The sequence below is a fragment of the Limnohabitans sp. 2KL-1 genome (assembly GCF_003063435.1).
Taxonomy (GTDB): Bacteria; Pseudomonadota; Gammaproteobacteria; order Burkholderiales; family Burkholderiaceae_C; genus Limnohabitans_A.
The window spans coordinates 339,716-449,752 of the sequence record NZ_NESL01000003.1 but is presented as its reverse complement, the minus strand read 5'-3'; the positions used below and the strand labels follow the sequence as shown (position 1 = coordinate 449,752).

Below are 110,037 nucleotides of genomic sequence, written 5' to 3'. Positions count from 1 at the left end.
GTGGCAAGGTCGATGTGCTTTTTGACAGCTTGCCCACCGGGCTGCCGCATGTGCGCGATGGCCGTTTGCGTGCCTTGGGTGTGACCACCCTCAAACCCACCGCTTTGGCGCCCGGCGTCCCCCCTATTGCCGATGTCCTGCCGGGTTACGAGTCCAACACCTGGTTTGGTTTGTTTGGCCCCAAAGGTTTGCCACCCGAAGTGGTGAGCCGTGTGAACACAGCGGCCAACCAAGTGCTGCAGGACCCGGAAGTCATCGACAAGCTGCAGCGCCTGGGCATTGAGCCCGTGGGTGGCACGCCCGCTCAGTTCAGCGCCATGTTGGCCAAAGAGTCGGCCAAATGGAAAAAGATCATCACCGAACGCAAGATCACTTTGGAATGACATGAACTTCGACTACCAGTTCCCCTACACCAGCACCCGCTTGCCGCTGTTTGCGCGCAATGTGGTCTCCACCTCGCACCCGCTGGCCGCGCAAGCAGGCTTGCGCATGATGCTCAAGGGCGGCAACGCGGTCGATGCCGCCATCGCCGCTGCCGCCGTGATCACCCTGACCGAGCCCGTGAGCTGCGGCTTGGGTTCGGACGCGTTTGCCATCCTGTGGGACGGCCAAGAGCTGCACGGCCTGAATTCCTCCGGCCCCGCGCCTGCGACTTGGACACCGGAGTACTTTCACCGCAAATACGGCGCCGAGACCAAAACACCGCCCAAGCGCGGTTTTGACTCGGTTACCGTGCCGGGCGCGGTGGCCGGATGGGTGGCTTTGAGTGAGCGCTTTGGCAAACTGCCTTTTGCCGACCTGATGGAGCCCGCCATCGAGGTGGCCGAGCGCGGTTATTTGATTCCCGTGGTGGTCCAGCAAAAGTGGGCTGCGGCCACACCCGAGCTGCAGTCGCAGCCCGGCTTTGCGCAAAGCTTTTTGCCTTGGGGCCGTGCGCCGCAGGTGGGCGAGTTGTTCCAGTTCAAGAACGCGGCGCGGGGCCTCAAGGCCATTGCTGCCACCAAAGGCCAGGCCCTGTATGGCGGTGAGATCGCCGAAGCCATTGAGCGTTTTGCCAAAGACAACGGCGGCAGCATTACCGCCAAAGACCTGGCCGACTTCAAGCCCGAATGGGTCAAGCCCATGGCGCAAGACTACCGGGGCTACACCCTGCACGAGATCCCGCCCAACGGCCAAGGCATTGCCGCGCTGATCGCACTGGGCATCCTGTCCAACTTCGACCTGGCCAGCCACAAGGTGGACAGCGCCGACTCGCAACACCTGCAGATCGAAGCCATGAAGCTGGCCTTTGCCGACGTGTACCGCTACGTGGCCGATCCGCGCTTCATGGAGATGCCGCCCGAGCAAATGCTGGCCCCGGCCTATTTGGCCAGCCGCGCCAAGCTGATCGACATGAAAAAGGCGCAAGACTTCAAGGCGGGCAACCCGGTCAAGGGTGGCACCATTTACCTCACGGCCGCGGACGAGAACGGCATGATGATCAGTTTCATCCAAAGCAACTTCATGGGCTTTGGTTCGGGCGTGGTCGAACCCACTTACGGCATCAGCTTGCAAAACCGGGGCCATGGTTTCAGCACCGACCTGCAGGGCCAGAACTCCGCCAACCTGGTCCTGCCCGGCAAGCGGCCCTTCCAGACCATCATTCCGGCATTCCTGACCAAAGACGGCCAGCCGGTCATGAGCTACGGCGTGATGGGCGGCAACATGCAGCCGCAAGGCCACATGCAAACCCTGGTGCGGATGCTCGACTACGGGCAGAACCCGCAAGCGGCTTGTGACGCACCGCGCTGGCGCTACAACTCGGGCTTGAACATCAACGTCGAAGCGGCGATGAATGGCCAGACTGTGCAAGAGCTGATCGCACGCGGCCACCAGCTCGACATCATCAACGATTCTTACCAGGACTTTGGCGCAGGCCAATTCATTTGGCGCATGGGTGACCCGGCCGTGCAGGGCTATCAGGTGGCCAGCGATCCGCGCCGCGATGGGCAGGCGGTGGGCTTTTGACGGTGCCTGCACGTTCGCCGCAGCTCACCACGGGTTTGTTGTTTGCCATGGCGGGCTCGATCGCCTTCAGCGGCAAAGCCATCATCGTCAAGTTGGCTTATCGCCATGGTGTCGATGCGGTCACCCTTGTCATGTTGCGCATGCTCTTCGCCTTGCCTATGTTTTTGTGCATGGCCTGGTGGGCCGGTCGCGGCAAGCCTCGGATTGCTGGGCGTGACTGGCTGGGCATTTTGGGATTGGGCTTCAGCGGCTATTACCTTGCATCATTTCTGGATTTCTGGGGCTTGGAATACATCAGCGCGTCGTTGGAGCGCTTGATTCTTTACCTCAACCCCACGCTGGTCTTGGTGCTGGGCTGGTTGCTTTATGGCCGAAAAATCAGCTACCGCCAAGGGGTAGGCATGGCCATCAGCTACGCGGGTGTGATGCTGGTGTTCGGGCACGAAGCGGCGCTGGACGGCAAGAACGCCGCCTTGGGCGCAGCGCTGGTGCTGGGCAGTGCCATCAGTTATGCGCTGTATCTGAGCTACAGCGGTCAGATGGTGCAGCGTTTGGGTTCGCTCAGGCTGGCGGGCTGGGCCACTTCGGTGGCTTGTGTGTTGTGCATTGGTCAGTTCATGCTGCTGCGCCCGCTCGGTGCGGCGCAGGTGGCCGAGCCCGTGATCTGGTTGTCACTGCTCAACGCCACGGCTTGCACGGCGGTGCCCGTGGTGCTGGTCATGATGGCCATCGAACGCATCGGCTCGGGCCTGACGGCGCAGACCGGCATGATCGGCCCCATGTCCACGCTGCTCATGGGCGTGTTCATTTTGGGCGAGCCCTTCAACATGTGGATTGTGGGCGGTACCGTTCTGGTGCTGTCTGGTGTTTTCTGGGTGACACGTTCGCCCAAAGTTTGAAACCAACAGGAGATCAAGATGGATTTGGGCATTGCAGGCAAGTGGGCTTTGGTGGGCGGCGCGAGCAAAGGCTTGGGCTGGGGCTGTGCGCGGGCCTTGGCGCTGGAGGGTGTGAACGTGGTCATGGTGGCGCGAGGCGCTGAAGTGCTGAACAAGGCGGTAGACGACTTGCGTGCCGAAACAGGTGGTCAAGTGCAATTGATCGCGGTGGCACAAGACATCACCACCGAAGCCGGGCGCGAAGCGATCTGGAACGTGGCGGGCGGCCCCGGCAAGGACTATGACATCGTGGTCACCAACGCAGGCGGCCCGCCACCCGGCGACTTCCGCGACTGGGACCGCGAGGCCTGGCTCAAAGCCATCGACGGCAACATGCTCACTCCCATCGAACTCATCAAAGCCACGGTCGACCGCATGGCCGCACGCGGCTTTGGCCGCATCGTCAACATCACCTCCAGTGCGGTGAAAGCGCCCATCGACGTGCTGGGCCTGTCCAACGGGGCACGCAGTGGCTTGACGGGTTTTGTGGCGGGCGCATCGCGCAGCAAGATCGCCACGCAAGGCGTGACCATCAACAACTTGCTGCCCGGCAAATTCGACACCGACCGCATCCGCGCCACGCTGCCTGCCATGGCGCAAAAGCAGGGCAAAACAGTGGAAGAAATGCGCGCCATCCAGCAAGCGCAAATCCCGGCAGGGCGCTATGGCAACCCGCAAGAGTTCGGCGCCATCTGCGCCTTTTTGTGCAGCCAGCACGCGGCCTACATGACGGGCCAGAACGTGTTGGCCGATGGCGGGGCTTATCCGGGGACGTTTTGACGCATCTTGGCGTTGTGCGCTGAAGTTCTGCAATGGCTATCGGGCCATTGCAGTGGCCTTGGGCGGATGTTTGAGCCTGCGGTTGGTGGTCTTTTTGGGGCCGTCCACGGTCAGTGGCAACAGTCAATTATTTTTTCTGCCCAAGCTGGGTGGCGGCCTATGCTTGCTGACACTGGCTTTCCTCGGCTTACCTCGAATGCACTCTCATTGGCTGCCGCTACGACCCATTTGAAGGGCAATCAACAATTCGCCCTTCGATGGTCTGCCACCAGGCGGTCGTGAAATTTTATTTCTGGGCTTCTCAGTGCCCGATGCTTGGTCGTTCGTCCTTTCATACGCTCGCGCCACAGCCGAAATGTGTTGGGACGCAGTTCGTGTCGCATGAGACGAATGACATCTGCCTCAGACCAACCCATACGCTCCTGAATGGTTTCAAAGGCAGTCCTGTCTTCCCAGGCCATCTGGATGATGGCAGAGATATCCCCCTCTGACAGGCTTGAAAGACGATCTGAAAATTTGGCCATCGTGGCACTCTTCCTTCAACAAGCAATATTTCGATTAACCAAGAACAAAGAAATTTGAATGCAGTTTGCCTTGAGCGAGCTATTCCCGAGCACTCATTGGGGACAAAGCATTCTTGAGGTGTCTTCTGTTGGACAGGTTGCCATATCCTGAAGGCTTAACAAAGGAGTTCATCGATGAAACATCTTGTTCTAGGTTCAATGTTTGTGTTTTTTGCAGCCACTGCCTTAGCGCATGGCTGCCCGGGTGAGATGCGAGCCATTGATGCCAAGATGCCCTCTGCGACATTGCCAGCAGCTGACATGTCCAAAGTCAAGGCTTTGCGCGAAGAGGGTGAAAAATTGCACAAAGAAGGCAAGCACACAGAGTCGATGAAGGCGCTGGCCGAAGTCAAGAAACTGTTGGGTGTCTGACACACCGCTGTGGATGACGAAAGGCCTGTCCCACCATCTTGTACAAGAACTGCGTTCTGACCATGCGGGTGAGACGGGTGCTGTCTACATTTACAAAGGCATTCAAGCCGTAGCGCAGTGGCGCGGCGACCTTGAACTCATGGCTTTTGCCAAGGCACATGGCGCGACCGAAGCCGACCATTTGACCCAAGTGGAAAGTTGGTTGCCCGTCTCACAGCGAAGTCGTCTTTTGGGGCCATGGCGTTTGGCCGGATGGCTGACCGGCGCGTTGCCAGCCTTAACAGGTAGACCTGCCGTTTACGCCACGATTGCGGCGGTCGAGACCTTTGTCGATCACCATTACCAGCAGCAAATTGACCACATCCATGCGCACGGTGGCCCCGAAGGCTTGCTGCCGCTGTTGCTCCGATGCCAAGCAGATGAACAGCATCACCGAGATGAATCCGCCGCCTTAGCAGGCAGCCATCCGGGTTTGTTTTTGCGGATGTGGTGCTGGACGGTCGGCTGGGGCTCGTCTGCGGCTGTGGTTTTGGCCCGACGCCTCTGATCTGGGGTGAACGGCTTGACCCCCCTTTATGCACCCTCAACAAAGCATGAAATGAACCCAGCCGATTTCAAAATTCTGTTTGTTTGCATGGGCAACATCTGTCGAAGTCCCACGGCACAAGCCGTCTTTTTTCAAAGACTGGCGGAGCAAGATCTTCTGCACAAAGTCAAAATCGACTCGGCAGGAACGCACAACTTCCACCCCGACGCGCCCCCCGATGAACGCAGCCAGGCGCATGCGCGCAAACGAGGTTATGACCTGTCGCATTTGAGGGCCCGGCCCGTTGTCGAGCGTGACTTTGAAGAATTTGATTTGCTGCTGACCATGGATTGGGACAACCGCGCCTTGCTGGAAGAAAGGTGCCCTGCACAGCATCTTCACAAGATCCGGGGATTCGCTGAGTTTTTGCAAACCACGCAGGCGCCCGTCATACCTGACCCCTACTACGGTGGCAGCCAAGGGTTTGAACACGTATTGGACTTGATCGAAGAGGCCAGCGAAGGCCTGGTGAAATTCGTCAGTCAAAAGACACAGGCATGAAACCCATGAATTCAGCGGTCATTGAGTTGCGAGATCGCTTGGGCAGTGGATCTCTGGGCGTTCGCCTCTCGCTCGACGAGATGTCCACCAGGGCACTTCGGGCGGATCAACTCAAGTCTGCCGAGGGGCCACTGTCGGTGCAAAAGAGTCCTTGGCAAAATGGCTTCGTGCACTCGCCGCATGAATTCACTTCACAAATGTCTGAAGCAGCTGAGCAAAACCTTTGCGGCTTATTGCCTGGACGACACCACAATCCCGCCCACGATCAGCGCGAACGCCGCCACGTGGTACAGGTGCGGCAACTCGCCCAGAAAGGCTGCCGAAAAAATGGCTGCAAACAAGGGCGTGAGGTTGGCAAAAAAACCGGCTACCGCTGGCCCTGCCCGCTGGATGCCCAGGCCCCAGCAGCGGTAGGCCAGCACGGCCGGGCCCACCGCTACAAAAGCCAAGGCACTGATGAGTGGCCAGCCCCAGGTGATGTGGGCATCGGTCAGGCCCCATTCCAAGCCCGCAAACAGGCCGGACCAGCCCAGGCCAAACACCACCTGGGCCAGCAAAAAGGCCGCCCAGTCGTTGCGGATGGCATCGGGCTCGTCCCTGCGGCTGAGCAGCCAGCTGTACCAGGACCAGCAGGCCGTGGCCAGCAAGACGAACAAATCGCCAATGACCAGACGCACGGCCAAGAGCTGCGCCCAGTCGCCCCGCGACAGCACCACCAGCACACCCACAATCGACAGCGCCGCGCCATACATCTGGGCGCGGCGCACAGGTGCCTGAAAAAACAGCGCCCCGATGGCCAGCATCCAGACCGGGCCACTGGCGGCCACCAGGGTCACATTCAGCGGCGTGGAGGTTTGCAGCGCCAGGTATTGCAGCGCGTTGTAGCAGCCTACGCCCAGCAAGCTGAGCAAGGCAAAACGCCGCCAGTGTTGCCACAGACCGCTGCTGCGCCGCAGCACCCACGAGGCCAGTGGCAGCAAGATGAACAAGGCCACGGCCCAGCGCAAAAAGTTGAGCGTGATGGGCGGCACCAAGGTGTTGACCAAGCGGCCGATGACCGCATTGCCAGCCCACAGCAGTGGGGGCACGGTCAGCATCAAGGCCGTGCCGGGAGAGAGTTTTTGGGACATGCGGCACTGTATCGGCATTCGGGTATTCCCGCTGTCTCCGACCTGTCCCCACCCCGAACACAGGGACGTGATTCGTGGCAAAGTCACGCATCGTTTGCTTTCCATCTTTCAGGAGAATCCCATGAGCCTTGCAGTCCAGATCGACCAACACGGTGGTCCCGAAGTCATGAAATTGGTCGATGTGACCGTCGGCGAACCCGGCCCGGGCGAGATCCGCATCCGCCACAAGGCCATTGGCCTGAACTTCATCGACGTTTACCAGCGCAGCGGCTTGTACCAACTCCCCATGCCGCTCAAGCTGGGCATGGAGGCCTCGGGCGTGGTCGAGGCCGTGGGCGAGGGCGTCACGCATCTCAAGGTGGGTGACCGCGCCGCCTATGCCAGCCAGCCACCCGGCAGCTACTGCGAAGTGCGCGTGATGCCCGCCAAGTGCGTGTGCAAGTTGCCCGATGCGATCTCGTTCGAGACGGGCGCGGCCATGATGCTCAAGGGCTTGACGGCGCAGTATTTGCTCAAGCGCACGCTGCCCCAGGGTGGTTTGCAGGCCGGTGACTTTGTGCTGTTCCATGCGGCTGCCGGTGGTGTGGGCCTGATCGCCTGCCAGTGGGCCAAAGCTCTGGGTCTGCGCCTGATCGGCACGGCCGGCAGCGATGCCAAGTGCGCACTGGCCAAAGCCAATGGCGCGGAGTTTTGCATCAACTACGCCACCGAGGACTTCCAGGCCAAGGTCAAGGACATCACGGGCGGCGCGGGCGTGAAAGTGGTTTACGACTCGGTGGGCAAGGACACGTGGGACAAGTCGCTCGATTGCTTGGCCCCGTTTGGGTTGATGGCCAGCTTTGGCAATGCCTCAGGCGCAGTTCCGCCATTTGCCCCCGGTATTTTGGGCAACAAGGGCTCGATCTATGTGACGCGCCAGACGCTGTTCAGCCACATCACCACGCGTGAAAACACCCAGGCCATGGCCGATGACTTGTTCGAGGCCGTGACCAGCGGTAAGGTCAAAATCCACATCGACCAGACTTATCCTTTGGCGCAGATTCAGGAGGCGCACAAGGCGTTGGAAGCTCGCAAGACCACGGGTTGCACCATCCTCACTTTGTGAACAGGCGTTGGTGCTTCGGTACCGAACGCTTGGACTACAGGGTCTGAATGAAAAAAACCGCTGACCTTTACGGGCAGCGGTTTTTTTACACCCAGGCTATGCAGCCAAGCGATAGGGTCAAGCGGCCAGCTTGGCCTTCGGGGCAATGGTCTCCAGCGCATCGCGCAGGTGTTGCAGCGTGCGTGGCACCTGATGCCATTTGTCCAGACCGAACAGCCCCATGCGGAAAGTCCGGAAGTCGGCCGGTTCGTCGCACTGCAGCGGCACACCTGCGGCAGTCTGCAGGCCCAGCGCCAGGAACTTCTTGCTGCTTTGGATCTCGGGGTCGGTGGTGTAGCTCACCACCACGCCGGGTGCTTCAAAGCCAGGTGCTGCCACGCTCGGGAACCCGTGCTCCAGCAGCAATGAGCGCACCTGACGGCCCAGCGCCATTTGTTCATCGCGCACCTTGGTAAAGCCGTAGGCTTCGGTTTCCAGCATGGCTTCTTGCAGGCGCTGCAGCGCGTCGGTGGGCAAGGTGGTGTGGTACATGTGGCCACCGCCCTCATAGGTTTCCATGACCTGCAGCCACTTTTTCAAGTCCATCGCAAAGGTGGTGCTGGTGGTGCTGTCAATCGCCTGGCGGGCGCGTTCGCTCAGCATGACCATGGCGCAGCAAGGTGAGCTGCTCCAGCCTTTTTGTGGGGCGCTGATCAGCAGGTCCACACCCGTGGCCTTCATGTCCACCCACATCGCGCCCGAGGCGATGCAGTCGAGCACGAACAGGCCGCCCACGGCGTGCACGGCGTCTGCCACGGCTTTCAGGTAATCGTCGGGCAGGATCATGCCGGCGGCAGTTTCCACATGGGGTGCAAACACCAAGGCGGGTTTCTCGGCGGCAATGGCGGCGGTCACCTCGGCAATCGGGGCCGGTGCCCAGGCCGCTTGCGAACCTTCTGCCACGCGTCGGGCCTTGAGCACGCTGTGGCTCTTGGGGATCTGGCCCATGTCAAAAATCTGCGTCCAACGGAAGCTGAACCAGCCGTTGCGGATCACCATGACATGCTGGTGGGTGGCAAATTGGCGGGCCACCGACTCCATGCCGAAGGTGCCGCTGCCGGGGACCAGCGCAACCGAGTGGGCGCCGTACACGGTTTTGAGCATGCGCGAGATGTCGGTCATCACACCGCCAAAGCGTTTGGACATGTGGTTCAGGGCGCGGTCGGTGTAGACCACCGAGAATTCGAGCAGACCATCGGGGTCGATGTGGGGCAGCAGTCCGGGCATGGGGTCTCCAAGATTGGTTTTGTCAGTGGCAATAGCTTACCGCATAGCCTTGTGCAGGCCACATTTGAAACAAAGCGTAACCGCGTAATTTTTGAGTAACTTTGTTTTATAAATATTCATAAGGCGAAATTCACAGCCAAGCAAGGAAGTCTTCATGAATAAGTTATCCCACTGTTTTTTGTCGATTCCACTGGCATTGGGTCTCGCTGCTTGTGGCGGCGGCGGTGGTGATTCGTCCTCGAACAACAAACCACCGCAACCGCCACTGCCAGTTGCAACCACTGAGGTTTTCGTGGGCGATGTCATTGTGGCCCGACTGGAAAATGGGCAAACGAAAACTGTCCCACTTGCAAACCTGAACGATGTCACGTCCTACGGCAACGGACATTCCAAGAGAGGTGACGTTTTGCTCATTCCCAGCACCTCTGGTGTTGTGGTTTACAACATGGCGACGAGTTCAGTGGTGCGCGAAATTCCATTCACAGGTCAAATTGTGAATGTCCGCCATCTTGATGACAGTACCGCGCTGGTCTTGCGACGGCGTGAGCGGTATTCATTTGTTGAAAATGGACGTCCAGCCACCGATGCCAACAATCTCTTGACTGTCAATCTGACAACAGGTGCGGTGACCAATATGGTTCAGCTGGGAAATACGGATACCCACCTTGCCAATGGTCTTTCGGTGGATGTGGGGGGGCGCAACGCGTGGGTCACTCTGAATGCATTGGCCGGTGCTGGTAAGGTGGTGAAAATTTCCTTGGGCGATGGTGCGATCAAAGATGTTTCCAGCATCACTGGCAATGCTATCCAGTGTGGCGAAAATACTTCCACTGTTTTTTTGTGCAGACAAGGAGGCGGTGGCTTCGCACTCTCCAAGACTGATGGCAGTACGAGGCCTCTCACGACCGAAGCCGAAGCCCAAGGTTATGCCGAAGACTCTACCTACGCCTACTACACGCTTTTTAGCGCCGCACAGCTTGTGCGAGTGACCAAAGCAACTGGTGGAAAAGAGATGCTGGCGACCGGTGCCAATCCGACATCCGTGTTCATTGGTAAAACTGGAGACATTCTGGTTTTGGACAGCGACCCCGCTACAACGCCCTCAAAAAGAAGGTTGATGAAGTACACCTTCACGAGCGCACCCAGTGAGGTTTACTCAGCGGGCATTTTGTACCAATACGATTTTCGGTGAACTTCCAGCGAAGACAAGGTTTGCCGCAGGCTGCTCAAGTTCAGGCTGGGCGTATTGATGGCTTAACGCCCGCGCCGGACCCGCAGGATTTCGTCCAAGATCAGCAAGGCTGCGCCCACGCTGATGCCGGCATCGGCCACGTTGAAGGCGGGGAAGTGCCAGGCACCCCAGTAAAAGTCCAGGAAGTCGACCACGTAGCCATGCAGCAGGCGGTCGATCACGTTGCCAATGGCCCCGCCCAGGATGAGCGAAATGGCCAGGCCAAAGAGTTTTTGGCCGGGGTGGGCCCGCAGCATCCAGACCATGAAGAGGGCCGCGAAAACGCCGATACCGGTGAAAAACCAGCGCTGCCAGCCGCCTGCACCGGCCAGAAACGAAAACGCCGCGCCGTGGTTGTGCACCCGCACCAGGTTGAAAAACGAGGTGATGGGCGTGCTGTCTCCGAGCTGGAAAGCGCCCAGCACCAGTACCTTGGTGAACTGGTCGAGCACCAGCACCAAGAGGGCGATGCCCAGCCAGAGCGCCATGCCTTGGCTTTTGCTGGCGTAGCTTTTGCCGATTTTTTTGCTGCTGGCCATGGGTGTGCCTCGTGTTGTGGGTACGTGAAGGTCAGGCCACGCTGCGGGTTTCGCCCGCGCCGTACAGGTTGCTCACGCAGCGGCCGCAGATCGTGGGATGGGCCGCGTCGTGGCCCACGTCGTCCGCGTAGTGCCAGCAGCGCTCGCACTTGGTGGCCTGGCTGGCGGTGACCTGTACCGCCAATGCATCGCCTGCCTGCAAAGTCACTTTGGAGGTGATGAACACGAACTTGATGTCCGCGCCCAAGCTGGCCAGCAAGGCGTGGTCAGCGGCAGGCGCAGCGAGGGCGATCTCGGCTTGCAGCGATGCACCCACCTGGCCTGCGGTGCGCAGGTTCTCGATGTCCTTGTTCACCAAGTCGCGGATTTCGCGGATGCGGGCCCATTTGTCGAGCAGCTGCGCATTGGCCGCACCGAAGTCGCTGAAGGTTTCCAGGAAGATGGACTCCGACTTGCCAAAGGTGCTCCAGGCTTCTTCGGCGGTGAAGGACAGGAAGGGCGCCATCCAGCGCAGCATGCCGTGGGTGATGCGGTAGAGCGCGGTTTGCGCACTGCGGCGTGCCAGCGACTTGGGGGCTGTGGTGTACAGGCGGTCTTTCAGCACATCCAGATAGAACGCGCCCAGATCTTCCGAGCAGTAGATTTGCAGCTTGGAGACCACGGGGTGGAATTCGTACTTGTCGAAGTGGGCGCGGATGTCGGCTTGCAACTCGGCGGCGCGGGTCAGCGCAAAGCGGTCGATTTCCAGCAGCTGGTCGTCGGGCACGGTGTCTGTCGCTGGGTCGAAGTCGCTCACGTTGGCCATCAAAAAGCGCAGCGTGTTGCGGATGCGGCGGTAGGCATCGACCACGCGGGCCAGGATCTTGTCGTCGATGTTGAGGTCGCCCGAGTAGTCGGTGCTGGCCACCCACAGGCGCACGATTTCTGCGCCCATTTTGCTGTTGATGGTTTGCGGCTCGACGGTGTTGCCCAAACTCTTGCTCATCTTTCGGCCTTGGCCGTCGGTGGCAAAGCCGTGGGTCAGCAAACCTTTGTAAGGGGCACGGTCGTACAGGGCGCAGCCCAGCAGCAGCGAGCTGTGGAACCAGCCTCGGTGTTGGTCGTGGCCTTCCAGATACAAGTCGGCCTCAGGGCTGGAATTGTCAGGGGAGCTGTGGAAAGGCGGCACGCCATAAGCGTCTTTGTGGCTGCCGCGCAGCACATGCTGGAAGGTGCTGCCCGAATCGAACCAGACTTCCAAAATGTCGGTGCTCTTGGTGTAGCTGGGTGCATCGGCTGCGCCCAGAACTTCTTCCACGGTCACGCGGCTCCAGGCTTCGATGCCGCCTTTTTCCACCATGTCGGCGGCTTGGTCCAGGATGGCCATGGTGTTGGGGTGCAACTCGCCACTGTCTTTGTGCAAAAAGAAGGGCACGGGCACGCCCCAACTGCGTTGGCGCGAGATGCACCAGTCGGGGCGGTTGGCGATCATGTCGCGCAGGCGGGTTTTGCCGTTTTCGGGGTAAAACTGCGTTTGCTCGATGGCGTCCAGCGCCAGCTGGCGCAGGGTCTTGGGCGCTTTGTCCTTTGTGAACACGCCCTCGCCCTCGTCCATGCGCACAAACCACTGGGCGGCAGCGCGGTAGATGACGGGGGTTTTGTGACGCCAACAGTGCGGGTAGCTGTGGGTGATTTCCACGGTGGCCATGAGGCGGTCGCTCTGGCTCAGCACCTCGATCACGCGGGCACAGGCTTTCCAGATGTGCTGACCGCCAAAGAACGGCAGCTCGGGGGCGTACACGCCATTGCCTTGCACCGGGTTGAGGATGTCGTCGTATTTCAGGCCGTGAGCCACGCAGGAGTTGAAGTCGTCCACGCCATAGGCGGGGGCCGAGTGCACAAGGCCGGTGCCGTCGGTGGCGGTCACGTAGTCGGCCAGGTACAGCGGCGAGGTGCGGCGGTAGCTGTAGGGGCCGCCTTCTTCGGCGGTCACGGTGTCGTGCAGCGGGTGACGGAACACCAGACCGCGCAGCTTTTCGCCCACAGCGGTGGCGATCACGGTGCCTTGCAGCTGGTAGCGCTCCAGGCATTTGTCGACCAGGCTGGCGGCCAGCAACAGCACGCCACGGGGCGTGTCCACCAGCGCGTATTCCAGCTCGGGGTGGGCGTTGAGTGCCTGGTTGGCCGGGATGGTCCAGGCGGTGGTGGTCCAGATGACGGCAAATGCGCTCTTGCCTACAGGCAGCGCGCTCAGGCCAAAGACAGCGGCCAGGGCGGCGTTGTTGTCAGCTTCAAAAGCCACATCCAGCGTGTCGCTCTTTTTGTCGGCGTATTCGATCTCGAATTCGGCCAGCGACGAGCCGCAGTCAAAGCACCAGTACACGGGCTTGAGGCCCCGGTACACAAAGCCGCGCTCGATCACGCGCTTGAAGGCGCGGATTTCACCGGCTTCGTTGGCGAAGTCCATGGTGCGGTAAGGACGCTCCCAGTCGCCCAGCACGCCCAGGCGCTTGAAGTCTTCACGTTGTTGGTTGATCTGCTCGGTGGCAAAGGCACGGCTCTTGGCCTGCATGTCGTCGCGGCTCAGGTTGCGGCCGTGCAGTTTCTCGATGGCGTTTTCGATCGGCAGGCCGTGGCAGTCCCAGCCGGGGATGTATTGCGCGTCAAAGCCAGCCAGTTGCTTGGACTTGACGATCATGTCTTTCAGCACTTTGTTGAGTGCGTGGCCGATGTGCAGCTTGCCGTTGGCATAGGGCGGGCCGTCGTGCAGCACGAACAGTGGGGCACCCTGGCGGGCGGCGCGCAGTTTTTTGTAGAGACCGCCGTCGTTCCAGTCTTTGACCCAGCCCGGCTCGCGCTTGGGCAGGTCGCCGCGCATCGGGAAGGGCGTGTCCGCCAGGTTGAGTGTGGCGCGGTAGTCTGTACTGGGTGGCGTGGTTTGTTCGGTCATGGTGCTTCAAGTCGGGAGGGCTTCGACAAGCTCAGCCCGAGCGGCGGGCCGTTCGGAGAGATCTAAAGGAGGTGGGCCGTTGAGGTCGTTCGCCCTGAGCCTGTCGAAGGGCAGCAAACGAGGGCCGGAGCGTCAAATTCGGTCGCGGGTGGTCTGGCGGCTCAAAGACTGGGCATTGTCGCCACGGCGTGAGGCAAACCACGCTTGCGCGTCTTCGCAGTCTTTGGCAATGCCCTTTGTCAGGGCGTCCAGACCGTCGTATTTGAGCTCGTCGTGTAGTTTGTGCAGCAGATCCACGCGGATGATTTTACCGTAGCCCCCCTCGGGGCCCAGATCGGCGGGCCAGTCGAAGGCATGGGTCTCCAGCAGCACTCGGCCACCGTTGACATCGGTGGGGTCCAAAGAGGGCCGGATGCCCAGATTGGCCACACCTTTCAATGGGCTGTCACTCAAGCCGTGCACTTGCACCACAAAGATGCCGCTGGCAGCCGGTTTCCAGTGCGAGAAACGCAAATTCAGGGTGCGAAAGCCGTCGCCCGCGCCTTCGGCCGTTGCAGCCAACTCGCGCCCGAGCTTGCGCCCGTGCACCACATGGCCGCTGATGCTGTAGGGGCGGCCCAGCAGGGCCTGCACGGCTTGCAGTTGGCCCTGGCCCAGGGCATCGCGCACGGCCGAGCTGGACACGCGCAGTCCATGCACCTCGTAGCTGTTCATGCGCGCCACATCAAAGCCCAGGCGCTGGCCTGCGGCGTCAAGCATGGCGTAGTCGCCTGCGCGCTGGGCCCCGAAGCGGAAATCGTCGCCCACCAGCACATAACGCACGCCCAGACCACGCATCAGCACCTGCTGGATGAAGTCATCCGGGGACTGGCTGGCCAGCCGGGCGTCGAACGGCAGCACCACGACCTGATCGACCCCGCAGCGTTCCAGCTCGGTCAGCTTGTCGCGCAAGGTGGCGATGCGGGCGGGGGCCAGTTCGGGCTTGTTCAGGGCTTTGGCAAAGTAGTCGCGCGGGTGTGGCTCGAAGGTCATGACGCAGCTGGGCACGCCCCGGTGGGCTGCTTCGCTGCGCAGCAGGGCCAGCATGGCCTGGTGTCCCCGGTGCACGCCGTCAAAGTTGCCGATGGTCAGGGCGCAGGCCGGGGCCAGATCGGGGTGGTGGAAGCCGCGAAAAACCTTCATGTGTTGAACGATGTCCTGTCGCTGAGCTGGTCAGGCACCAGCTTTCACGGTTTTGTCAATGTAAGAGGGTATATTGTGACCGAGCCCGATCCCTTCATCCTTGCACCCCAAGGCATGAGGACCGATCGAGACGGAACTTTTCGTGTCAGTGGTTTTTTAAACTGTTGGATGGAGGCGTCTGTGAAGGTTTTGAAACTCTCGGCCCAAGGCTTGCCGCAATCGTGGATTACGCTGGAGCAGGCGGTCACGCATTACGCAGCCGACGAAGTGCGTTGGGAAGCGGGCCAGCAAGTGGCGGTTTTTCATGGCGGTCACAACGCGCTCACGGGCGAGCAATCCATCATCACCGTCAACAGCATCATCGGCACCCAGGGCGTGCCCCGCATCAACCCGTTTGACCTGCGCCCGGGCCTCACCAACACCAAACTTTTTGTGCGTGACCGCAACCTGTGCGCTTATTGCGGCGGGCATTTCCATGAGTCGGTGCTGACCCGCGAGCACATCGTGCCTCTGTGCCAAAACGGTCCGGACCACTGGATGAACGTGGTCACGGCCTGCCGTTCCTGCAACCACCGCAAAAGCAGCCGCACGCCCGAACAGGCCCGCATGCCTTTGCTTTACGCGCCTTATGTGCCCAGCCTGTGGGAAGACTTCATCCTGCGCAATCGCCGCATCCTCAGTGACCAGATGGCGTTTTTGATGGCGCATGTGCCCAAGGGTTCGCGTTTGATGGTTTGAAAGCGCTGGTTTTTCGCTTGCGTGGGCGGTCAAAGCGCCTCATCATGTCTGTCTGAAAACAAAAGGCCCAGGACTGAAGAGGCCGCAGCCCTCAGGGAGACGCAGCATGCAGACACAAGTCGTGGACACGGTGAGCGGGCGATGGGATGCCCGACTTCAGCGCATTTCAGGTTTTAAATGCTCGGCGCCTGCGCAGCCTTGCACAAAGCCGCCCGACCAGTCGCTGTCCCTGTCCCGGCGGCAGAGTTTGGTGGCGCTGTTCATCGGCCCTTGGCTCCCGCCTGTTGTGCGTGCCGATCAGTCCGCCACCACCCAGGTTCAGCTGGCCATGCTTTGGCCTCAGGCACGATCCCCGCAAGGTTTTTGGGTGAGTGAAAAATTCGACGGCGTTCGGGCCGTCTGGGATGGACAGGTGCTGCGTTTTCGCAGCGGCCGGGTGATTGCGGCCCCCGCTTGGTTTTTGTCGGCGCTGCCCCGGGTCGCGCTTGACGGCGAGTTGTGGATGGGGCGTGGGGCGTTTGACAGGCTTTCTGGCGTGGTGCGCCAGACCGAGCCCGACAACGAGGCCTGGCGGGCGGTGAAGTACCTGGTGTTTGACGCGCCCGGGCATGCTGCCCCGTTTGCCCAGAGGGTGGCATGGGTGCGGTCGACCTTGGCACAGGTGCAGCAGCCCTGGCTGATGCCGGTCGCGCAGCGCGAGGTGAACGACGCCCGCGCTTTGCAGGCCCTTTTGCGGGAGACGGTTCGCCAGGGGGGCGAGGGGCTGATGCTGCACCGCTCAGATGCCCTGTGGCAGCCGGGCCGCACCGATGCTTTGTTCAAATTCAAGCCTGAGCAGGATGAAGAGGGTCTGGTGGTGGGCCACCAACCGGGCAAGGGCCGTTTGCTGGGCATGACCGGGGCTTTGCTGGTGCAAATGCCGTCGGGCCAGCGCTTTGCCTTGGGGTCTGGGTTGAGCGATGCCCAGCGCCGCGATCCACCGCCCGTGGGGGCGTGGGTCACTTACCGTTACCGCGAGCGCACGCCCTCGGGTTTGCCGCGCTTTGCGTCTTTTTTGCGGGTGCGGGAGTCGGAGTGAGCATGTAAAGAGCATTCAAAATATCTAAAAACTTGCAATCTTTATTTAATGTGCATACAATAAAATGGTGAAGATTGGATTCGATCCAGCCAAGAATGCCGCCAATATGGCAAGCCGTGGTTTGCCGTTTGAGCTTGTCGAGCAGCTTGATTGGGCCCATGCGCTGATGGAGGAAGACACCCGCAAAGCCTACGGAGAGCGGCGATTTCAGGTGCTGGGGTTCATTGGGGGGCGGTTGCACGCCGTTGTATTCACGCCGCGCCAAGGCAAGGTGCATGTCATCAGTCTGCGCAAGGCCAATCTGAGAGAGGTCAAGAGATATGCCCAAACGCCCAAACCCACAACTGACGGATGACGACAACCCGGAATGGACGGATGCAGACTTTGCCCGCGCCCGCCCTGCATCAGAGGTGTTGCCTGAGCTGTTCGGAACCAAGACCGCACAGATGATGCTCAAGCCACGCGGTCGGCCACGCTCTGAGGTTGTCAAAGAACGCATCACCATCCGCTTTGATGCCGATGTGCTGGAAGCTTTCCGCTCCACCGGCAAGGGCTGGCAGACCCGAATGAATGACGCCATGCGTGACTGGGTGCGAGCCCAATCCCCGGTGTAGTTCACAGACAAATCCACAGGAAGATCTGAGCAAAGACAAAGGGCCCCTTGTGGGGCCCTCTGTCTTTGGAATGTCAGATCGATGGCGAGTGATTGTTTGGCCACCAGGCGGGACGGCGGCGCTGGTCGGGCGATGTGGCAAAGCGAAGCGCCTCTGAGCCCGGCCAGCGCCGCCGTCCCGCCCTACCCGATTCAGGCGAACACGCCAGCGGTTTCCTGCATGCGGGCCGACACTTCGCCCAGCTGGTGCAGGGTGTCACCAAAGGTCATGTCCAGCTGCGTCAATTTCTTGAAGTAGTGGCTCACGATGTACTCGTCGGTGACGGCAATGCCGCCGTGCAGCTGCACCGCTTGCTGGCCAATGAAACGCATGGACACGCCGAGCTGGTATTTGGCGCGGGCCAAGGCGCGGCGGCGCTCGTCAGCGGGCGCGTGCAACTTCAAGCTGGCGTAGTAGCTCATTGAGCGGCCCAGCTCCAGCTGCATCTTCATGTCGGCCACGCGGTGGCGCAGGGCCTGGAAGCTGGCGATGTTCACACCGAACTGCTTGCGGGTGTTCATGTAGTCCACGGTGATGGCCAAGGTTTTGTCCATCACGCCCACGGCTTCGGCGCAGGTGCAGGCGATACCGATGTCCACCGCTTCTTCCAAAGCGGCCAAGCCGTTCAGGGTGATCAGCTGTGCTGGAGCTTGGCTGAGCACCACTTCGGCAGCGCGTGAGCCGTCTTGCGTGATGTAGGCCTGTGTGCTCACACCGCTGGCGCTGCGCTCGACCAAAAACAAGGCGATCTGGCCGTTCACGGTGGCGGGCACCACAAAGGCATCGGCCTGGTCACCCACAGCCACCACGCTTTTGGTGCCGGTCACCAACCATGCGCCGTTCGATTCGGTGGCTTGCGCCGCGCAGCGGCCCAGTTGGTAGCGGGCACCGCGCTCTTGCTGCGCCAGCACCACGATGGCTTCGCCTGCCGCGATGCGCGGCAGCCAGGCCGCTTGCAGTGCTGCAGGCGCGTGGGTTTGCAGTGTGGCGCTGCAGATCAGGGTCTGGGTCAGAGGTTCGAGCACGATGCCGCGCCCGAGTTCTTCCATGGTGACCATGGCTTCGGTGGGGCCCATGCCCATACCGCCGTGGTCTTCGCTCACGTACAGGCCCGTCAGGCCCAGCTCGGCCATTTCGCCGTAAGCGGCGCGGTCAAAACCGCCTGCGGCGACGATGGCGCGGCGGCGGTCAAAGTCATAACCCTTGTCCACCCATTTGCGCACCGCGTCGCGCAGTTGTTCCTGGTCGTCAGAAAAATCGAAATCCATGTGTGTCTCCTTAACCCAGAACTGTCTGGGCGACGATGTTGCGTTGCACTTCGTTGCTGCCGCCGTAAATGGTGGTCTTGCGCATGTTGAAGTAGTTGGCGGCCAGGGGGGCGTTGGCCAGCGTGCCGCCTGGGAAGTTGCCCTGCCAGCCTGCGTCCATGGCTTCGAAGATGAAGGGCAGGGCAAAGGGGCCAGCGGCCTGCATCATCAGCTCGGTGTAGCGTTGCTGGATCTCGCTGCCCTTGATCTTCAAGAGGCCTGCGATGTCGAGCGAGTTCTTGCCGGATTTTTCGGCCGACAAGACGCGCAGCACCAGCATCTCCAGCGCCACGATGTCGACTTCGAGCTTGGCGATCTCGTCACGGAAACGCATGTCGTCGTACACGCCTTCGGTTTTGGCGATGCGCTTCAAGCGCTCCAGCTCACGCTTGGCGCGGTTCACGTCGGCGATGTTGGTGCGCTCGTGGGCCAGCAGGTGCTTGGCGTAGTTCCAGCCCTTGTTTTCTTCACCGATCAGGTTTTCAGCAGGCACTTCGACGTTGTCAAACCAGACTTCGTTGACCTCGCACTCGCCGTCCAACAGCTTGATGGGGCGCACGGTGATGCCGGGCGACTTCATGTCGATCAAGAGGAAGGAGATGCCGGTTTGGGGCTTGCCTTCGGTGCTGGTGCGCACCAGGCAGAAGATCCACTCGCCGTATTGGCCCAGGGTGGTCCAGGTTTTCTGGCCGTTGACGATGTATTTGTCGCCCACGCGCTCGGCGCGGGTTTTGAGGGATGCCAGGTCCGAGCCAGAGCCTGGCTCGCTGTAGCCCTGGCTCCACCAGACTTCGCCACTGGCGATGCCGGGCAAAAAGCGCTGCTGCTGCTCGGCGTTGCCAAAGGCCATGATCACCGGGGCCACCATCACCGGGCCAAAAGGCACGACGCGGGGGGCACCCGCCAGGGCGCATTCCTCTTCAAACAAATGCTTTTGCACGGCGGTCCAGCCCGGGCCGCCAAACTGGGTGGGCCAGCCCCAGCCCAGCCAGCCTTTTTTGCCCAAAATCTTGGCCCAGCGCTGCATGTCATCACGCGTCAGGCGCATGGCGTTGTGCACTTTGTGCGAAATGTCAGCGGGCAAATTTGCCTTGACCCAGGTGCGAATCTCGTCGCGGAATGCGAGCTCTTCGGGGGTGAATGCCAAATCCATGGGGTTTTCTCTCAAAATCAAACGACCGTGCTTTTTATCATGCGCAGGCCGATTCGGCTTGTCCTTGGTGCGACAAATGCCGGGATGCCCTGGGCCTGCAGGGATAATCCAGCCCTTCATGAAAAACATCGTCATTCTGATTTCGGGCTCGGGCTCCAACATGGCTGCCATCGTGCGCGCCGCAGAGCAGGGCCGATGGGCTGAGCGCCTGAACGCCCGGGTGGCCGCCGTGCTGAGCAACCGGGCCGATGCCCAAGGGCTGGTTTTTGCCCAGGAACACGGTATTCCCACCGCCGTGCTGGACCACAAGGCCTTTCCCAGCCGTGAGGCTTTTGATGCCGCTTTGATGGCCGAGATTGACCAGCAAGCGCCCGACTTGGTGGTGCTGGCGGGTTTCATGCGCATCCTCACGCCCGGGTTTGTGGCGCACTACGCCGGGCGTTTGATCAACATCCACCCCTCCTTGTTGCCTGCTTTTCCGGGCTTGAACACGCACCAGCGAGCGCTCGACGCCGGTTGCCGCTTTGCCGGGGCCACGGTGCACCAGGTCACGGCCGAACTGGACCATGGGCAGATTTTGGCTCAGGCCGTGGTGCCCATCTTGCCCGGGGATACCGCTGCGACCTTGTCAGCGCGGGTTTTGAGTCAGGAGCACCAGATTTATCCGCGTGCCGTGGCGGCATGGATCAGCGATTTTTCGCAGTCGGTGGCTTGAGACCTGCAGGTGCCCTGTTCGCAAGCCCCCCGTCTGTTGTTCAGACTTCGGCCTGGCAAGACGCCGAGTCTTGCCAAGGCGCGTGCTTTTGCATGATGGCTTTGAACAGGTCAGACGATTCAAAATGGGTCAACCACGCGGCCAAGGCGCGCCAAGGCTGAGCGGCAAACCAGACCGGGTCGGTGTGGGCGAATTGCCGCACAAAGGGGGCCATCGCCGCATCGGCCAGGCCGAAGTGCCCGCCCGCCAAAAAAGGCTGAATTTGAAGTTCCTGCTCCAGCGATGTCAGCCAGGGCGCTGCCAAATCGCGGTCCGTGCTGCCGCTGGCAAGCCCTGATCGCTGGGGGTATTTGTAGCGGTCCAGGTGGCGCTTGAATGGCCCATCGTTGTGCGCGATCTGTGCCAGGGCTTTGGCCAAGGCCGTGTCCCTGTCGGGCAGCCAGTTCAGCGGGTCGTGCTGGCGCAGTGCCCACCACATGATGTCCAGGCTTTGTTCCAGCACTTGCCCACCGGCAGGGCCAGGCACCCACAAGACCGGCACCGTGCCTTTGGGCGACAGGCCCAGCATGTGGGCCGATTTGTTTTTGAGGACCACTTCGCGGTGTTCATGAGGCACGGCACTGGTGTACAAGGCCAGCCTGGCGCGCATGGCGTAAGGGCAGCGGCGAAACGAATACAAAACCGGGCACGGCGGTTCAGACGGCTGGGGGGACACATTGGGCATGGCTTGAGTCTAAATGCCCATGAAAATTTCAAGCAGACGTGTCTGCCGGGCAGGGCCAAGGACCACAATGGCCTTGCGCTGTGCAGCGCACGGACGCTTGTGCCAAGATGCAAGCCCCTTTCTATTGGACGACTGAGGAGACTGCCTTGAACAACGACCTGTTTGACGACACACAAGCCCTGCTGGGTGGGCGCATGGGGGCTGGTGGGGCCACACGCCGGGGGGCTTTGAAAGCCGCTTTGGGGGTGGGTTACGCCGCAGCGGCGATGCCCATCATGGCGCAATCGGCCATCAAAACGCCTGCCACAGGCCTGGTCACTGGCGAAGTGACCATCGATGTGAATGGTTTCAAAATGCCCGCTTACCGCAGTGCGCCCGCGGGCAAGACCGGTTTGCCGGTGGTGTTGGTGATTTCTGAAATTTTTGGCGTGCATGAGTACATCGCTGATGTCACGCGTCGCCTGGCCCAAGCTGGGTACATGGCCATTGCCCCTGAGCTGTTTGTGCGCCAGGGTGACGCCAGTGCCTATGGCGAAATCGCCAAATTGCAAGCCGAAGTGATCTCCAAAGTGCCCGATGCCCAGGTCATGGGCGATCTGGACGCCACCGTGGCCTGGGCCGCTGCCAACGGCGGTGACACCAACAAGCTGGCGATCACCGGTTTTTGCTGGGGCGGGCGCATCACCTGGTTGTATGCGGCGCACCAGCCCAAACTCAAGGCGGGCGTGGCCTGGTATGGCCGACTGGTGGGCAACGCCACGGCGCAGACGCCGGTGCACCCTTTGGCTTTGGTGGGCAGCCTGAAAGCCCCCGTGCTGGGTTTGTATGGTGCGGCCGACACCGGCATCCCCCTTGACACGGTTGATAAGATGAAAGCTGAACTGGCCCAAGGCCCTGCAGCGGCCAAAGCCAGTGAGTTTGTGGTTTATCCTGAGGCCCCACATGCCTTTCACGCCGACTACCGCCCAAGTTACCGCAAGGGACCGGCAGACGATGGCTGGCAGCGTTTGCTGGCCTGGCTCAAACGCCAGGGTGTGGCCTGATTTTTGTGAGCACAGCAGCCGCCCTTCGGGGCGGTTTCTTTTGGGGTGCGACGCACCTCGGGAAACATGATGACTTTATTGGCGATTTTGGTGGGTACTTTGGTGGCGGGCATTGGCAGCGTCTGGGTGGCGGCTTGGCTGAGTTTTGGCATTTTGAGCCGTTACACCCAGCACATGCTGAGCCTGGCCGCTGGGGCTTTGATGGCCACGTCGTTCTTGCATTTGCTGCCGGAAGCCTTCGAGAGCGAAGCCGGGGCGCATGAGCTGTTCCTGACCCTCCTGTTGGGCTTGGTGTTTTTCTTTTTGCTCGACAAGGCCGAACTTTGGCACCACGGGCACGAGCATGGGCACGGCGGTCATCACCATGGGGGCGATCCCGATCCAGCACAGGCCTCAAGCCACGATCACAAGGCGCATGGTCATGGCCACAGCCATGCCCACCAGGCCGAAGACAAATTGCGCGGCCAATGGGCGGTGTTGGCCGGTGACAGCGTGCATTGCTTTGGCGACGGCATCCTGATCGCCTCGGCTTTCATCGCCGACATGCGCCTGGGTGTGATTGCCGCGCTGGCGGTGTTGGCGCACGAGGTGCCGCACCACATGGGCGATTTGGCGGTGTTGCGCCACGGCAGTGGCAGCCGAAAAGCCGCCATCATCAAGGTCTCCATGGCCGGGGCCATCACGGCGCTGGGTGGGGCGGTGGGCTACGTGCTGGTGGACGCGCTGCACGACTGGTTGCCTTATTTCCTGGTGGTGGCCAGCAGCAGCTTCGTTTATGTGGCCCTGGCTGACCTGATTCCCCAATTGCAAAAGCGTCTGTCTGCACGCGAGACGGCTTCACAGATCCTGTGGTTGGGCGTGGGCATCGGCATGGTGGTGCTGGTCAGCGCTGTGGCTGGGCACAGCCACTGAAGCGCAGCTGTCTCAGCCTTGGGCGCACGGCAGGCCGGGGCTGCGGCACCACTCGCTCCAGCTGCCCGCATACAAGGCGGTGGGGCCGTAACCGGCCAGTTCCATCGCGATCAGATTGGGCACCGCCGTCACCCCGCTGCCGCAGTGGTGCACCACGCTGTTGGCAGGGCGGCCCGCGAGCACCTGGTTCCATTCGGTTTGGAGCAGCTCCGGGCTTTTGAAGCGGCCGTCCTCGGTGAAGTTGTCGGTGAAGGGGCGGTTCAGTGCCCCCGGAATGTGCCCCGCCACCGGGTCCAGCGGCTCCACTTCGCCCCGGTAACGGGCACCTGCGCGGGCATCGACGATGGTCTGCTGGGGTCGCCCCAAAGCGCTGGAGACGGTCTCGGTCAGCACCAGTTGGCGCAGTGGTGCTTTCACCTCAAAACGAGCTTGAACTGGGGCAGCTGCCGTGCCGCTGGACAAGGCGCCACCCGCGTCTTTCCAGGCTTGCAGGCCACCGTCCAGCACGGCCACGGCATCGTGTCCCAGCCATTTCAGCATCCACCACAGGCGGCCGCAATAGTGGCCCTTGTTGCGGTCGTAGACCACGATTTGCATGCCGTTGTGGATGCCCAAACGTCCCAGCCATTGCGCCACCAGCGCGCGTTGCGGCAGGGGGTGGCGGCCACCGTTGACGGCTTGCTCGGGGTCGTGTGTGCTCAGGTCCTTGTCCAAGTGGGCGGGCAGGGCGCCTGCAATGCGTTCGCTGGCAAAAAAGCTGTCGGCCAGCTCGGGTTTCATCAGGTCAAAACTACAGTCCAGCACGGCGCAGGGCGTGCCTTGTGCTTGCAGGGTTTGCAGTTGGGCTGCGGTGATCAGCAGGGTGTACATGGGTGTTGTCTCCAAAGCTCAATGTTCTTCGGCCGGGGCGCGGGGCAGGGTGCGGTTGCGCAAGATGGTGGAGGCAATGCCGCTGACCATGATGAGGCCCATGCCCAGCCAGCCCATGAGTGGGATCTGGTCACCAAACAGCATCAGGCCAAACAAGGCACCAAAGACGATGCCTGAATATTGCAAGTTGGCCACCACCAAGGTGGAGCCCCGGCTGTAGGCCTTGGTCATGCACAACTGGCCCAGGGCTGCCAGTATTCCCACGGGCAACAACCACAGCACGCTGGGCCAAACCCATGCGCTCATGCCGGTGATCAGCGTCAACATGGCACCCACTGCGGTGGTGCCCACCGAAAAATAAAACACGGTACGGGCTTCGGGTTCGTTGAGCCGTCCGAGCGCGGCGACCTGAATGTAGGCCAATGCAGCCACCAAACCCGACAACAGGCCGATGATGCCTGCAAACAATTGGTCTTGCTCAATGGTGGGACGCAGCAGCAAGATGACACCGGCAAAGCCCGCGATCACCGCCAGCACGACAGGCCCCTGCCGTGTGGCGTCTTGCAGTTTGCCCACCACCAAGGTGCCACCGACCAAAAATACCGCGACCCAGATGCCACTCATGTAATTGAGCGTCATGGCGGTGGCCAGTGGCAAATGACCGATGGCGTAAAACCAGGCCGCCAATGAAGTCACCCCCACCACCGTGCGCCAGACATGCATCATGGGAATGGGCGTGCGCAAACCAACGCCTTGTAACCGGCAGATGGTGGCCATGAAGAACACCCCGATCAGGCCCCGGAAAAAAACCAGCTCAAAGGTGTGGAAGTGGGCTGACGCGAATTTGATGCAAACACCCATCATCGAAAAAAACAGCGACGCCAGGATCATCCAGGAAGCTTGCATCAGGCGATAACTCTCAAAGGGTCTTCATTTGCCGGCGGTACCACTCGTGAAAGTGCTGCATGCCGTCTTCCATGGGGCTTTGGTAGGGGCCCACTTCGTTGTCGCCTCGGGCCAGCAGGGCTTTGCGGCCCGCGTCCATGCGCTCGGCAATTTCATCGTCCTCAATGCAGGTTTCCATGTAGGCGGCCTGCTGGGCTTCGACGAATTCGCGCTCAAACGCCACGATTTCTTCAGGGTAGTAAAACTCCACCATGTTCAGTGTCTTGTTGGCGCTGATCGGGTGCAGGGTCGACACGGTGAGCACATGCGGGTACCACTCGACCATGATGTGCGGGTAATAGGTCAGCCAGATCGCGCCGCGCTCGGGCAGTTGGCCGTCGCGGTACTTCAGCAGCACCTCGTGCCACTTTTTGTAGGTGTCCGAGCCGGGTTTGCCAAAGCCGCCCGACACGCCCACGGTTTGCACCGAATAGTGTTCCTTGAACTCCCAGCTCAGGTCGTCGCAGGTCACAAACTGGCCCAGCCCCGGGTGGAAGGGGCCGACGTGGTAGTCCTCCAGATAGACCTCGATGAAGGTCTTCCAGTTGTAGTTGCACTCGTGCAGCTCGACGCGGTCCAGGGCGTAGCCTTCAAAGTTCAGCAGCGCTCTGGGGCCCATGCCGGCCAGGTCGGCGGCGATGTCGCGACCGTTGTCTTCAAACAGCAGACCGTTCCATTCCTGCAACTTGTAGTTGTTCAGGTTCAGGCAGGGGTCGTGCGCAAAGTGGGGTGCGCCCAGCAGCTCGCCGCTGGGCGAATAGGTCCAGCGGTGCAGCGGGCAGACGATGTTGCCGCCAGCGCTGCCCTTTTGCTGGGTTTGCAGGTTGCCCCGGCCGTTCAGCATGACGGCCTGGCGGTGGCGGCAGACGTTGGAGACGAGTTCGACCCCGCCTTGGGCATTGCGTACCAGGGCGCGGCCTTGCGCCTCGTGGGGCAGGGCGTAGTAGTCGCCCGGGTTAGGCACGGCCAGCTGGTGGCCCACGTAGCGGGGGCCTTGCCGGAAGAGCGTGTTCAATTCGCGCTGGAACAGCGCTTCATCGAAATAAGTGGAAACTGGTAGTTGGCTTGCGGCCTGCTGCAGTTGAAGACTTAAATCAGACATGGGTGACCTGACCTAGAGACTCCCCCTATGAAGGGGCAGGGACAAAGCGCTGAATTCAGTGAAAACGGCGCAAAAAAATGACAGGAGATTTCCTGTCGATGAACCAAGATTCTACCCCGGAGGGTGAGCCCCGCCGTGCACTGCTGCACTGGCCATGGAAAAATCAGGGCTTGTCTGTTCATACCCGTCTTGCGGTCTTGACGCTGATCGGTGTCAGTCTGATCAAGGCTTAAGGCCTAAAATCGGGTTTTTTCCTCGGAACACGCCATGCCCAAGGTCGCCACCACCGACGCCGTCGACAGCCCCGCTGCATTACCGACCACTTACGAAGCGGCTTTGTCGGAGTTGGAGTCGCTGGTGGGCCAGCTTGAGTCCGGGCAAATGCCTCTGGACCAGTTGCTGACGGGCTATCAGCGCGGTGCCGCCTTGCTGGCCTTTTGCCGCGACAAACTCAAGGCCGTGGAAGACCAGATCCAGATCCTGGACGGTGGTCAACTCAAATCCTGGAGCGGTGCATGAGTGCTTTTGACCTCCAAGCCTGGATGCAGCCGCACTTGGCTCGCGTCGAGCAGGCTTTGTCGGCAGGCATTGCGGCCGATTCTCCCGCCGCACTCGGGCAGGCCATGCGCTATGCCGTGCTCGATGGCGGCAAGCGTCTGCGGCCTCTTCTGGTGCTGGCCACGGCCGAAGCGGTGGCCGGTGCCGCTGACGGGGTGGCGGCTTTGCGGGCGGCTTGCGCCATCGAGCTGATCCATGCTTACTCTTTGGTGCACGACGACATGCCCTGTATGGACAACGACGTGCTGCGGCGTGGCAAACCCACGGTGCATGTGCAGTTTGGCGAGGCCCAGGCCTTGCTGGCCGGTGACGCCTTGCAGACCTTGGCCTTCGAATTTTTGACCCCGACGGGCGGCAGCGTGTCCGTTGCGGTGCAGGCGGCCTGTGTGGCCTTGCTGGCCCGGGCCTCGGGCTACCAGGGCATGGCCGGGGGCCAGGCGATTGACCTGGCCAGCGTGGGCCAGCGCTTGAGTGAAGACCAGCTGCGCCAGATGCACCGCCTCAAAACCGGGGCGCTGTTGTTGTGCAGCGTGCAAATGGGCGTGGCCTGTGTGCCGGGCGTTTCTGCCCCTGTTCAGGCGGCGCTCCAGCGTTTTGGCGAGGCCCTGGGCCTGGCCTTTCAGGTGGTGGACGATGTGCTGGATGTGACGGCCGATTCGGCCACGCTGGGCAAAACTGCGGGCAAGGACGAAGCTGCCGACAAACCCACTTATGTGGCGCTGATGGGGCTGGAAGGTGCCAAGGCCTATGCCGATGTCCTGAGCGCACAGGCCACGCAGGCCCTGGCCGATACTGGATTGTCCGATGCGCGCTTAGAGGCACTGCGTGCCTTGGCCGCCATGGTGGTAGAAAGAAACAACTGATTTATGACCGCATTGCTTCCAACCATTGACTCGCCGGCCGATTTGCGCCGCTTGCCGCGTACCGATTTGCCGCGCCTGGCCGACGAGCTGCGCCATTGCGTGCTGGACAACGTGTCCAAGACCGGTGGGCACTTGAGTTCCAACCTGGGCACGGTGGAATTGACAGTAGCGCTGCACTACGTCTTCAACACCCCGGAGGACCGCATCGTCTGGGACGTCGGGCACCAAACCTACCCGCACAAAATCCTCACGGGTCGGCGCGAGCGCATGCCCACGCTGCGCCAGTTTGGCGGACTGTCGGGCTTTCCGCGCCGCGACGAGAGCGAGTACGACACTTTTGGCACGGCCCATTCATCGACAAGCATTTCGGCCGCTTTGGGCATGGCCGTGGCCGCACGTCAAAAGGGTGAGTCGCGCCATTCCATCGCGGTGATCGGCGACGGCGCGATGACCGCTGGTATGGCCTTCGAGGCGCTGAACAACGCGGGTGTGGAAGAGTGCAAGTTGCTGGTGATCCTGAACGACAACGACATGTCGATCAGCCCACCCGTGGGCGCGCTCAATCGTTACTTGGCCCAGCTGATGAGTGGGCGCTTTTACTCGGCGGCCAAGGCCGGGGCCAAGAATGTGCTGAAAAATGCACCGCCTTTGTTCGAGCTGGCCAAGCGTCTCGAAGAGCATGCCAAAGGCATGGTGGTGCCCGCCACGCTGTTTGAGAAATTCGGCTTCAACTACATCGGCCCGATCGATGGGCACGACCTGGAGTCGCTGATCCCGACACTGGAGAACATCAAGCACCTGGACGGTCCACAGTTCTTGCATGTGGTGACCAAAAAAGGCCAGGGCTACGACAAGGCCGAGGCCGATCCGGTGGCCTACCACGGCCCCGGCAAGTTCGATCCGAATGTGGGCCTGGTGCCTGCGGCCACGCCCGCCAAAACCACCTTCACCCAGGTGTTTGGCCAGTGGCTGTGCGACATGGCCGAGAAAGACATGCGCTTGGTCGGCATCACGCCCGCCATGCGTGAAGGCTCAGGCATGGTGGAATTTCACCAGCGCTTTCCCAAACGCTATTACGACGTGGGCATTGCCGAGCAGCATGCCGTGACCTTTGCTGCGGGCATGGCCTGCGAGGGGCTCAAGCCCGTGGTGGCCATTTATTCCACCTTTTTGCAGCGCGGCTACGACCAGCTGATCCACGACGTGGCGCTGCAAAACCTGCCGGTGGTGTTTGCGTTGGACCGTGCCGGCCTGGTGGGGGCCGACGGTGCCACCCACGCTGGGGCCTATGACATCGCCTACATCCGCTGCATCCCCAACATGAGCCTCGCCTGTCCGGCCGACGAGCGCGAATGTCGCCAACTGCTCAGCACGGCCTACGCGCAAAACCACCCAGTGGCTGTCCGTTATCCGCGCGGTGCGGGCGTGGGCGCGGTGCCTGGGCGCGATCTGGACACCTTGCCTTTTGGCAAAGGCGAGGTGCGCCGCCAGGGTCAAGGTTTGGCCATTCTGGCCTTTGGCACCTTGCTGGCTCCGGCTTTGCAGGTCGCAGAAAAGCTCAACGCCACCGTGGTCAACATGCGCTGGGTCAAACCGCTGGATGTCGGGTTGTTGGCGCAGATCGCGCAAACCCATGAGCGCATCGTCACGGTGGAAGAGGGCTGCGTCATGGGTGGCGCGGGCAGTGCCGTGGGCGAGGCTTTGCAGCAGTTGAACCTGCAGCGTTCAGTGCTTCACTTGGGGTTGCCTGATGCGTTCATCGAGCACGGTGACCCGGCCAAGTTGCTGGCCTTGCAGGGCTTGGATGCGACGGGCATCGCGCAGTCCATTCGCCTGCGTTGGCCTGATCTGACCGGCTCGGTCTGAGTTTCAGACAGGCCGGGCTTGCCTGATGCCGTGACGTGAAATTTTTTCAATCCGGCATCGGAGGGTAAACCCGGGCCGTTTGGCGTTCTGTTGGTTTTTACAATACCGAGTGACGCAACTGTCAACGCCCGGCGTTCCGGGCGTGTTTCTTATCTTTTAAGGAGTCCATTCATGGATCGTCGTTCCATTCTGAAAAATGCAGGCATTGCGGGCGTTTTGGCCGCCGGTGTTGCACCTGCCGTTCACGCACAGGCCGCCATCCGCTGGCGTCTGGCTTCGAGCTTCCCCAAGTCCCTGGACACCTTGTTTGGTGGTGCAGAGCTATTCGCCAAGAAGGTCAAGGAGATGAGCGGCGGCAAGTTCGAGATCACCACCCACGCGGCCGGTGAACTCATGCCTGCATTCGGTGTGCTGGACGGCGTGCAAAACGGCACCGTGGAATGCGCACACACCGCGCCTTATTACTTCTTTGGCAAGGACGAAACCTTTGCCCTGGATTGCGCGATTCCGTTTGGCCTGAACAGCCGCCAGATGACCGCCTGGATGGTGCACGGCAACGGCATGAAGCTGATGCGCGAGCACTACGCCAAATTCAACATCGTCAACTTCATGCTGGGCAACACCGGCACGCAGATGGGCGGCTGGTTCCGCAAGGAAATCAAATCCTCTGCCGACCTCAAGGGTCTGAAGTTCCGCGTGGGCGGTTTCGCCGGCAAGGTGCTCGAGCGCATGGGTGCTGTGCCCCAGAACATTCCTGCTGGTGAGATTTACCAGTCTCTGGAAAAAGGCACGATCGATGCGGCCGAGTGGATCAGCCCCTACGATGACCTCAAGCTCGGCCTGAACAAGGTGGCGCCTTTCTATTACTACCCTGGCTGGTGGGAAGGCGGCCCACAGCTGACGCTGATGGTCAACCAGAAAGCCTACGACGCCCTGTCGCCCGAAAACAAAGCCATCGTGGAAGCTGCTTCCACTCTGGCCCATGTGGACATCCAGGCCAAGTACGACGCATTCAACCCCGGTGCACTCAAGCAGCTGGCTGCCCAGAAGACCAAAGTCCTGCCTTTCCCGAAAGAGATGATGGACGTGGCTTTCAAGCACTCACAGGCGGTGTACAGCGAACTGAACGAGAAGAACGCGAACTGGAAAAAGGTCTTCGCTGACTACTCCAAGTTCCGTGCTGACCAGAACTGGTGGTTCCGTTTCGGTGAAGCCCGTTTCGACAGCTTCATGCAAGCTCAGAAGCTCTGATCGGTTCCTGATCGCTCAATCAACCCGCCGTGTGCAAGCCCGGCGGGTTTTTTTACGGCTAGACGCAAACCCCTGGGTCCGGCGCTACCATGAAAAAAGCCCACCGGTCAGGGTGGGCTTGAATCGTTGCCTTGGATCAGATCAGGGCTTCTTGGGCTCTGCCTGGAGGTCTTTCATCGGATCGTCCAGGTCGCGCATGGGGTCCGCAGCTTCTTGCATGTCTTCGGCAGGGGCGGCTTCCATTTGCACGTTACTGATATCGACGGGACCTGTTTTATCCAGACCACCCGAGACGATTTCTGGGAAGGCAATGATCAGGCCGACCATGATGATTTGAATGACCACGAAGGGCACCGCACCCCAGTAAATCTGCATCGTGGTGACGGGCTGGATTTCCTTCTTGGTGGTTTTGTCCAAGTAGGCCTTCACCGGTGCCACGCTGCGCAGGTAGAACAGGGCAAAGCCAAAGGGTGGGTGCATGAAGGAGGTTTGCATGTTCACACCCAGCAGCACGCCGAACCAGATCAGATCGATGCCCAGCTTTTCGGCCACTGGGGCCAGCAAAGGCACCACGATGAAGGACAACTCGAAGAAGTCCAGGAAGAAGGCCAAGAAGAAAATCATCACGTTGACCGCAATGAGGAAGCCCAGTTGGCCACCTGGCAGATTACCCAGCAAGTGCTCCACCCAGATGGGACCGTCGACACCCTGGAAAACCAGGCTGAACACGGTGGAGCCAATCAGGATGAAGACCACGAAACAGGACAGTTTGGTGGTGGTTTGCAGGGCTTGCTTGAGCAAGGACATGTCCAGGCGTTTGCGCGACATGGCCATGATGAAGGCACCCAGCGCACCCATCGCCCCGCCCTCGGTCGGTGTGGCAATGCCCAGGAAGATGGTGCCCAGCACCAAAAAGATCAGCAAGAGCGGCGGGATCAGCACGAAGGTGACCCGCTCGGCCATGCGCGACAGCAGGCCCAGGCGGCTGATCTTGTTGATCACGGCGATGGTGAACGCCAGAATCACGCCCACGCACATGGACACCACAATGGTCTCATCGGTGGCCACCATGGGTACTTCTTCAGCCTTCCACCAGCTCAGCACATCGGCGTAGTGCTGGCCAAAGTAAACCGCCACCGACGTGGAGATGATGGTCAGCACCAGCAGGGACAGCAGGCCGCTTTTGCCGCTGTCTTCGCGGATGGTTCGGGCTTCCAGCGGCAGGGCAGGGACCCAGTTGGGTTTGAAGATGGCGACCAGCACCACGTAACCCACATACATGCCGGTCAGGATGAAGCCGGGAATGAAGGCACCTTTGTACATCTCACCCACGCTGCGACCCAGTTGGTCGGCCAGGATGATCAGCACCAGTGAAGGCGGAATGATCTGTGCCAAGGTGCCGGACGCGGCAATCACGCCCGAGGCGATGCGGCGGTCATAGCCGTAGCGCAACATGATGGGCAGGGAGATCAGGCCCATGGAGATGACCGATGCGGCCACCACGCCCGTGGTGGCGGCCAGCAAGGCCCCCACAAAAATCACGGCAAAAGCCAGACCACCCCGGATGGGGCCGAACAATTGGCCGATGGTGTCCAGCAGGTCTTCGGCCATGCCGCTGCGTTCCAGAATCAGGCCCATGAGCGTGAAAAACGGAATGGCCAGCAAGGTTTCGTTTTGCATGATGCCGAAAATGCGCAGCGGCAAGGCCTGCATCAGGCTTTCGGGCAGAACGCCCAATTCGATCCCGATGAAGCCAAAGAACAGACCGCAGGCGCCCAGGCTGAACGCCACGGGAAAGCCCATGAGCAAAAAGACGATCAGCCCCAAAAACATGATCGGGGCGAGGTTGTGTATGAGGAATTCCATGATGAGGGTGTCCTTGGGAATCAGCTGGCTTTGGTTTCGGCCAATTTGCGAATGGCTTCAGCCAGATCTTCTTCGGCGGTCTTTTCCACTTTTTTGGCTGTCGGGTCTTCGATCAGCCCTTTCAGGAAAGCCACACGCTTGATCAACTCGGAAACCCCTTGCAGCATCAGCAAGCCAAACCCCAGAGGGATCATGGCGTAGACCGGCCAGCGAATCAGACCGCCCGCGTTGGACGAGACCTCACCGCTGATCAGCCCTTTGTAGAAGAAGGGGGTGCTGTACCAGAGGATGGCCAGGCACAAGGGCATCAAAAACACGACAAAGCCGAAGATGTCGATCTTGATCTGGGTTTCTTTGCTGAACTTGCTGGACACCACATCGATCTTGACGTGTTCGTTGTTCAGCAAGGTGTAGCCTGCTGCCAGCAGGAAGGAGGCGGCAAACAGATACCACTGCACTTCCAGGTAAGCGTTGGAGCTGGTGTTGAAGATCTTGCGCACCAAGGCATTGACGCCGCTGATGAGGGTCGAGGCCAGGATCAGCCAGATCACATATTTCCCGATCCAGGTGCTGACGCGGTCCATCAGGTTTGAGAATTTGAGCAGGGCTCCCATAGAGGGTCTCCAAGGTAAGGGATGCGGGATTTTACGTGCCGGAGCAGCCCACCCTCTGAATCTGACGCTCAGGGCCTGTTGATATTTTTGCCGCGCTCTTTGAAGAGCTTTCATGCCTCAAGTTGCGGCATCTTGGGTGCTTGAGAGAATCACCGCCACCACGGCAGCATGTTTTTCAGTGACTGGACATGGCCGCACTCGGGCATGGTTTGATAGCCCGTGACGGTGTTGAGTTGGGTTTGCCATGCTTTGGATTGCAAGATGCCCATCAATTGCATCAATGCCGGTGTCGCTAAAGCGCTTTTCAGGCAAACCAGCCAGTAATGCTCTTGTGCCAAGGGGATGAAATCCAGCCCGTGGCTGTGGGCTGCGGACGCGATGCCCACCCCCACATTGGCGTGACCCGATGCAATCTGTGCGGCCACAGCGGCATGTGAGGGCTCTTCGTGCGCGTAGCCCGACAAGGATTCGGTGGGTATCTGAGCTTGGTGCAGCCAGTGGTCCAGCAGCAGACGGGTGCCGGTGCCCAGACTGCGGTTCACCATCTGTACGCCAGGTTGGGCGAGGTCCGCCACAGTTCGGAAGTTGCGCGGATTGCCGACTTGCACCATCAGGCCCTGCTGCCGCAACGCAAAACCAATCAGTTTGTGACGGCCGGTTTTCAGCAAGGGGCGGTAGGTGCGCGCGATCAGCGAGTCTGCGGCAGGCTGTGCGGGCGCATGAAAGCCAGCCACGGTGCAGCGGCCTTCGTTCAAGGCGCGGATCGCGTCCACGCTGCCGCAAAAGCGGATGTCCAGGTGCAGGGCTTGTTGTGCGGTTTGTTGCTGTAACTGCACCAGCGCGTCGTCATGGCTGGCATACACCGTCAACAAATGGCTAGCGGGGTCAAAGGCCACAGCAAAGGTTTTTTCCAACTCGGCATGCAGGGCGCTGATCTGGGGGGCCAGCCGGGCCTGCGCCTGGCGTTCGGCCCACAGCAACTTGTCGGCAAATTCGCTCAGGCGGGCGGCATGGCCTTTTTCCCAAAGAATCAGGGGCTGCTCCAGTGCTTGCTCCCAGCGTTTGAGTTCGCCCCAGACGTGGCGATACGACAGCTGCAAAGATTTAGCCGCTCCGGCGATCGAGCCCGCTTCGCGCACGGCTTGCAGCGTGTCCATCAAGGGGTTGCGCAGGGGGCTGGTTTGGTGGCGCTGCGCCGCTTCGTCCGGGTGAGGCGTCCAGCTGTAAGAGAGGTTGATGTGTTGCACAGGCTGGAGTTTGCCTCAATCTGCAACAGGTGCCAGGGCACAACACGCGCAGCGTATGCAAATGATTTCATAGCGGACATCCCTTATCTGAAGGGCTTCTTTCGTCCGTTAGCATCAGCCACAACTTTATGAACACCTTCTCCGACAGCTTGGGCACCGCTCTGGCGCTCATTGCTTCTTTCGACCCCGCACTTTGGACGGTGGTGATGCGGTCTTTGGCCGTCAGCGCCACGGCCTGCCTGCTCGCCTACGGCCTGGGCGTGGTGCTGGGCGCTTGGCTGGCCGTGTCGCGTTTTGCGGGGCGCGGCGCGGTGCTGGTCGGCTTGAACACTTTGCTGGCGCTGCCCTCGGTGGTGGTGGGGTTGGTGGTGTATTTACTGCTCTCGCGCACCGGGCCTTTGGGTTTTCTGGGTTGGTTGTTCAGCTTCAAGGCCATGGTGGTGGCGCAGGTCATTCTGGTGGTGCCGGTGGTCACGGCGCTCACGCGGCAGGTGGTCGAAGACGTGGAGCGTCAGCACGGCGAGCAATGGGCCTCTCTGGGTGCAGGGCCTTGGTTGCGCGGGATGTTGCTGGCTTGGGACGAGCGGCTGGCCTTGCTCACGATCGGCGTGGCGGCTTTCGGGCGGGCGATTTCCGAAGTGGGTGCGGTGATGATCGTGGGCGGCAACATCGACGGGTTCACACGCGTCATGACCACGGCCATTGCACTCGAAACCAGCAAGGGCGATTTGCCGCTGGCGCTGGGCCTGGGCCTGGTCTTGCTGGTGGTGGTGCTGTTGCTCAACGCGGTGGTGGCGGGTTTGCGCCGTTGGGGTGAAAAACGTCAGGGCAGCCGCTTGGCCGCGCCCAAAGGCTGGGTCGCGTGATGACATCGGCCGTTGTTCAGTTGCACGATGTGTCGGTGCGTTTGGGCCCGGTGGAGGCCCTCAAGCGGGTCAATTTGGTCATTCAGCCCGGCGAGCGTGTGGCCCTGGTCGGCTCCAACGGCTCGGGCAAGAGCACCTTGCTGCGCACCGTGCATGGCTTGTTGCATCCTGCCCAGGGCCATGTCGAGCGGCATCCGGTGTTGCGCCAGGCCATGCTGTTTCAAAGGCCGCATTTGCTGCGCATGTCGGCACTGCACAACGTGGCACTGGGCCTTTGGCTGGACCGCACGCAGGGTCTGGGCTGGGCGCAGGCCAAGGCGCTTGCCATCACCGCCTTGCAGCGCGTGGGCCTGAGTGCTGTGGCCCATCAAGGCGGGCGGCAATTGTCGGGCGGACAACAGCAGCGCTTGGCCATGGCCCGCGCCTGGGGCCGTCAGCCCGATGTGTTGCTGCTGGACGAGCCCACCGCCAGCCTGGACCCGCACGCCAAACGCGAGGTTGAGGCCTTGATGGCGGATTTTGCGAATGGCCTGGACCGTGCCTTGACCCTGATCTGGGCCAGTCACAACCTCGGTCAGGTCAAGCGCCTGGCCACCCGCGTTGTTTACCTCGAGGGCGGCCGCGTCTTGGCCGATTTACCAGTGGCTGATTTTTTTGACGCGGCGAAGCTGTCTGACCACAGCCCAGCAGCCCATGCTTTTGTTCAGGGAGAACTTTCATGACTTTCAAATTTGCATTCACCCGTCGCGTCCTGTTGTGCGCTGTTTTCGCCAGCAGCTCGGTTTGGGCCCAGGCCCCATCCATCGTGATGTCTTCCACCACCTCGACCGAGCAATCGGGCTTGTTTGCCCAGTTGTTGCCTGCGTTCAGAAAAGCCAGCGGGTTGGATGTGAAGGTGGTGGCGCTGGGCACCGGTCAAGCGCTGGACATGGCCCGTCGCGGTGACGCCGATGTGGTGTTTGTGCACGACCAGGCGGCCGAGGAAAAGTTTGTCGCCGATGGCTTTGGCCTGAAACGCTTGCCTGTGATGTACAACGACTTTGTGCTGATTGGCCCCAAGGCCGACCCGGCGGCTGCCCGTGGCCAGGACATCGTGGCGGCTTTGGCCAAGCTGTCTGCCAGCAACACAGCGTTTGTGTCGCGCGGTGACAAGAGTGGCACCCATGCCGCCGAATTGCGCTTTTGGAAGATGGCCAATTTGGCCGAGAAAAAAGGCGGCGGCTACAAGGAATGCGGCTGCGGCATGGGCCCGGCTTTGAACATCGCCGCATCCTCGGGCGCGTATGTGCTGGCCGACCGTGCCACTTGGCTGAATTTCAAAAACCGCGCTGATCTGGCGATTCTGGTGGAAGGGGACAAGCGCTTGTTCAACCAATATGGTGTGATGGTGGTCAACCCCGCCAAGCACGCGCACGTCAAACAGGCCGATGCGCAGAAATTTGTGGATTGGATCACTTCGGCTGCAGGTCAGGCCACGATTGCCGATTACAAAATCGGCGGCCAGCAGCTGTTCTTCCCGAACGCGGGCCAATGATCAACTTTTGGGCACACCCAGCTTGCGGTAAACCGTGGCGCGGCTGATGCCCAGGGCGCGCGCTGCTTCGGCCACGTTGCCGCGTGCCTGGTTCACGGCCTCGCGGATCATGTCGGTCTGCACGTCCTTGAGGGGCTTGGGTGTGACGCCTGTCCGATGCATCGGCGCTGCGGGCTGGGCCGCTGCGGCCGAGTTCCCTGGACGCAAGGCTTGAGTTTGTAAACGCAGGCCGGACCACAACGGCAGTTCCTGGGTGTGACCCCTGCGGCTGGCGGCATCGAACAAGCTTTCCCAGGGCGAGGCAAATACGTCGCTCGCGTGCAGCGTTTGGCCGTGCGTCGCGGGTGACAAAGACAGCATTTGCCGTGCAGTCGGATTGGCTCCCATGACGTGGCCATCGCTGTCGAGTGTGAGCAAGCCGTCGCTGTCGTCGCCGGGCTGGTTACCGGGCCAGTTCAGGCGCAGCACCAGGGTGTGTGCGGTGGACAGCAGCCAGCTGTTTTCGATGCTGCGGGCCGAGCGACGCACCAGGTGTTTCAGGGCGGGGCGCTCGGTGGTTTCAATGCCGGTCAAGTCGAGCATCCCTGCGCAAAACCCATCGGGACCGAACACTGGTGCGCCAGCGCAACTGTAGGCGCTGTTGTCCTGGAAAAAGTGCTCTCCCCGGTGCAGCCATACCGGCTGCAGTTCGTTCAGGGCGGCGCTGATGGCGGTGGTGCCCACGGCTTTTTCGGACAAGTCCACCCCCACACGGGCGATCACCTCGGCTCGGCGGTCCTGCCGGTCTACCGGGCCATGCACATCGACGACGATGCCGTCGGCATTGGTCAGGATGGCGAAGTAGCGGATGTCGGCAATGGCCCTGGCCAGCTCCACCAGCACCGGCTGGGCTGCTTGCACCAGCGGACGGCTGGCCTCCTGCACGCGTCGCATGTGCTGGGCCGAGATGGCCTCAAAGCCCACCGGCTGGCCCGGCTGCAGGCCCATGCCCAGGCAGCGCTGCCAGGACTGGGCAATCCAGGGTGAAACACCCGTGGCCGATGCGCCTGTGCCCAGGGCAACGCAGCGCCCCTGAAAAACCAGTTCGCGGGCTTGTGCAATGCGGTCGAGGCGGTCACCGGAAAAGGAGGTCAGGGACATGTCAGGTGTGTATCAAGCTGAGAATTTTTGAAGCCAACCCTGCCAAACCTAGGGTTAATCCGCATCGGTTTGCAGGGGCGGGCATCAACAATGGCTATGCATTCTGATTCATAAGCGCGGGCTTGAACAGTCCGCCACATCACAGGAGATCCACATGCAGAAAGTCCTGCACATCAACCCGGACAAATGTACCGGCTGTTTGCAGTGCGAAATGGCCTGTTCTTTCGAGAACTACGGCACATACGCCACGTCCAAATCGCGCATCAAGGTGTTCGACTTCCACCACACCGGCAAAAAAGTGCCCTACACCTGCACCCAGTGTGACGAAGCCTGGTGCCTGCATGCCTGCCCTGTGGAAGCCATCACCGTGGACAAAGCCACCGGTGCCAAAGTGGTCAACGAATCCACCTGCGTGGGCTGCAAAGTCTGCACCATCGCCTGCCCGTTCGGCACCATCAACTACGTGCAGGAAACCGGCAAGGTGCAAAAGTGCGACCTGTGCGGTGGCGACCCGGCCTGTGCCGACGCCTGCCCGACCGGCGCCATCACCTTTGTGGACGCCAACTGGACCGGCATCGACAAGATGAAGCAGTGGGCCGATAAGTTGGGCAATCAGCCCAGCGCCGCCTGATCCCCCAACCCACTGAAGGAGCACACATATGTCTTGGGCTGGAAAAATCCTCCGCGTCAACCTCACGGCTGGCACCGTCAAATCTGAACCGCTGAACATGGAGTGGGCCAAGGCTTACCTCGGCTCACGCGGTCTGGGCAGCAAATACTTGATCAGCGAGATTGACCCCAAAGTCGATCCTTTGTCGGCTGACAACAAACTCATCTGGGCCACAGGTCCGCTGACTGGCACCATGGCCTCCACTGGCGGCCGCTACACCGTCATCACCAAGAGCCCGCTGACCGGGGCGATCGCTTGCTCCAACTCAGGTGGTTATTGGGGCGCTGAGCTCAAAATGGCCGGTTGGGACATGGTCATTTTTGAAGGCGCAGCGGCCAAGCCGGTGTACCTCTACATCAACGACGACGAAGTCGAGTTGCGCGACGCGGGCCACCTCTGGGGTCAAAGCGTCTGGAAGACCGAAGAAATCCTCAAATCCAGTCTGCAAGACCCATTGCTGCGCGTGTCGAGCATCGGCAAGGCCGGCGAAAACGGCGTGCTGTATGCCGCCGTGGTGAACGACCTGCACCGTGCGGCCGGCCGTTCGGGCGTGGGCACCGTCATGGGCAGCAAAAACCTCAAAGCCATTGCGGTGCGCGGCACCAAGGGCGTGGGCAACATGCAAAACCCCAAGGCTTTCATGGCTGCGGCCAAGGCTGCCAAAAAGGTGCTGGCCGACAACGCCGTCACGGGCCAGGGCCTGCCCGCTTACGGCACCCAGGTGCTGATGAACGTGATCAACGAAGTGGGCGGTTTGCCCACACGTAACCACCGCGACGTGCAGTTTGAAAGCGCCAAAGACATCTCGGCCGAAGCCATGGTCACGCCCCGCGAGACCGATGGCAAAAAGCACCTGGTGACCAACCAAGCCTGTTTTGGTTGCACCATTGCCTGCGGCCGCATCAGCAAGATGGACGAGGGCCACTTCTCCGTCAAGAACAAGCCTGAGTACTGGGGTGCCAACGGCGGCCTGGAATACGAAGCAGCCTGGGCGCTGGGCGCAGCCAACGGCGTGAAAGACCTCGAAGCCCTGCAATACGCCAACATGATTTGCAACGAAGAAGGCTTTGACCCGATCAGCTTCGGTGCCACCATCGGTGCCGTCATGGAGCTGTACGAAATGGGCGTGCTGACCAAAGAGCAAATCGGTGTGGAAGCACCCTTTGGTTCGGCCGAAGCGCTGTGCGAGTTTGTCGACATGACGGCCAAGGGCGTCGGTTTTGGCAAGGAAATTGGCATGGGCTCCAAGCGCCTGACCGCCAAATACGGCCACCCCGATCTGTCCATGAGCGTCAAGGGCCAAGAGTTCCCGGCCTATGACGGCCGCGTGATCCAGGGCATTGGCCTGGCCTATGCCACATCCAACCGTGGTGCTTGCCACCTGCGCGGCTACACCATCGCCTCTGAAGTGCTGGGCATCCCGGTCAAGACCGAGCCCACCGAGCACGAAGGCAAGCCCGAGTTGGTCAAGGCCTTCCAAGATGCGACAGCCGCTTTTGACTCGGCCGGCATTTGCGTGTTCACCAGCTTTGCCTGGACACTGGCTGACGTGGCCCCTCAGGTGCAAGCCGCTTGCGGCGAAGAGTTCACCATGGAGCACCTGAACCACATCGGCGAGCGCATCTGGAACATGGAGCGCGACTTCAACAACGCCGCCGGCTTCACCAAGGCCGACGACAACCTGCCCAAGCGCCTGATGACCGAAGCCGCCAAAACCGGCCCCGGCAAAGGCATGGTCAGCAAGTTGGATGAAATGCTGCCCAAGTACTACGACGCCCGCGGCTGGGATGGCGAAGGCCGTCCGACATCGGCCACCCGGGAACGTCTGGGTTTGTGACCTTGCCCCTGTAGGAGCGAGCGCCTGCTCGTGAAGCCTTCACCGTAGGGGTGCGCTTCTACAGGAATCCAAGCGGCCTGCGGGCCGCTACCTGTTTCTGGAGTCCGATTCATGACCCACCACGTCATCTTGGGCGCAGGCCCTGCAGGCGTCATCGCCGCCGAGACCCTGCGCAAACACGCCCCCGCCGACACCATCACCCTGGTGGGTGACGAGCCCGATGCGCCTTATTCGCGCATGGCCATCCCTTATCTGTTGATTGGCAACATCGAAGAACAGGGCACCTACTTGCGCAAGAGCGCCACCCACTTTGACGATTTGCGCATCACGCAAGTCAAGGCCAAGGTGACGCGTGTGGACGCGGCAGGCAAAACGGTGCATCTGGACAACGGCCAGTCGATGGCTTTTGACAAGTTGTTGATCGCGACCGGCTCTCAACCCGTGCGCCCGCCGATTGCGGGCATGGACCTGCCCGGCGTGCACCCGTGCTGGACGCTGGAAGACGCCCGGGCCATCCAGGCGCTGGCCAAGCCCGGTGCCCGTGTGCTGCAAATGGGCGCAGGCTTCATTGGCTGCATCATCATGGAAGCGCTGGCCGCGCGCGGCGTCAAGCTGAGTGTGGTGGAGATGGGTGACCGCATGGTGCCCCGCATGATGGGCCCGGTGGCCGGCGGCATGATCCGCGACTGGTGCGAGGCCAAAGGTGTGCAGGTGTTCACCGGCACCAAGGTCGAGGCCATCAGCCAAGGTGCTGGCTCTGAAAAAGGCTTGCTCGGTAAGCTGGCCTCAGCGGTGGGCTTGGGTTCTGACGAAGCGGGTGGCCCACTGCAGGTCCGCTTGTCCAACGGCCAAACCGTCGAGGCCGATCTGGTGATCAGCGCCACTGGCGTGCGCCCAGCGATTGGCTTTTTGAAGGACAGCGGTATCACCTGCCTGCAAGGCGTGTTGACCGACCAGCACCTGCAAACCAATGTGCCCGGCATTTACGCCGCAGGCGACTGCGCCGAAGCGTTTGACATGGTCAGCGGCAAAACGATTGTGAGCGCCATCCAGCCCAACGCGGCCGAGCAGGCCCGCGTGGCCGCGCTGAACATGCTGGGCCAAAAGACCGAACTCAAAGGCGTCACACAAATCAACGTGCTCGACACCCTGGGATTGATCTCCACCAGTTTTGGCAACTGGGAAGGCGTGGCCGATGGCCAGTCGGCCGTGCTGACCGACAAAGCTGCGGGTCGTCACCTGAGCTTGCAGTTCAAGGACGATGTGATGATCGGCTGCAACAGCGTGGGCTGGACCGAGCATGTGGGCGTGATGCGCGGCTTGGTCGAAGGCCAGGTGCGCCTGGGCGACTGGAAAGACCGCCTGATGCATGACCCGACAAAGCTGGTTGACGCCTACCTCGATTGCGCACAGGGTCAAGGGCGATGGAGCGGTGCGCAAGACGCACGCCGCCGATGAAGTGACAATCTGCGCATGAACATCACATTCAAACTGTTTGCCACGCTGACCGATTACTTGCCCCCCGAAGCCCGGCGCAGCAACCAGGTCACACTGGATGTGGCGCAGGACACCAGCATCAGCCAGATCATCGAGCCCTTTGGCATGCCGCCAAAGCTCGTGCATCTGGTGCTGGTCAATGGCAAATACATCAAACCTGAAGACCGGGGCACCATCACCTTGGTCGAAGGCGATGTGCTCGCCATCTGGCCCCCTGTGGCCGGTGGTTGAGCACAGCACACGCGGCGACTCGACCCATGCAGTCCTATTACCCCGAGCGCTTCGAGCGCGACATGGGCACCAGCGAAACCGAATGGTTGACCGCCTTGCCTCGCGCACTGGCCGAGCATGTCTTTGAGCTGGGCACCGACCAGGCACGCGTGCAAATCGGTGACGGCCATCTGCAACTGCAATGGCATATCCTGCCGCCACGCGTGATCGCGCTGCTGCGCATGCAGCGGCTGGCAGTGTCTTTTGCCTTCGAGGGCGTGGAAGAGGGCGCTCGTCAGCGCTTCATGAAGCGCTTTGATTTGACGATGCAGAGGGGTGGGGGATAAGGGTGGGGGCGAGTGGCTGTTGCAGGCAGTTATGTTGATCCCTGCATAACAGCCTGGCGCTTACTCCAAGTTCGAGAGTCACATCGAATCCAGATGCTCTTTGATCCTGGCAAGCAGTTGGTCAAATTCCGGCTGACCTCGGTAATAAAGTGCAGATGACTTACGGTATTCCCGTGCGAAGTGGTCGAAGTCGCGCCGGTCGTGAAGAAATTCAAGCACCCATCCACTCCCGAAAGCGTTTGCGTGTGGCCATGTTGCCGTAGCTTTCGACCGCCTCTTGCAGGCGCTTGGGATCAAAGGAGGACAACTTGCTGCGTGCCTGGCTGAGCACCATATCGCGGTCTTCGGCCAGTTCGTCCAGGTTATTGAGCAAATCCACCTAGAGGAACTCCCGGCTCAGCTTTTTGGGAAAGCGTGGCTTCACCCGGAAGTCGAACTGTCGATTGCCCAGTTGTAAGACGCCATGGCGCTTGTGGTTGTAAACCAGCGTGCGGTTGTAGAGCTGGGTGGTGCCCAGGCCAACCGCGTTGTAAGCCGAGGGCGAGAACACCAGGAATTCCTTGTCCCGCAGAAAGCCTTTCACCACCTGTTCGTCGGTAGGCGGGAGTGGACCAAAGCTGGATTGTTTGGGTGCGTGGTAAAGCCCTTGGGCCAGTTTTTGAAGCTTGCCCATGGCCACCAGTTCGCGCAGATGCCGATCAATGGCCTTGCTCAGAAAAGTCAAATTCTCGTGCCGGTAGACGTGGCCGGCGCGCAAGCCTGCCGCCAGGTGCGCAGTGGCACCCTTCAAAGACGGGGTATGCAGTGATGCACCGGCGGTCATGAATGTTTATTCATTGAGGTTTCATGCATTTCACTGATTCTTCGCAAAATGAACACTGCAAACCAGCGAAAGAGCATGTTGCACTGAATTTGTTCCATGAGCATTCGCTCGGAACGCACGCTGTAGAGCACCTGCAACAGCATGGCGCGCAACAACTTCTCGGACGCGATGTTGGGACGAAATCATCGAGCCGTTTCATCAGAAACAAGCTCTCGGTAAGGGTGTCAGCGCCGCGCATGTCTGTTTGATTTTTGTGTTGCCTGAAATGTCGACTGCACAGCTGAATGGGCGCTTTCAGTGCGTCAGTATTTCAGCACCCTGCTAGGGTAAGCACGGATTTTTCTGAAGTTTTTTCGATGTAATCTTCAATTGTTGAAATTTTCAACTATTAATGAATTCAAGTGAAAATGCATTCGCCGCTCAAAATCAAGACCAACTACATCAACATCTTGTTGGACATTGCCGCCCAAAAAACCCGCGAGCGGGGGGACTTGGTTTACGAATGTCAGCTGGGGGTGTCATTGCGCGATATCCGGCTGTTGCGCTTGATAGGCGTTCAGCCTGGGGTTGTCATGGGCGAATTGACCGAGCAATCCGGTATTGAAAAAACCCTGGCCTCCAAACTGGTGAGCTCGCTGGTGCAGAGGGGCTTGGTGGTGAGGCAAATTGGTCATAAGGACGCCCGAAAAACACACTTGGCACTAAGCCAAGACGGCGTGAATCTGGTCGAGCGTGCCGAGCCTTTGGGCGAATTTCTAGAGCGTGGATTCGGCAAATTCCTCAGTGCAGATGAAATCAAATCCCTGCGAACGATTCTGAAAAAAGTGATTGAAGCTGAACGGGTGACGCGCCCTGAGTTTGATGCCTGGATGGCACAACAGGCAAACCCGGATAACAGCTGAAAGCTTTCTGTCCCTGTGTTTTTTATCTGTTTTTCTTATCTTTCGAAAGTGAAATACATGTACATCACATCCCGTATCCGCCGCTCTGTAGTTCTTGCAACGGCCACTTTGGTGTTTTCTGCCGCCGCCTGGTCCGACGCGGTGTTGCGCACCGTCCCATCATCGGATCTAAAAATACTGGACCCGGTGTGGACCACCGCCCTCATCACGCGCAACCACGGTTTCATGATTTACGACACCCTTTTCGCGCCTGATGAAAAAGGCTTGATCAAGCCACAGATGGTTGAAAAATACACGATCAGTGCCGACAGCAAGGTCTGGCGTTTCAGCTTGCGCCCGGGTTTGAAGTTTCATGACGGTAGCGCAGTGACTTCGCAGGATGTGATTGCTTCGCTCAACCGCTGGGGTAAGCGTGATGTACTGGGTCAGAAGATGTATGCCGCCATGGACAGTCTGACAGCAGAGGGCCCAAACAGCTTCACGATCAAGTTCAAGCAACCCTTTGGTTTGGTGCTTGAGGCGTTGGGCAAGCCAGGTCCACTGGTGCCGTTCATCATGCCCAAGTCGGTGGCCGAAACACCTGCCGACAAGCAAATCGACAGCATGGTGGGTTCGGGGCCGTTCACGCTGGGCAAGGCCGACTTCCGTCCTGGTGACCGAGTGATTTACCGTAAAAACCCCTCCTATGTGCCGCGCAAGGAACAGGCTTCAGGTCTGGCCGGGGGGAAGGTGGTCAAAGTGGATCAAGTGGAGTGGGTTTTCCTGCGAGATCCGCAAACGCAGACCAATGCACTGGTTAACGGCGAAATTGACATGTTAGAGGTCACGCCATCTTCGCGTTATCCGGAGTTGCGCACCAACCCAGCTGTTGAAATGTTCGATGTGGTGCCTGCGGGTACTTTCACTGCTATTTACAACCACAAGGTGCCTCCATTCAACGATGCACGGGTCCGTCGCGCGGCAATGCTGGCGATCAATCAGGAAGCGATGCTGCGTGCCCAGATCACATACCGTGAATTCCTTAAGCCCTGCGCTTCCTTGTACCTTTGCGGCTCTGTGTATGCCAATGAGAAAAATGGCCTCTTCACCGGCAAGCCTCAGTTTGAAGAAGCACGCAAGCTGCTCAAGGATGCCGGCTACGACGGCAAACCGGTGGTGGTCATGCTGCCTGGCGACGTGCCCGCCCTTAACCGTTTGCCGCTGGTCTACGGCGAACTGCTCAAGCAAGCAGGATTCAATGTCGACGTGCAGACCATGGACTGGGCCAGTCTCCTGACTCGTCGCACCAAAAAAGACCCGGCTGACAAAGGTGGCTGGAACGTTTTTGTCACCTATTGGGGCGGGGCAGACGCCAGCAGCCCAGTGAGCTACACGCCGCTGACAGGTCATGGTGATCAGGGCTACTTTGGCTGGCCAGTCGATGCCGAAATTGAATCGCTGAAAACCCAGTTCATCGAAACGGCCGATCTGACCAAGCGCAAGGACATAGCCGGACGCATCGAGCGCCGCGCGCTGGAGTCTGGCGTTCTGGGGCCGATCGGTGAGGGCAAGAGCCTGGTGGCGGTACGTCGCGGTGTGGTTTCGGGCCTGCTGCCTGCGCCTACCGTGGTGTACTGGAACGTGCAGAAGCAATGAAAAAGAGAACAGGGCTTCGCCATGCTGAACTTTCTCTTTCGCCGTGTGCTTGCCGTGATGCCTGTGCTGCTGGTGGTGGCCATCATCGTCTTCATGATGCTGCGTATGACGCCAGGCGATCCTGCTGCTGTGATCGCCGGGGATAGCGCCAGTGCAGAAGATATCTACCGCGTGCGCACCGAACTGGGCCTTGACAAGGCGCTGCTTGTGCAGTTCTTGGCTTGGCTCGGGCAAGTGCTGCAAGGTGATTTGGGGTATTCGTTCTTCTACAAGATGGAAGTCAGTCAGCTGATCGCGCAACGTCTGGGGCCTACGCTGTCCGTGGCCGGGTGGACCATGGTTCTGACCGTGCTGATGGCCGTGCCTCTGGGGCTGTTGGCAGCCTGGCGTCGTGGAAGCTGGCTTGACCGTTCCATCATGGCAGCCTCAGTGGCCGGCTTGTCGATTCCAGTATTTGTCGGTGGGTATGTGCTGATCTGGTTGTTTTCCATGCGATTGGGCTGGTTGCCTTCGCAAGGCTACACACCCTACGCCCAAGGTGTGCTGCCCTGGCTAAGTGGTCTGGCACTGCCCTGCTTGACGCTGGCCGTGCTTTACACAGCACTGATCGCGCGGGTGACCCGAGCTGCGGTGTCCGAAGCCTTGACGGAGGACTTTGTGCGCACCGTTCGGGCCAAGGGTGTTTCGGAATTGCGCCTGATGCTGCGCCACGCCTTGACCAATGCGGCTGTGCCCATCGTCACGGTGATTGGCCTGAGTCTGGCGGGTTTGATCAGCGGGGTGGTGGTGACAGAAACGATTTTTGCCATCCCTGGCGTAGGACAACTGACCGTCGATGCAGTGCTCTCGCGTGACTACCCACTGATCCAGGGCATCACCGTCTTCTTTTCGCTGGTCTATGTGGTGATCAACTTGCTGGTTGATCTGAGTTATTTGATGCTGGATCCCCGTATCCGTTACTGAGACTGCCATGAATCAAGCTGTTTACATGGCGTCATTGCGCCGCTGGTTAACCCATCCCGGCATCGTGATCGGTGTGGTCATCCTGAGTCTGGTGGTGGCAGTGGCTGTCGCTGCACCTTGGCTTTACACCATCGACCCGAATGCGATGGATCCGAGCAATTCGCTCCAGGCGCCTGGCGTCCGCGCCGAATTCATCACCTTGGGAGGCGAGAGTTTTCATCGCTTGTTCCTCATGGGCACCGATGGCGTGGGGCGCGATGTCTGGAGCCGTGTTGCCTACGGCGCTCGCATTTCGGTGGTGGTCGGTATTTCCGTGGCTTTGGCGTCGATGGCGCTTGGCCTGGTTTTGGGACTGGTGGCTGGCTACTTCAGAGCGCTGGACAGCGTCATCATGCGCGTCATGGACGGGGTGATGGCCATTCCTGGCATCCTCTTCGCCATTTTTTTGGTTTCCATTTGGCGACCCAGTTTGCTGACAGTGATCGTGGCCATCGTGGTGCCTGAGACACCCCGTGTCGCACGGGTGGTTCGCTCGGTGGTTCTGTCGGTACGCGAGGAGCCTTACGTCGAGGCCGCACGTGCACTCGATACGCCGACTTGGCTGCTGATCGTCAGACACATCCTCCCCAATACCGTGGCGCCGCTGATTGTTCAGGGCACCTTCATCTGTGCTGCGGCCATGCTGATCGAGGCGGCCATGTCTTTCTTGGGCATCGGCCTACCGTCGCAGATTCCAACCTGGGGAAACATCATGGCCGAAGGTCGAGCGCATTTCAGTGCACACCCCTCCACGGTGCTGTTGCCGGGTGCTTTTTTGGCGGTCACGGTGTTGGCCGTCAATGTGCTCGGGGATGCACTTCGCGATGCGATCGATCCGAAATTCAGAACGCGCAAAGGGTGAGGCAAATGGCTGAAATTGTGAATCCACAACCCTGTCTGTCGGTGCGCGGTTTGCGCATCAATCTGCCAACCGGCGCAGACCGTGCGCATGCGGTCAATGGTATTTCTTTCGATGTCGGTCCCGGCGAGGTGGTGTGCCTGTTGGGTGAATCCGGGTCTGGAAAGTCGGTCATCGCACAGGCCGTGATGGGGCTGCTTCCTGAGGCACTGGTGCCCTCTGGTGGCGTGATTGAGCTCCAGGGTGAAAACCTGCTGAACGCCACACCGGCTCGCCTGCGTGCGCTGCGCGGCAGCCGCATGGGCATGGTGTTCCAGGAGCCCATGACCGCGCTCGATCCGGTGATGACCTGTGGCGCTCAGGTCGAAGAAGTGCTGATTCAACACACCGATCTGAACAAAGCAGCACGTCGCCAAAGCGTGCTGGATATCTTTGCACGGGTTCGATTGCCAGATCCGCAGCGGATGTATGCGGCCTACCCGCATGAACTGTCGGGCGGACAACGCCAGCGCATCGTCATTGCGATCGCGCTGATCTTGCGGCCATCATTGCTGATTTGCGACGAGCCGACCACCGCGCTGGATGTGACCACTCAGGCTGAAATCCTCAAGCTGATCCGAGAAATGCAGCAGGAAAACGGGACGGGCGTGTTGTTCATCACCCATGATTTTGGTGTGGTGGCCGACATCGCCGACCGGGTGGTGGTCATGCAGCTGGGACAGCAAGTGGAGTCCGGCGACAAGACTGAAGTGTTGCAGCATCCGCGCGAACCTTACACCCGCTCTCTGCTGCAAGCCGTGCCCGAACTCAAGCCTATGCGGCCTGCGATCACAGTCGAAAGGCCGTTGCTGCTGGAAGCCTGCAGCCTGGGCAAGCAATACAGCGCCGGTTCCTGGCCCATGCGTCGCAGGGTGGTGGATGCCGCCCGGGACGTTTCGTTGCGACTGCATGCAGGCGAGACCTTGGGCATCGTGGGGGAGTCCGGCTCGGGCAAATCCACCGTGGCCCGTTGCATTGCCCAACTGATTGAGCCCACCCAGGGCCAAGTCACGTTGCAGGGCCTGGAATCGACCGCTTCCAACCGTGACCGTCGGTCTGCTTTCCGGCGCTCGGTGCAGGTGGTCTTTCAGGACCCGAACCGCTCGCTGAACCCGCGCAGGACGGTGGGACAGTCCATCGTGGAGGGCCCGATCAACTTCGGTGTCACCCAGGAGAAAGCTTGGCAACGGGCCGAAGAATTGATGGCACTGGTGCGCATGCGGCCCGATGCCTTGCACCGCTACCCCAGCGAGTTTTCTGGGGGGCAGCGTCAGCGCCTGTGCATTGCCCGCGCCCTGGCTTGCGAACCCAAGGTGCTGATCGCTGATGAGGCTGTATCGGCTCTCGACGTGTCGGTGCAGGAGCAGATCCTCAAACTGCTGGAGGACATTCAAAAGCGCTTGGCCATTGGCATTCTGTTCATCACCCACGACCTGCGTGTGGCCAGTCAGATCTGCGATCGGCTGGTGGTGATGCACCAGGGGCGCATCGTCGAGCAGGGCTCTGCCCGCGATGTGCTGCTGCAACCCCAACAAGACTACACCCGTTCGCTTCTGGCCGCTGCACCAGGACAAGGATGGACTTTTCACGCATGAACACCGAACTACACGAACTGAATGCCGCCGAGCTGCTTGCCCACTACCGAGCCGGTACTTTGTCGCCCGTGGAGGTGGTTGAATCGGTGATGGCGCGCATGGACCGGTGTGAACCGCAGATCCAAGCGGTCTGGTGGCGCGACCGCGATGCGGCCCTGCAGGCAGCGCGGGCCTCCGAGAAACGCTGGCAGCGTCAATCGCCCATGGGCGATCTGGATGGGGTGCCTGTGACCCTCAAAGAAAACATCGCGACGCAAGGCTTGCCTACTCCGCTAGGCAGTGCCGCCACCGAACTGCTGCCCGCCCAGGCAGACGCCCCTGCGGCAGCGCGCCTGCGCGAAGCAGGTGCTGTGCTGGTGGGCAAGACCACCATGCCCGATTTCGGTTTTCTGGGTGCTGCGCCGTCGAGCTTTCACGCACTGAGCCGCAACCCCTGGGACCTGAGCCGTAACACCGGCGGCTCCAGCTCTGGTGCCGGGGCGGCGGTAGCGGCCGGGTATGGCCCCTTGCACCTTGGCACCGACATTGGTGGTTCGGTCCGGATACCGGCCAGTTTTTGTGGCGTCTTTGGTCTCAAGCCCAGCCAGGGACGTGTTCCGGTGCTTCCGCCGGCAGCAGCCCGCGTGATCGGCCCCATGACCCGTACGGTGACCGATGCGGCTTTGTTGATGCGGGTGATTTCCCGACCGGACGTGCGGGACTATTCCAGCTTGCCTTTCCAGGAGATGGACTGGCATGCACTGGAACGCTCTCCTAAAGGGTTGCGCATCGGCCTCTGGCTGGACCCGGCGACCGACTGGACGGTGGATGGCGAGGTTCATGCCGCTGTGCTGCGAGCCTCAGAGCTGTTCAGGTCAGCGGGTGCCACGATCGATGTGGTGAATGACTGGACCACGCCCGAAATGCGTTTGGGCATGATCCACTATTTCACGATGCGCTGCCGCGTGGACCTGGCGGCCATGCCAGCCGAGCGTGCCGCTCGCGCTGCACCTTACATTCACAATGCGGCGGAATTCGCAGCGAACCTGTCACCAGAAGACACTTTTCTGGCATTCACGCGGCTGCAGCAATTGCGCGCAGCCACTGTGGCCGCCACGCAATCTTTCGACTTTGTGCTGTCACCCGTATCGCCTGTACTGCCCTTCGCAGCGGAGGCGATCAACAGCGGCGGTCAACCGCTCAAGGACGCGCACTTCACATCGGTGTTCAACCAGTCTGAGCAGCCAGCGGCCTCCATTTGCTGCGGCTTTTCTGCATCGGGACTGCCCATCGGTCTGCAGATCTCGGGGCGGCGCTTTGATGATCTGGGTGTGTTGCAAATGGCCAAATTTTTTGAATCCGCCCGAGGACCCATGGACCGAGCCTGGCCCATGACCTGATTGCGCAGATCAAAACTCAGCGCTGAGTTTTTTCACCGCCAATCTGGCGGTAATTGGGTGTGCTTTGGGCTCGACACCCAAGGTGCATTTCCCTCAAAAAACCAACACCCGACGGATTGGCGGCAGCTTCTTGCGTGCTTTGAACGGGTTGAATTGCTTTGAATGTGTGGGTTAACCCCAATCAATAAGTTCCACTGTGCAGCATAGAATTCCAAAAAAATTATTTCCAAAACTTAAACGAACTGAAGGGTCTCCCCAAAATGGATATTGTTTTCCAACAGGTGTTGAACGGGCTGACGCTCGGCGGCATCTACAGCCTCGTGGCGCTTGGGCTGACCCTTGTTTACGGAATCCTGCACGTCCCCAACTTCGCCCATGGTGCGTTCTACATGGTGGGTGCCTTCATCTCCTACACCCTGATCGCCAAACTGGAGGTCAATTACTGGCTGGCGATGCTGGGTGCAGGCGCGGTGGTGGCCGTGCTGGCCGCGCTGGCCGAGCGACTGGTTTTTCACCCCTTGCGCAACGAGAGCGGACTTCACCCGATGATTGCTGCCATCGGGCTGTTGCTGTTCCTGGAGGCCGGTGTGCAGGCCATCTGGGGTCCTGATTTCCTGCGCATGCCTACCCCTTACACCGGCATACTGGACTTGGGCGGCGTGACCGCACCGGTGCAGCGCCTGCTGATCATTGGAGCGGCCTTCACGCTGATGCTGGCCTTGCATTTGTTTCTCACGCGCACGGTGATGGGCTCGACCATCATCGCCATGGCGCAGAACCGGGAAGGGGCCTCTTTGGTGGGCATCGATGCCAACCGTGTGGCCATGCTGACCTTTGCCGTCTCGGGTGTGCTCGCGGCCTTTGCCGCCACGCTTTACGCGCCCATCAACCTGGTCTATCCGGCCATGGGTCATCTGGTGATCACCAAGGCTTTCGTGATCATCATCCTGGGGGGCATGGGCAGTGTGCCCGGCGCCATCTTGGGGGGACTCATCATTGGTTTCGCGGAATCCTTTGGTGCTTTTTATGTGTCCGATCACTACAAGGACATCATCGCTTTCGTGGCACTGGTGGTGATTCTCTCGTTCCGTCCGCAGGGCATTTTCAAGGGAGCGCACTGACATGGTGGAACGTATTCGCACTCTTGTGGGCTGGGGCGTACTGTTGCTGGCCGGCTTGTTGTTTCCATTCTTTGTGGGCAACGACTACCACCTCACGGTGATGAGCACGGCTTACTTGTTTGCCATTGCCACGCTCGGACTGAACTTGATTGTTGGCTATACCGGGCAGTTCAATCTGGCGCACGCCAGTTTCATGGCCATTGGTGCTTACACCGTGGGCATCCTCACCGTGGACCACGGCTACTCGTACTGGCTGTCCTTCTTCTTGGCAGGTGTGGTGACGGTCGCGATCGGTTTGCCTCTGGGCTGGGTCTCGCTGCGCCTCAAGGGCCACTACTTCTCGATCTTCACGATGTGCGTGGGCTACATCATCTTTTTGGTGATCGAAAAGTGGGAAGACCTCACGCACGGCCCGGTGGGCATCATCGGCATCCCGGGACCTGAGCCCATCGGTGCAGTTGATTTTGAATCACCCCGTTCACAGTATTACCTGATGTTCTTTTTCCTGGTGTTGGCCGTGTGGGTCATGCGCCGCATCGTCAACTCCTTGCTGGGCCGCACCTTCATGGCGATCCGCAACGGCGACGATCTGGCAGAGGCGCTGGGCATCAACTTGATGCGCAACAAGCTCACGGCTTTCCTGCTTTCGGTGCTCTATGCGGGCTGGGCCGGTGCGCTGTACGCGGGCTATGTGCGCTTTCTCGGGCCAGACCTCGCGGGTGTGCAGCACACCTTCGACATGACGGTGTATGTGCTGGTGGGCGGCTTGGGCACACTGATTGGTCCGCTGCTCGGTTCGATCTCCGTGCCTTGGTTGACGCAGTACCTGCAGTTCCTGCAGGAGTACCGCTTTCTCATCTTCGGCCCGATCCTGATCCTGCTGGTGATCTACCTGCCCCATGGCGTGGTGGGCACCTGGCTGGGCTGGCGCGCCCGTCAAGCAGATGCCGCCCGCAGCAACGCAACGCAGGAGTGAAGGCCATGCTCAAGATCGACAACCTGACCAAGAAATTCGGCGGCAACGTGGCCGTCAACAACGTCTCGACGACGATCGAGACGGGCAAGATCAACGCCATCATCGGCCCCAACGGCGCTGGCAAGACCACCTTCTTCAACCTGATCAGCGGGGTGCACAGGCCCACGTCAGGCACCATCACCTATGACGGGCGCGACATCACCTCGCTGCGCACCGATGCGGTGGCACGCCTGGGCTTGGCCCGCACCTTCCAGAGCACCACCTTGTTCGACAACGCCACGGTGCTCGACAACCTCATCGTCGGCCACCGCTTGCGCACCCGCTCGGGCCTGCTGGATGTGCTGGTAGGCACAAGTCGCCTGCGCGAGGAAGAACGCATCTGCCGCGAAAAAGCCCGATCCGCGCTGGACTTCGTGGGCCTGGCCCATCTGGAACACCGACTGGCTGGCGATGTCTCGCAGGAAGAGCGTAAGCGCGTGGCCTTTGCGCTGGCCTTGGCCACCGAGCCGCGTCTGGTGCTGCTGGACGAGCCTGCCGGCGGCGTCAACCCCGAAGAAACCGTGGGCCTGGCCGAATTGATCCGCAAGATGGTCAAGAACGGCCTGACCGTCTGCCTGATCGAACACAAGATGGACATGATCATGAGTCTGGCCGACAAGATCCTCGTGCTGAGCTACGGGGAAAAAATTGCCGAGGGCACACCCGCCGAGGTCAAGGCCAACCCGGCCGTGATCGATGCTTACCTGGGGAGTGACCATGCTGAAATTTAAGGGCGTATCGCTCCACTACGGCGCTTTCCGTGCGCTAGACAACGTCAACCTGCACGTCAATGACGGTGAACTGGTGGTGCTGCTGGGGGCCAATGGCGCTGGCAAGAGTTCCATCTTCCGGGCCCTGTCGGGCCTCACGCCAATTTCCGGCGGCGACATCGTGCTGGGCGACACCTCGCTCAAGGGCATGAAGCCTTCTCAGGTGGTGCGTCAGGGCGTGGTGCAGTGCCCAGAAGGCCGCAAGCTGTTTTTACAAATGTCGGTGCTCAAGAACCTCATGCTGGGTGCCTACGTTTACCGCGGTGACAAAGCAGAGAACCAGCGCCGGCTCGATGAGGTGATGGCGCTTTTCCCCATCCTGGCCGAAAAGCGCAACGACGCTGCGGGTTCGCTCAGCGGGGGGCAGCAGCAGATGGTGGCCATTGGCCGAGCCCTCATGGGGCGCCCCAAGGTCTTGCTGCTGGATGAGCCTTCACTGGGTCTGGCCCCGCTGGTGGTCAAGCAGGTGTTCGAAGTCGTCAAGGGCATCAACGCCGCGGGCACCACAGTGCTGCTGGCCGAGCAGAACGCCTATGCCGCACTCAAGATCGCCAGCCGGGCCTATGTCATCGAGCGCGGCAGCATCGTGCTTGAAGGCGACCGCGACAGTCTCTTGAACAATGAGGCTGTGCGCAAGGCCTACATCGGTGCTTGAGCCGCCTTGTTCTTCGACACGCCCACTTGGCCCGTTTTCTTTTCCCAAACCAGGAGATTTTCATGATCAGAAGGCAATTTACCCAGATCGCAGGCGCCCTTGCCATGGCGGGCTTCATTGTTTCCATGCCCGCTATGGCACAGGAAGTTGTGAAGATTGGATTTTCTGGCCCGCTCAGTGGTGGCGCCGCGCAGTACGGCAAAAACACACTCGATGGCATGAAGTTCGCCGTAGACGAACTCAACGCCTCGGGTTTTGAGGTGTCGGGCAAGCCAGTGCGCTTTGAAGTGGTGGCGTTGGACGACAAGTACAACCCTGCCGAGACGGGCATCAACTTCCAGCGCCTGGTGCAGGAGTACAAGACACCGGTGGTGATGACGCCGCACTCCGGCGGCATCTTTGCCATCCAGACCAAGAACATGGCCACCAAGACGCTGCTGCTGGCTTACTCCAGCGTGCCCGAGATCACCGCGCGCGGCAACACCCTGACGCTGCGCATTCCGCCGGAATTCACGTCCTACCTCCCGGCATTCGTCAAGCACACCATGGGCAAGTTCGGCAAGAAGGTGGCCATTGCCAGCGCCGACCATGATTACGGCAAGGCATGGATCAAGGCCTTCGTGCCGGCCTGGAAAGCCGCCGGTGGCGAGGTGGTGGCCGAAAACCCCATGAGCTACAACCGCGCCGCCGATTTCTACAGCGGCGTGAGCAAAGTGCTGGCGGCCAAGCCCGATGTGCTGTTTGTTGGCGGGGCTTCGGAGCCAACCGCCTTGGTGGTCAAGCAGGCTCGTGAACTGGGCTTCAAGGGCGGCTTTGTCATCATCGACCAAGCCAAGATGGACCAGATGAAACCCATCCTGGGCGGTAACTACGCCATGCTCGAAGGTGCCATCGGCACGTTGCCTCTGATAGACGACCAGAGGCCGGGGACCCGAGCCTTTGTGGGCAGCTGGCTCAAGGCCTTCCCTGGCCGCGACCCTGCTTCGGAAATGTCTCTGAACTATTCCGCCATGCTCGCGACCGCACAGGCCATGAAATTGGCTGGAACCACCACGGACACCGCCGCCATCCGGGCCCAGCTCGACAAGGCTTTCAAAACGCTCAAGTCGAGCCAGAATCCGCACAACTTGGACGGTGTGGACGCGCGCGGCGGCACTTTAGCCAACACCCGTGTGGGCGTGGTGGAAGGTGGAAAAATCAAAGAAATGGCGATCGCCAGCTTCAAGTGACCCCTTCGAAAGAACGCGTGGCGCACGCCACCCGAAGTTCAGCATGAGCATTATTCTGGTGCGCCACGGCGAAACGGCGCTCAATGTGTCGCGTGTCCTGCAACCGCCGGACACGCCTTTGTCGCAACGGGGTCAGTCGCAGGCCCGTGCGGTAGCCCTGCGGCTGAGCTCTGAGCCCGTGGCCGCATTGGTCAGCAGTGACTTGCTTCGTGCACGGCAGACAGCCGATGCCATCGCCTTGCACGGACGCGGTCTGACGGTGGCGTCCTGGACCGGCTTGCGTGAAAGAGACTTCGGTGACTGGCGAGGCCAACCCTACGACGCCTTGCCGGTGGATCCTTTGCGCATGGTGCAAGCCCCGCCGAGCGGTGAGTCGCAGGCGGCGTTCGCTGAGCGCTGTCGCCTCGCTTGGGCAGATCTGGTGCAATTGCGCTCGCGCCTGGATGGTGCCCTGGTGGTGGTGTCGCATGGGCTGACCATCCGCCAGCTCATGGCGGATCTGTCGGCCGCTGCCGGTGCCGCAGCGTTGGCTGGCCGTCTGGGCAACACCGCCGTGACGGTGCTGGATGCCTCCTCCCCCCACACGGTGCGCCTGTTCAATTGCACCCGACACCTCGTGTCGGGGCTGAAAGAAGACGAAACCAGCCTCTCTGGCGGCTGAAACCCTTGCAGGTTCAGCCGCGCGGCAACACCACGATTTTGCCCATGGCCTGACGTGAAGCCAGACGGGCTATGGCGCTGGCTGCGTCCGCGAGACCGACGCGTTCGGTCACCGGCGGCTTCACCAGGCCGGCCTTGAACCAGTCGGCCAGTTGTTGCAGGTCGGTGCGCAATTGCGCTGGATCGCGCGCCATCGCAGCGCCCCAGAACACGCCCAAAATTGCACGTTCTTTGAGCAGCGCCAGGTTCAGCGGCAGCTTTGGAATGTCGCCAGCGGCAAAGCCGACCACCAGGTAGCGACCACGCCAGGCAGTGGCGCGCAGTGCGGGTTCGGCATAGGCACCGCCCACGGCGTCGTACACCACATCGGCACCTTCTCCCTGGGTCAGGCGTTCGACTTCGCGGCGCCATTCGGGCTGGGTGTAATCCACGGTCTCGTCGGCTCCCGCCTGTTTGGCCAGTGCGCGTTTTTCTTCGCTGGAGGCTGCGGCGATCACACGGGCACCCATGGCCTTGGCGATTTCGATGGCGGCGATGCCGACGCCACCCGCGGCACCCAACACCAGCAGGGTTTCGCCAGGCTGCAGTTTGCCAATGGTTTTCAGGGCATGCAGCGAGGTGCCATAGACCAGCACAAAAGATGCACCCGCGGCGTAGTCCATGTCCTCGGGAAGCGGGATCACGCGCGAGGCCTGGGCAATGGCCTGCTCGGCAAAGGCGCCTGTGCCGGTGGAGCAGGCCACGCGGTCCCCCACCTTGACCTGTGTAACGCCTTCACCCACCGCGCTCACCACGCCGGCCAATTCGGCGCCGGGTGTGAAGGGCACCGGTGGTTTGACCTGGTAAAGGCCTTGAACCATCAAGGCATCTGGGAAATTGATGGAAGCGGCATGCACATCCACCAGCACCTCACCAGCCGCCGGACTGGGCGAGGGGATGTCTTGCACTTGCAGGGTGTCGATAGGGCCAAAGGCATTGCAGCGAAGGGCTTTCATGGGGTAACTCCTTGTTGGTCGATGAGGTTCTGGCGTTCCTGCAGCTCACGCCACATGATCTTGCCGCTGCCCGACTTGGGCAGGGATTCGGCGAACTCGACGAGCCGCGGACTTTTGTAGGCGGCCATGTGTTCGTGCGCCCAGTTGACGATGTCCTGCTCGCGCACTTGGCCGCGGTATTCGGGCTTGAGCACCACGATCGCTTTGACCGTTTCGCCGCGTTTGGCGTCTTGCGCACCAATCACGCAAACCTCGTGGATGGCCGGGTGGTGGTACATCATGGATTCCACTTCGGCTGGCCACACCTTGTAGCCTGACGCATTGATCATGCGTTTGAGGCGGTCCATCATGAAGAAATAACCGTCTTCGTCCATGAGGGCCAGGTCGCCGGTGCGCAGGAAGCGGCGGCCTTCGATCTCGATGAAGGCCTCTGCCGTGGCGGCTTCGTTGCGCCAGTAGCCGGTCATCACCTGCGGCCCGTGGGCCACGATCTCGCCGGTCTCGCCCCGGGGCAACTCTTGCAGCGTCACGGGGTCGATGATGCGTGCGTCCACATCAAAGATCGGAATGCCCAGGCACTGGGCCTTGGGGCGGTGCGCCGGGTTGATGTGCAATGCCGCCATGGTTTCCGTCATGCCATAGCCTTCCACATAGTCCAGTCCCAACAGGGCCTTGAGCTTGTGCGCCACTGCAGCGGGCATGGCGGCGCCGCCACCCCGGATGCCCGTCAGCTGCGACAGGTCGTATTCGCCGATGCGCGGGTTGGCCAGGAAATCCACCACCATGGTGCTGATGGCCTGCCAGGTGGTGACGCCGTGCCGCTGCATGAGCTCGGCGGCGGTATCCCGGTCCCAACGCGACATGACCACCACGGTGCTGCCCGCAAACAAGGGGCCGTTCATGGCACCGGACAGGCCCGTCACATGGAAGAAGGGCAAGACCGCCAGCATCACCGAATCCTGGTTACGGCCAAACCACTGGATGCCCCCCACTGCAGTGCATTGGGTGGTGCGGTGGGTGTGCATGCAGCCTTTGGGGTGACCCGTGGTGCCCGAGGTGTAGGGCATCACGCACAGGTCATCGGGTCCTGCGGTGTGTGGACCCGGTTTGTGCTGGGCTGCCAGTGCGTCGGCCCACGCGTGCAGGCCCTGGCCGGACAGCGCCTGGCGCGGTGCCGTGACGAAGTCGGGCAGATGCAGGTCCGACGGACCCTGCAGGTAGTCGCTGTAGGTGGCCACGACCACTTGGTCCAGCACATCGTCACCCGTGGCACCGTGCTGCCGGTGCAGTGGAAGCATCTGGGGCAGCAAGTCCTGGGCGCAGATGGCCACGCGGGCACCGCTGTCCGAGACGTAGTGCGACAGTTCCTCGGTCATGTTCATCGGGTTGACCGGGACCACCACCGCGTTGGCACGCAGGATGGCGTAAAAACCGATCACCCATTGCGGGCTGTTTTGCATGTACAGCAAGACCCGGTCGCCGGCCTGCACGCCGCACACCTGCTGCAGGTGGCCGGCCAGACACTCGGCCTGGTCGCGGAACTGGGAAAAACTCAGCGGTGTGTCGTAATAGACGATGTAGGGCTTGTCCGGGTAGCGCTGTGCTGAAACCTCGGCGTTGAACCACAGGCTGGTCTCGGGCAGTGTCAGGTGCCGGGGCAGCGCAGGTGGCCAGTGGGCAAAGTGTGGGGCAGTCATGGACGATGTCTGAAAAGGATCACTGGCGCGCCAGAACGCGGGCGATCTCGTCCTTGGCGATGGCGTTGCGGTGGACCTCGTCGGGGCCGTCGGCAAAGCGCAGCGTGCGGACGCCGGCATACGAGCGGGCCAGGCCAAAGTCGTCGCTGACGCCGGCACCGCCGTGAACCTGCATGGCCCAGTCAATGACCTGCAGCGCCATAGAGGGGGCCGCCACCTTGATCATGGCGATTTCCTGACGGGCTGCCTTGTTGCCGACCTTGTCCATTTTCCAGGCCGCGTGCAGCACCAGAAAACGGGCCTGATCAATCAGGATGCGCGATTGCGCGATGCGTTCACGCGTCACGCCTTGTTCGGACAGTTTGCGACCAAAGGGGCTGCGTTGTGTGGCGCGCAGGCACATGTCTTCGAGGGCGCGCTCGGCGCGGCCGATCACGCGCATGCAGTGGTGGATACGCCCGGGGCCCAGACGTCCCTGTGCAATCTCGAAGCCACGGCCTTCGCCCAGCAGGATGTTGCTGACCGGCACCCGCACATTGGTGAACTGCACCTCGGCGTGGCCGTGCGGCGCATCGTCGTAGCCGAACACCGGCAGCGAGCGCAGAACCTCCACGCCAGGCGTATCCATGGGCACCAGGATCATGGACTGCTGGGAGTGTCTAGGGGCTTGCGGATCGGTCTTGCCCATGAAGATGAGGATCTTGCAGCGCGGATCGTTGGCGCCGCTGGTCCACCACTTGCGACCGTTGATGACGTAGTGGTCACCGTCGCGCTCGATGCGCGCTTCAATGTTGGTCGCGTCACTGGAAGCCACGGCGGGCTCGGTCATGGCAAAAGCCGATCGGATGGTGCCATCCAACAGGGGGGGGAGCCAGCGTTCCTTCTGTTCGGGCGTGCCGTAGCGCACGATGGTTTCCATGTTGCCGGTGTCCGGCGCTGAACAGTTGAACGGTTCGGAGCCAATGGGCGAGCGCCCCATGATCTCGGCCAGCGGCGCGTACTCGAGGTTGGTGAGCCCGGCACCCAGAGGCGACTCCGGCAGAAAGAGGTTCCACAGGCCGGCCGCTTTGGCCTTGTGCTTGAGCTCTTCCATCACCGCAGGTTCCTGCCAGGGGTTGCCGGCGGCGCGAAAGGCTTTCATCTGTGCCTCGAACACGGGCTCTGCAGGGTAGATGTGCTCGGTCATGAAGGCCTGCACACGGGCTTGCAGGTCCTGGACTTTGGGGGAATGTGAGAAATCCATGTTGTCTCCGAAGGTGTTGAAAAAAAAGATCAGCGCAGGGGGTGGATGGTCTGCGCCAGCGCCCAGGCCTGTTCGGCCAGCGGGCGTGCGCGCTTGCCGGTTTCCACGGCACTGGCGTTGGAGGCGTTGCCCTGCTGGGCGCGTTTGGCAATGCCCTGCAAGATGCCCACCAGACGGAACATGTTGAACACCAGGTAATAGTTCCATTCCTGAGCGGGAACGGCCGTGGTGCGGCCCGTGCGTTTCAGGTAGGTGTTCAGGTAGTGGGCTTCATCAGGAATGCCGAGGGCTGCAACATCCACGCCAGCCAGGCCGCGTGAGCTGGCCGACATGCACCAGACCATGCAGTGGTAGGCAAAGTCGACCAGAGGATCGCCCAGGGTGGACAGTTCCCAGTCCAGCACGGCCAAAATCCGTGGCTCGCTGGGGTGGAAGATGACGTTGTCCAGCCGGTAGTCGCCGTGCACGATGCGTGTCTGGCCCTCCGCCGGCATGTGGCGCGGCAGCCAGTCGATCAGGCGATCGGCGGCCTCGATGGGTTCGGTCTCGGCCGCCTTGTATTGGCGTGTCCAGCGTGCCACCTGACGCTCCAGATAAGCACCGGGTCGGCCGTAGTCGCCCAGGTGCACTGCGGCAGGGTCGATGCGGTGCAGCGCCGCCTGTACGCGGTTGAGTTCGTCAAAGATGGCCGAGCGCTCGCCAGGGTCGATACCGGGCAGGGTGGGGTCCCAGAAGATGCGGCCTTCCACATGGTCCATCACATAGAAAGCCGATCCGATGACGTCCGGGTCTTCGCACAGCGCATGGGCGCGGGCCACGGGCACATCGGTGTTGGCCAGGGCCTGGATCACGCGAAACTCCCGGTCCACCGCATGGGCCGAGGGCAGCAGCTCGCCCATGGGTTTGCGCCGCAGCACGTAGCGTCGCCCACCGGCGGTCAGCAAGAAGGTGGGGTTGGATTGCCCACCTTTGAATTGCGCCACGTCCAGTGTGCCGCTGAAGCCGGGCACATGGGACTGCATCCAGGCCGCCAGCCGGGCTTCGTCAAAGCGCTGGGCTGGGGCCACCGGCTGGGTGCCGGTGAAAAGGGCTTGGACTTGGCTCATGTTCAGATGGCCGAAGCCCCGCCGTCCACCGCGATGTACTGCCCGGTGATGTGGCGCGAGGCCTCACTGGCGAGGAACACCACCGAACCCATCAGGTCTTCTTCGCCGCCCAGACGCTGAAGCGGTGTGCGCGCGGTCACGGCATCGCCGATCTTGTCGAGCAATCCCTCCGACATTTTGGAAGGAAAGAAGCCCGGGCAGATGGCGTTGACGTTGATGTTGTAGCGCCCCCACTCGCTGGCCAGGGCGCGCGTGAAATTGATGGCAGCGGCCTTGGAGGTGTTGTAGGCCACGGTGTGCACGCCAGGGCCCATGCCCTTGAGGCCAGCCACGGAAGCAATGGTGATGATCTTGCCGCGTTGGCGCGGGATCATGCAACGCTTGCCGACTTCACGCGACAGGAAGAAGGGCGCGTTGATGTTGAGGTTCATCACCTTGTGCCAGGCTTCGTCGGGATAGTCTTCGGCGGGGGCGCCCCAGGTGGCACCGGCGTTGTTGATGAGGATGTCGATGGGCCCGAGGCCGGCGATCACTTCGTCCACCAGCGCCGGGATTCGGTCGGTCTTTTGCAGGTCGCTGACCACCGTGAGCACCCGGATGCCCAGGCCCTCCAGATGGGTCTTGGCCGCGGCCAGTTCGTCGGCCTTGCGCGCGCTGATGGCGACGCTGCAGCCCATCTCGCCCAAAGCCTGGGCCATTTGCAGACCCAGACCGCGGGAGCCTCCTGTGACCAAGGCAACTTGGCCATCCAATCGGAAAAGTTTGGCGACGCTCATGTTCAGCACACCTCGAACAGACCGGCTGCACCCTGGCCACCACCGATGCACATGGTCACCACCACATACTTGGCACCACGGCGCTTGCCTTCGATCAGTGCGTGACCGGTCAGGCGTGAACCGCTCACGCCGTAGGGATGGCCCACGGCGATCGCGCCGCCGTTGACGTTGAGCAACTCGTCGGGAATGCCCAGCTTGTCGCGGCTGTAGAGCACTTGGCAGGCAAACGCTTCGTTGAGTTCCCACAGGCCGATGTCTTCCACTTTCAAGCCAGCGCGCTGCAGCAGACGCGGCACCGCGAACACCGGGCCGATGCCCATTTCGTCGGGTTCGCAACCGGCAATGGCAAAGCCGCGGAAGATCCCCAGCGGCTGCAGGCCCAGTTGTTCGGCCCGTTTGCTGTTCATGACCACGCAAGCCGAGGCCCCATCGGAGAACTGGCTGGCGTTTCCGGCAGTGACCACACCGCCGGGCAGGGCCGAGCGGATTTTCTGCACGGCCTCGAGCGTCGTGTCGGGGCGGATGCCCTCGTCGCTGTCAATCGTCACTTCGCGCTTGGTGATGCGGCCTGTGGCCTTGTCCACCACGCCCATGGTGGTCGTCATGGGCACGATCTCGTCCTTGAACAAGCCGGCCGCCTGAGCGGCGGCTGCGCGCTGCTGGCTGCGCACACCGTATTCGTCCTGAGCCAGTTTGCTGATGTTGTAGCGCTTGGCCACGGTCTCGGCGGTCTGCAGCATGCTCCAGTACAGCTCGGGCTTGTGCTCGACCAGCCAGGGATCGCGGCGCATGTGGGTATTGGTCTCGTTTTGGACGCAGCTGATGCTTTCCACGCCACCGGCCACGATGGCGGTGCAGCCCTCCACCATCACGCGCTGCGCGGCCATGGCAATGGTCTGCAGGCCGGAGGAACAAAAGCGGTTCACGCTCACGCCGCCCACGGTGATGGGCAGGCCTGCACGCAAGGCGATGGCGCGGGCGACGTTGCCCCCAGTGGTGCCTTCGGCCAGGGAACCGCCCATGATGCAGTCCTCGATTTCGTTCGGGTCAAGCCCCGAGCGGGCCACGGCGTGTTGTACCGCGTGGCCGCCCAGCGTGGCGCCATAGGTCATGTTGAATGCGCCCTTCCAGCTCTTGGCCAGTCCGGTGCGCGCGGTGGAAACGATCACAGCATCGATCATGTTTTTTCTCCTCTATATATGGGGTGCTTCAGGCGAAGGTCCGGCCTTCTTCGGCCAGTTTCAGAAGCAGTGGGGCGGGTTGCCACCAGTCGAAAGCGCCTGGCTCGGCGGCGAAGTCGCGCAGCGTGCGCACGACGTTGAACAGGCCCATTTCGTTGGCATAGCACAGGGGGCCACCACGGTGCGCCGGGAATCCATAGCCGTTGAGGTAGACCAGATCCACGTCGGACGCGCGCACGGCAATGCCTTCTTCCAGGATGCGTGCTCCCTCGTTGACCAGGGCAAAAATGCAGCGCTGCACCACTTCTTCGTCGCTGATCTTGCGTGGCGTGATGCCACGCTCGGCACGGTACTGGGCCAGCAGCTCGTCGACCACCGGATCGGGCAGGGCGTCGCGCACGCCGGGCGCATAGCGGTACCAGCCGGCGCCCGTTTTCTGGCCGAAGCGGCCGAGCTCGCACAGCTTGTCAGCCACGGTGGGCTCATGCGGCACGCCGGCTTCGGCGGCCTTGCGCTTGCGCGTTGCCCAGCCGATGTCCAGGCCCGCCAGATCGCCCATGCGGAAGGGGCCCATGGCAACTCCGAAGCGCTCCATCGCCTTGTCGATCTGCTGCGGTGAGGCTCCGGCCACGACCAGCGCGTTGGCGGCTGCGCCGTAGCGCGCCACCATGCGGTTGCCGATGAAGCCATCGCACACGCCTGACACGACAGAAATCTTGCGGATTTTCTTGCCCAGGGCCAAGGCGGTGGCCATCACGTCCTTGGCCGTCTTTTCGCCACGCACGATCTCCAACAGTTTCATCACGTTGGCCGGGCTAAAGAAATGCAGGCCCAGCACGTCCTGCGGGCGGCTAGTGAAGCTGGCGATCTTGTTGATGTCCAGATAAGAGGTGTTGGAGGCCAGGATGGCGCCAGGCTTGCACACGGCGTCGAGCTGACGGAACACCTTTTCCTTGACGTCCATTTGCTCGAAGACGGCTTCGATCACCAGGTCCACCGTTTTGAAGGCCGCGTAATCCAGCGTCGGGGTGATGAGGCCCATTCGCTGTTCCACCTGCTCTGCGGTCAGCTTGCCTCGCTTGGCGCTGTTTTCATAGTTGCGGCGGATCGTGCCCAGGCCGCGGTCCAGTGCTTCCTGGCTGGTTTCCAGCAGCACCACAGGCAAGCCTGCGTTCAGGAAGTTCATGGTGATGCCGCCGCCCATGGTGCCAGCGCCGATGACGCCGACTTGCGCGATGGGGCGCAGCGGCGTGTCTGACGGCACATCCGGCAGCTTGCCAGCGGCGCGCTCGGCTGCAAACACATGGCGTGCAGCGCGAGACTCGGGGGTGCTCATCAGGGCAAAGAAGGCAGCGCGCTCGCGCTTGAGGCCTTCGTCGAACGGCTGCGTCACGCTGTCGGCCACCGCTTCCATGCAGGCCAGCGGTGCAGGCATGCCCTTGGCTGCGGCCTTCACGCTGTTGCGTGCGAATTGCAAGAAGGCATCGGCGCCCGCCGTGGGCAGCTTGACATCGCGCAGGCGACGCAAGGTGCGCTTGTCGGCCACCACCTGCTGGGCCAGCGCTACCGCGGCGGCCACCACATCGCTGTCCACCACGCTGTCGAGCAGGTCGGTGCCTGCGAATGTGGCTGCTTTTTGCGGTGTGCCGGAAACGATCATCTGGAGCGCGGCCTCCACGCCAATCGCGCGGGGCAGACGTTGGGTGCCGCCAGCGCCCGGCAGCAGGCCGAGCTTGACTTCGGGCAGACCGAGGGTGGCGTCCTTGCGGGCCACTCTGAAGTGGCAACCCAAGGCCAGTTCAAGGCCACCGCCCAGGGCATGACCGGCGATGGCGGCCACGACAGGCTTGCTGGCGTTTTCGAGAGCGCGGATCACGTCCGGCAGGTTCGGTGACATCGAAGACTTGGGAGTGCCGAACTCGCGCACGTCGGCACCGCCGGAAAATAACTGTTCGCCACCGGTCAGGACCACAGCGGTGACCGCCGGATCGGCCAAAGCGCTGTCCAGTGCGGTCACGATGCCGCTGCGCAGTGCATGTCCCAGACCGTTGACGGGCGGGTTGTTCATGGTGAGCACGGCCACTGGGCCTTGCAGGGTGTAGGTCACCGGATTCATGGTGGGGTCTCCGTTTCGAAAGTTAAATGGAAAGGGTAATTTTTGGATTTCGATCTGCATTGCAGAACACAGTTTTGAAATTGAAGCGATAATACCCCCGAAACAGCTCAACCACAATCCCATGAACGCCCCACTCATTGCACGCCGCGACCTCGACTTTCAACTCTATGAAGTGCACAACGCCTCGGATTTGACGAGTCACCCGCGTTACAGCGACCACAGCCGCGAAACCTTCGATGCCGTGATCGACACCGCCACCCGGATGGCCGAAACCCTGTTTGCACCGCACAACCGTCTGGCGGACGAGCAAGAGCCGCAGGTGGTGAATGGCCGCGTGGTGCTGGCAGAGGGGGTTCAGGCGGCGGTGCGTGCTTACTGCGACGCTGGTTTCTTGTCGGCCACCGCCGACGAAGCCGCAGGGGGCATGCAGTTGCCGGTGCTGGTGGCTCAGGCCTGCCTGTCCGTGTTTCGCAGCGCGAACGTGGCCACCACTTCGTATGTGGGCCTGACCTCATCGAACGCCAACGTGATCGAGAAATTCGGTAGCGAACTGCAAAAAGCGCGCTACCTGGAGGCGCTGCGCAGTGGCCGCTTTTTTGGCACCATGGCCCTGACCGAGCCGCAGGCGGGCTCGGGTTTGAGCGACCTCAAGACCAGCGCCACCCCCATGGGCGAAGGCCGCTACCGCATCAAGGGCCAGAAGATTTTCATTTCCGGCGGCGACCACGAACTGAGCGAGAACATCGTGCACCTCGTGCTGGCACGCCTGCCGGACGCGCCCCCCGGCGTCAAGGGCATCTCGCTGTTCACGGTGCCCAAGTTCCACACTGACGAGCAGGGCCGCGTGGGTGAACGCAACGATGTGGCGCTGGCCGGACTGATCCACAAGTGCGGCTGGCGGGGCACCACCTCGACCATGCTCTCCTTTGGCGAGAACGATGCTTGCGTCGGTGAAATGGTGGGTCGCCCCAACGAGGGCCTGGCCTGCATGTTCCACATGATGAACGAGGCGCGCATCGGCGTGGGGATGGGGGCCATCATGCTGGGCTACCGCGGCTATCTGGCCTCGCTGAAATACGCACGCGAACGCCTGCAGGGGCGGGCACCGGACAACAAGGACCCGCTGTCGCCTCCTCTGCCTTTGGTGGCCCATGCCGACGTGCGCCGCATGCTGCTGGCGCAGAAGGCCTATGTGGAAGGGGCCTACAGCCTGGCCCTGTACGCCGCGCGGCTGGTGGACGAACAGCGCACGTCATTGAGCGATGAAGAACGCGGCGAGCGCAGTCTGCTGCTGGAGTTGCTGACGCCGGTGGTCAAGTCCTGGCCTTCACAGTGGTGTCTGGAGGCCAATTCACTGGCCATCCAGATCCTGGGCGGTTACGGCTACACGCGCGAGTTTCCGGTGGAACAGTACTGGCGCGACAACCGCCTGAACATGATCCATGAGGGCACGCACGGCATCCAGGCGCTGGATCTGCTGGGCCGTAAGGTGGTCATGAAAGACGGGGCCGCACTGGCCGCCATGGGTCGGGTTGTTCAAGCGACCATGGCACAGGCGCAAGGGAGCGCCACCTTGGCACCGATGGCCCAGGCGCTGCAGCACGCATGGCACGATGTGATGGACTCGGTGCAGGCGCTGCGTCCACAACTGCACAGCGAGCGCGAAGCTGTGCTGGCCAACGCCCACCTCTTTCTCGAAGCTTTTGGCCACACAGTGCTGGCTTGGACCTGGCTGCGCCAGGCCCTCGTGGCGCAGCATGCGCTGGACAAAGGGGTGGATGCCACCGACGAAGCGTTTTACCGTGGCAAGCTGCAGGCGGCCCAGTGGTTCTTCCGCTGGGAGTTGCCCAAGGTGACCGCGCAGCTGGCTTTGCTGCGCACGATGGACGACAGCCACCGCGCCATGCGCGATGCGTGGTTCTGATGCAAGGAGGCACAACCGTGAACGATGTGGCCATTCCAGAGGGGTTTCGTCTCCATGTCCATAAGGGGGCGTCGTACTTCCAGACCTTGGGAGATCTGTATGTGCGTGAACGGCCAGATGGTTTGGTGGTGATCGGACTGTACGTGTCGCCACAGCACTGCAACCGGCTGGGCATTCCCCATGGCGGCATGCTGGCCACGCTGGCCGATACGGCACTGGGCATGGGCTTGCACCTGGCGCGCCGCACGCGCGCGACCATGGTGACGGTTAACCTGAGCCTGGACTATCTGGCTGCTGCCAAAGTCGGCGAGTGGCTGGAGGCGCATGTCACACCGCGCCGCCTGGGCAGGCAACTGGCTTTTGGTGACTGTGTGCTGCGGGTGGGTGAGCGCGAGGTCTTGCGGGCCACCGGTATCTTTTCCGTCGTGTCTCGTGCTGCACATGTCACCGAGTCTGACGGATGAGTGCCGATTTCATTGCGGCAGCGCATCTTCGATGGCACGCACCAAATCAAGCAGCTTGGGTCTGACTTCGTTGATCAGAAACTCGGGCGTGAGGTTGTACGATGGCCCACCGACGTTGATAGCCATGATGGGCAGACCATTGCCCGGATCGAAGGCCCGAGCAATGCCGTTGACTTCCTTGTTCCAGTCGCCAAACGAGCATGTCACACCCAGCGTGCGGTAGTCTTCCATCGCCTTGTTCACGCCGGCCTGCATGCCAGGCCAGGCCTTTACATCAAGTTCACGGGCCTGGGCCAGTGCCTGCTCGCGATCGGAATCGGACGCGGCGGCCAGCCAAGCCCTGCCGATGGCAGAGGCGACCAGTGGCATGCGCGAACCCACGTCCAACGTGAGGGTGAGCGCGGCGTTGCTGCGACAGTGTTCCACGTAAATCATTGAGAGCTTGTCGCGAACACCAAGTGACACTGAGGTGCCCGTGAGATTCGCCAGTTCCTGCATCAAAGGGTGTGCGATCTTGCGCACATCCAGCTTGGCCAGCAGGGCGCTGCCCAGCGCCAGGCAGGCCGTACCCAAACGGTAACGCCCGCTTTCTTCAATATGGATCAGGTAGCCGAGTTTGGTGAGCGTCATGGTTAGACGCGACACCGTGGACTTGGGCAGTTTGCAGCGCAGCGCCAGCTCCTGATTGCTCAAGGTGGTTTCACCATGGCGAAAGCAGGCCAGGACTTCGAGGCCTCGGGCAAGCGCCGTCACAAAGTGACGGTCTTCCTTGGGTTTGTGATCGGTGCTGGCGCGTTTGGGACGGATGGCCTGTCCACCAGAGTTGGCTTCTGACGCCTCGATGGCCGGTTGGGCGGTAGCTGCGCTCACGATGGAACCTCATTCTGCAAATCGAGACAGGACTGTACCCCAGATTGTTCTAAGTGTGCTGACACTCTGACCGCCTGGGGCTTGGCCATGCGCTCGCCAGCTGCTGCCTGCACGGGCAGGTCAGACATAGCGGCGCGAAACCATCTCCGCCATGCAGGCGGGTTTGTCACTGCCCTCAACCTCCACCTGCGCTTGCCAGATGACCTGCGCGCCGCCGGGCAGAACCTCGTAGGATTGCAGGGTGAAGTGGGCACGGATGCGGGCATCCACCCGGACCGGTGCCATGAAGCGCACCCGGTTGAGGCCATAGTTCACGGCCATGCGGGTCCCTTGCACCGTGATGCAGCTCTGAGACAGGCCTGGCAAGAGTGACAGCGTCAGGTAACCGTGTGCGATGGTCGTACCGTAAGGCGACTCGCGGCGGGCACGTTCTGTATCGAGGTGGATCCACTGCAGGTCGCCGGTGACTTCGGCAAACTGCTGGATGCGCTCCTGGGAAATGGTCAACCAGTCGCTGATGGCCAGGGTCTTGCCCACATGGCCGGCCAGTTCATCCAGGCAAGAGGCTTCAAAGGTTTGCATGATGACTTCTTTCAGAGTGCGCCAGTCAGTTCAGGCACCGCAGCAAACAGATCGGCTTCGAGGCCAAAATCGGCCACGCTGAAAATCGGCGCTTCAGGGTCCTTGTTGATCGCCACGATCACTTTGGAGTCCTTCATACCCGCCAAGTGCTGGATCGCGCCCGAGATGCCGCAAGCGACATACAGCTGAGGTGCGACGATCTTGCCGGTCTGGCCGACCTGCAGGTCGTTGGCCGCGTAACCGGCATCGACCGCTGCGCGGCTTGCGCCAATGGCCGCGCCCAGCTTGTCGGCCAGCGGGGTCATCACTTCGTTGAACTTCTCGCTGCTGCCCAGGGCACGGCCACCCGAGACGATGATCTTGGCGGCCGTGAGTTCGGGGCGGTCGTTCTTGGCGATCTCGCTGCCCTTGAAGCTGCTCTTGCCGCTGTCTGCTTGCGCGGCTGCGGATTCGACGGCAGCGCTGCCACCTGTGGCGGCTGCGGCGTCAAAGCCTGTGGTGCGCACGGTGATGACTTTGGTGGCGTCGGTGGACTGCACCGTGGCCATGGCGTTACCGGCGTAGATCGGGCGCTCAAAGGTGTCGGCCGAATCGACTTTGGTCACGTCGCTGATCTGGGCCACGTCCAGCTTGGCCGCCACGCGGGGGGCGACGTTCTTGCCAGCGGCAGTGGCGGGAAACAGGATGTGGCTGTAATTGGCAGCGATGGCAATCACCTGGGCTGCGACGTTTTCGGCCAGGCCGTGGGCCAGGCTTTCGCTGTCGGCATGGATCACTTTGGCCACGCCGGCGATTTGCGCAGCAGCGGCAGCCGCAGCGCCTGAGTTGTGGCCAGCCACCAGCACATGCACATCACCACCGCAAGCGGCAGCGGCGGTGATGGTGTTGAGGGTCGCGCCCTTGATGGATGCGTTGTCGTGTTCGGCAATGACGAGAGAAGTCATGATGGTTGAGCGTTAAGCGTTAAGCGTTAGGGGTTGAGCGTTGGGCGTCAGGGGTTGGGCGTTAAGGTTTGGGCGTTGAGCGTCAGGGGTTGAGGGTTGAGCGCCAGAGACTGCATACAGCGCATTGGGCATTGCTTTGAGCTTTTCACGCTGAACACCCAACGCTCAACGCTGCACCTCAAATGACCTTGGCCACGTTCTTGAGTTTGTCCACCAGCGTGGCGACATCGGGCACCTTGATGCCAGCGCTGCGCTTGGCAGGCTCTGCCACTTTGAGGGTCTTGATGCGCGGCGTCACATCCACCCCGAAGTCTTCGGGCTTGAAGGTGTCCATCGGCTTTTTCTTGGCCTTCATGATGTTGGGCAGCGTCACGTAGCGTGGCTCGTTCAGGCGCAGGTCGGTGGTGATGACCGCAGGCAAGGTCAAGGTCAGGGTTTCCAGACCGCCGTCGATTTCGCGAGTCACGTTGGCTTTGCCGTCGATTACTTCGATTTTGGAAGCAAAGGTGGCCTGGGGGAGATCGGCCAGCGCAGCCAGCATCTGTCCGGTCTGGTTGCAGTCGTCGTCGATAGCCTGCTTGCCCAGAATGATCAGTCCCGGATGCTCTTTGTCGACCAATGCCTTGAGCAATTTCGCCACGGCCAAGGGCTGTAATTCAACATCCGATTCGATCAGAATGGCCCGGTCAGCGCCAATGGCCATGGCGGTGCGCAGCACTTCCTGACATTGCGACATACCGCACGACACCACGATCACTTCGGTGGCCACGCCTTTTTCTTTCAGGCGCACGCCTTCTTCGACAGCGATCTCGTCAAAGGGGTTCATGCTCATCTTGACGTTGGCGATGTCCACACCGCTGTTGTCACTCTTGACGCGGACCTTGACGTTGTAGTCCACCACCCGTTTGACGGGAATGAGAATTTTCATGGGAATCTCCTGAAGCAGGTTCAATATAAAAAAGGATGGGTTCGTTCATGGCACTGGGGTTTGCAGGCGCTCGCGCAGTTCGCGCTTGAGTACCTTGCCGATCGCGCTGCGTGGCAGTTCGTCGATGAATTGCACAGCGGCCAGTCTTTGTGTCTTGCCGGATTGGGCGTTGTGCCACGCCATGAGCTGGACCTCTTCGGTGGCATGGCCCGCACGCCGCACGACGAAAGCCACAGGCGTTTCACCCCATTGCACCGAGGGCACACCCACCACGGCCACATCGTCCACGGCGGGGTGTTGGCGCAGCAGGGCTTCGAGGTCGCTGGGGTAGATGTTGAAACCGCCGCTGATGACCATGTCCTTGCGGCGGTCCATCAGCACGAGGAAACCGTCTTCATCGAAGCGGCCCACATCGCCCGTACGGATGAAGCGCTGACCGGCGGCATCGAACCATTCGACTTCACGGGTTTTGGCGGGTTGCCGGTGGTAGCCTGCCATCATGGCGCCCGAACGGCCGACCACCTCGCCCATCGCGCCCGCAGGCAGCTCGTGGCCTTCTTCGTCGATGAGCCGAATGTCGTGACCCGGCGCCGGCTGACCCACGGTGTGCAGCTTGTTGGGGTGTTCGTGCGCATTCAGGATGCATGTCCCACCGCCTTCGGTCATGCCGTAGAACTCCACCAGCCCGCCGGGCCAGCGGGCCAGCACATCGGCCTTGATCGTGGCCTGAAAGGGGGCACTCGTGCAGAACTTCATGTGGAAGGCCGACAAGTCATATCGCTCGAATTCCGGCAGCGCCATGATGCGCTGGTACTGCACCGGCACCAGCATGGTGTGGGTGATGCGCTTGGCGGCGGCGGTTTCAAGGTAGCGGTGTGCGTCGAATTTGGACATCAGGTGCACGCACCCACCGAACGCGAGGGTGGGGAAAAACACCACCAGGGTGGTGTTGGAGTACAGCGGCGTGGACAAGAGCGTCCGGGTTTGCGTGCTGTAGCCGTAGCGTGCGCCGCGGCAAACGTGTTGCCAGCGCATGCCATGTGATTGCACGATGCCCTTGGGGGTGCCTGTGGTGCCCGAGGAATAGATGATGTTGAAAGTGGCCTCGGCTGGCACGTCCACAGCTTGTGGCGCAACGCCTGCGGGGGCCAGCCAGTCGTCAAAAGCCGGTCCGGCCTCCGATCCTGGATCTGCTGCCGCATCCAACCAGACCACGGTCACACCGGGTGGCAACAATTCGCGCGTGCGGGTGTCGGCGAACATGCGTTGGGCCTGCGCATCGTGCACCATCTGCGCCAGACTCTCGGCCGTGACCGAGGGGGCCATGGGCGCCACCACCACCCCGGCGCGCAGAGCGCCGAGGTAGAGGGCCGCGTAGCGCACAGAGTTCTGGGCGCAAATCGCGATGGCGTCGCCTGGGTGCAAACCGTCGCGCTGCAGCGCAGCGGCCACGCGGTCCATCAGGCGGTCGAGCGCTTGCCAGCTCAGGGCCTGCTGCTCATCACACATCGCAGGTTCATCGGGCCGCTCACGGGCGTGCTCGCGCACCAGCTGGGTGATGGTGCAGAAAGGCGATTCAGGTGTGATGGCTTGGGGCATGGTGCTGGCGAATTCAGTGAGGGGCCAGCGCAATATACCGAGCCAGGTGATGGTCCTCGTCACCGAGCTGGTGATCGATCATCACGAGGCGCTTGGCGTAGTGCGTCATGGGCAGCTCCCAAGTCATGCCGATGCCACCGTGCATCTGAATGCTTTCTTCAGCGACCAGGGTGCCGATGCGACCGATGGAAAACTTGGCCGCCGAGATCGCGCGTTCACGCGTGATGCGATCGGCTTGCATCGCAGCGGCCGCATTGATGACGGCCGAGCGCGCCTGCTCGATTTCCAGCAGCACATCGGCCATGCGGTGTTGCAGAGCCTGAAAGCTGCCGATGGGCACGCCAAACTGTTTTCGGGTGCGCAGGTATTCCAGCGTCATTTGCTTGGCCACGTCCATGACACCGACAGCTTCGGCGCAGAGCGCCAGCAGGCCCCAGGCCACGGCTTGCTCCAGCACGGCAAAACCCTGTCCTTCGGCACCCAACATGGCTGATGCGGGCAATTGCACTTGCTTGAAGGTCAGCTCTGCGGCGCGACCACCGTCCACACGGCCATAACCTTGACGGCTCAGGCCGACAGCGTCGCTCGGCACCAGGAACAGCGAAATGCCAGCTTCGTCGTCTGCAGCGCCGCTGGTGCGTGCACTGACCAGGAAAAGTCCGGCGCGCTCGGCGTGGATGACCACGCCCTTGTGGCCGTCAAGGACATAAGCCTCACCCTCGCGCGTGGCCTTCAAAGTCACATGCGAGAGTTCGTAGTGGCCATCGGCCTCGTCGTGCGCAAGACTGGCCACCGTGCTGCCGTCCAGCAAGTTACCCAGCAGGGATTTTTGTGAGTCCGTTCCGGCCGACAGGATGGCGCGGCCGACGACGAGCGCGCCCAGGAAAGGTTCAATCACCAGGCCCTTGCCCAGGCTTTCGAAAACCACGGTCACGTCGAATGCGTCGCCGCCAAATCCGCCCACGGACTCGGGGAAGAGGGCGCCGATGGCACCCAATTCAGCCAGACCGTTCCAGACGGACTCGCTGTAGCCGATGGGAGAGGCCGCCGCCGCATGGCGTGCATCGATGGGGTATTGTTCTGCCAGATAGCGATCCAGCGTGTCGGCGAGCATGCGCCGGTCTTCGGTGTGTTCAAAGTTCATGTTCAGGCCTCACAGTCCGAGGATCATCTTGGAGATGATGTTTTTCTGGATTTCATTGGAGCCGCCAAAGATGGACAGCTTGCGGTAATTGAAATACTGCGCGGCGGCAGTTTTTGCTTCTGCGGGGCCAACCTGCGGCCCGTCGTAGTCGGCGTGCAAGGCGTCTTCGATGAACGGCAGGGCATAGGGCCCCATCGCCCGGCGCATCAGAGACAGCATCTCTTGCCGGATCTCGGTGCCACGGATCTTGAGCATGGAGCTCTCGGCGCCCGGCACACCGCCACCCGCCACCGCCGCGATCACGCGCAAGTTGGTGGTCTTCATGTTCTCCAGATCGATCTCCAACTTGGCCAGACGGGTGGCGAACAGGGGGTCTTGCAGCAAAGGTTTGCCCTTGTGCATCACACGCGAGGTGGCGATCTTGAGTTTTTCCAGTCCTGCCACCGAAAAGCCAACGCCGGCGATGTTGGTTCGCTCATAGGTCAGCAGGTATTTGGCGCAGGTCCAGCCCTTGTTTTCCTCGCCCACCAGGTTTTCCACGGGCACTTTCACGTCGGTGAAGAAGACTTCGTTGACTTCGTGCTCGCCGTCGAGCGTGATGATGGGGCGCACTTCCACGCCGGGCGAGTTCATGTCGACCAACAGAAAGCTGATGCCTTCCTGTTTCTTGGCGTCCTTGTCGGTGCGCACCAGGCAGAAGATCATGTTGGCATGCTGGCCCAGCGTGGTCCAGGTCTTCTGGCCGTTGACGATGTAGTGATCGCCCTGACGCACTGCGGTGGTTTTGACGCCCGCCAGATCGGAGCCTGCACCGGGCTCGGAATAGCCCTGACACCACCAGTCTTCACCACTGAGGATGCGAGGCAACCAGTAGCGTTTTTGCGCCTCGTTGCCGTACTTGATGAGCACGGGGCCGAGCATGCCGACCCCAAAAGGCACGATGCGAGGCGTGTGCGCGAGCGCGCATTCGAGTTCGAAGATGAACTTTTGGACAGCGCTCCAGCCGGGGCCGCCGTATTGCTCAGGCCAGTGGTTGGCCAGCCAGCCTTGGCGGTTGAGGATGGCGTGCCATTCCTCCACGTCGGCCTTGCTCAGCTGCAGGCCCTCACGAATTTGAGACGACAGACGTTCAGGAAGGTGCTGCTTCAGAAAGCTCTGCACTTCGGTGCGGAAAGCTTCTTCCTCGGGTGTAAAGGTCAGTTCCATGCGGAGTATCCTTTTAAAAATGGAATATAGTTCTGCAATGCAGATTATAAATCCATTTTGAGGATTGCCGTGAAAACACGCATCACAGAACTTTTTGGCATCGCGCACCCCATCGTCCAGGGGCATGCACTGCGTCGGCAAGGCAGCGCTTTCTTCTGCGGTGTCCAACGCGGGCGGCACAGTGGCGGGATGGATCCATGACATCCCTGGTATTCAGCTATTGGTGTCCCGCATCGTGAACGAAGCCAGTGCCCTGGTGGGCAAGCGCTTGCCTTGGGCGATGCAATCTTTCTAACCTTTCGAAAGCAACCGACATGACAAACGAAAACGAAGTTTTGTACCAAGTGGATGGCTATGTCGCCACCATCACCTTGAATCGACCAGAGCGGCTCAACGCCATCACGCGCACGATGCTTGACAGCCTGAGTGCGCGGCTGCTGCAGGCCAACCAGGACCCGCAGGTCCGTGCCATTGTCCTGACCGGTGCGGGCAAAGCATTTTGTGTGGGGTTGGACATCCAGGATGCGCTCCAGGGCGAGGGGATAGGCTCCGATGCTTCGGGCAGCAAGGTCCAGGTGAATCTGGACTTGCGCACCGCGCCGCCTACGGTTCTGCACAACCTCGACAAGCCGACCATCTGTCTTCTCAACGGTTCAGCAGCGGGATACGGGCTGGATCTGGCGCTGGGGTGTGACCTGCGCATCATGAGTCAGCAGGCCAAGTTATCGCCTGCCTTCGTCAAGCGGGGCGTGGTGCCGGAATCGGGCGGCACCTGGTACTTGCCGCGCATGCTGGGTTGGGCAAAGGCCGCACAAGTCATCTTCACAGGCAAGAACTTGGACCTGCAGCAAAGTCTGGATCTGGGCTTGGTGAACTTCGGCTTTTCAAACGAGGAGGAGAAGGCCCGTGCCATGTCGATCGTTGATGACATTTGCCAAAACGCACCACTCGCGGTGCAAAGTGCCAAGCGCCTGATGCGGATGGGCTTGTCCGAGGGCTTCAATGACCATGTGCACCATGTCTTTTTGCAGTTCCTGCAGCTGACACGCACAAAGGACTTCAAGGAAGGCATGCGCTCGTTCATGGAGAAGCGGCCGGCTCAGTTCATCGGTCAATGAAACTCTTCAAAGGAAAAAACACATGACATTGGATTTCAATGAATCTTCGCCTTTGTTGACTCGGCGTGATGGGGCTGTATTGATCCTGTCCAACAACAACACGGGTGCACGCAATGCGCTGACTGCCGGCTACTACGAGGCCATGACCGTTGCATTGCGGGAAGCTGCCACCGATCCCACAGTCGGCGCAGTCGTTCTGACGGGAGAGGGTGGGCATTTTTGTTCAGGTGGCGATCTGCGCAGACTGGCCAAAAGCCGGGAGTTAACGCAGGCACAACGGCGTGTGCGACTCGAAGGGCTGCACGACCTGATTCGGGCTGTGGGGGATTGCCCAAAGCCCGTGATTGCTGCAGTCGAAGGCGCTGCTGCCGGCGCAGGACTGTCCCTGGCAATGGCCTGTGACATGCTGGTGACGGCCAAAAATGCAGTGTTCTCTGTCGCCTACGTCAAGGTCGGTTTGACGCCTGATGGCGGCGCCACCGCCTTCCTGGCGGAATTCGTATCGCGTCAGGTCTTGACGGAGCTTTGCTTGACGGGTGAGCGCATCAGCGGCGAACGTATGCATGCCCTAGGGGCCGTCAATCGGCTGACAGAACCCGGCGATGCCTTGGCGCAGGCCTTGCTCCTGGCCAGGCAGTTGGCCACTGGGCCGCAACAGGCCATGGCCAGCATCAAGTCACTTTGTCGCAATGCTTATTTCCAAACGCTGGAAGAGCAACTGGAGCAGGAAGCACACTCGATGGTGCTTTCTCAGGAATCCGACGAGTCGCAGGAGGGCATCGGGGCCTTTCTGGAGAAGCGCCAGGTGGATTTTGTCAAGCTGCGACGGCCATAGATGCGTGTGGTGAGGGGGTGCCAGAAAAGCTTCCTTTTTTATGCCTGCGATAAACTGACTTTGTGTGCACGAACTTCACGTCAACCAAACGCGTTCAGTGGGTCAAGGAGACGCTTGGGGTATTGACTCCATCTGGTCGGTAGTACCCTTTTGCATCCACAGAATGCGGACTTTCATCTATTTGCTGCGATCCTGAACTTTTCCAATTTCAGTTGTTCATCTGAAACCGGTCAGCGAAGTAGCTGTTGTTAGTGAGTTCGAGTGACTGCTACTGGGGAGAAGCCCAGAAGTGATGGCGAATCACGACTGGCAGCAACCGCTGCAAACCCGCCCCTTGCTCGATCACCGCGCCCAGAGTAGACCCACGGTTTTGAGCCCCAGCACCGTGAGTGCCAGCGAGCCGAACAAGTGCATGCTGGCCGTACCTGCCGCCAGCGCAAAGCGGCCTTGTTGCAGCATGGTGACCACTTCGGCTGAGAAGCTGGAGAAGGTGGTCAGTGCACCCAAAAAGCCAGTGACCAGTGCCAGTCGCCACACCGGGTCCAACTCAGGCAGTTGCTGGAACACGCCCACGCACAAGCCCACCAAATAACCGCCGATCAGGTTGGCCGCCAACGTGCCCCAGGGCAGCAGGCCCGCGTTGCCAGGCGCGGGGTTGAGCCACAGGCCCAGCTGCCAGCGCGAGAGCGCCCCCACACAAGCACCCAGGCAAATCGCGATCACCGTGCGCATGGGGCGGGTCCTTTCGGCTTCGGGTTACCGGCGGTTAAAACGGTGGGTCTTCGTTGTCTGCTGCAGCAGCGCCTGTTGCGACGGTCGAGTTCACCACGGTGCGCGTCGGGTTGGGAATGGCTGGGTCAGCCGCAGCTGCGCCCAGTTCCATTTCGCCGCCCAAGGCCTCGATCAGGCTGTCGATCAGCGGCCCCAGCAAGCCGGTGGAAAGCGCCACATCGGCGTCAAACCGGTCTTCATTCTTGTCGGTGCCCGACTCGTCCATCACGCCGTCGAGGTATTGCACTTTTTTCAGCTGCAGCGTCTCGGTCAGCACAAAGGCCACGCGACCGTCCCAGCTGAGCGCCAGTTGCGTGGGCAGTTTGCCTTCCATCACATGCTTGCGCACATCGTCGTTGGCCAGGTGGTGGCGGGTAAAGCGCACGCTGGCCGCGTCTTCGCCAGTGGACTTGAGCACGGTTTCGCGCTCCACCGTCAGGTCGGCGGGCCACTCGTCTTCGGTGGGGGCCAACAGCCATTGGGTCATGGCCGCCTGAGGCGAGGTCACTGTCTGGATCAGCGACACCGACAGGCCTGCCAGCACGTTCATCAGCGCCGACATGACTTCGTCGGCCTTGCCCTGGCTGCCCGCGTTCAGCACCAGTCGGCGGTTGTCCAGGTCCATCCACACCAGCACGCTGGACTGGCGCGCAAAAGCCTGCGGCAGCAAGGACAGCAGCACGTCGTCCATCAGGTCGCGTTTTTCTTTTTTGCCGGGCTTTCGGCCCGTGGCCGCTTCGATCTCGGCGATGCGTTCATCGGCCTTGCGGCGCACCACATTGCCGGGCACCGCCTTGGACTCGATCATGAGTTTCATGATCCATTGCCCGGCCACCGACTCGACCAGCGGGCCGTGGGCCTCGCCGCGTGGCGGCACCCAGCCGATCGACTTTTCCTGGCTCGCGCCACATTCCACAAACTGCACCGGCTCCAGCGCCGTCTGCACATCGGCCAGTGTGGGCGCAAAGCCCTCGCCGATGCGGTAAACCATCACATTTTTGAACACAAACAATCCTTATCGTCCCAAACGAACAACCCGTCCTCTGGGGACGGGTTGAATCATAGAGGATGAACCTGGCCCCAAGCTCAGAGTTTCATCTGCGTGGGCAGCCAGGTCACGATGCCCGGGACAAAGTAAATCAGCATCACCGCGCCCACCATCAGGAAGAACATGGGCATGGACACCCGGGCAATGTAGGGGAGCTGTTTGCCCGTCATGCCTTGCAGCACAAACAGGTTGAAGCCCACGGGCGGCGTGATCTGCGCCATCTCGACCACAAACACGACGAAGATGCCAAACCAGATCGGATCAATGCCTGCTTTTTGCACCGTGGGCATGAGCACGCCCATGGTCAGCACCACCATGGAGATGCCATCCAGAAAGCAACCGAGGATGACGAAAAAAACCATGAGGGCCATGATGAGCGCAAAAGGACTCAAACCCAACCCGCCGATCCATTCGGCCAAGTGGCGTGGCAAGCCGATGTAGCCCATGGACAAGGTCAAAAATGCAGCCCCCGCCAAAATCAGCGCGATCATGCAGTACAGGCGCGTGGCCCCCATCAGGGCGTCCTTGAATACGGCCCAGCTCATGGAGCCCTGAAGTGCTGACAAGGCCAAGGAGCCCACCACGCCCACGGCTGCCGCTTCGGTGGCGGTGGCAAAGCCGGTGTAAATAGACCCCAACACTGCCGCAATCAGCAAGACCACCGGGATCAGGCTGCTCGATGCCTGCAGTTTCTGCATGAAGCTCATGGGCGCATCACGCGGCGGGATCTGGTCGGGGTGTCGCAGCGACCAGACGATGATGTAACCCGAAAACAGCCCGGCCAGCAGCAGACCGGGCAAGACCCCGGCGATGAAGAGCTGGGCAATCGACACATCGGCCGCCACGCCGTACACGATCATGATGATGGATGGCGGGATCAACAGACCCAAGGTGCCTGAACCAGACAGGGTGCCAATGACCATGTCTTCGGGGTAGCCGCGTTTTTGCAGCTCTGGCAAGGTCATCTTGCCGATCGTGGCGCAGGTGGCCGCGCTCGAGCCCGACACCGCAGCAAAGATCGCGCAGCCCACCACATTGGTGTGCAGCAAGCGCCCGGGCAGGGCCTGCATCCAAGGGGCCAGGCCTTTGAACATGTCCTGGCTCAGGCGTGTGCGAAACAAAATCTCGCCCATCCAGATGAACAGCGGCAGGGCCGTCAGGGTCCAGCTCGATGCCGAGCCCCAGATGGTCACGGCCATGGCGTCTCCCGCGGGTCTGGCGGAAAACATTTGCATGCCCACCCAAGCCACGCCCGAGAGCGTGAGGCCAATCCACACGCCACTGCCCAAAATAAAAAACAAGGTCAGGACCAGCAGCCCCGTGATCATCAAGTCATTCATGGCGAGTCATTCGTTGCGCAGCATCTCGCCGCTGTCGGGGGCAGTACGTTCGCCCCGGATTTCCAGCACCAGTTCATCCACGAAGGCCAAGGCAAAAATCACCGTGCCCAGCGCCATGGCCAGCTGCGGAATCCACAAAGGCGTGGCGTCATTGCCGGTCGAGATGTCATGAAACTCGATGGATTGCCACATCAGGCGGCAGCTGTAGAAGGCGAACAAACAGGCCAGAAGGCTGGCCAGCGACAGGCTGAACACTTCCATGCCCCGGCGGGCTGCGCCCTTGAACATGCCCAGCACCAAGGTCACGCGGATGTGCTCACCGCGCTTCAAGGTGTGGGCCAGCGCCAAAAAGCCCGCCCCGGCCATGAGATAGCCCGCATAGGCATCGGTGCCGGGCACATGCACATGGAGCTGCCGACTCAAGACGGACAACAGCACCATGAACAGCAGGCCGCACATGCACAGCGCCGCCAGGGCGGCGGTGCTGGCATAAATCGCATTGAGCAGTCGGCGCATGCGATCAGCGGTTGAACGCATCGACGATGGCTTTGCCTTCAGCCCCGGACTTTTCCAGCCATTCCTTCATGATGGTGTCGCCCACCTTCTTCATGTCGGCTTTGAGTTGCGCCGAAGGAGGAGCCACCGTCATGCCATTGGCCTTGAGGGTTTCCAGAGTGGTGGTGTTGACCTTGCGTGATTCGGCCCAGCCCCGGGTTTCGGCCACAGCAGCCGCTTTGAGCAAGGCGTCTTGGGTGGGCTTGTCCAGCGCGTCAAAAGCTTTTTTGTTGGCGATCACAGCGTTTTTGGGCAACCAAGCCTGCACGTCGTAGTAGTACTTGAGGTGTTCATACAGCTTGCTGTCCACGCCCGTTGCACCCGAGGTCATGGTCGACTCGACCACGCCTGTGGCCAGGGCCTGCGAGAACTCGGCCGCTTGCACCGTCACAGGCTGAGCGCCAACCAGTTCAGCAATCTTGGCGGTGGTGGGGCTGTAGGCGCGCCACTTGATGCCCTTGAGGTCGGCTGCGCTGTTGATGGGTTTTTTGCTGTAAATGCCTTGCGGAGGCCAGGCCACCGAGTACAAAAGCATCATGCCTTGCTCGGCCAGCTTCTTGTCCAGCAGCGGCTTTTGGGCCTTGTAGAGCTTCATGGATTCGTCGTAGCTGTCGGCCAAAAAGGGCAGGCCGTCCGCGCCAAAGGGTTGCCATTCGTTCTGGAAATTGACCAGCAAAATTTCGCCCAGCTGGGCCTGACCGCCTTGCACGGCACGCTTGATCTCAGGGGCCTTGAAGAGGGAAGCGTTGGCATGCACCGTGATTTTCAGTTTGCCTGCGGTGGCTTTGTCCACGTCGGCTGCAAACTGGGTCATGTTGACCGAGTGGAAGTTGGTGGCCGGGTAAGCGGCGGGCAGGTCCCATTTCGTTTGGGCGGACACAAAACCGGAAACAGCGAGCAGGCCAGCCAACAGGCTGAGGTGAAGGGCACGACGTTGCATGAAAACTCCTGTAAACGATGGAATTGAACGGTCCACTGGGCAGTGCAAGAAAGGTGCCCGCTTTGGGCGTGCATCGGCTGCATCTGTCAGGTCCTCACTGTAGGCAAGGCGGGCCCGATCCGTGATCGGTGTTTTCCCTTAATGTCAACAAATTGTTGGCAAATCGTCGGCATCAGACATAGACTTTGTCATCTTCCAAGCCTTGATGCAAACCATGCTGCGCAAAAATTCCTTGAGCATCTCCGCCGCCAGCCCCATCGTGTCCTCGGCCCATCTGGTTTCGCCCGACAGTGCCGAGATGAGCGAGTTCGAATTTGGCTTGATCGTGGCGGGCAACGCGTTTCACCGCTGGATCATCCACTGCATGGCAGCAGCCGGCCTGAAGGACCTCACGCCGCTGGATGTGCTGGTGCTGCACCACGTCACGCACCGCGCGCGTGACAAGCGCCTGGCCGACATCTGCTTCATCATGAACATCGAAGACACCCATTTGGTGAATTACGCCCTGAAAAAGCTGCAAGGCCTGGGCGTGGTGGTGTCGCAAAAGCATGGCAAGGAAGTGACCTATGCCGCCACTGACGAGGGTCGTGCTTACGTGCAGCGTTACCGCGAAATCCGCGAAAGCTGTTTGATCGATGCCCTCAAAGCCGACGATGGCCTGAACCGCGACATTGGCGAGTTGGCCCGGTTGCTGCGTGTGCTCTCGGGCATGTACGACCAGGCGGCACGTGCCGCAGCCTCTTTGTGAATCCAGTTTCAACCTGATTTTTAAAAGTAACCCATGACCGAATCCCGCAGTACTCTTCCTGGCAAAAACCGTTGGCAATTCTGGATCGACCGGGGCGGCACCTTCACCGACGTGGTGGGCAAGCGGCCCGACGGCACGCTTGTGACGCACAAGCTGCTGAGCGAAAACCCAGAGCAATACCGCGATGCGGCGGTGGCGGGCATTCGCCATTTGCTGGGCCTGAAAGCCGGTGAACCGGTCACGCCCGAGCAGGTGGAGTGCGTGAAGATGGGCACCACGGTGGCTACCAACGCCTTGCTGGAGCGCAAGGGCGAAGCCACGCTGCTGGTGACCACACAGGGTTTTGGTGATGCGCTGCGCATCGCGTACCAAAACCGCCCGCGCTTGTTTGACCGCCAGATTGTTCTGCCTGAGTTGCTCTACAGCGCGGTGGTCGAGGCGCAAGAGCGGGTGGCGGTGGATGGCGAGGTGTTGCAGCCACTCGATGAAGCGCATTTGCGCACCCAATTGATGCATTGGCACGCGCAAGGTGTGCGCTCGGTGGCGGTGGTGTTCATGCATGGCTGGCGGCACACGGCGCACGAGCAGGCGGCGGCTCGCTTGGCGCGTGAGGTGGGCTTCACCCAGGTCAGCACCTCGCACCAGACCAGCCCGATGATGAAGCTGGTCAGCCGGGGCGACACCACGGTGGTGGACGCCTATCTGTCGCCCATCCTGCGCCGCTATGTGGACCAAGTGGCCAGCGAGATGCCGGGCGTGAAGCTGATGTTCATGCAATCTTCGGGCGGCTTGACGGACGCGCAGGTGTTTGCGGGCAAAGACGCGATTCTGAGTGGCCCGGCGGGCGGCATTGTGGGCATGGCCCGTACCGCGCAGCTGGCCGGGCACGACAAGGTGATTGGTTTTGACATGGGGGGCACATCCACCGATGTGTCGCACTTTGCCGGTCAGTTCGAGCGCGAGTTTGAAACCCAGGTGGCGGGTGTGCGCATGCGTGCGCCGATGATGAGCATCCACACCGTGGCGGCGGGTGGTGGCTCGCTCTTGGCCTATGACGGTGCGCGTTTTCGGGTGGGGCCGCAAAGCGCGGGGGCTAACCCCGGCCCTGCCAGTTACCGCCGTGGCGGGCCGCTGGCCGTGACCGATGCGAACGTGATGGTGGGCAAGGTGCAGCCGGGGTTTTTCCCCTCAGTGTTTGGGCCTGATGCCAACCAGCCGCTGGACGCCGAGGTGGTGCGCGGGCATTTTGACCAACTGGCCCAGCAAACCGGACGCGCTGCCGAAGACGTGGCGCACGGTTTCATCCAGATCGCCGTGCAGCAGATGGCCAACGCGATCAAGAAAATTTCGGTGGCGCGGGGCTATGACGTGACGCGCTACACCTTGCAGTGCTTTGGTGGTGCTGGCGGGCAGCACGCTTGTTTGGTGGCCGATGCTTTGGGCATGTCGCAGGTGCTGGTGCACCCGCTGGCGGGTGTGCTGTCGGCTTACGGCATGGGCCTGGCCGACCAGAACGTGATGCGCGAGGAATCGGTGGAGCGTCGCCTGGACGCTGAGGCCATGCCCCTGATGGCCGCGCGTTTGCAGGCCTTGGGCGAATCCACCCGCCAGGCTTTGCTGGCGCAAATGGGTGGGGATGCGGGCAGCGCCCACCGCATCGAGCTGCGCCAACGTGTGCATTTGCGTTACGAAGGCACCGACTCGGCGCTGGTCGTGCCCTGGGGTGATCAGGCTCAGTTGGTGGCGGGCTTTGAGGCCTCGTACCGTCAGCGTTTTGCCTTCTTGATGCAAGGCAAGGCCTTGGTGGTCGAGGCGGTGTCGGTCGAGGCCGTGCTGCCCGGTGATGCGCCCGAAGAGGCGGCGCACACCTTGCACCCCGAGCGCGAAGTGCCGCGCCGCGACACGGTGCAGGTCTATGCCGCCAATGCGCAAGGCGTGGCCCAGTGGCAAGACGCTGCCCTGGTGGTGCGCGAAGACATGCGCCCCGGCGATGTGATCGACGGTCCGGCCATCATTGCCGAGAAAAATGCCACCACGGTGGTGGAGCCCGGATGGCAAGCGCGACTGACTGCGCTGGACCATTTGCTGCTGGTGCGGGTGCAAGCTCGCGCGGTGCAACACGCTGCAGGTACGCAGGCCGACCCGGTGCTGCTGGAGGTGTTCAACAACCTGTTCATGAACATCGCCGAGCAAATGGGGTTGCAGCTGCAAAACACCGCTTACTCGGTCAACATCAAGGAGCGCCTGGACTTCTCCTGCGCCTTGTTCAGCGCCCAGGGGCAGCTGATTGCCAATGCGCCGCACATGCCGGTGCATCTGGGCTCGATGGGCGAGAGCATTCAGACCGTGATCCACGAAAACAAGGGGCGCATGCAGCCGGGCGATGTGTTTGTGCTGAACGACCCGTACCACGGCGGCACGCACTTGCCCGACATCACGGTGATCACGCCCGTGTATCTGGACGGCCACGCCGAGCCAGTTTTTTATGTGGGCTCACGCGGACACCATGCCGATGTGGGCGGGCTCACGCCCGGTTCCATGCCGCCGTTTTCCACACGCATCGAAGAAGAGGGCGTGCAGATCAACAACGTTAAGCTGGTCGAGGCGGGCCATTTGCGCGAAGCCGAGATGGTGGCGCTGCTGCAAAGCGGCGAATACCCTTCGCGCAACCCGGCGCAAAACATGGCCGACCTGAAAGCGCAAATTGCCGCCAATGAAAAAGGCGTGCAAGAGCTGCGCCGCATGGTGGAGCAGTTTGGCTTGGACGTGGTGCAGGCCTACATGCGTCATGTGCAGGACAACGCCGAAGAATCGGTGCGCCGCGTCATCACGCGCCTCAAAGACGGTGCCTTCACCTTGCCGCTGGACAACGGTGCGCAGATCCAGGTGGCGGTTCGCGTGAATGCGGGTGAGCGCACGGCCGAGATCGACTTCACCGGCACCAGTGCCCAGCTGCCCAACAACTTCAACGCGCCCCGGGCGGTGTGCATGGCGGCGGTGCTGTACGTGTTCCGCAGCTTGGTGGACGACGACATTCCGCTGAACGCGGGTTGCCTGAAGCCGCTCAAGGTCATCATTCCCCAGGGCTCCATGCTCAACCCCAACCCGCCCGCATCGGTGGTGGCGGGCAATGTGGAAACCTCAACCTGCATCACCAACGCGCTGTTTGGCGCTTTGGGCGTGATGGCGGGCAGCCAGCCGACCATGAACAACTTCACCTTTGGCAATGCGCGGGTGCAGTATTACGAAACGATTTCGGGTGGCAGCGGGGCGGGTGGCCGCTTTGACGCTCAGGGCCAACTGGTGGGTGGTTTTGATGGCACCTCGGTCGTGCAAACCCACATGACCAATTCACGCCTCACGGACTCGGAGGTGCTGGAGTTCCGCTTTCCGGTGCGGCTGGAAAGTTACGCGATCCGCCAGGGCTCAGGCGGCGCGGGGCGCTGGCATGGCGGCGATGGCGGTGTGCGCCGGGTGCGTTTTCTGGAGCCGATGACGGCAGGCATTTTGTCCAATGGGCGCATCCATCCGGCCTTTGGCATGGCGGGCGGGTACAGCGGCCTGCCGGGCATCAACCGGGTGGTGCGCAGCGATGGCAGCGTGCAAGAGCTGGCGCACATTGGCCAGGTCGAGATGCTAGCGGGTGATGTGTTTGAAATCCACACGCCGGGTGGCGGTGGCTTCGGGCGAGGGTGAATGGCGGTTTCTAAGGCCTGTTGTGCAGGGCTGGTACGGACACATCTGCCCGCCCGTACCTTGTTCATGCCCAATCAGTTCTTGGCCGAGGGTGCTTTGCCAGCGGAGACCTCGCCGCTTTTGGATGCAGCTTTGCTGGTGTCTTTGCCAGCATCTTTGGCCGCTTTTTTCTCGCTCGCTTGGCCGGCATAAGCGATGCCTTGCACCCGAACGCCTTGTTCGGACAAGCTGCTGGCCTTTTGCGGCCCAATGCCCTTGACCCGGCTGGTCACATCGTCCCAGTTCTTGAAGGGCGCTTTTTTGCGCTCGTTCATCACCTCTTTGGTCAGTACCGGTCCCACGCCCTTGAGGGCATCGAGTTCGATCTCGGAAGCCTTGTTCAAATCAATTTGTTGGGCCCAAGTCAGGCCAGCGAACCCGATAGTCAGCAATACACTTGCGATTTTTTTCAACATATCTGCGCTCCTCTGGTTAACTGCAAAAATGTGCAGGTCAGTTCATTGTGAGAAAGCTGTGCACAGACTGGAAGCGTTGAAAAGAAAAAATTGAAAACAAATGTATTTGAATGAATCTGTGGATGGGTCGGTGGATCGGATCAATCGACTTTTGCCCCACTGGCTTTGACCACGGTTTCGTAGCGTGCCAGTTCTTTTTTCATGAATGCCGCAAATTGTTCGGGTGAGTTGCCGACGGGCTCCGCCAGAAGCTGGGCAAAGCGTGCGTGGGTCTCCGGTGCATGCAGCGCTGTCGCAAAAGCCTTGTTCAGTCGTTCCACCACATCCCGCGCAGTGCCCGCCGGTGCCACCAGGCCCCACCAGGTGTCGATTTCGAAGTCTTTCAGGGTTTCACTCATGCTGGGAATCTCGGGCAGTGCGGTGCTGCGCTGGGCGGTGGTGACCGCCAGGGCCTTGAGTCGGCCTGCCTTGATGTTGGCCGCGGCCGTGGCCAGGTTGTCGAAGTTGAAGTCGACTTGACCGGACAACAAGGCGAGCTGAGCCGGGTTGCCGCCGTTGTAGGGGATGTGCACCGCGAAAATGCCCGCAGCGCGTTTGAACATTTCACCGGCCAGGTGACCTGCGCTGCCGTTGCCGCCCGAACCGAAATTGAGCTTCGCAGGATTGGCTTTGGCATAAGCAACCAGATCGGCCATGCTGTTGATTTTCAGGCGTTGCGCAGTCTCGGCGTTCATCACCAGCACATTGGGCACGCGCAGCATTTGCGTGATGGGCGCAAAGTCCCGGCTGGCGTCATAAGGCATCTTGGCAAACAACCAAGGGTTGATCGCGTGCGTGGCCGTGGCCGCGATGCCGATGGTCAGGCCATCGGGTGCGGCTTTGGCCACCAGGTCAGCGCCCAGATTTCCACCCGCGCCGGGGCGGTTCTCGATGATCACCGTGCCCAAGCTGTCTTTCACCCGTTCGGCCAAAGCCCGCGCGGTGACGTCGATCGGCCCACCGGGTGCGTAAGGCACGATGATGCGGATCGGCTTGCCTTGCGCCCAAGCGGGGGCACTGAGTGCGAGGGATGCGGCAGCAAATTGGCGGCGGGTGATCAAAGTCATTTCAGGCTCCTGGCGAAAGAAGGTCAGTGCAAAGGCATCTTGTGGAAGCGAGCCTCTGCTCGCGAATGCCTGTTGTGGCTGGTGCGGTCATTCGGCTGCTGGGGGCAGCCTTTCACAAAGACGCTGGGGTGGGGCGGGGTGCACCAGGCTGGCCACCCCAAGCACCCGATCAAGCCTTGGCTTTGTCCGCTTCGGACGTGAACGAGTCGGCGTAAAACTCTTCTTCGGGCAAACCGCCTTTCGCCACATAGTCGCGCTTGGCCGAGTCCACCACGATGGGTGCGCCGCAGGCATAGACTTGATGGCCCGACAGATCAGGGAAGTCCTGCAACACCGCTTGGTGCACAAAGCCGGTGCGGCCGCTCCAGTGGTCTTCGGCTTCGGCGTTCGAGATCACGGGCACATATTTCAGGTTGGGCATCTGGGCCAGACGGGCTTCGACCCAGTCGGCCATGTACAAGTCGGCCGGGCGTCGGCCACCCCAGTACAGTGTGGTCGGGCGGGTGATGCCGCGGTGCTGCATGTGCTCGATCAGGGCTTTGATGGGGGCAAAGCCAGTGCCCGAGGCCAGCAGCACGATGGGTTTCTCGTTGTCCTCACGCAGGTAGAAGCTGCCGTACGGACCTTCGGCACGCAGGATGTCTTTTTCCTTCATCGTTGTGAACACCGGGTCGGTGAACTTGCCGCCGGGCATGTGGCGGATGTGCAGCTCCACCGTGGGCGGAGCCACTTCGAGGGTGTGCGGCGCGTTGGCCATGCTGTAGCTGCGGCGCGAACCGTCGCGCAGCAAAAACTCGATGTACTGGCCAGCGTGGAACTTCATCACGTCGTTGGCGGGCAGTTGAAGTTTCAGCACGATCACGTCATGTGACTTTTTCTCCAGGCTGACCACGCGCACCGGCATCTTTTTGACGGGCAGGCCGCCTTCGGCGGTCACTTGTTTGGATTCGAGCACCACGTCGCTTTGGGCGGTGGCGCAGCAGGTCAGCACCAAGCCCTGGGCCTCTTCTTCGTCGCTCAGGGCTTTGGCCTGGTGCGGGCCATGCACCACGGTGCCCGAGATTTTTTTACATTTGCACGAACCGCAAGCGCCGTCCTTGCAGCCGTAGGGCAGGCCAATGCCCTGGCGAATGCCTGCGGCGAGCAGGGTTTCGTTGTCGTCGGCGGTGAAGCTGCGGCCGCTGGGCTGCACTGAAATCTGAAAGCTCATCTTTTGGGTATCCTTGAGGGGTTGTCTTTGACCCGGAACCCTTGATTTTGCCTTCAAACCAAACCCCCTTGGGCGCACTGCCCGCCCGATTTCGCCGTCAGCGCATCCTGATCGTGGGCTGTGGCGATGTGGGGCTGCGCACGGCGGGCCAGTTGGGTGCCCCGCAAAGCCAGCGTGTGCGGCTGATGGCGCTGACCTCCACGCCTGAACGTGTGCGTTTGCTGCGGGCCTGCGGTATCCAAGCTTTGCAGGGCAACCTGGACGATGCGGCCAGTCTCAGGCGCTTGGCAGGCATCGCCCACCGGGTGATTCACCTGGCTCCGCCGCCCACCGACCGACAAGGCACCGCCGACCGAGATCCGCGCAGTCTGGCCTTGGTGCGCGCTCTGCGGTTGCGTACGCCGCCGCAAGTGCTGGTCTACGGCTCCACCACAGGCGTTTATGGCGATTGCGGTGGGCAACGTGTGGACGAAACCCGAACGGTGAATCCCCATACGCCTCGTGCCCAGCGCCGGGTGGATGCTGAAAGCCTGATGCGGTTTTTGGGGCGCAGCGGGGTGCGGGTGAGTGTGTTGCGCATCCCCGGCATTTATGCCCATGACCGCGAAGGCGGCACCCCCCGTGAGCGCTTGCTCAAGGGCACTCCGGTCCTGGTGGCCAAGGAAGATGTCTACACCAACCACATCCACGCCAACGACCTGGCCCGCGCATGCGCTGCGGCCTTGTGGCGCGGCAAGCCCCAGCGCGTGGTCAACGTCACCGACGACACCGATCTGAAAATGGGCGACTACTTTGACCTGGCTGCCAGTTTGTACGGTTTGCCCAAGCCGCCCCGCATTTCGCGCAGCGATGCCAACACGGCCTTGCCCTTGATGCTTTTGAGCTTCATGAACGAGTCCAGGCGGCTGGACAACACGCGCATGAAGCAGGAACTGCGGCTCAAGCTGCGTTACCCGCATGTGCGCGACGGCTTGAGCCCGCAGGGTAAGTTGATCTGATCTTTGCCGGATACCCACCATGAATTCCTTGCGCATCGACAAATGGCTGTGGGCCGCACGTTTTTTCAAAACCCGCAGCATTGCCAGCGAAGAAATTGGCAAGAACCGTGTGCAGGTCAATGGCCAGGATGCCAAAGCCTCGCGTGAGGTCAAAGTGGGTGACACGGTGCGCCTGCGCCAGGGCGCGATGGAGCGCACGGTGCGGGTCTTGGGCGTGAGTGGCGTGCGGGGCCCGGCACCCGTGGCGCAACTGCTTTACGAAGAAACACCAGATAGCGTAGATGCTCGTCAAAAAGCCGCTGAGCAACACCGCCTGGCCCGTGAACCTGCGCTGAGCATTGAGCAAGGCCGCCCCACCAAACGCGACCGCAGGCAGATTGAGCGCAGCTGGAACGATCGCTGGAGTGCGGGCATCGATTGATGGCGCAATAAACAGGGGAGCCGCCCAAGAAAAAAGCCGCAAGTTGCTGGAACTTGCGGCTTGGATCTGGTGCCCGGGGCCGGACTCGAACCGGCACGCCTTGCGGCGGGGGATTTTGAGTCCCCTGAGTCTACCAATTTCACCACCCGGGCGGTATTTGTGAAGACACGAATTATGGCACATTATTGGGATGATTTATCCAACCATTGAAGATTCGATCGGCAAAACACCTTTGGTGGCTTTGCAGCGTTTAGGCGCTGCCGACAGGGCAGCACGGGGCAATGTGATTCTTGGGAAGCTGGAGGGCAACAACCCGGCGGGCTCTGTGAAAGACAGGCCAGCTTTGTCCATGATTCGCCGGGCCGAAGAGCGGGGCGAGATCAAACCGGGGGATACCTTGATCGAGGCCACTTCGGGCAATACCGGCATTGCACTGGCCATGGCCGCCGCCATCAAGGGTTACCGCATGGTCTTGATCATGCCCGAGGACTTGTCGATTGAGCGCGCCCAGACCATGAAGGCCTTTGGGGCTGAGCTGATCCTCACCCCCAAGAGCGGTGGCATGGAATACGCCCGCGATCTGGCCGACAACATGGCAGCTCAGGGCAAGGGCCGCATCCTCGACCAGTTTGCCAACGCTGACAATCCGCGCATCCATTACGAAACCACCGGCCCGGAAATTTGGGAGCAAACCGGGGGGCGCGTGACCCACTTTGTCAGTGCCATGGGCACCACGGGCACCATCACGGGTGTCTCGCGCTGCCTCAAAGAAAAGAATCCGGCGATCCGCATCATTGGTGCACAGCCTAGCGAGGGTTCGCGCATTCCGGGTATCCGCAAGTGGCCCCAGGAATACCTGCCCAAGATTTACGACCCCAGCCAGGTGGACGAGCTGATTTACGTGAGCCAGAGCGACGCCGAAGAAACCTGCCGCCAGATGGCCCGTAACGAGGGTATTTTTGCCGGCATTTCCGCTGCTGGGGCGTGCTGGGTGGCGCAGCAGGTGGCCAAGTCGGCGCAAAACGCAACCATCGTGTTCATCGTGTGTGATCGCGGTGACCGTTATTTGTCCACTGGCGTTTTTCCCGCCTGACCGGAGTTCTCATGGCTGAATACCGTTTTTGTCCGCAATGCGCCAATCCTTTGGCCTGGCTCTCACAAATGGAAGACGGGGGCGAGACCCTGCGCCTGCGTTGCACCGCTTGCGACTTTACCCACTGGAACAACCCCACACCTGTGCTGGCAGGCATTGTGCAGGTGGGCGATCAAATTTTGCTGGCCCGCAACGCAGCCTGGCCGGGGCGTCGGTTTGCGCTGATTACCGGCTTCATGGAGGCGGGTGAAACGCCCGAAGATGGTATCAAGCGGGAGATTGCCGAAGAAACGAATTTGAAGGTGACGGCCCTCAAGTTGATTGGCGTTTACGATTTCCAGCGCATGAACCAGGTGATCATTGCCTACCATGCAGTGGCCGAAGGCGAGGTGCGTTTGTCACCCGAGCTGGCCGAATACAAGATGTTCGATGTCCAGGATCTGATCTGCTGGCCTGCAGGCACGGGCTACGCCTTGGGCGATTGGCTGCGCACCATCGGCATTGAGCCCAAGTTCATGACATGGGAAGAGCGAGCCGCGCAAAGCCAAGAAACGAATCAGGACACATGATGCACATTGACAAAGAAATCGACACCAGTGGCCTGAATTGCCCTTTGCCCATTTTGAAGGCCAAGAAGGCTTTGAACGAGATGACCAGCGGCCAGGTGCTGAAGGTGATTGCCACTGACCCGGGTGCTTGGCGCGATTTTGAGGCTTTTGCACGGCAGACCGGCAATGATTTGGTGATGCAGGAAAAGAACGAAACGTCCTTTGTGTTTGCACTCAAACGCCGCTGATGCCATGCCAGCCGTGTCTTGGCTTCTCAGGTGTGCTGAGAACGGCCCCTTGTAAGTCCGCGGGGCTAGTGACGCCCCAGAAGAAGGCTGCCGTTGAGGTGACAGCCCTTTTACTTCAAAGGTTCAGGCCTTGGAGGTATTCCCGAAACGAGGCACCCACTTGCGGGTGCTGTAAAGCCAGCTCTACCGTGGCTTCCAGAAAACCTTCCTTGCTGCCGCAGTCATAACGTTTGCCGTGGTATTGGAAGGCGTAAACGGCTTCACGCTGCATCAGGCGGGCAATTGCATCGGTCAACTGGATTTCGCCACCCACGCCTGTGGGTTGGTTGCGGATTTCCTCAAAAATGCCAGGCGTCAAAATGTAGCGGCCAGCCACGCCCATGCGTGATGGGGCATTGTCGGGATTGGGTTTTTCCACTATTTTTTCTACACGAATGAGCTGTTTGCCAGCGGGTTCACCGGCGACGATGCCGTAGCGCTTGACGTGTTCCAGTGGCACTTCCTGCACGGCCAAAATTGAGCGGCCTTGTTGCCCATAGGCGGTCACCATTTGGCTCAGTACAGAAGGCCCACCTTGCAAGCCGACCATCAGGTCATCGGCCAGCAGCACAGCAAAGGGCTCGTTGCCCACCATGGCTTCTGCACACAGTACCGCATGCCCCAAGCCCAGCGAGCGAGGTTGACGCACGTAGGCACACACCATGTCGTCTGGCTGGACCGAGCGCACCAAGGCCAGAAGTTCGTGCTTGTGCGCAGCTTCGAGTTCGTTTTCGAGTTCGTAAGCGGTGTCGAAATGGTCTTCGATGGCCCGTTTGCTGCGGCCCGTGACAAAAATCATGTGGCGCACACCCGCGCTGTAGGCTTCTTCCACGGCGTACTGGATCAGTGGCTTGTCCACCACCGGCAGCATCTCCTTGGGCGCAGCTTTGGTGGCAGGTAGAAAGCGGGTGCCCAAACCTGCAACGGGGAACACAGCTTTTCGAATGACGTTGTGGCTCATGATTTCCTTTTGTTGGGGCAATGTTGAAGCTTATTTTATGAGCCCAAGCGTTCTATTTGTTGCTTAATTTTAAATACCATGGCGCTGAATTCTGTTACGCGCTTTTTCTCTTGCTCGATGACGGCAGGCGGTGCTTTGGCCACAAAGGCTTCGTTGCTCAGCTTGCCGGTGGCTTTGGCGATTTCACCTTCCAAGCGAGCGGCTTCCTTGGTCAGGCGGATTTTTTCAGCGGCCACATCCACTTCGATGAACAGGCACAAACGTGCTTCGCCCACGACCGCCACGGGGGCGGCTTGTGCGGCAGCGGCCCATTCGGCTTCGGTGTCAAACACCTTGACTTCGCTCAGCTTGGCCAGCGATTGCAGCACGGGCGCTGCGGCCTGCATGAAGGCGGTGTCGCCCAGCACATACAGGGGCATGCGGGTGGCGGGCGAGACGTTCATCTCACCGCGCAGGTTGCGGCACGCGTCCACCAGGGTCTTGAGTTTGGCCACATGGGCTTCGGCGGCTTCGTCGATGCGCTCGGGTTGGCTCACGGGGTAAGCCGCGATGCTGACCGATTCGCCCGGACGGCCTGCGACCACCGACACCTTTTGCCAGAGCTCCTCGGTGATGAAGGGGATGATCGGGTGCGCCAGCCGCATGATGGTTTCGAGCGTGCGGATCAGCGTGCGGCGTGTCGCGCGTTTTTGCGCGTCGGTGCCGGTGTTGATTTGCACCTTGGCGATTTCGAGGTACCAGTCGCAGAACTCGTTCCAGACGAAGTCGTAAATCGTGTTGGCCACGTTGTCGAGGCGGTATTCGGCAAAGCCTTTGGCCACATCGGCCTCAACCCGCTGCAACTGCGAGCTGATCCAGCGGTCGGCCTGGCTGAAGGCCAGGTAGCCGTGCACGGGACCTGCGGCCGTGGCTTGGCCACTGGCATCGACGCCGGGTGCCGCGCATTCGGCTTTGGTGTGTTCTTTGAGGCCGCAGTCCTGGCCTTCGCAGTTCATCAGCACAAAGCGGGTGGCGTTCCAGAGTTTGTTGCAGAAGTTGCGGTAGCCCTCGCAGCGCTTGCTGTCAAAGTTGATGCTGCGGCCCAGGCTGGCCAGCGCCGCAAAGGTGAAGCGCAACGCGTCGGCACCGTAGGCCGGAATACCTTCGGGGAATTCTTTTTCGGTCTGCTTGCGAACTTTTGGGGCGGTTTCGGGTTTGCGCAGGCCTTGGGTGCGTTTGTCGAGCAGGGGTTCGAGCGTGATGCCGTCGATCAGGTCGACCGGGTCGAGCACGTTGCCTTCGGATTTGCTCATCTTTTTGCCTTGGGCGTCGAGCACCAGGCCGTGGATGTAGACGTGTTTGAAGGGCACTTTGCCGGTGAAGTGGGTGGTCATCATGATCATCCGGGCGACCCAGAAGAAGATGATGTCGTAGCCGGTGACCAGTACGCTGGAGGGGAGGTAGAGGTCGTAATCGTTGGTTCCGCTGGCGATCGCACCGGGCTCGGCCTTGCTCATACTCGCTTCGCTCGCCAAATCGCTGCGTCCGAGCCCGGCACGCTCACCAGCTGCATCGTTGGCATGGGCGTCGTTGGCATGGGCGTCGTTTTGGGGCCATCCCATGGTGCTGAAAGGCACCAGAGCGCTGGAATACCAGGTGTCCAGCACGTCTTCGTCGCGCTTGAGGGTTTTGCCCGGGGCCTTGGCTTGCGCTTCGGCTTCGTTGCGTGCCACGTAGACATTGCCGTCTTCGTCGTACCAGGCCGGGATCTGGTGGCCCCACCACAGCTGGCGCGAGATGCACCAGTCCTGGATGTTGTTCATCCACTGGTTGTAGGTGTTGACCCAGTTCTCGGGCACAAAGCTCACCTGGCCGGACTGCACCGCGTCAATGGCTTTTTGGGCAATGCTCTTGCCGGTGGCGTCGCCTTGACCGACTTGGTTCATGGCCACGAACCACTGGTCGGTCAGCATGGGCTCGATCACTTGGCCGGTGCGGGCGCAGCGGGGCACCATGAGTTTGTGTTTTTTGACTTCGACCAAATGGCCTGCGGCTTCGAGGTCGGCGACCACAGCCTTGCGGGCCACGAAGCGGTCCAGGCCTCGGTATTTCTCGGGGGCGTTGTTGTTGATCGTCGCGTCCAAGTTCAGCACGCAGATCATGTCCAGCTTGTGGCGCTGGCCGACTTGGTAGTCGTTGGTGTCGTGCGCGGGCGTGACCTTGACCACGCCGGTGCCGAAGGCTTTATCCACGTAGTCGTCGGCGATCACCGGGATGGTGCGGCCGCACAAAGGCAGGTTGACCTGCTTGCCGATGAGCGCGCTGTAGCGTTCGTCTTCGGGGTGCACCATCACGGCCACGTCGCCCAGCAGGGTTTCGGGGCGGGTGGTGGCCACTGTCAGGCTGCCGATGCCCGCAGCCGCAAGGCTGCCATCCGGGTCCACCAAGTCATAGCGGATGTGCCACATCGAGCCGTCTTCTTCCTCGCTCTCGACTTCGAGGTCAGACACCGCGCTCATCAGCACCGGGTCCCAGTTCACCAGGCGTTTGCCGCGGTAGATCAGGCCTTGCTCGTACAGCTGCACAAAGGTTTCGGTCACGGTTTTGGACAGTTTGGGGTCCATCGTGAAGTATTCGCGGCTCCAGTCCACGCTGTCACCCATGCGGCGCATTTGGCTGGTGATGGTGTTGCCGGATTCTTCTTTCCACTCCCAGACCTTGCTCACAAAGTTCTTGCGGGCTTCGGCTGGCGTGGGGCCCATGTCGTGGCGGCTAATGCCTTTGGCTTGGAGCTGGCGCTCGACCACGATCTGAGTGGCGATGCCCGCGTGGTCGGTGCCAGGAATCCAGGCGGTGTTGTGACCCAGCATGCGGTGGTAGCGGGTCAACGAGTCCATGATGGTCTGGTTGAACGCGTGGCCCATGTGCAGGGTGCCCGTCACGTTGGGCGGGGGCAGCTGGATGGCGAATGCGGGTGCGCCGTCTTGTGGCGCTTGCGTGCCCCGGAAACCGGCCACGCCATAACCGCGCTTTTCCCACTCGGGGCCCCAATGGGCTTCGAGGGCTGCGGGCTCGAAAGATTTGGACAGGCTCTCAAGCCCGGGCTGATGTGCCGGGGTGGCGGGGGCGTTGCTCATGGTGGGGGTCTTTTTTTCCAAAACAAAACGGCAGCTCAGCAGATACCGTGCAGGATCAGTGTCAATCCTGAACAAAGGATTTTACCCAGCCCATTCAGCTCCCTCAGTCGAATCTCAAAGCCGTACGACCTGAAAGATGCTGTCGACAGCACTTGTTTGACAGCGTGTTGTGAGAGTTAGTTGATGTTTATCAAGGACTTTGATCAATAGCATCGGCTAATCAACTCGATTGGATGAATTTATTGGGCATACTGAACAGTCTAAGGTTAACCTATGTGGTCTCTGGCGATCCTGTCAGAGCCATTTACTCAAAACCCACAAGGAGATATCCATGGCAGCACTCAAAGGCTCGCGCACGGAACAATGCCTGAAGGACGCCTTCGCAGGCGAATCCCAGGCCAACCGTCGCTATTTGTACTTCGCGAACAAAGCTGACGTTGAAGGTCAGAACGACGTGGCAGCCCTGTTCCGTTCCACCGCCGAAGGTGAAACAGGTCACGCCCATGGTCATCTGGAGTTTCTGGAGCAATCCGGCGACCCCGCAACGGGCTTGCCCATTGGCTCCACCCGCCAAAACCTGGCTTCGGCTGTGGCTGGCGAAACCCACGAGTACACCGACATGTACCCTGGTATGGCCAAAACCGCTCGCGAAGAAGGTTTTGACGAAGTCGCCGACTGGTTCGAGACCCTGGCCAAGGCTGAGCGTTCACACGCCAACCGTTACCAGAAAGCCTTGAACGAATTGGTGGATTGATTCCCCCCGTTCCATCAACCCGCTGTACCGCAAGGCTCAGCGGGTTTTTCCGAGGCTTCTGGCTGCAGAGTCCTCAGAAAAACCGAAAAAATAAAACGTATAGGAGCACAACATGGCCAAAGAAGGCAATCTCGAAGCGCCCACACGACATGCCCTCGGTTGGGAGGGACCCGACTTCTACAACGAAGAAAAGTGCTTCGACGAGCTCGAGCGCATTTTTGACATCTGCCACGGTTGCCGCCGCTGTGTGAGCCTGTGCAATTCTTTCCCCACCTTGTTCGACCTGGTGGACGAAAGCAGCACCATGGAAGTCGATGGCGTTGACAAGAAGGACTACTGGAAAGTGGTGGACCAGTGCTTCATGTGCGACCTGTGCTACATGACCAAGTGCCCCTACACACCGCCGCACGAGTGGAATCTGGACTTCCCCCACACCATGCTGCGGGCTAAGGCCATCAAGTTCAAAAAAGGCGAAGTGGGCGCGGCCGAAAAGTTTTTGGCCTCCACCGACACCCACGGCTCTTTTGCAGGCATCCCCATCGTGGTGCAAGCCATCAACGCCATCAACAAGACCGAAGCGGCGCGCAGCGTCATGGAAAGCGTGGCGGGCGTGGACAAAAACGCCTGGTTGCCTTCCTTGGCCACCAAAAAGTTCCGCTCCAGCGCCCCGGATGCCAAGGCGTCCAAAGTGGTGGACGGCGATAAAACACCGGGCAAAGTGGCGATCTATTCCACTTGCTACATCAACTACAACGAGCCCGGCATTGGCCATGACCTGTTGAAGATCCTTGACCACAACGACATCCCGTATGTGCTGGTCGAGAAAGAAAAGTGCTGCGGCATGCCCAAGCTGGAGTTGGGCGATCTGGACTCGGTCAAGCAGTCCAAAGAAGCCAACATCCCGGTGCTGGCCAAGTACGCCAAGGACGGCTTTGCCATCCTGGCGGCGGTGCCCAGCTGCGCCTTGATGTTCAAGCAGGAAATCCCGCTGATGTTCCCGGATTGCGCCGACACCCAGCTGGTCAAGGACGCGATGTGGGACCCCTTTGAGTACTTCATGGCCCGCAAGCGCGATGGCTTGCTCAAGACCGAGTTCCCGCAAAAACTGGGCAATGTGAGCTACCAAATTCCTTGCCACGGCCGTGTGCAGAATATTGGCAAGAAGACCGAGGAAATGCTCAAGATGATCCCGGACACCGAGATCAACACCATCGAGCGCTGCTCGGGCCACGCTGGAACCTATGGCGTGAAAAAAGGCTCACACGACATGGCCATGAAAATCGGCAAGCCCGTGTTCAAGGCCATGGCCACCATGAAAGACGGCTCCAAGCCCGACTTCATCAGCTCCGACTGCCCGCTGGGCGGCCACCACATTGCCCAAGGCTTTGAGGTCAATGGCCTGGGCGCGCCCGAACTGAACCACCCCTTGACCCTGGTGCGCAAAGCCTACGGTCTCAAATAAGGAACACTGCCATGCAACTGACCGGAAAAATCACGCCCGAGACCCTGATGTCTTTGGAGGCCTACACCAAGTGGCGCAAGGTTCACAAGCCCGAGGTGATCGCCCACCGCAAGCTGCGCAGCGTGCAGTTGGGTGAGCACATCAACATGCAGTTTGAGAGCGAGACCACCATCCGCTACCAAATTCAGGAGATGCTGCGCATCGAAAAAGTCTTCGAAGAAGAAGGCATCCTGCAAGAAATAGAGGCCTACGCCCCGCTGGTGCCGGACGGCAGCAACTGGAAAGCCACCATGATGATCGAGTACACCGACATCAATGAACGCAAGCGTGAGCTGGCCAAGCTGATCGGCGTGGAAGACCACATGTTTGTCGAGGTGGAGGGCCACGCCCGCGTGTACGCCATTGCCGACGAAGACCTGGACCGCGAGACCGATGAGAAAACCTCGGCCGTGCACTTTGTTCGTTTTGAGCTGACGCCTCCCATGTGTGCTGCTGTCAAAGCGGGCGCCGCTGTCAAGATGGGGTGTGACCACACCCATTACCCCTCGCATCTGGACATCGCACCCGATACCCTGGCCAGCCTGGCAGGTGATCTCAAGTAATGGGCCTGATGGCTTCGGTTGAGCCCCCTGAAGTGGCTTGGCTGCTGTAGGGTTTTTTTGGGGCGGATGGCCGCTATGACGCGGGCATCAAACGGCCTGTCCAGCGCAAGCTGGCTTCACAGGCCCAGTCGCGCTGGATCACCCTGTCCGCGCCGCAGAACTTCGGGCTCGTCACCGCTCATGTCCACCACGGTGGTGGGTTCGAGTGAACAAGCCCCGGCGTCGATGACTGCACCCACCTGGTGCTCCAGGCGTTCTCGGATCTCTTCGGGATCGTTCGGTGGCAGGTCTTCGTCCGGCATGATGAGGGTGGCCGCCAGCAGAGGCGCACCGTGCATGGCCAGCAGTTCTTGGAGCACCTTGTGCTCGGGCACCCGCAGGCCGATGGTCTTGCGTTGAGGGTGGCTTACCCGGCGTGGCACTTCCTTGGTGGCTTCCAGAATGAAGGTGAAAGGGCCGGGCGTGGCTTGCTTGATGGCCCGAAACTGCCGGTTGTCCACCCGGGCGTAGTTGGCGAGCTCACTCAGGTCGCGGCACAGCAGCGTCAGGTGGTGCTTGTCGTCCACGCCACGGATGCGACGCAGCTGGTCGGCAGCGTTCTTGTCGTCCAGGTGGCAGACCAGAGCGTAGCTGGAGTCGGTGGGCACGGCCAGCACGCTGCCCTGGTTGAGCAGCTGCACGGCTTGCTTGAGCAGGCGCGTTTGCGGGTTGTCGGGGTGAACAGTGAAAAACTGGGCCATGGGTGCGGGCAGTCAGTTGCCGGTGGTGATTGGATGAACGTAGATGGGGGCGAAATCCCGCAGAGGAAGGGCGCTGCCTCATGATTCCGGTGGCTGGATGGCGATGCGGTTTTCGCGCACGGTGAGCCAGGCCCCCAAAGCGCCGCACAAGGCCACCAGGCCCATGCCTGCGAAGGTCCATTGGTCAGGCAGGTGGTTGAACACCAGCCAGCCGCCCAGCACGGCAAAGCCGATTTGGGTGTACATGTAAGGCGTGAGGGTAGCGGCCGGGGTACGGCCGTAGGCCAGGATCAGCAGAAAGTGTCCGATCGAGGCCAGCACGCCCATCAAGAGCAATTGCAGCCACACGGTCCAGTCGCGGGGCATTTCCCAGACAAAAGGCAGAATCAGGGAGGACAGGATGGTGCCGATCCAGCCCGTGTAGAAGTGCATGGTGATCGGGTCTTCGGTTTTGGCCATCTTGCTGGTCAGAATCTGGAAGCCTGAGTTGGTGGCCACCAGCATCAGCGGCAAGATCACGGTCCAGTCAAAGTGGTGGCTGCTGGGTCGGATGATGACCAGTGTGCCCAGAAAACCGCCTGCGACCAAAAGCCAGCGCAGCGGGCGGATGGTTTCCTTGAGCATCCAGGCCGCCAGCAGCGTGATGACCAGCGGGGCCAACAATGCAATGGACGTGAATTCGCCTACGGGCATGTATTTGAGGCTGTAAAAAGCCAAGATGCTGCAGGCAAACAGCAGGAGGCCTCGGGCCAGTTGAAAACGAGGGTGTTGGGTTCGAAGCACCTTGCGGCCACGGCCAGGCCAGACCACGGCAGTGGTGATCAGTGCCTGAATGGCATAGCGGAACCAGAGTGCCACCAGCACGGACAGGCCAGCACTGATGTGACGGGTGGTGGTGTCCAGCGTGGCGAAGCAGGCCGTCGCCAAAACGGCAAAGCCAATGCCGTGGAGTGTGCGCGCGGGTGGTTTGATCACCGGATGCGGTCGGCCAGCAGTTCCCAAACCGGGGTCAGTTGGCCTGGCAGTAAGGGCAGGGTGCCCAGGTCGATGCGGCTTTCGTCAGGGCTGTGAAAGTCACTGCCGCGCGAAGCCACCAAGTCGAATTCAAGGGCGGTTTCGGCGTAGCGCACCGCTTCTTGTGAGGAGTGGCTGCCAGTGATGACTTCTACCCCGCGCCCACCGTGGGCCTTGAATTCGCTGAACAGCGCGTACTCTTCGTTGGGCGTGAAGCCGTAGCGAGCAGGGTGGGCGATGATCGCCACGCCGCCGGCATCGGTGATCCATTGCACGGCTTCCTGCAAGCGCGCCCAGCGGTGCGGTACATAGCCAGGCTTGCCTTCGGTCAGGTATTTGCGAAACACTTCGGAGGTGTCGCTGCACACGCCTGTTTCGACCAAGTGCCGGGCAAAGTGGGTGCGTGAAATCAGCTCCGGGTTGCCCACGTATTGCAGGGCACCTTCGTAGGCGTTCAGGATGCCGACTTTGGCCAAGCCGTCCGACATTTCTTGCGCGCGTTCGCTGCGGCCCCCCCGGGTGCGGCGCAAGCCTTCAACCATGGCGCTGTTGTGCGCATCAAAGCCCAGCCCAACGATGTGCACCGTCTGGTGTGCGAAGGTGACCGAAATTTCTGTGCCCGTGAGGTACGGCAGGCCCAGCGCCTTTGCAGCTGCCAGGGCGCGGTCTTGCCCGCCCACTTCGTCGTGGTCGGTCAGTGCCCACAGTTCCACGCCGTTGGCTTTGGCGCGTTCGGCCAGGGCTTCGGGGGTGAGGGTGCCGTCGGAGATGACGGAATGGCAATGCAGGTCGGCGTTCATCATTGGATCCATTTTAGGCGCATGCCGCTGGGGCAGGACCGATTGTGGGGACTTGCCGACCCAGGCCTCGGGCTGGTAACAGCCCTGCGGTCTTTCGGGCTGATGCCTGTGGCCGATAATCCGAGTATGACTACGATGCAGACTTTTGCGGAGCCCCAGCCATGGCACTGATGATCACCGACGAATGCATCAACTGCGATGTGTGTGAGCCCGAGTGCCCGAACCAGGCGATTTATCTGGGTGAAGAAATTTACGAAATCGACCCGTCCAAGTGCACCGAGTGCGTGGGCCATTTTGACGAGCCCCAGTGTGTCCAGGTCTGCCCTGTGGCCTGCATTCCCGTCAACCCCCAGCACGTCGAAAACCAGGAATCGCTCTGGGCCAAATACCGCCGTTTGCAAGCTCAGTGAGGCGAAAAGTTCAGCCTTGCTCGCCGCTTTCGGCCGTTGGGCTCGGGGCTGTTTTTGCCGGTCTGGGCGGCTTGGGTCTGGGGGGCTTGCTGGTGTGGATTTTGACCATCGCTTTTTCCATGTCACCCGCTAGCAAAAGCGGCAATGCCAGCACTGCGCGGTGGATGCTGTCGCCGATGGCTTTGCGGTGTTCCAGCATCGGTTTTTTCAAGACCCAGCTGACCACTTCGGCCTTGTCACCCGGGTGGCCCACGCCAATGCGCAACCGCCAGTAATCTGAAGTGCCCAACTGCGCATGGATGTCGCGCAAACCGTTGTGCCCCGCATGGCTGCCGCCCAGTTTGAGTTTGGCTTCGCCCGGCACGATGTCGAGTTCGTCGTGCGCCACCAAAATTTCTTGCGGCTGGATTTTGAAGAACCGGGCCAGTGCGCTGACCGACTTGCCCGACAGATTCATGAAGGTTTGGGGTTCGAGCAGCCAAACGGTTTGTCCGTTGACGGTGGTGCGGGCCACCAGGCCATGGTAGCTGCGCTCGGGCACCAGCGACACCTTGAGTTCGCGGGCTACGGCATCGATCCACCAGAAACCAGCGTTGTGGCGGGTGTCTTCGTATTCGTTGCCCGGGTTGCCCAGGCCGACTAGCAGTTTGATCATGGTGCGTGATTATCCTTGGCGCAGGGTGCCTCGCGAGCGTGAGCAGGGTTTCCCCAAAGCAAAAGGCCCGCTTGCGCGGGCCTTCAAGAGCGGGGCTTTGCAAGCCCCCAGCCAGAAGATTACTTCTTGCCTTTGCCCTTTTTGGCGTCTGCAGGTGCAGCGGCCACAGGAGCAGCGACGACTTCTTCGACAGGTGCCACCACGGACACGAGGACCGGGTTTTTCTTGCCGTGGGTGATGGCTTTGCAGCCAGCGGGCAAGGTGATGTCGTTCAGGTGCAGCGATTTACCCATGGTCAGGCCCTTCAGGTCCACCGCGATGAATTCGGGCAGGTTGGCGGGCAGGCAAGCCAATTCGAGTTCAGTCACGACGTGAGTGACGGTGCACTTGTCGGTCTTGACGGCTTCGGACTCTTCTTCACCGCTGAAGTGCAATGGCACCTTCATGTGCAAAGTGGTGTTGGCATCAACGCGCTGGAAGTCGATGTGTTGCACCAACTGCTTGTAGGGGTGCATCTGGTAGTCACGCAGCAAGACTTTGCTGGACTGACCGTTGAATTCCATGTCCAGGATGGTGGCGTGGAAAGCTTCTTTTTTCAGGGCGTGCCACAAAGCGTTGTGGTCCAGCTCGATCAGTTGGGGGGCCGATGTGGAACCGTAAACGATGCCAGGTGTGCGACCGGAATTGCGGAGACGGCGGCTCGCACCCGTACCCTGCTTAGCGCGCTCAAAAGCGACGAATTTCATACATAACTCCTTCTAGGACTCACCGCGACCAGTGCAGCCCTGACTTGAAAAAGCCTGCCGATCCATCAGGACGGCAGGCCGCTTGTGGCCGTTGCCGGATCAGGCTTGATCCGAAAACAGGCTCATCACCGACTCACCACGGGCAATCCGATGGATCGTTTCTGCGATCAAAGGAGCCACGGAGAGTTGACGAATTTTGGAACATGCTGCGGCTTGGACCGACAGCGGAATGGTGTTGGTCACGACCACTTCGTCCAGGGCTTCACCCTTGGAGATGCGGTCGATGGCAGGACCCGAAAAAATCGGGTGGGTGCAATAGGCGTAAACTTTTTTGGCACCGCGTTCTTTGAGCACTTCGGCCGCTTTGACCAAGGTGCCTGCAGTGTCGATCATGTCGTCCATGATCACGCAGTTGCGACCGTCGATTTCTCCAATGACGTGCATGACTTCGCTCACGTTGGCCTTGGGGCGGCGCTTGTCAATGATGGCCAGATCGCAACCGAGTTGTTTGGCCAGGGCGCGAGCACGCACCACACCGCCTACATCGGGCGACACCACGATCAGGTCTTCGTAATTTTTCTGGCGCAGATCACCCAGCAAAACGGGGGAGGCGTAAATGTTGTCAACAGGAATATCAAAGAAGCCTTGAATCTGGTCGGCATGCAGATCCATGGTCAACACGCGGTCAACGCCCACGGCTTGCAACATGTTGGCAACCACCTTGGCCGAGATGGGCACGCGGGTCGAGCGAGGACGGCGGTCCTGGCGGGCATAGCCAAAATAAGGAATGACGGCACTGATGCGTTCGGCAGAGGCGCGCTTGAGGGCGTCCACCATGATCAGCAATTCCATCAGGTTTTCATTGGTGGGTGCGCATGTGGACTGAACCACAAACACTTCACGGGCCCTGACGTTTTGCTTCAGCTCGACGGTGACTTCACCATCAGAAAACCGGCCTACGTCAACAGCACCCAATTGGGTACCCAAGTGTTTCGCAATCTCGGCAGCCAAAATAGGATTGGCGTTGCCGGTGAAGAGCATGAATTCGGGGGTATTTGAAGCAGGCTGCATGTGCATTCCAGCGATCAGAAAAAATGGGCCTGTACGATTGAACGTATTTGGCAGGGGAGAAAGGATTCGAACCTTTGCATGCCGGAATCAAAATCCGGTGCCTTAACCAACTTGGCGACTCCCCTACACGGGTTGCTCGCTGAAACAGCGATCAACCGATCAACTATCGCTGGATGCCCAACCTGTTAAAGGGTGGACTTCCAAATTGCTGCAAAGCCGTGCCAAAAATTGGTCAGGGACCGTCATTTTTTTGGCACTGTCTGTGCTGTGAGCGAACACAGCACTGCCGGAACCTGTCATCTTGGCTTTTAATCCTGCGTTTGCCAACACTTGGAGCGCTTGCGAAACTTCAGGGCAAAGAGCCTGAGCAACGGGTTGCAAGTCATTGTGACCGAAGTCATATGCCTGTGCAGCGAAGACCGCTATTGTAGCAGGGTTTGTGTCGCGTTTGAGGTCGGGGTGCGCAAAAATTTGAGAAGTTTCGACCCCCTGGGGTGGTTTGATGACCCAGAACTGGGCCGCAGGCAGGTCGATTGGGGTGATTTTTTCGCCAATCCCTTCCACCCAAGCGTTGCGCCCACGCAGGAAAAACGGCACGTCGGCGCCCAATTGAAGACCCAGTTTTTCGAGTGTGGAGAGGCTCAAATTCAGGTTCCATAACCGATTGAGCGCCAGCAGGCAGGTGGCCGCATCAGATGACCCGCCGCCCATGCCCGCTTGGGCCGGAATTTGTTTTTCCACCGCAATGTGTACACCCTCGGTGCATCCGGTGTGGGTCTGCAGCAGTTGGGCGGCCCGAGTGATCAGGTCTTGCGCAGGCAAAGTGACGGTCAGATCCTCGCGGCTGATGGTGCCACCAGGCCGCTTCTCAAAATGCAGCGTGTCACACCAATCGATCAGCATGAAGACCGATTGCAGCAAATGGTAACCATCGGGGCGGCGGCCCGTGATGTGCAAAAACAAGTTCAGTTTGGCCGGAGCGGGCACATCGTGCAGCGATTTCATGAAGGGATTATCACCATCCATGACATGCTTGGAGGCACGCGGATGAGATTCAGCGGTCTAGCGCAATGCGCAAAAGCGCGCCTGGTGCAGGCAGACGTCGCTCGGCGGCAATACGCCCCTGTGCGTGTGCTGACAAGTCAACTTGCCAGCCCGGTGCTTCGGCGGCTTTGCCGGCGAGCCACTCGAATAAGGCAGTGATGGGCAGTTCGGTACCTGTCAAGTGCGCGCCCAATTTTTGCAAGCTCGAACTTTCCAGTTGATGCGTGCCCTGCACCAGCCGCGCCCCCTCTGGGGTCCATTCCAGACGTGCCAAGGTGGTGCCGATGGGGCTGAGCAAGACCATTTCACCCTTCTGGGCGGAGCCCTGCAGTTCAAAACTGGCGCTCAGGGATTCGGGCGGATCTTTGAGCACTTGAATGGCCATGCGTCCGGACCAATAAGCATGGGTGTCGACGGGTTTTATCCGGGGTGTCGCGCAGCCCGCGGCCAACAGGGCCCCAGCGATGCTCAGCCAGATGAACCGAGGCGGGCCCGAACGGGCGTTCAAAAGGGTGCGGACCCAGCGCACGCAGGGCATCATGGCTTGAATTGAAAGCGTTGCAGGGTTTCGCGCAAGGTGTCGTTGTCGTGCTTGAGCGACCAGCCTTCGCGCCAGACTGTGGCCGCTTCCTCGCGGTGGCCCATCACCCAAAGGACTTCACCCAAGTGTGCTGCGATTTCGGCATCGGGCCGGGCTGTGAAGGCCGCCTCAAGCGTTTTCCGGGCTTCGGTGTATCGGCCTTGACGAAATGCAACCCACCCCAGACTGTCCTGGATGTAGGCATCGTCTGGTGCCAGTTTCAGGGCTTGTGTGATCAGTTCACGGGCTTCGTCGAGGCGGGTGTTGCGGTCGGCCAGTGAATAGCCGAGGGCATTGAAGGCCTGGGGGTCTTGCGGCTTGCGTTGCATGAGATCGCGCAGCAGGCTTTCCATCTCATCAAAACGCTTGAGCTTTTCACTCACCATCGCCAGTTCTGAAATCAAATCGTTGTTTTCGGGCTGACTGTTCAGGGTTTGCCGGACCAAAGCATAAGCTTCGTCCATGCGCTTGTTCTCGCGCAGCCACAGCGACTGCAGCAGGGTTTTGCGTGCAGCCTGAGCGGGTGTGGCGGTCTTGATTTGCGACAGGACCAGGCGAGCCTCTTCCATACGCCCTTGCTGGGTGAGCAAATCGGCCTGGCGACTGGCCAGTTTGATGGGATCTGCGTCGGCCGGGACTTGGGCCAACCATTGTTCGGCTTGAGCCAGTTGGCCTTGACGCTGTGCCATTTGGGCCAGAGCCATGAAGGCCTCTGACAAGCCGTTTTGCTGATCCTTGTCCTGTGATGCCTTGACCAAGTTGATGTACCGTTGCAAGTGCTGTTCGGCCTCTGCGATCTTGCTTGCATCTTGAAGCAGCAAGCCATGCACCAGCCAGCCGTCAGCGAATCCAGGATGTTCTGTGTTCAAGCGCGTGAGCTGGCGCAAGGCTTCAACCGGTTGGGGCAGACTGATCAGGTGACGGGCATAGGCCAGTCGCAATTCCGGCGGCACGCGGCCATCCATGGCTTGCTTCAGTAAAGGGTGGATCTCAGCAGGCGCATCCCCTGCAATGCTCAGTGCCAAAATCAATGGACCTTGCGACATGGGGTCGGCTGTATGCCCTTGGCGCACGGCTTCTACAGCCAGAGCCAATTGTCCGGCTTCGCGTCGCATGCGGCCGATCGTGGTCCAGGCTGTGGCAGCGGTCTTGGGTTGTTTCAAAGCGAAAGCCAAGGCTTTTTCGACGGTGTCGGCCGCCAGTATTTTGTCCATGACCCTGGAAAATACGCGGGGCACCGATGCTATCGCCGCGTTTTGTTCGGTGACGGGTAACTCCTGGATGGAGACCGTCAGCGCTTGACCGGCTGAATCTACCCGGTTCAAGGCCAGCAAAATTTGCAGCGCGTATCGGTTGGCTTCGGTGGCTTGAGGGATGCTTTTTTTCCAGTCTTGTGCGGCCTGCAGTGCCGCTTCGCCTGAGCGCGATTGCAAAGCCAGATCCACGGCCCGCTGGAAAAGCATCGGGTCTTTGGTTTTGCGTGCGGCGTCCAGGATGATGGAAAAACCACTGCCCGGCGAGCCGCTTCGGACGTTCAACTCGCCCACCAGCAACTGATAAAACAGTGCTGCATCCAGCGCCGACTTTTGAGCAGGAGGGGGCGGCGGTGATGGGGGGGCTGTGGGGATGGAGGGGGTGGCCGGTTGCGCCCAAGCGCTCCAAACGCAAGAGGAGATAACGGCAAGTCGAAACCAGAATTTCATGGCTTCATCATAATCCAGCCACCCGCTGGCGTGAGCACGGCGGGTCAAGCCCTTTTTCACCCTACAGCCTATGCCCGAACTCCCCGAAGTTGAAGTCACCCGCCGCAGTTTTGCCGACCGTATTGCTTCGGCCCGCATCCTGGCCCTGCACATGGGCAAACCATTGCGCTGGCCCTTGGGCGTGCCTGCTTCCAGCTTGGTGGGGCGACAAATCCTGGGTGTGCGCCGGCGGGGCAAATACCTGTTGCTGGACTTGGACCCAGGCCTGCTGCTGTTGCATTTGGGCATGTCGGGTAGCCTGAACTTTGCACCCACACAGCCCGAAGCCGGGCCGCATGACCACATGGACCTGGTGACCGACCTCGGCGTGTTGCGCCTGCATGATCCCCGTCGTTTCGGTGCGGTGGTTTGGGCCCCGTCAGAGGATTCTGTGCCAGCGCAAAAGCTGTTGGGGCGGCTGGGCGTGGAGCCTTTGAATGGCCAGTTTGAGGTGGCGGCCTTTGGCCAGGCGCTGAAAAAACGCCAGTCCGCCATCAAGCAGGTTCTGCTGACTGGAGAAGTGGTGGTGGGTGTGGGCAACATTTACGCTTCGGAAACCTTGTTCATGGCGGGCATTCGCCCGACCACCCCAGCTGCGCGTTTGTCCCGGCCACGCGTGGCCCGCTTGCATGCTGCCATCGTGCAGGTGCTGACCCGAGCGGTGGCGCAAGGCGGCAGCTCGCTCAAGGATTTTGTGAGCGCCGAGGGCCGCACAGGCTACTTTCAATTGGAGGCCTCGGTGTACGGCCGTGCAGGCGAGCCTTGTCGAGTCTGTGGGACGCCGATCAAGTCCATGCTGCAAGGCCAGCGCACCACTTTTTATTGCCCTGTATGCCAGAAACCCTGACCCCATTGCCCGATGGTTTTGCCCGCCACATGGTGAACTGGCAGCGCCAGCACGGCCGCCAGAGCCTGCCCTGGCAAAACACCCAGGACCCGTACCGTGTCTGGTTGTCCGAAATCATGTTGCAGCAAACGCAGGTGACGACGGTGCTCGATTACTTTCCGCGGTTTTTGGCGTGTTTCCCGGATGTGGCCGCCCTGGCGGCGGCACCTCAAGACAAGGTTTTAGGCTTGTGGAGCGGCCTGGGCTATTACAGCCGCGCCCGCAATTTGCACAAATGCGCGCAAGAGGTGATGGCGCGCTTTGGTGGGGCCTTTCCACGTCGCGCCGAAGACTTGCAAACCTTGCCTGGCATTGGCCGATCGACGGCTGCTGCGATTGCCGCGTTTTGCTTTCTGGAGCGTGCCGCGATTCTGGACGGCAATGTCAAGCGCGTGCTGACCCGTGTGCTGGGCTATGGTGCGGATTTGGCAGTGGCCAAAAACGAAAAGGCTTTGTGGGCGTTGGCGCAGGACCTTTTGCCCGCGCAGGCCGCTGACATGCCGCGCTACACCCAAGCGCTGATGGATCTGGGGGCCACGGTTTGTTTGCCGCGCAAAGCGCAGTGTGAGGCCTGTCCCGTGAGTGCTGCGTGCAAGGCCAAAGCGCAGGGTGATCCCTTGGCCTACCCCGTCAAAACCCGCAAGCTCAAGCGCAGCAGCGCCACGCTGTGGCTGCTGTGGGCGGTCAATGCGCAAGGGCAGGTGTGGCTGCAAAAACGGCCCGACACAGGCATCTGGGCGGGTTTGTACAGCTTGCCGGTGTTCGAATCCGAAGCGGATTTGCGGGCCGCTTGGGTGCAGGGGCAGGACCCGCACTACATTGAACCCTGGAAACATGTGCTGACGCACCGCGACTTGCATTTACACCCAGTGCGGATGACGGGCAGCGCTGCACATGGGCCAACTTGCGTTGGTCAGTGGGTGGATGCGCACGCGTGGTCTGGCCTGGGCTTGCCCGCACCGATACGGGTTTTGTTGGCTAACGCGTGAAAGACACGGATCCCGCATCCTGTGCGGGATGACGTGATGCGGTGACGGGATGCCCACACCTGATGGGCATGTGTCACCCCTGGCGAAGATCCGGGTTCCAGC

At 60.8% G+C, this 110,037-nt stretch carries 109 protein-coding genes, 2 tRNA genes and 2 pseudogenes (1 of these 113 running past the window's edge); 59 read left to right on the top strand and 54 right to left on the bottom strand.

Annotated elements, in window-relative coordinates:
* The 4 genes in view from B9Z47_RS10260 to B9Z47_RS10245 are tightly spaced (at most 18 nt apart) and all read left to right on the top strand, a layout consistent with a single transcriptional unit that may run on beyond the window.
* On the top strand, positions 1 to 383 hold the final stretch of the coding sequence (locus B9Z47_RS10260; protein ID WP_108331120.1) for a tripartite tricarboxylate transporter substrate binding protein. Its footprint begins 592 nt before the window's first position; the window shows 383 of its 975 coding nt (coding positions 593-975); the start codon falls outside the window, past its left edge; it ends in the stop codon at positions 381 to 383.
* A 1-nt stretch (position 384) separates the two neighbouring features.
* On the top strand, positions 385 to 2,007 hold the full coding sequence (locus B9Z47_RS10255) for a gamma-glutamyltransferase family protein (protein ID WP_108331119.1): 1,623 nt from the start codon (positions 385 to 387) through the stop codon (positions 2,005 to 2,007).
* Positions 2,004 to 2,906: a DMT family transporter gene (locus B9Z47_RS10250; protein ID WP_108331118.1), complete on the top strand. Its 903-nt coding sequence runs from the start codon at positions 2,004 to 2,006 to the stop codon at positions 2,904 to 2,906. The genes B9Z47_RS10255 and B9Z47_RS10250 overlap by 4 nt, the downstream gene beginning before the upstream one ends.
* An 18-nt stretch (positions 2,907 to 2,924) precedes the next feature.
* Positions 2,925 to 3,725: an SDR family oxidoreductase gene (locus tag B9Z47_RS10245; protein WP_108331117.1), complete on the top strand. Its 801-nt coding sequence runs from the start codon at positions 2,925 to 2,927 to the stop codon at positions 3,723 to 3,725.
* Positions 3,726 to 3,964: 239 nt separating this feature from the next.
* Here B9Z47_RS10245 and B9Z47_RS10240 read toward each other — a convergent pair whose 3' ends face one another.
* Positions 3,965 to 4,249, bottom strand: coding sequence for a TIGR03643 family protein (locus tag B9Z47_RS10240; RefSeq protein WP_108331116.1), 285 nt, complete (start codon positions 4,247 to 4,249; stop codon positions 3,965 to 3,967).
* Positions 4,250 to 4,423: 174 nt separating this feature from the next.
* Here B9Z47_RS10240 and B9Z47_RS10235 point away from each other — a divergent pair, with 174 nt between their 5' ends.
* From B9Z47_RS10235 to B9Z47_RS10225, 3 genes are read left to right on the top strand one after another with little or no spacing between them, the layout of a single operon-like run.
* The gene (locus B9Z47_RS10235; protein WP_108331115.1) at positions 4,424 to 4,660 is read left to right on the top strand and encodes a hypothetical protein; all 237 of its coding nucleotides are present in this window, start codon (positions 4,424 to 4,426) and stop codon (positions 4,658 to 4,660) included.
* Entirely contained in the window at positions 4,653 to 5,207 is a 555-nt protein-coding gene (locus tag B9Z47_RS10230; RefSeq protein ID WP_233253748.1) for a demethoxyubiquinone hydroxylase family protein, read from the top strand. Before B9Z47_RS10235 ends, B9Z47_RS10230 begins: the two co-directional genes overlap by 8 nt.
* 51 nt (positions 5,208 to 5,258) lie before the next feature.
* Positions 5,259 to 5,747, top strand: a complete 489-nt coding sequence (locus B9Z47_RS10225) for a low molecular weight protein-tyrosine-phosphatase (protein WP_108331113.1) — start codon at positions 5,259 to 5,261, stop codon at positions 5,745 to 5,747.
* A gap of 230 nt (positions 5,748 to 5,977) precedes the next feature.
* On the opposite strand, the gene B9Z47_RS10220 is transcribed toward B9Z47_RS10225, so the two are convergent.
* Complete coding sequence (locus B9Z47_RS10220; RefSeq protein WP_108331112.1) at positions 5,978 to 6,877, bottom strand: DMT family transporter; 900 nt, start codon at positions 6,875 to 6,877, stop codon at positions 5,978 to 5,980.
* A 121-nt stretch (positions 6,878 to 6,998) separates the two neighbouring features.
* On the opposite strand from B9Z47_RS10220, the gene B9Z47_RS10215 reads away from it, so the two are divergent.
* Positions 6,999 to 7,982: a quinone oxidoreductase gene (locus tag B9Z47_RS10215; protein ID WP_108331111.1), complete on the top strand. Its 984-nt coding sequence runs from the start codon at positions 6,999 to 7,001 to the stop codon at positions 7,980 to 7,982.
* A 117-nt stretch (positions 7,983 to 8,099) separates the two neighbouring features.
* Here the strand turns inward: B9Z47_RS10215 and B9Z47_RS10210 are convergent, their stop codons facing one another.
* Positions 8,100 to 9,248, bottom strand: a complete 1,149-nt coding sequence (locus B9Z47_RS10210) for an aminotransferase class V-fold PLP-dependent enzyme (RefSeq protein ID WP_108331110.1) — start codon at positions 9,246 to 9,248, stop codon at positions 8,100 to 8,102.
* Between the two features lie 154 nt (positions 9,249 to 9,402).
* Between B9Z47_RS10210 and B9Z47_RS18375 the strand changes: the two genes are divergently transcribed.
* Positions 9,403 to 10,440 (top strand): hypothetical protein, encoded by a 1,038-nt coding sequence (locus B9Z47_RS18375; protein WP_146185781.1) that lies wholly within the window; start codon positions 9,403 to 9,405, stop codon positions 10,438 to 10,440.
* 62 nt (positions 10,441 to 10,502) lie between these two features.
* Here the strand turns inward: B9Z47_RS18375 and lspA are convergent, their stop codons facing one another.
* From lspA to B9Z47_RS10190, 3 genes are all read right to left on the bottom strand, one after another.
* Positions 10,503 to 11,018, bottom strand: coding sequence for a signal peptidase II (lspA, locus tag B9Z47_RS10200; protein ID WP_108331108.1), 516 nt, complete (start codon positions 11,016 to 11,018; stop codon positions 10,503 to 10,505).
* A gap of 31 nt (positions 11,019 to 11,049) precedes the next feature.
* On the bottom strand, positions 11,050 to 13,947 hold the full coding sequence (gene ileS, locus B9Z47_RS10195) for an isoleucine--tRNA ligase (protein ID WP_108331107.1): 2,898 nt from the start codon (positions 13,945 to 13,947) through the stop codon (positions 11,050 to 11,052).
* Positions 13,948 to 14,079: 132 nt separating this feature from the next.
* Positions 14,080 to 15,129: a bifunctional riboflavin kinase/FAD synthetase gene (locus B9Z47_RS10190; RefSeq protein WP_108331106.1), complete on the bottom strand. Its 1,050-nt coding sequence runs from the start codon at positions 15,127 to 15,129 to the stop codon at positions 14,080 to 14,082.
* A 180-nt stretch (positions 15,130 to 15,309) separates the two neighbouring features.
* Between B9Z47_RS10190 and B9Z47_RS10185 the strand changes: the two genes are divergently transcribed.
* The 4 genes from B9Z47_RS10185 to B9Z47_RS10170 all read left to right on the top strand — a co-directional run bounded on the left by B9Z47_RS10185 (position 15,310) and on the right by B9Z47_RS10170 (position 17,559).
* Complete coding sequence (locus tag B9Z47_RS10185; protein WP_108331218.1) at positions 15,310 to 15,867, top strand: HNH endonuclease; 558 nt, start codon at positions 15,310 to 15,312, stop codon at positions 15,865 to 15,867.
* Between the two features lie 106 nt (positions 15,868 to 15,973).
* Complete coding sequence (locus tag B9Z47_RS10180; RefSeq protein WP_108331105.1) at positions 15,974 to 16,945, top strand: DNA ligase; 972 nt, start codon at positions 15,974 to 15,976, stop codon at positions 16,943 to 16,945.
* 64 nt (positions 16,946 to 17,009) lie between these two features.
* The gene (locus B9Z47_RS10175) at positions 17,010 to 17,300 is read left to right on the top strand and encodes a BrnT family toxin (RefSeq protein ID WP_233253747.1); all 291 of its coding nucleotides are present in this window, start codon (positions 17,010 to 17,012) and stop codon (positions 17,298 to 17,300) included.
* Entirely contained in the window at positions 17,266 to 17,559 is a 294-nt protein-coding gene (locus B9Z47_RS10170; protein ID WP_108331104.1) for a BrnA antitoxin family protein, read from the top strand. The genes B9Z47_RS10175 and B9Z47_RS10170 overlap by 35 nt, the downstream gene beginning before the upstream one ends.
* Before the next feature lie 191 nt (positions 17,560 to 17,750).
* On the opposite strand, the gene B9Z47_RS10165 is transcribed toward B9Z47_RS10170, so the two are convergent.
* Together B9Z47_RS10165 and B9Z47_RS10160 are read right to left on the bottom strand one after the other, a co-directional pair.
* On the bottom strand, positions 17,751 to 18,866 hold the full coding sequence (locus B9Z47_RS10165; RefSeq protein ID WP_108331103.1) for an acyl-CoA dehydrogenase family protein: 1,116 nt from the start codon (positions 18,864 to 18,866) through the stop codon (positions 17,751 to 17,753).
* A gap of 10 nt (positions 18,867 to 18,876) precedes the next feature.
* Positions 18,877 to 20,058, bottom strand: coding sequence for an acyl-CoA dehydrogenase family protein (locus B9Z47_RS10160; RefSeq protein ID WP_108331102.1), 1,182 nt, complete (start codon positions 20,056 to 20,058; stop codon positions 18,877 to 18,879).
* Between the two features lie 118 nt (positions 20,059 to 20,176).
* On the opposite strand from B9Z47_RS10160, the gene purN reads away from it, so the two are divergent.
* Positions 20,177 to 20,773: a phosphoribosylglycinamide formyltransferase gene (gene purN, locus B9Z47_RS10155; protein WP_108331101.1), complete on the top strand. Its 597-nt coding sequence runs from the start codon at positions 20,177 to 20,179 to the stop codon at positions 20,771 to 20,773.
* A 40-nt stretch (positions 20,774 to 20,813) separates the two neighbouring features.
* On the opposite strand, the gene B9Z47_RS10150 is transcribed toward purN, so the two are convergent.
* On the bottom strand, positions 20,814 to 21,497 hold the full coding sequence (locus B9Z47_RS10150) for a glutathione S-transferase (RefSeq protein ID WP_108331100.1): 684 nt from the start codon (positions 21,495 to 21,497) through the stop codon (positions 20,814 to 20,816).
* Between the two features lie 194 nt (positions 21,498 to 21,691).
* On the opposite strand from B9Z47_RS10150, the gene B9Z47_RS10145 reads away from it, so the two are divergent.
* A complete protein-coding gene (locus tag B9Z47_RS10145; RefSeq protein ID WP_199226356.1) occupies positions 21,692 to 22,540 on the top strand; it encodes a dienelactone hydrolase family protein in 849 nt (282 codons plus the stop codon).
* Between the two features lie 69 nt (positions 22,541 to 22,609).
* Positions 22,610 to 23,452: a ZIP family metal transporter gene (locus B9Z47_RS10140; protein WP_108331215.1), complete on the top strand. Its 843-nt coding sequence runs from the start codon at positions 22,610 to 22,612 to the stop codon at positions 23,450 to 23,452.
* A gap of 12 nt (positions 23,453 to 23,464) precedes the next feature.
* Here B9Z47_RS10140 and B9Z47_RS10135 read toward each other — a convergent pair whose 3' ends face one another.
* From B9Z47_RS10135 to B9Z47_RS10125, 3 genes are read right to left on the bottom strand one after another with little or no spacing between them, the layout of a single operon-like run.
* The gene (locus B9Z47_RS10135) at positions 23,465 to 24,322 is read right to left on the bottom strand and encodes a sulfurtransferase (protein ID WP_108331099.1); all 858 of its coding nucleotides are present in this window, start codon (positions 24,320 to 24,322) and stop codon (positions 23,465 to 23,467) included.
* Between the two features lie 18 nt (positions 24,323 to 24,340).
* The gene (locus B9Z47_RS10130; protein ID WP_108331098.1) at positions 24,341 to 25,228 is read right to left on the bottom strand and encodes a DMT family transporter; all 888 of its coding nucleotides are present in this window, start codon (positions 25,226 to 25,228) and stop codon (positions 24,341 to 24,343) included.
* Between the two features lie 13 nt (positions 25,229 to 25,241).
* Entirely contained in the window at positions 25,242 to 26,369 is a 1,128-nt protein-coding gene (locus B9Z47_RS10125; RefSeq protein ID WP_108331097.1) for an aromatic ring-hydroxylating dioxygenase subunit alpha, read from the bottom strand.
* 98 nt (positions 26,370 to 26,467) lie between these two features.
* Between B9Z47_RS10125 and B9Z47_RS19115 the strand changes: the two genes are divergently transcribed.
* From B9Z47_RS19115 to B9Z47_RS10105, 5 genes are all read left to right on the top strand, one after another.
* Positions 26,468 to 26,602: a hypothetical protein gene (locus tag B9Z47_RS19115; RefSeq protein WP_255418454.1), complete on the top strand. Its 135-nt coding sequence runs from the start codon at positions 26,468 to 26,470 to the stop codon at positions 26,600 to 26,602.
* 34 nt (positions 26,603 to 26,636) lie between these two features.
* On the top strand, positions 26,637 to 26,888 hold the full coding sequence (gene xseB / locus B9Z47_RS10120; protein ID WP_108331096.1) for an exodeoxyribonuclease VII small subunit: 252 nt from the start codon (positions 26,637 to 26,639) through the stop codon (positions 26,886 to 26,888).
* On the top strand, positions 26,885 to 27,790 hold the full coding sequence (locus tag B9Z47_RS10115) for a polyprenyl synthetase family protein (protein WP_108331095.1): 906 nt from the start codon (positions 26,885 to 26,887) through the stop codon (positions 27,788 to 27,790). The genes xseB and B9Z47_RS10115 overlap by 4 nt, the downstream gene beginning before the upstream one ends.
* Positions 27,791 to 27,793: 3 nt before the next feature.
* Positions 27,794 to 29,656, top strand: a complete 1,863-nt coding sequence (gene dxs / locus B9Z47_RS10110) for a 1-deoxy-D-xylulose-5-phosphate synthase (RefSeq protein WP_108331094.1) — start codon at positions 27,794 to 27,796, stop codon at positions 29,654 to 29,656.
* 171 nt (positions 29,657 to 29,827) lie between these two features.
* The gene (locus B9Z47_RS10105) at positions 29,828 to 30,907 is read left to right on the top strand and encodes a TRAP transporter substrate-binding protein (RefSeq protein WP_108331093.1); all 1,080 of its coding nucleotides are present in this window, start codon (positions 29,828 to 29,830) and stop codon (positions 30,905 to 30,907) included.
* Between the two features lie 141 nt (positions 30,908 to 31,048).
* On the opposite strand, the gene B9Z47_RS10100 is transcribed toward B9Z47_RS10105, so the two are convergent.
* From B9Z47_RS10100 to B9Z47_RS10090, 3 genes are all read right to left on the bottom strand, one after another.
* Positions 31,049 to 32,773, bottom strand: coding sequence for a TRAP transporter large permease subunit (locus B9Z47_RS10100; RefSeq protein ID WP_108331092.1), 1,725 nt, complete (start codon positions 32,771 to 32,773; stop codon positions 31,049 to 31,051).
* 20 nt (positions 32,774 to 32,793) lie between these two features.
* Positions 32,794 to 33,387 (bottom strand): TRAP transporter small permease subunit, encoded by a 594-nt coding sequence (locus tag B9Z47_RS10095; RefSeq protein ID WP_108331091.1) that lies wholly within the window; start codon positions 33,385 to 33,387, stop codon positions 32,794 to 32,796.
* A 149-nt stretch (positions 33,388 to 33,536) separates the two neighbouring features.
* Positions 33,537 to 34,634, bottom strand: coding sequence for a substrate-binding domain-containing protein (locus B9Z47_RS10090; RefSeq protein WP_369912047.1), 1,098 nt, complete (start codon positions 34,632 to 34,634; stop codon positions 33,537 to 33,539).
* A gap of 128 nt (positions 34,635 to 34,762) precedes the next feature.
* Between B9Z47_RS10090 and B9Z47_RS10085 the strand changes: the two genes are divergently transcribed.
* The 3 genes from B9Z47_RS10085 to B9Z47_RS10075 are packed head-to-tail and all read left to right on the top strand — an operon-like array spanning position 34,763 to position 37,034.
* A complete protein-coding gene (locus B9Z47_RS10085; protein ID WP_108331090.1) occupies positions 34,763 to 35,500 on the top strand; it encodes an ABC transporter permease in 738 nt (245 codons plus the stop codon).
* A complete protein-coding gene (locus B9Z47_RS10080) occupies positions 35,500 to 36,222 on the top strand; it encodes an ATP-binding cassette domain-containing protein (protein ID WP_108331089.1) in 723 nt (240 codons plus the stop codon). The genes B9Z47_RS10085 and B9Z47_RS10080 overlap by 1 nt, the downstream gene beginning before the upstream one ends.
* The gene (locus tag B9Z47_RS10075) at positions 36,219 to 37,034 is read left to right on the top strand and encodes an extracellular solute-binding protein (protein WP_108331088.1); all 816 of its coding nucleotides are present in this window, start codon (positions 36,219 to 36,221) and stop codon (positions 37,032 to 37,034) included. The genes B9Z47_RS10080 and B9Z47_RS10075 overlap by 4 nt, the downstream gene beginning before the upstream one ends.
* Here the strand turns inward: B9Z47_RS10075 and B9Z47_RS10070 are convergent, their stop codons facing one another.
* Positions 37,035 to 38,174, bottom strand: a complete 1,140-nt coding sequence (locus tag B9Z47_RS10070; protein ID WP_108331087.1) for a sigma-54-dependent Fis family transcriptional regulator — start codon at positions 38,172 to 38,174, stop codon at positions 37,035 to 37,037.
* Between the two features lie 154 nt (positions 38,175 to 38,328).
* Here B9Z47_RS10070 and B9Z47_RS10065 point away from each other — a divergent pair, with 154 nt between their 5' ends.
* From B9Z47_RS10065 to B9Z47_RS10045, 5 genes are all read left to right on the top strand, one after another.
* Positions 38,329 to 38,805, top strand: coding sequence for a 4Fe-4S dicluster domain-containing protein (locus tag B9Z47_RS10065; protein WP_053174099.1), 477 nt, complete (start codon positions 38,329 to 38,331; stop codon positions 38,803 to 38,805).
* A 28-nt stretch (positions 38,806 to 38,833) separates the two neighbouring features.
* Positions 38,834 to 40,681, top strand: coding sequence for an aldehyde ferredoxin oxidoreductase family protein (locus tag B9Z47_RS10060; RefSeq protein ID WP_108331086.1), 1,848 nt, complete (start codon positions 38,834 to 38,836; stop codon positions 40,679 to 40,681).
* Between the two features lie 111 nt (positions 40,682 to 40,792).
* Complete coding sequence (locus B9Z47_RS10055; protein WP_108331085.1) at positions 40,793 to 42,139, top strand: NAD(P)/FAD-dependent oxidoreductase; 1,347 nt, start codon at positions 40,793 to 40,795, stop codon at positions 42,137 to 42,139.
* 15 nt (positions 42,140 to 42,154) lie between these two features.
* Positions 42,155 to 42,409 carry a MoaD/ThiS family protein gene (locus B9Z47_RS10050; protein ID WP_108331084.1) on the top strand — a complete coding sequence of 85 codons (255 nt, stop codon included), beginning with the start codon at positions 42,155 to 42,157 and terminating at the stop codon, positions 42,407 to 42,409.
* Positions 42,410 to 42,435: 26 nt separating this feature from the next.
* A complete protein-coding gene (locus B9Z47_RS10045) occupies positions 42,436 to 42,735 on the top strand; it encodes a hypothetical protein (protein ID WP_108331083.1) in 300 nt (99 codons plus the stop codon).
* A 211-nt stretch (positions 42,736 to 42,946) separates the two neighbouring features.
* Here B9Z47_RS10045 and B9Z47_RS18935 read toward each other — a convergent pair whose 3' ends face one another.
* The 3 genes and pseudogenes from B9Z47_RS18935 to B9Z47_RS10035 form a co-directional block, all read right to left on the bottom strand.
* Positions 42,947 to 43,114 (bottom strand): hypothetical protein, encoded by a 168-nt coding sequence (locus B9Z47_RS18935; RefSeq protein WP_233253746.1) that lies wholly within the window; start codon positions 43,112 to 43,114, stop codon positions 42,947 to 42,949.
* Positions 43,115 to 43,558, bottom strand: coding sequence for a hypothetical protein (locus B9Z47_RS10040; RefSeq protein ID WP_233253745.1), 444 nt, complete (start codon positions 43,556 to 43,558; stop codon positions 43,115 to 43,117).
* Positions 43,559 to 43,617: 59 nt separating this feature from the next.
* Positions 43,618 to 43,737 (bottom strand): annotated as a pseudogene (locus B9Z47_RS10035) (transposase); the annotation flags it as partial.
* Between the two features lie 270 nt (positions 43,738 to 44,007).
* Between B9Z47_RS10035 and B9Z47_RS10030 the strand changes: the two are divergent.
* The 12 genes from B9Z47_RS10030 to B9Z47_RS09975 all read left to right on the top strand — a co-directional run bounded on the left by B9Z47_RS10030 (position 44,008) and on the right by B9Z47_RS09975 (position 56,420).
* Complete coding sequence (locus tag B9Z47_RS10030) at positions 44,008 to 44,460, top strand: MarR family winged helix-turn-helix transcriptional regulator (RefSeq protein WP_158271667.1); 453 nt, start codon at positions 44,008 to 44,010, stop codon at positions 44,458 to 44,460.
* Between the two features lie 57 nt (positions 44,461 to 44,517).
* A complete protein-coding gene (locus tag B9Z47_RS10025; RefSeq protein WP_108331081.1) occupies positions 44,518 to 46,095 on the top strand; it encodes an ABC transporter substrate-binding protein in 1,578 nt (525 codons plus the stop codon).
* Positions 46,096 to 46,116: 21 nt separating this feature from the next.
* Positions 46,117 to 47,058: an ABC transporter permease gene (locus tag B9Z47_RS10020; RefSeq protein WP_108331080.1), complete on the top strand. Its 942-nt coding sequence runs from the start codon at positions 46,117 to 46,119 to the stop codon at positions 47,056 to 47,058.
* 7 nt (positions 47,059 to 47,065) lie between these two features.
* A complete protein-coding gene (locus B9Z47_RS10015) occupies positions 47,066 to 47,959 on the top strand; it encodes an ABC transporter permease (protein ID WP_108331079.1) in 894 nt (297 codons plus the stop codon).
* A gap of 5 nt (positions 47,960 to 47,964) precedes the next feature.
* Positions 47,965 to 49,590, top strand: coding sequence for an ABC transporter ATP-binding protein (locus tag B9Z47_RS10010; RefSeq protein WP_108331078.1), 1,626 nt, complete (start codon positions 47,965 to 47,967; stop codon positions 49,588 to 49,590).
* On the top strand, positions 49,587 to 50,969 hold the full coding sequence (locus B9Z47_RS10005) for an amidase (protein WP_108331077.1): 1,383 nt from the start codon (positions 49,587 to 49,589) through the stop codon (positions 50,967 to 50,969). The genes B9Z47_RS10010 and B9Z47_RS10005 overlap by 4 nt, the downstream gene beginning before the upstream one ends.
* A 260-nt stretch (positions 50,970 to 51,229) precedes the next feature.
* Positions 51,230 to 52,090 carry a branched-chain amino acid ABC transporter permease gene (locus B9Z47_RS10000; protein WP_108331076.1) on the top strand — a complete coding sequence of 287 codons (861 nt, stop codon included), beginning with the start codon at positions 51,230 to 51,232 and terminating at the stop codon, positions 52,088 to 52,090.
* A 1-nt stretch (position 52,091) separates the two neighbouring features.
* Complete coding sequence (locus B9Z47_RS09995) at positions 52,092 to 53,066, top strand: branched-chain amino acid ABC transporter permease (protein ID WP_108331075.1); 975 nt, start codon at positions 52,092 to 52,094, stop codon at positions 53,064 to 53,066.
* A 5-nt stretch (positions 53,067 to 53,071) separates the two neighbouring features.
* Positions 53,072 to 53,836, top strand: a complete 765-nt coding sequence (locus B9Z47_RS09990; RefSeq protein ID WP_108331213.1) for an ABC transporter ATP-binding protein — start codon at positions 53,072 to 53,074, stop codon at positions 53,834 to 53,836.
* Positions 53,823 to 54,530 (top strand): ABC transporter ATP-binding protein, encoded by a 708-nt coding sequence (locus tag B9Z47_RS09985; RefSeq protein WP_108331074.1) that lies wholly within the window; start codon positions 53,823 to 53,825, stop codon positions 54,528 to 54,530. The genes B9Z47_RS09990 and B9Z47_RS09985 overlap by 14 nt, the downstream gene beginning before the upstream one ends.
* A gap of 62 nt (positions 54,531 to 54,592) precedes the next feature.
* Positions 54,593 to 55,759 carry an ABC transporter substrate-binding protein gene (locus B9Z47_RS09980; protein ID WP_108331073.1) on the top strand — a complete coding sequence of 389 codons (1,167 nt, stop codon included), beginning with the start codon at positions 54,593 to 54,595 and terminating at the stop codon, positions 55,757 to 55,759.
* 43 nt (positions 55,760 to 55,802) lie between these two features.
* The gene (locus B9Z47_RS09975; RefSeq protein WP_108331072.1) at positions 55,803 to 56,420 is read left to right on the top strand and encodes a histidine phosphatase family protein; all 618 of its coding nucleotides are present in this window, start codon (positions 55,803 to 55,805) and stop codon (positions 56,418 to 56,420) included.
* A 13-nt stretch (positions 56,421 to 56,433) separates the two neighbouring features.
* Here the strand turns inward: B9Z47_RS09975 and B9Z47_RS09970 are convergent, their stop codons facing one another.
* Genes B9Z47_RS09970 through B9Z47_RS09940 form a run of 7 tightly spaced genes read right to left on the bottom strand, consistent with a single transcriptional unit; the run spans position 56,434 to position 65,533 of the window.
* On the bottom strand, positions 56,434 to 57,414 hold the full coding sequence (locus B9Z47_RS09970; protein WP_108331071.1) for an NADPH:quinone oxidoreductase family protein: 981 nt from the start codon (positions 57,412 to 57,414) through the stop codon (positions 56,434 to 56,436).
* The gene (locus B9Z47_RS09965) at positions 57,411 to 59,111 is read right to left on the bottom strand and encodes a long-chain fatty acid--CoA ligase (protein WP_108331070.1); all 1,701 of its coding nucleotides are present in this window, start codon (positions 59,109 to 59,111) and stop codon (positions 57,411 to 57,413) included. Before B9Z47_RS09965 ends, B9Z47_RS09970 begins: the two co-directional genes overlap by 4 nt.
* 19 nt (positions 59,112 to 59,130) lie before the next feature.
* A complete protein-coding gene (locus B9Z47_RS09960) occupies positions 59,131 to 60,354 on the bottom strand; it encodes an acyl-CoA dehydrogenase family protein (RefSeq protein WP_108331069.1) in 1,224 nt (407 codons plus the stop codon).
* Between the two features lie 29 nt (positions 60,355 to 60,383).
* Positions 60,384 to 61,460: a phosphotransferase gene (locus B9Z47_RS09955; RefSeq protein WP_108331068.1), complete on the bottom strand. Its 1,077-nt coding sequence runs from the start codon at positions 61,458 to 61,460 to the stop codon at positions 60,384 to 60,386.
* 2 nt (positions 61,461 to 61,462) lie between these two features.
* Positions 61,463 to 62,236, bottom strand: a complete 774-nt coding sequence (locus B9Z47_RS09950; protein WP_108331067.1) for an SDR family oxidoreductase — start codon at positions 62,234 to 62,236, stop codon at positions 61,463 to 61,465.
* Between the two features lie 2 nt (positions 62,237 to 62,238).
* A complete protein-coding gene (locus B9Z47_RS09945) occupies positions 62,239 to 63,417 on the bottom strand; it encodes an acetyl-CoA C-acyltransferase (RefSeq protein ID WP_108331066.1) in 1,179 nt (392 codons plus the stop codon).
* Between the two features lie 28 nt (positions 63,418 to 63,445).
* Positions 63,446 to 65,533: a 3-hydroxyacyl-CoA dehydrogenase NAD-binding domain-containing protein gene (locus B9Z47_RS09940; protein WP_108331212.1), complete on the bottom strand. Its 2,088-nt coding sequence runs from the start codon at positions 65,531 to 65,533 to the stop codon at positions 63,446 to 63,448.
* A gap of 121 nt (positions 65,534 to 65,654) precedes the next feature.
* Between B9Z47_RS09940 and B9Z47_RS09935 the strand changes: the two genes are divergently transcribed.
* Positions 65,655 to 67,457, top strand: coding sequence for an acyl-CoA dehydrogenase (locus tag B9Z47_RS09935; protein ID WP_108331065.1), 1,803 nt, complete (start codon positions 65,655 to 65,657; stop codon positions 67,455 to 67,457).
* A 17-nt stretch (positions 67,458 to 67,474) separates the two neighbouring features.
* On the top strand, positions 67,475 to 67,921 hold the full coding sequence (locus B9Z47_RS09930; RefSeq protein ID WP_158271666.1) for a PaaI family thioesterase: 447 nt from the start codon (positions 67,475 to 67,477) through the stop codon (positions 67,919 to 67,921).
* Positions 67,922 to 67,930: 9 nt separating this feature from the next.
* Here the strand turns inward: B9Z47_RS09930 and B9Z47_RS09925 are convergent, their stop codons facing one another.
* The 7 genes from B9Z47_RS09925 to B9Z47_RS09895 all read right to left on the bottom strand — a co-directional run bounded on the left by B9Z47_RS09925 (position 67,931) and on the right by B9Z47_RS09895 (position 75,194).
* Positions 67,931 to 68,728 carry an IclR family transcriptional regulator gene (locus tag B9Z47_RS09925; RefSeq protein WP_108331211.1) on the bottom strand — a complete coding sequence of 266 codons (798 nt, stop codon included), beginning with the start codon at positions 68,726 to 68,728 and terminating at the stop codon, positions 67,931 to 67,933.
* 183 nt (positions 68,729 to 68,911) lie between these two features.
* Positions 68,912 to 69,373, bottom strand: coding sequence for a MaoC family dehydratase (locus B9Z47_RS09920; protein ID WP_108331063.1), 462 nt, complete (start codon positions 69,371 to 69,373; stop codon positions 68,912 to 68,914).
* Positions 69,374 to 69,384: 11 nt separating this feature from the next.
* The gene (locus tag B9Z47_RS09915) at positions 69,385 to 70,317 is read right to left on the bottom strand and encodes an electron transfer flavoprotein subunit alpha/FixB family protein (RefSeq protein ID WP_108331062.1); all 933 of its coding nucleotides are present in this window, start codon (positions 70,315 to 70,317) and stop codon (positions 69,385 to 69,387) included.
* Positions 70,318 to 70,495: 178 nt separating this feature from the next.
* Positions 70,496 to 71,245 (bottom strand): electron transfer flavoprotein subunit beta/FixA family protein, encoded by a 750-nt coding sequence (locus B9Z47_RS09910; protein ID WP_108331061.1) that lies wholly within the window; start codon positions 71,243 to 71,245, stop codon positions 70,496 to 70,498.
* Between the two features lie 45 nt (positions 71,246 to 71,290).
* On the bottom strand, positions 71,291 to 72,844 hold the full coding sequence (locus B9Z47_RS09905) for a class I adenylate-forming enzyme family protein (protein ID WP_108331060.1): 1,554 nt from the start codon (positions 72,842 to 72,844) through the stop codon (positions 71,291 to 71,293).
* Between the two features lie 13 nt (positions 72,845 to 72,857).
* Positions 72,858 to 73,988, bottom strand: coding sequence for an acyl-CoA dehydrogenase family protein (locus B9Z47_RS09900; RefSeq protein ID WP_108331059.1), 1,131 nt, complete (start codon positions 73,986 to 73,988; stop codon positions 72,858 to 72,860).
* A 9-nt stretch (positions 73,989 to 73,997) separates the two neighbouring features.
* Positions 73,998 to 75,194: an acyl-CoA dehydrogenase family protein gene (locus tag B9Z47_RS09895; RefSeq protein WP_108331058.1), complete on the bottom strand. Its 1,197-nt coding sequence runs from the start codon at positions 75,192 to 75,194 to the stop codon at positions 73,998 to 74,000.
* 69 nt (positions 75,195 to 75,263) lie between these two features.
* Between B9Z47_RS09895 and B9Z47_RS19205 the strand changes: the two are divergent.
* The 3 genes and pseudogenes from B9Z47_RS19205 to B9Z47_RS09880 all read left to right on the top strand — a co-directional run.
* Positions 75,264 to 75,372 (top strand): annotated as a pseudogene (locus B9Z47_RS19205) (nitronate monooxygenase); the annotation flags it as partial.
* A gap of 136 nt (positions 75,373 to 75,508) precedes the next feature.
* Entirely contained in the window at positions 75,509 to 76,312 is an 804-nt protein-coding gene (locus B9Z47_RS09885) for an enoyl-CoA hydratase/isomerase family protein (protein WP_108331057.1), read from the top strand.
* A gap of 22 nt (positions 76,313 to 76,334) precedes the next feature.
* Positions 76,335 to 77,147, top strand: a complete 813-nt coding sequence (locus B9Z47_RS09880; RefSeq protein WP_108331056.1) for an oxepin-CoA hydrolase, alternative type — start codon at positions 76,335 to 76,337, stop codon at positions 77,145 to 77,147.
* Positions 77,148 to 77,489: 342 nt separating this feature from the next.
* Here B9Z47_RS09880 and crcB read toward each other — a convergent pair whose 3' ends face one another.
* The 5 genes from crcB to B9Z47_RS09855 form a co-directional block, all read right to left on the bottom strand.
* Entirely contained in the window at positions 77,490 to 77,879 is a 390-nt protein-coding gene (gene crcB / locus B9Z47_RS09875; RefSeq protein ID WP_108331055.1) for a fluoride efflux transporter CrcB, read from the bottom strand.
* 34 nt (positions 77,880 to 77,913) lie between these two features.
* Positions 77,914 to 78,924: a recombination-associated protein RdgC gene (locus B9Z47_RS09870; RefSeq protein WP_233253743.1), complete on the bottom strand. Its 1,011-nt coding sequence runs from the start codon at positions 78,922 to 78,924 to the stop codon at positions 77,914 to 77,916.
* Between the two features lie 80 nt (positions 78,925 to 79,004).
* Positions 79,005 to 80,306 (bottom strand): TRAP transporter large permease, encoded by a 1,302-nt coding sequence (locus B9Z47_RS09865; RefSeq protein WP_108331054.1) that lies wholly within the window; start codon positions 80,304 to 80,306, stop codon positions 79,005 to 79,007.
* Between the two features lie 6 nt (positions 80,307 to 80,312).
* On the bottom strand, positions 80,313 to 80,822 hold the full coding sequence (locus B9Z47_RS09860; RefSeq protein WP_108331053.1) for a TRAP transporter small permease: 510 nt from the start codon (positions 80,820 to 80,822) through the stop codon (positions 80,313 to 80,315).
* A 4-nt stretch (positions 80,823 to 80,826) separates the two neighbouring features.
* Complete coding sequence (locus B9Z47_RS09855; protein ID WP_108331052.1) at positions 80,827 to 81,801, bottom strand: TRAP transporter substrate-binding protein; 975 nt, start codon at positions 81,799 to 81,801, stop codon at positions 80,827 to 80,829.
* Between the two features lie 205 nt (positions 81,802 to 82,006).
* Between B9Z47_RS09855 and B9Z47_RS09850 the strand changes: the two genes are divergently transcribed.
* Positions 82,007 to 82,549, top strand: coding sequence for a winged helix DNA-binding protein (locus B9Z47_RS09850; RefSeq protein ID WP_199226346.1), 543 nt, complete (start codon positions 82,007 to 82,009; stop codon positions 82,547 to 82,549).
* Positions 82,550 to 82,582: 33 nt separating this feature from the next.
* A complete protein-coding gene (locus B9Z47_RS09845) occupies positions 82,583 to 86,245 on the top strand; it encodes a hydantoinase B/oxoprolinase family protein (RefSeq protein ID WP_108331051.1) in 3,663 nt (1,220 codons plus the stop codon).
* A gap of 74 nt (positions 86,246 to 86,319) precedes the next feature.
* Here B9Z47_RS09845 and B9Z47_RS09840 read toward each other — a convergent pair whose 3' ends face one another.
* The 3 genes from B9Z47_RS09840 to B9Z47_RS09830 all read right to left on the bottom strand — a co-directional run bounded on the left by B9Z47_RS09840 (position 86,320) and on the right by B9Z47_RS09830 (position 89,016).
* On the bottom strand, positions 86,320 to 86,700 hold the full coding sequence (locus B9Z47_RS09840; RefSeq protein ID WP_108331050.1) for a DUF655 domain-containing protein: 381 nt from the start codon (positions 86,698 to 86,700) through the stop codon (positions 86,320 to 86,322).
* Positions 86,701 to 86,840: 140 nt separating this feature from the next.
* The gene (locus tag B9Z47_RS09835) at positions 86,841 to 87,806 is read right to left on the bottom strand and encodes a tripartite tricarboxylate transporter substrate binding protein (protein WP_108331049.1); all 966 of its coding nucleotides are present in this window, start codon (positions 87,804 to 87,806) and stop codon (positions 86,841 to 86,843) included.
* A gap of 169 nt (positions 87,807 to 87,975) precedes the next feature.
* Positions 87,976 to 89,016 carry a CDP-6-deoxy-delta-3,4-glucoseen reductase gene (locus B9Z47_RS09830; RefSeq protein WP_108331048.1) on the bottom strand — a complete coding sequence of 347 codons (1,041 nt, stop codon included), beginning with the start codon at positions 89,014 to 89,016 and terminating at the stop codon, positions 87,976 to 87,978.
* Between the two features lie 47 nt (positions 89,017 to 89,063).
* Between B9Z47_RS09830 and B9Z47_RS09825 the strand changes: the two genes are divergently transcribed.
* Positions 89,064 to 90,014: an SDR family oxidoreductase gene (locus B9Z47_RS09825; protein WP_108331208.1), complete on the top strand. Its 951-nt coding sequence runs from the start codon at positions 89,064 to 89,066 to the stop codon at positions 90,012 to 90,014.
* 19 nt (positions 90,015 to 90,033) lie between these two features.
* Positions 90,034 to 90,435 carry an RNA-binding S4 domain-containing protein gene (locus B9Z47_RS09820; protein WP_108331047.1) on the top strand — a complete coding sequence of 134 codons (402 nt, stop codon included), beginning with the start codon at positions 90,034 to 90,036 and terminating at the stop codon, positions 90,433 to 90,435.
* 67 nt (positions 90,436 to 90,502) lie between these two features.
* Here the strand turns inward: B9Z47_RS09820 and B9Z47_RS09815 are convergent.
* A tRNA-Leu gene (locus tag B9Z47_RS09815) sits at positions 90,503 to 90,587 on the bottom strand.
* A gap of 38 nt (positions 90,588 to 90,625) precedes the next feature.
* On the opposite strand from B9Z47_RS09815, the gene cysM reads away from it, so the two are divergent.
* The 3 genes from cysM to B9Z47_RS09800 are packed head-to-tail and all read left to right on the top strand — an operon-like array spanning position 90,626 to position 92,324.
* Complete coding sequence (cysM, locus tag B9Z47_RS09810) at positions 90,626 to 91,528, top strand: cysteine synthase CysM (protein ID WP_108331046.1); 903 nt, start codon at positions 90,626 to 90,628, stop codon at positions 91,526 to 91,528.
* A gap of 11 nt (positions 91,529 to 91,539) precedes the next feature.
* Entirely contained in the window at positions 91,540 to 92,097 is a 558-nt protein-coding gene (locus B9Z47_RS09805; protein ID WP_108331045.1) for an NUDIX domain-containing protein, read from the top strand.
* A complete protein-coding gene (locus B9Z47_RS09800; protein ID WP_199226344.1) occupies positions 92,097 to 92,324 on the top strand; it encodes a sulfurtransferase TusA family protein in 228 nt (75 codons plus the stop codon). Before B9Z47_RS09805 ends, B9Z47_RS09800 begins: the two co-directional genes overlap by 1 nt.
* A gap of 115 nt (positions 92,325 to 92,439) precedes the next feature.
* On the opposite strand, the gene galU is transcribed toward B9Z47_RS09800, so the two are convergent.
* Entirely contained in the window at positions 92,440 to 93,324 is an 885-nt protein-coding gene (gene galU, locus B9Z47_RS09795; RefSeq protein ID WP_108331207.1) for a UTP--glucose-1-phosphate uridylyltransferase GalU, read from the bottom strand.
* Positions 93,325 to 93,359: 35 nt separating this feature from the next.
* The gene (locus B9Z47_RS09790; RefSeq protein WP_108331206.1) at positions 93,360 to 96,440 is read right to left on the bottom strand and encodes a valine--tRNA ligase; all 3,081 of its coding nucleotides are present in this window, start codon (positions 96,438 to 96,440) and stop codon (positions 93,360 to 93,362) included.
* 331 nt (positions 96,441 to 96,771) lie between these two features.
* Here B9Z47_RS09790 and B9Z47_RS09785 point away from each other — a divergent pair, with 331 nt between their 5' ends.
* The 3 genes from B9Z47_RS09785 (at position 96,772) to B9Z47_RS09775 (ending at position 99,258) form a co-directional block, all read left to right on the top strand.
* Positions 96,772 to 97,194: a rubrerythrin family protein gene (locus B9Z47_RS09785; RefSeq protein WP_053170808.1), complete on the top strand. Its 423-nt coding sequence runs from the start codon at positions 96,772 to 96,774 to the stop codon at positions 97,192 to 97,194.
* 112 nt (positions 97,195 to 97,306) lie between these two features.
* On the top strand, positions 97,307 to 98,656 hold the full coding sequence (locus B9Z47_RS09780; protein WP_108331043.1) for a (Fe-S)-binding protein: 1,350 nt from the start codon (positions 97,307 to 97,309) through the stop codon (positions 98,654 to 98,656).
* An 11-nt stretch (positions 98,657 to 98,667) separates the two neighbouring features.
* Positions 98,668 to 99,258, top strand: a complete 591-nt coding sequence (locus B9Z47_RS09775) for a DUF3501 family protein (RefSeq protein WP_108331042.1) — start codon at positions 98,668 to 98,670, stop codon at positions 99,256 to 99,258.
* A 116-nt stretch (positions 99,259 to 99,374) separates the two neighbouring features.
* Here B9Z47_RS09775 and B9Z47_RS09770 read toward each other — a convergent pair whose 3' ends face one another.
* From B9Z47_RS09770 to B9Z47_RS09760, 3 genes are all read right to left on the bottom strand, one after another.
* Positions 99,375 to 99,998, bottom strand: a complete 624-nt coding sequence (locus B9Z47_RS09770; protein WP_108331041.1) for an L-threonylcarbamoyladenylate synthase — start codon at positions 99,996 to 99,998, stop codon at positions 99,375 to 99,377.
* A gap of 78 nt (positions 99,999 to 100,076) precedes the next feature.
* Positions 100,077 to 100,970 carry a DMT family transporter gene (locus B9Z47_RS09765; RefSeq protein ID WP_369912087.1) on the bottom strand — a complete coding sequence of 298 codons (894 nt, stop codon included), beginning with the start codon at positions 100,968 to 100,970 and terminating at the stop codon, positions 100,077 to 100,079.
* Positions 100,970 to 101,824: a 3',5'-nucleoside bisphosphate phosphatase gene (locus B9Z47_RS09760; RefSeq protein ID WP_108331039.1), complete on the bottom strand. Its 855-nt coding sequence runs from the start codon at positions 101,822 to 101,824 to the stop codon at positions 100,970 to 100,972. Before B9Z47_RS09760 ends, B9Z47_RS09765 begins: the two co-directional genes overlap by 1 nt.
* A gap of 149 nt (positions 101,825 to 101,973) precedes the next feature.
* Here B9Z47_RS09760 and B9Z47_RS09755 point away from each other — a divergent pair, with 149 nt between their 5' ends.
* Positions 101,974 to 102,222 (top strand): YfhL family 4Fe-4S dicluster ferredoxin, encoded by a 249-nt coding sequence (locus B9Z47_RS09755; protein WP_108331038.1) that lies wholly within the window; start codon positions 101,974 to 101,976, stop codon positions 102,220 to 102,222.
* A 10-nt stretch (positions 102,223 to 102,232) separates the two neighbouring features.
* On the opposite strand, the gene pth is transcribed toward B9Z47_RS09755, so the two are convergent.
* The 7 genes from pth to B9Z47_RS09720 form a co-directional block, all read right to left on the bottom strand.
* Positions 102,233 to 102,877, bottom strand: a complete 645-nt coding sequence (pth, locus tag B9Z47_RS09750) for an aminoacyl-tRNA hydrolase (protein WP_108331037.1) — start codon at positions 102,875 to 102,877, stop codon at positions 102,233 to 102,235.
* A 119-nt stretch (positions 102,878 to 102,996) separates the two neighbouring features.
* Positions 102,997 to 103,623, bottom strand: coding sequence for a 50S ribosomal protein L25/general stress protein Ctc (locus tag B9Z47_RS09745; protein WP_108331036.1), 627 nt, complete (start codon positions 103,621 to 103,623; stop codon positions 102,997 to 102,999).
* Between the two features lie 99 nt (positions 103,624 to 103,722).
* Positions 103,723 to 104,700 carry a ribose-phosphate pyrophosphokinase gene (locus B9Z47_RS09740; RefSeq protein ID WP_369912023.1) on the bottom strand — a complete coding sequence of 326 codons (978 nt, stop codon included), beginning with the start codon at positions 104,698 to 104,700 and terminating at the stop codon, positions 103,723 to 103,725.
* 42 nt (positions 104,701 to 104,742) lie between these two features.
* Positions 104,743 to 104,819, bottom strand: a tRNA-Gln gene (locus tag B9Z47_RS09735).
* Positions 104,820 to 104,853: 34 nt separating this feature from the next.
* Entirely contained in the window at positions 104,854 to 105,699 is an 846-nt protein-coding gene (gene ispE, locus B9Z47_RS09730) for a 4-(cytidine 5'-diphospho)-2-C-methyl-D-erythritol kinase (RefSeq protein ID WP_108331204.1), read from the bottom strand.
* Between the two features lie 49 nt (positions 105,700 to 105,748).
* The gene (locus B9Z47_RS09725; RefSeq protein WP_233253742.1) at positions 105,749 to 106,267 is read right to left on the bottom strand and encodes a lipoprotein insertase outer membrane protein LolB; all 519 of its coding nucleotides are present in this window, start codon (positions 106,265 to 106,267) and stop codon (positions 105,749 to 105,751) included.
* Positions 106,268 to 106,275: 8 nt separating this feature from the next.
* On the bottom strand, positions 106,276 to 108,021 hold the full coding sequence (locus B9Z47_RS09720; protein ID WP_108331202.1) for a tetratricopeptide repeat protein: 1,746 nt from the start codon (positions 108,019 to 108,021) through the stop codon (positions 106,276 to 106,278).
* A gap of 70 nt (positions 108,022 to 108,091) precedes the next feature.
* Here B9Z47_RS09720 and mutM point away from each other — a divergent pair, with 70 nt between their 5' ends.
* Both mutM and mutY read left to right on the top strand, forming a co-directional pair.
* Positions 108,092 to 108,907 (top strand): bifunctional DNA-formamidopyrimidine glycosylase/DNA-(apurinic or apyrimidinic site) lyase, encoded by an 816-nt coding sequence (gene mutM / locus B9Z47_RS09715; RefSeq protein WP_108331035.1) that lies wholly within the window; start codon positions 108,092 to 108,094, stop codon positions 108,905 to 108,907.
* A complete protein-coding gene (mutY, locus tag B9Z47_RS09710; protein ID WP_108331034.1) occupies positions 108,892 to 109,935 on the top strand; it encodes an A/G-specific adenine glycosylase in 1,044 nt (347 codons plus the stop codon). Before mutM ends, mutY begins: the two co-directional genes overlap by 16 nt.
* Positions 109,936 to 110,037: the final 102 nt, after the last annotated feature.

What these genes read in the sequence shown, in the direction of transcription:
- B9Z47_RS10255 (WP_108331119.1), top strand. Translation starts at nt 385, where the DNA reads ATGAACTTCGACTACCAGTTCCCCTACACCAGCACCCGCTTGCCGCTG.
- B9Z47_RS10245 (WP_108331117.1), top strand. Translation starts at nt 2,925, where the DNA reads ATGGATTTGGGCATTGCAGGCAAGTGGGCTTTGGTGGGCGGCGCGAGC.
- B9Z47_RS10240 (WP_108331116.1), bottom strand. Translation starts at nt 4,249, where the DNA reads ATGGCCAAATTTTCAGATCGTCTTTCAAGCCTGTCAGAGGGGGATATC.
- B9Z47_RS10235 (WP_108331115.1), top strand. Translation starts at nt 4,424, where the DNA reads ATGAAACATCTTGTTCTAGGTTCAATGTTTGTGTTTTTTGCAGCCACT.
- B9Z47_RS10225 (WP_108331113.1), top strand. Translation starts at nt 5,259, where the DNA reads ATGAACCCAGCCGATTTCAAAATTCTGTTTGTTTGCATGGGCAACATC.
- B9Z47_RS10220 (WP_108331112.1), bottom strand. Translation starts at nt 6,877, where the DNA reads ATGTCCCAAAAACTCTCTCCCGGCACGGCCTTGATGCTGACCGTGCCC.
- B9Z47_RS10215 (WP_108331111.1), top strand. Translation starts at nt 6,999, where the DNA reads ATGAGCCTTGCAGTCCAGATCGACCAACACGGTGGTCCCGAAGTCATG.
- B9Z47_RS10210 (WP_108331110.1), bottom strand. Translation starts at nt 9,248, where the DNA reads ATGCCCGGACTGCTGCCCCACATCGACCCCGATGGTCTGCTCGAATTC.
- B9Z47_RS18375 (WP_146185781.1), top strand. Translation starts at nt 9,403, where the DNA reads ATGAATAAGTTATCCCACTGTTTTTTGTCGATTCCACTGGCATTGGGT.
- lspA (WP_108331108.1), bottom strand. Translation starts at nt 11,018, where the DNA reads ATGGCCAGCAGCAAAAAAATCGGCAAAAGCTACGCCAGCAAAAGCCAA.
- ileS (WP_108331107.1), bottom strand. Translation starts at nt 13,947, where the DNA reads ATGACCGAACAAACCACGCCACCCAGTACAGACTACCGCGCCACACTC.
- B9Z47_RS10190 (WP_108331106.1), bottom strand. Translation starts at nt 15,129, where the DNA reads ATGAAGGTTTTTCGCGGCTTCCACCACCCCGATCTGGCCCCGGCCTGC.
- B9Z47_RS10180 (WP_108331105.1), top strand. Translation starts at nt 15,974, where the DNA reads ATGCAGACACAAGTCGTGGACACGGTGAGCGGGCGATGGGATGCCCGA.
- B9Z47_RS10175 (WP_233253747.1), top strand. Translation starts at nt 17,010, where the DNA reads ATGGTGAAGATTGGATTCGATCCAGCCAAGAATGCCGCCAATATGGCA.
- B9Z47_RS10170 (WP_108331104.1), top strand. Translation starts at nt 17,266, where the DNA reads ATGCCCAAACGCCCAAACCCACAACTGACGGATGACGACAACCCGGAA.
- B9Z47_RS10165 (WP_108331103.1), bottom strand. Translation starts at nt 18,866, where the DNA reads ATGGATTTCGATTTTTCTGACGACCAGGAACAACTGCGCGACGCGGTG.
- B9Z47_RS10160 (WP_108331102.1), bottom strand. Translation starts at nt 20,058, where the DNA reads ATGGATTTGGCATTCACCCCCGAAGAGCTCGCATTCCGCGACGAGATT.
- purN (WP_108331101.1), top strand. Translation starts at nt 20,177, where the DNA reads ATGAAAAACATCGTCATTCTGATTTCGGGCTCGGGCTCCAACATGGCT.
- B9Z47_RS10150 (WP_108331100.1), bottom strand. Translation starts at nt 21,497, where the DNA reads ATGCCCAATGTGTCCCCCCAGCCGTCTGAACCGCCGTGCCCGGTTTTG.
- B9Z47_RS10145 (WP_199226356.1), top strand. Translation starts at nt 21,692, where the DNA reads ATGGGGGCTGGTGGGGCCACACGCCGGGGGGCTTTGAAAGCCGCTTTG.
- B9Z47_RS10140 (WP_108331215.1), top strand. Translation starts at nt 22,610, where the DNA reads ATGACTTTATTGGCGATTTTGGTGGGTACTTTGGTGGCGGGCATTGGC.
- B9Z47_RS10135 (WP_108331099.1), bottom strand. Translation starts at nt 24,322, where the DNA reads ATGTACACCCTGCTGATCACCGCAGCCCAACTGCAAACCCTGCAAGCA.
- B9Z47_RS10130 (WP_108331098.1), bottom strand. Translation starts at nt 25,228, where the DNA reads ATGCAAGCTTCCTGGATGATCCTGGCGTCGCTGTTTTTTTCGATGATG.
- B9Z47_RS10125 (WP_108331097.1), bottom strand. Translation starts at nt 26,369, where the DNA reads ATGTCTGATTTAAGTCTTCAACTGCAGCAGGCCGCAAGCCAACTACCA.
- B9Z47_RS19115 (WP_255418454.1), top strand. Translation starts at nt 26,468, where the DNA reads ATGAACCAAGATTCTACCCCGGAGGGTGAGCCCCGCCGTGCACTGCTG.
- xseB (WP_108331096.1), top strand. Translation starts at nt 26,637, where the DNA reads ATGCCCAAGGTCGCCACCACCGACGCCGTCGACAGCCCCGCTGCATTA.
- B9Z47_RS10115 (WP_108331095.1), top strand. Translation starts at nt 26,885, where the DNA reads ATGAGTGCTTTTGACCTCCAAGCCTGGATGCAGCCGCACTTGGCTCGC.
- dxs (WP_108331094.1), top strand. Translation starts at nt 27,794, where the DNA reads ATGACCGCATTGCTTCCAACCATTGACTCGCCGGCCGATTTGCGCCGC.
- B9Z47_RS10105 (WP_108331093.1), top strand. Translation starts at nt 29,828, where the DNA reads ATGGATCGTCGTTCCATTCTGAAAAATGCAGGCATTGCGGGCGTTTTG.
- B9Z47_RS10100 (WP_108331092.1), bottom strand. Translation starts at nt 32,773, where the DNA reads ATGGAATTCCTCATACACAACCTCGCCCCGATCATGTTTTTGGGGCTG.
- B9Z47_RS10095 (WP_108331091.1), bottom strand. Translation starts at nt 33,387, where the DNA reads ATGGGAGCCCTGCTCAAATTCTCAAACCTGATGGACCGCGTCAGCACC.
- B9Z47_RS10085 (WP_108331090.1), top strand. Translation starts at nt 34,763, where the DNA reads ATGAACACCTTCTCCGACAGCTTGGGCACCGCTCTGGCGCTCATTGCT.
- B9Z47_RS10080 (WP_108331089.1), top strand. Translation starts at nt 35,500, where the DNA reads ATGACATCGGCCGTTGTTCAGTTGCACGATGTGTCGGTGCGTTTGGGC.
- B9Z47_RS10075 (WP_108331088.1), top strand. Translation starts at nt 36,219, where the DNA reads ATGACTTTCAAATTTGCATTCACCCGTCGCGTCCTGTTGTGCGCTGTT.
- B9Z47_RS10070 (WP_108331087.1), bottom strand. Translation starts at nt 38,174, where the DNA reads ATGTCCCTGACCTCCTTTTCCGGTGACCGCCTCGACCGCATTGCACAA.
- B9Z47_RS10065 (WP_053174099.1), top strand. Translation starts at nt 38,329, where the DNA reads ATGCAGAAAGTCCTGCACATCAACCCGGACAAATGTACCGGCTGTTTG.
- B9Z47_RS10060 (WP_108331086.1), top strand. Translation starts at nt 38,834, where the DNA reads ATGTCTTGGGCTGGAAAAATCCTCCGCGTCAACCTCACGGCTGGCACC.
- B9Z47_RS10055 (WP_108331085.1), top strand. Translation starts at nt 40,793, where the DNA reads ATGACCCACCACGTCATCTTGGGCGCAGGCCCTGCAGGCGTCATCGCC.
- B9Z47_RS10050 (WP_108331084.1), top strand. Translation starts at nt 42,155, where the DNA reads ATGAACATCACATTCAAACTGTTTGCCACGCTGACCGATTACTTGCCC.
- B9Z47_RS10045 (WP_108331083.1), top strand. Translation starts at nt 42,436, where the DNA reads ATGCAGTCCTATTACCCCGAGCGCTTCGAGCGCGACATGGGCACCAGC.
- B9Z47_RS10040 (WP_233253745.1), bottom strand. Translation starts at nt 43,558, where the DNA reads ATGACCGCCGGTGCATCACTGCATACCCCGTCTTTGAAGGGTGCCACT.
- B9Z47_RS10025 (WP_108331081.1), top strand. Translation starts at nt 44,518, where the DNA reads ATGTACATCACATCCCGTATCCGCCGCTCTGTAGTTCTTGCAACGGCC.
- B9Z47_RS10020 (WP_108331080.1), top strand. Translation starts at nt 46,117, where the DNA reads ATGCTGAACTTTCTCTTTCGCCGTGTGCTTGCCGTGATGCCTGTGCTG.
- B9Z47_RS10015 (WP_108331079.1), top strand. Translation starts at nt 47,066, where the DNA reads ATGAATCAAGCTGTTTACATGGCGTCATTGCGCCGCTGGTTAACCCAT.
- B9Z47_RS10010 (WP_108331078.1), top strand. Translation starts at nt 47,965, where the DNA reads ATGGCTGAAATTGTGAATCCACAACCCTGTCTGTCGGTGCGCGGTTTG.
- B9Z47_RS10005 (WP_108331077.1), top strand. Translation starts at nt 49,587, where the DNA reads ATGAACACCGAACTACACGAACTGAATGCCGCCGAGCTGCTTGCCCAC.
- B9Z47_RS10000 (WP_108331076.1), top strand. Translation starts at nt 51,230, where the DNA reads ATGGATATTGTTTTCCAACAGGTGTTGAACGGGCTGACGCTCGGCGGC.
- B9Z47_RS09995 (WP_108331075.1), top strand. Translation starts at nt 52,092, where the DNA reads ATGGTGGAACGTATTCGCACTCTTGTGGGCTGGGGCGTACTGTTGCTG.
- B9Z47_RS09990 (WP_108331213.1), top strand. Translation starts at nt 53,072, where the DNA reads ATGCTCAAGATCGACAACCTGACCAAGAAATTCGGCGGCAACGTGGCC.
- B9Z47_RS09985 (WP_108331074.1), top strand. Translation starts at nt 53,823, where the DNA reads ATGCTGAAATTTAAGGGCGTATCGCTCCACTACGGCGCTTTCCGTGCG.
- B9Z47_RS09980 (WP_108331073.1), top strand. Translation starts at nt 54,593, where the DNA reads ATGATCAGAAGGCAATTTACCCAGATCGCAGGCGCCCTTGCCATGGCG.
- B9Z47_RS09975 (WP_108331072.1), top strand. Translation starts at nt 55,803, where the DNA reads ATGAGCATTATTCTGGTGCGCCACGGCGAAACGGCGCTCAATGTGTCG.
- B9Z47_RS09970 (WP_108331071.1), bottom strand. Translation starts at nt 57,414, where the DNA reads ATGAAAGCCCTTCGCTGCAATGCCTTTGGCCCTATCGACACCCTGCAA.
- B9Z47_RS09965 (WP_108331070.1), bottom strand. Translation starts at nt 59,111, where the DNA reads ATGACTGCCCCACACTTTGCCCACTGGCCACCTGCGCTGCCCCGGCAC.
- B9Z47_RS09960 (WP_108331069.1), bottom strand. Translation starts at nt 60,354, where the DNA reads ATGGATTTCTCACATTCCCCCAAAGTCCAGGACCTGCAAGCCCGTGTG.
- B9Z47_RS09955 (WP_108331068.1), bottom strand. Translation starts at nt 61,460, where the DNA reads ATGAGCCAAGTCCAAGCCCTTTTCACCGGCACCCAGCCGGTGGCCCCA.
- B9Z47_RS09950 (WP_108331067.1), bottom strand. Translation starts at nt 62,236, where the DNA reads ATGAGCGTCGCCAAACTTTTCCGATTGGATGGCCAAGTTGCCTTGGTC.
- B9Z47_RS09945 (WP_108331066.1), bottom strand. Translation starts at nt 63,417, where the DNA reads ATGATCGATGCTGTGATCGTTTCCACCGCGCGCACCGGACTGGCCAAG.
- B9Z47_RS09940 (WP_108331212.1), bottom strand. Translation starts at nt 65,533, where the DNA reads ATGAATCCGGTGACCTACACCCTGCAAGGCCCAGTGGCCGTGCTCACC.
- B9Z47_RS09935 (WP_108331065.1), top strand. Translation starts at nt 65,655, where the DNA reads ATGAACGCCCCACTCATTGCACGCCGCGACCTCGACTTTCAACTCTAT.
- B9Z47_RS09920 (WP_108331063.1), bottom strand. Translation starts at nt 69,373, where the DNA reads ATGCAAACCTTTGAAGCCTCTTGCCTGGATGAACTGGCCGGCCATGTG.
- B9Z47_RS09915 (WP_108331062.1), bottom strand. Translation starts at nt 70,317, where the DNA reads ATGACTTCTCTCGTCATTGCCGAACACGACAACGCATCCATCAAGGGC.
- B9Z47_RS09910 (WP_108331061.1), bottom strand. Translation starts at nt 71,245, where the DNA reads ATGAAAATTCTCATTCCCGTCAAACGGGTGGTGGACTACAACGTCAAG.
- B9Z47_RS09905 (WP_108331060.1), bottom strand. Translation starts at nt 72,844, where the DNA reads ATGCCCCAAGCCATCACACCTGAATCGCCTTTCTGCACCATCACCCAG.
- B9Z47_RS09900 (WP_108331059.1), bottom strand. Translation starts at nt 73,988, where the DNA reads ATGAACTTTGAACACACCGAAGACCGGCGCATGCTCGCCGACACGCTG.
- B9Z47_RS09895 (WP_108331058.1), bottom strand. Translation starts at nt 75,194, where the DNA reads ATGGAACTGACCTTTACACCCGAGGAAGAAGCTTTCCGCACCGAAGTG.
- B9Z47_RS09885 (WP_108331057.1), top strand. Translation starts at nt 75,509, where the DNA reads ATGACAAACGAAAACGAAGTTTTGTACCAAGTGGATGGCTATGTCGCC.
- B9Z47_RS09880 (WP_108331056.1), top strand. Translation starts at nt 76,335, where the DNA reads ATGACATTGGATTTCAATGAATCTTCGCCTTTGTTGACTCGGCGTGAT.
- crcB (WP_108331055.1), bottom strand. Translation starts at nt 77,879, where the DNA reads ATGCGCACGGTGATCGCGATTTGCCTGGGTGCTTGTGTGGGGGCGCTC.
- B9Z47_RS09865 (WP_108331054.1), bottom strand. Translation starts at nt 80,306, where the DNA reads ATGAATGACTTGATGATCACGGGGCTGCTGGTCCTGACCTTGTTTTTT.
- B9Z47_RS09860 (WP_108331053.1), bottom strand. Translation starts at nt 80,822, where the DNA reads ATGCGCCGACTGCTCAATGCGATTTATGCCAGCACCGCCGCCCTGGCG.
- B9Z47_RS09855 (WP_108331052.1), bottom strand. Translation starts at nt 81,801, where the DNA reads ATGCAACGTCGTGCCCTTCACCTCAGCCTGTTGGCTGGCCTGCTCGCT.
- B9Z47_RS09850 (WP_199226346.1), top strand. Translation starts at nt 82,007, where the DNA reads ATGCAAACCATGCTGCGCAAAAATTCCTTGAGCATCTCCGCCGCCAGC.
- B9Z47_RS09845 (WP_108331051.1), top strand. Translation starts at nt 82,583, where the DNA reads ATGACCGAATCCCGCAGTACTCTTCCTGGCAAAAACCGTTGGCAATTC.
- B9Z47_RS09840 (WP_108331050.1), bottom strand. Translation starts at nt 86,700, where the DNA reads ATGTTGAAAAAAATCGCAAGTGTATTGCTGACTATCGGGTTCGCTGGC.
- B9Z47_RS09835 (WP_108331049.1), bottom strand. Translation starts at nt 87,806, where the DNA reads ATGACTTTGATCACCCGCCGCCAATTTGCTGCCGCATCCCTCGCACTC.
- B9Z47_RS09830 (WP_108331048.1), bottom strand. Translation starts at nt 89,016, where the DNA reads ATGAGCTTTCAGATTTCAGTGCAGCCCAGCGGCCGCAGCTTCACCGCC.
- B9Z47_RS09820 (WP_108331047.1), top strand. Translation starts at nt 90,034, where the DNA reads ATGAATTCCTTGCGCATCGACAAATGGCTGTGGGCCGCACGTTTTTTC.
- cysM (WP_108331046.1), top strand. Translation starts at nt 90,626, where the DNA reads ATGATTTATCCAACCATTGAAGATTCGATCGGCAAAACACCTTTGGTG.
- B9Z47_RS09805 (WP_108331045.1), top strand. Translation starts at nt 91,540, where the DNA reads ATGGCTGAATACCGTTTTTGTCCGCAATGCGCCAATCCTTTGGCCTGG.
- B9Z47_RS09800 (WP_199226344.1), top strand. Translation starts at nt 92,097, where the DNA reads ATGCACATTGACAAAGAAATCGACACCAGTGGCCTGAATTGCCCTTTG.
- galU (WP_108331207.1), bottom strand. Translation starts at nt 93,324, where the DNA reads ATGAGCCACAACGTCATTCGAAAAGCTGTGTTCCCCGTTGCAGGTTTG.
- B9Z47_RS09790 (WP_108331206.1), bottom strand. Translation starts at nt 96,440, where the DNA reads ATGAGCAACGCCCCCGCCACCCCGGCACATCAGCCCGGGCTTGAGAGC.
- B9Z47_RS09785 (WP_053170808.1), top strand. Translation starts at nt 96,772, where the DNA reads ATGGCAGCACTCAAAGGCTCGCGCACGGAACAATGCCTGAAGGACGCC.
- B9Z47_RS09780 (WP_108331043.1), top strand. Translation starts at nt 97,307, where the DNA reads ATGGCCAAAGAAGGCAATCTCGAAGCGCCCACACGACATGCCCTCGGT.
- B9Z47_RS09775 (WP_108331042.1), top strand. Translation starts at nt 98,668, where the DNA reads ATGCAACTGACCGGAAAAATCACGCCCGAGACCCTGATGTCTTTGGAG.
- B9Z47_RS09770 (WP_108331041.1), bottom strand. Translation starts at nt 99,998, where the DNA reads ATGGCCCAGTTTTTCACTGTTCACCCCGACAACCCGCAAACGCGCCTG.
- B9Z47_RS09760 (WP_108331039.1), bottom strand. Translation starts at nt 101,824, where the DNA reads ATGGATCCAATGATGAACGCCGACCTGCATTGCCATTCCGTCATCTCC.
- B9Z47_RS09755 (WP_108331038.1), top strand. Translation starts at nt 101,974, where the DNA reads ATGGCACTGATGATCACCGACGAATGCATCAACTGCGATGTGTGTGAG.
- pth (WP_108331037.1), bottom strand. Translation starts at nt 102,877, where the DNA reads ATGATCAAACTGCTAGTCGGCCTGGGCAACCCGGGCAACGAATACGAA.
- B9Z47_RS09745 (WP_108331036.1), bottom strand. Translation starts at nt 103,623, where the DNA reads ATGAAATTCGTCGCTTTTGAGCGCGCTAAGCAGGGTACGGGTGCGAGC.
- B9Z47_RS09740 (WP_369912023.1), bottom strand. Translation starts at nt 104,700, where the DNA reads ATGCACATGCAGCCTGCTTCAAATACCCCCGAATTCATGCTCTTCACC.
- ispE (WP_108331204.1), bottom strand. Translation starts at nt 105,699, where the DNA reads ATGAAATCGCTGCACGATGTGCCCGCTCCGGCCAAACTGAACTTGTTT.
- B9Z47_RS09720 (WP_108331202.1), bottom strand. Translation starts at nt 108,021, where the DNA reads ATGAAATTCTGGTTTCGACTTGCCGTTATCTCCTCTTGCGTTTGGAGC.
- mutM (WP_108331035.1), top strand. Translation starts at nt 108,092, where the DNA reads ATGCCCGAACTCCCCGAAGTTGAAGTCACCCGCCGCAGTTTTGCCGAC.
- mutY (WP_108331034.1), top strand. Translation starts at nt 108,892, where the DNA reads ATGCCAGAAACCCTGACCCCATTGCCCGATGGTTTTGCCCGCCACATG.